121 protein-coding genes, 4 pseudogenes and 1 other annotated feature (2 of these 126 running past the window's edge) are annotated in these 115,343 nt (G+C 37.4%); of the genes and pseudogenes, 92 read left to right on the forward strand and 33 right to left on the reverse strand.

Annotated features, from left to right (window positions below; all coding sequences use genetic code 11):
- The 4 genes from ACM5BR_RS02860 to fabL all read left to right on the forward strand — a co-directional run.
- Positions 1-813, forward strand: partial view of an NAD(P)H-hydrate dehydratase gene (locus tag ACM5BR_RS02860; protein WP_416825691.1) — the 3' portion only. Its footprint begins 630 nt before the window's first position; the window shows 813 of its 1,443 coding nt (coding positions 631-1,443); the start codon falls outside the window, past its left edge; its stop codon occupies positions 811-813.
- A gap of 244 nt (positions 814-1,057) precedes the next feature.
- Complete coding sequence (locus ACM5BR_RS02865; protein ID WP_416825693.1) at positions 1,058-1,483, forward strand: MarR family winged helix-turn-helix transcriptional regulator; 426 nt, start codon at positions 1,058-1,060, stop codon at positions 1,481-1,483.
- 102 nt (positions 1,484-1,585) lie between these two features.
- The gene (locus ACM5BR_RS02870; RefSeq protein WP_416827819.1) at positions 1,586-1,741 is read left to right on the forward strand and encodes an imidazoleglycerol-phosphate dehydratase; all 156 of its coding nucleotides are present in this window, start codon (positions 1,586-1,588) and stop codon (positions 1,739-1,741) included.
- A 342-nt stretch (positions 1,742-2,083) separates the two neighbouring features.
- The gene (gene fabL / locus ACM5BR_RS02875; protein WP_416825694.1) at positions 2,084-2,830 is read left to right on the forward strand and encodes an enoyl-[acyl-carrier-protein] reductase FabL; all 747 of its coding nucleotides are present in this window, start codon (positions 2,084-2,086) and stop codon (positions 2,828-2,830) included.
- Between the two features lie 140 nt (positions 2,831-2,970).
- On the opposite strand, the gene ACM5BR_RS02880 is transcribed toward fabL, so the two are convergent.
- On the reverse strand, positions 2,971-3,315 hold the full coding sequence (locus tag ACM5BR_RS02880; protein WP_416825696.1) for an imidazole glycerol phosphate synthase: 345 nt from the start codon (positions 3,313-3,315) through the stop codon (positions 2,971-2,973).
- Between the two features lie 155 nt (positions 3,316-3,470).
- On the opposite strand from ACM5BR_RS02880, the gene ytfJ reads away from it, so the two are divergent.
- On the forward strand, positions 3,471-3,935 hold the full coding sequence (ytfJ, locus tag ACM5BR_RS02885) for a GerW family sporulation protein (RefSeq protein ID WP_416825698.1): 465 nt from the start codon (positions 3,471-3,473) through the stop codon (positions 3,933-3,935).
- 56 nt (positions 3,936-3,991) lie between these two features.
- On the opposite strand, the gene ACM5BR_RS02890 is transcribed toward ytfJ, so the two are convergent.
- On the reverse strand, positions 3,992-4,702 hold the full coding sequence (locus ACM5BR_RS02890) for a C39 family peptidase (RefSeq protein WP_416825700.1): 711 nt from the start codon (positions 4,700-4,702) through the stop codon (positions 3,992-3,994).
- Positions 4,703-5,873: 1,171 nt separating this feature from the next.
- Here ACM5BR_RS02890 and ilvD point away from each other — a divergent pair.
- The 23 genes and pseudogenes from ilvD (at position 5,874) to ACM5BR_RS03005 (ending at position 26,313) form a co-directional block, all read left to right on the forward strand.
- The gene (ilvD, locus tag ACM5BR_RS02895) at positions 5,874-7,541 is read left to right on the forward strand and encodes a dihydroxy-acid dehydratase (RefSeq protein ID WP_416825702.1); all 1,668 of its coding nucleotides are present in this window, start codon (positions 5,874-5,876) and stop codon (positions 7,539-7,541) included.
- Positions 7,538-7,765, forward strand: a binding site (T-box leader). (Overlaps the previous gene by 4 nt.)
- Before the next feature lie 70 nt (positions 7,766-7,835).
- Positions 7,836-9,527, forward strand: a complete 1,692-nt coding sequence (gene ilvB, locus ACM5BR_RS02900) for an acetolactate synthase large subunit (RefSeq protein WP_416825704.1) — start codon at positions 7,836-7,838, stop codon at positions 9,525-9,527.
- Positions 9,524-10,039: an acetolactate synthase small subunit gene (gene ilvN / locus ACM5BR_RS02905; protein ID WP_416825706.1), complete on the forward strand. Its 516-nt coding sequence runs from the start codon at positions 9,524-9,526 to the stop codon at positions 10,037-10,039. The genes ilvB and ilvN overlap by 4 nt, the downstream gene beginning before the upstream one ends.
- A gap of 19 nt (positions 10,040-10,058) precedes the next feature.
- On the forward strand, positions 10,059-11,066 hold the full coding sequence (ilvC, locus tag ACM5BR_RS02910) for a ketol-acid reductoisomerase (RefSeq protein WP_416825707.1): 1,008 nt from the start codon (positions 10,059-10,061) through the stop codon (positions 11,064-11,066).
- Positions 11,067-11,068: 2 nt separating this feature from the next.
- Positions 11,069-12,589 carry a 2-isopropylmalate synthase gene (locus tag ACM5BR_RS02915; protein WP_416825708.1) on the forward strand — a complete coding sequence of 507 codons (1,521 nt, stop codon included), beginning with the start codon at positions 11,069-11,071 and terminating at the stop codon, positions 12,587-12,589.
- Positions 12,590-12,600: 11 nt separating this feature from the next.
- Positions 12,601-13,689, forward strand: coding sequence for a 3-isopropylmalate dehydrogenase (leuB, locus tag ACM5BR_RS02920; RefSeq protein WP_416825710.1), 1,089 nt, complete (start codon positions 12,601-12,603; stop codon positions 13,687-13,689).
- Between the two features lie 402 nt (positions 13,690-14,091).
- A complete protein-coding gene (gene leuC, locus ACM5BR_RS02925; protein ID WP_416825712.1) occupies positions 14,092-15,486 on the forward strand; it encodes a 3-isopropylmalate dehydratase large subunit in 1,395 nt (464 codons plus the stop codon).
- On the forward strand, positions 15,464-16,030 hold the full coding sequence (leuD, locus tag ACM5BR_RS02930) for a 3-isopropylmalate dehydratase small subunit (RefSeq protein WP_416825714.1): 567 nt from the start codon (positions 15,464-15,466) through the stop codon (positions 16,028-16,030). Before leuC ends, leuD begins: the two co-directional genes overlap by 23 nt.
- A 225-nt stretch (positions 16,031-16,255) precedes the next feature.
- Positions 16,256-17,518 (forward strand): ATP phosphoribosyltransferase regulatory subunit, encoded by a 1,263-nt coding sequence (locus ACM5BR_RS02935; RefSeq protein ID WP_416825716.1) that lies wholly within the window; start codon positions 16,256-16,258, stop codon positions 17,516-17,518.
- Positions 17,494-18,120 carry an ATP phosphoribosyltransferase gene (gene hisG, locus ACM5BR_RS02940; RefSeq protein ID WP_416825718.1) on the forward strand — a complete coding sequence of 209 codons (627 nt, stop codon included), beginning with the start codon at positions 17,494-17,496 and terminating at the stop codon, positions 18,118-18,120. Before ACM5BR_RS02935 ends, hisG begins: the two co-directional genes overlap by 25 nt.
- A 12-nt stretch (positions 18,121-18,132) precedes the next feature.
- Complete coding sequence (gene hisD / locus ACM5BR_RS02945) at positions 18,133-19,434, forward strand: histidinol dehydrogenase (RefSeq protein ID WP_416825720.1); 1,302 nt, start codon at positions 18,133-18,135, stop codon at positions 19,432-19,434.
- Positions 19,431-20,018: an imidazoleglycerol-phosphate dehydratase HisB gene (gene hisB, locus ACM5BR_RS02950; RefSeq protein ID WP_416825722.1), complete on the forward strand. Its 588-nt coding sequence runs from the start codon at positions 19,431-19,433 to the stop codon at positions 20,016-20,018. Before hisD ends, hisB begins: the two co-directional genes overlap by 4 nt.
- 1 nt (position 20,019) lies before the next feature.
- The gene (hisH, locus tag ACM5BR_RS02955; RefSeq protein ID WP_416825725.1) at positions 20,020-20,649 is read left to right on the forward strand and encodes an imidazole glycerol phosphate synthase subunit HisH; all 630 of its coding nucleotides are present in this window, start codon (positions 20,020-20,022) and stop codon (positions 20,647-20,649) included.
- A complete protein-coding gene (hisA, locus tag ACM5BR_RS02960; protein ID WP_416825727.1) occupies positions 20,622-21,341 on the forward strand; it encodes a 1-(5-phosphoribosyl)-5-[(5-phosphoribosylamino)methylideneamino]imidazole-4-carboxamide isomerase in 720 nt (239 codons plus the stop codon). The genes hisH and hisA overlap by 28 nt, the downstream gene beginning before the upstream one ends.
- Positions 21,335-22,093: an imidazole glycerol phosphate synthase subunit HisF gene (hisF, locus tag ACM5BR_RS02965; protein ID WP_416825729.1), complete on the forward strand. Its 759-nt coding sequence runs from the start codon at positions 21,335-21,337 to the stop codon at positions 22,091-22,093. Before hisA ends, hisF begins: the two co-directional genes overlap by 7 nt.
- Positions 22,090-22,395: a phosphoribosyl-AMP cyclohydrolase gene (gene hisI / locus ACM5BR_RS02970; RefSeq protein WP_416825731.1), complete on the forward strand. Its 306-nt coding sequence runs from the start codon at positions 22,090-22,092 to the stop codon at positions 22,393-22,395. The genes hisF and hisI overlap by 4 nt, the downstream gene beginning before the upstream one ends.
- An 11-nt stretch (positions 22,396-22,406) precedes the next feature.
- The gene (hisE, locus tag ACM5BR_RS02975) at positions 22,407-22,730 is read left to right on the forward strand and encodes a phosphoribosyl-ATP diphosphatase (protein WP_416825733.1); all 324 of its coding nucleotides are present in this window, start codon (positions 22,407-22,409) and stop codon (positions 22,728-22,730) included.
- A 21-nt stretch (positions 22,731-22,751) separates the two neighbouring features.
- The gene (locus tag ACM5BR_RS02980) at positions 22,752-23,756 is read left to right on the forward strand and encodes a histidinol phosphate phosphatase domain-containing protein (protein ID WP_416825735.1); all 1,005 of its coding nucleotides are present in this window, start codon (positions 22,752-22,754) and stop codon (positions 23,754-23,756) included.
- Between the two features lie 83 nt (positions 23,757-23,839).
- Positions 23,840-24,001 (forward strand): YozQ family protein, encoded by a 162-nt coding sequence (locus ACM5BR_RS02985; protein WP_416825736.1) that lies wholly within the window; start codon positions 23,840-23,842, stop codon positions 23,999-24,001.
- Positions 24,002-24,089: 88 nt separating this feature from the next.
- The gene (locus ACM5BR_RS02990; RefSeq protein WP_416825738.1) at positions 24,090-24,359 is read left to right on the forward strand and encodes a helix-turn-helix domain-containing protein; all 270 of its coding nucleotides are present in this window, start codon (positions 24,090-24,092) and stop codon (positions 24,357-24,359) included.
- A gap of 10 nt (positions 24,360-24,369) precedes the next feature.
- Positions 24,370-25,096: pseudogene (locus ACM5BR_RS02995) on the forward strand (IS3 family transposase); the annotation flags it as partial.
- Positions 25,097-25,274: 178 nt separating this feature from the next.
- Positions 25,275-25,994, forward strand: coding sequence for an elongation factor P 5-aminopentanone reductase (gene ymfI / locus ACM5BR_RS03000; protein WP_416825740.1), 720 nt, complete (start codon positions 25,275-25,277; stop codon positions 25,992-25,994).
- Between the two features lie 64 nt (positions 25,995-26,058).
- Positions 26,059-26,313 (forward strand): DUF3243 domain-containing protein, encoded by a 255-nt coding sequence (locus ACM5BR_RS03005; protein ID WP_416825741.1) that lies wholly within the window; start codon positions 26,059-26,061, stop codon positions 26,311-26,313.
- On the opposite strand, the gene ACM5BR_RS03010 is transcribed toward ACM5BR_RS03005, so the two are convergent.
- The gene (locus ACM5BR_RS03010) at positions 26,293-26,649 is read right to left on the reverse strand and encodes a hypothetical protein (RefSeq protein WP_416825743.1); all 357 of its coding nucleotides are present in this window, start codon (positions 26,647-26,649) and stop codon (positions 26,293-26,295) included. The genes ACM5BR_RS03005 and ACM5BR_RS03010 overlap by 21 nt on opposite strands.
- A gap of 259 nt (positions 26,650-26,908) precedes the next feature.
- Between ACM5BR_RS03010 and ACM5BR_RS03015 the strand changes: the two genes are divergently transcribed.
- The 17 genes and pseudogenes from ACM5BR_RS03015 (at position 26,909) to mutL (ending at position 46,809) form a co-directional block, all read left to right on the forward strand.
- The gene (locus ACM5BR_RS03015; protein ID WP_416825745.1) at positions 26,909-27,694 is read left to right on the forward strand and encodes a DUF3388 domain-containing protein; all 786 of its coding nucleotides are present in this window, start codon (positions 26,909-26,911) and stop codon (positions 27,692-27,694) included.
- Between the two features lie 20 nt (positions 27,695-27,714).
- Positions 27,715-28,584 (forward strand): helix-turn-helix domain-containing protein, encoded by an 870-nt coding sequence (locus ACM5BR_RS03020; RefSeq protein ID WP_416825747.1) that lies wholly within the window; start codon positions 27,715-27,717, stop codon positions 28,582-28,584.
- 61 nt (positions 28,585-28,645) lie between these two features.
- Positions 28,646-29,224 (forward strand): CDP-diacylglycerol--glycerol-3-phosphate 3-phosphatidyltransferase, encoded by a 579-nt coding sequence (gene pgsA / locus ACM5BR_RS03025; protein WP_416825749.1) that lies wholly within the window; start codon positions 28,646-28,648, stop codon positions 29,222-29,224.
- A gap of 18 nt (positions 29,225-29,242) precedes the next feature.
- The gene (locus ACM5BR_RS03030) at positions 29,243-30,481 is read left to right on the forward strand and encodes a competence/damage-inducible protein A (protein ID WP_416825750.1); all 1,239 of its coding nucleotides are present in this window, start codon (positions 29,243-29,245) and stop codon (positions 30,479-30,481) included.
- A 148-nt stretch (positions 30,482-30,629) separates the two neighbouring features.
- Positions 30,630-30,839, forward strand: coding sequence for a hypothetical protein (locus ACM5BR_RS03035; protein WP_416825752.1), 210 nt, complete (start codon positions 30,630-30,632; stop codon positions 30,837-30,839).
- Between the two features lie 323 nt (positions 30,840-31,162).
- A pseudogene (gene recA, locus ACM5BR_RS03040) lies at positions 31,163-32,014 on the forward strand (recombinase RecA); the annotation flags it as partial.
- 424 nt (positions 32,015-32,438) lie between these two features.
- Positions 32,439-34,001, forward strand: coding sequence for a ribonuclease Y (gene rny / locus ACM5BR_RS03045; RefSeq protein ID WP_416825754.1), 1,563 nt, complete (start codon positions 32,439-32,441; stop codon positions 33,999-34,001).
- Between the two features lie 104 nt (positions 34,002-34,105).
- Positions 34,106-34,900 (forward strand): TIGR00282 family metallophosphoesterase, encoded by a 795-nt coding sequence (locus ACM5BR_RS03050; protein ID WP_416825756.1) that lies wholly within the window; start codon positions 34,106-34,108, stop codon positions 34,898-34,900.
- A gap of 111 nt (positions 34,901-35,011) precedes the next feature.
- Positions 35,012-35,272, forward strand: coding sequence for a stage V sporulation protein S (locus tag ACM5BR_RS03055; RefSeq protein ID WP_416825758.1), 261 nt, complete (start codon positions 35,012-35,014; stop codon positions 35,270-35,272).
- 57 nt (positions 35,273-35,329) lie between these two features.
- Complete coding sequence (locus ACM5BR_RS03060) at positions 35,330-36,250, forward strand: dipeptidase (protein ID WP_416825760.1); 921 nt, start codon at positions 35,330-35,332, stop codon at positions 36,248-36,250.
- A 255-nt stretch (positions 36,251-36,505) separates the two neighbouring features.
- Positions 36,506-38,260: a 2-oxoacid:acceptor oxidoreductase subunit alpha gene (locus ACM5BR_RS03065; RefSeq protein WP_416825762.1), complete on the forward strand. Its 1,755-nt coding sequence runs from the start codon at positions 36,506-36,508 to the stop codon at positions 38,258-38,260.
- Positions 38,247-39,113, forward strand: coding sequence for a 2-oxoacid:ferredoxin oxidoreductase subunit beta (locus ACM5BR_RS03070; RefSeq protein WP_416825764.1), 867 nt, complete (start codon positions 38,247-38,249; stop codon positions 39,111-39,113). The genes ACM5BR_RS03065 and ACM5BR_RS03070 overlap by 14 nt, the downstream gene beginning before the upstream one ends.
- A 286-nt stretch (positions 39,114-39,399) precedes the next feature.
- On the forward strand, positions 39,400-40,929 hold the full coding sequence (gene miaB / locus ACM5BR_RS03075) for a tRNA (N6-isopentenyl adenosine(37)-C2)-methylthiotransferase MiaB (RefSeq protein WP_416825766.1): 1,530 nt from the start codon (positions 39,400-39,402) through the stop codon (positions 40,927-40,929).
- Complete coding sequence (locus tag ACM5BR_RS03080; RefSeq protein ID WP_416825768.1) at positions 40,929-41,345, forward strand: YlbF/YmcA family competence regulator; 417 nt, start codon at positions 40,929-40,931, stop codon at positions 41,343-41,345. Before miaB ends, ACM5BR_RS03080 begins: the two co-directional genes overlap by 1 nt.
- Positions 41,346-41,586: 241 nt before the next feature.
- A complete protein-coding gene (locus ACM5BR_RS03085; protein WP_416825770.1) occupies positions 41,587-42,132 on the forward strand; it encodes an outer spore coat protein CotE in 546 nt (181 codons plus the stop codon).
- 182 nt (positions 42,133-42,314) lie between these two features.
- On the forward strand, positions 42,315-44,942 hold the full coding sequence (gene mutS, locus ACM5BR_RS03090) for a DNA mismatch repair protein MutS (protein ID WP_416825772.1): 2,628 nt from the start codon (positions 42,315-42,317) through the stop codon (positions 44,940-44,942).
- A 4-nt stretch (positions 44,943-44,946) separates the two neighbouring features.
- Positions 44,947-46,809 (forward strand): DNA mismatch repair endonuclease MutL, encoded by a 1,863-nt coding sequence (gene mutL, locus ACM5BR_RS03095; protein ID WP_416825774.1) that lies wholly within the window; start codon positions 44,947-44,949, stop codon positions 46,807-46,809.
- 769 nt (positions 46,810-47,578) lie between these two features.
- On the opposite strand, the gene ACM5BR_RS03100 is transcribed toward mutL, so the two are convergent.
- Entirely contained in the window at positions 47,579-47,800 is a 222-nt protein-coding gene (locus tag ACM5BR_RS03100) for a hypothetical protein (protein ID WP_416825776.1), read from the reverse strand.
- Positions 47,801-48,005: 205 nt separating this feature from the next.
- Between ACM5BR_RS03100 and miaA the strand changes: the two genes are divergently transcribed.
- Together miaA and hfq are read left to right on the forward strand one after the other, a co-directional pair.
- Positions 48,006-48,941 carry a tRNA (adenosine(37)-N6)-dimethylallyltransferase MiaA gene (gene miaA / locus ACM5BR_RS03105; RefSeq protein WP_416825778.1) on the forward strand — a complete coding sequence of 312 codons (936 nt, stop codon included), beginning with the start codon at positions 48,006-48,008 and terminating at the stop codon, positions 48,939-48,941.
- 39 nt (positions 48,942-48,980) lie between these two features.
- Positions 48,981-49,205: an RNA chaperone Hfq gene (hfq, locus tag ACM5BR_RS03110; protein ID WP_416825780.1), complete on the forward strand. Its 225-nt coding sequence runs from the start codon at positions 48,981-48,983 to the stop codon at positions 49,203-49,205.
- An 84-nt stretch (positions 49,206-49,289) separates the two neighbouring features.
- On the opposite strand, the gene ACM5BR_RS03115 is transcribed toward hfq, so the two are convergent.
- On the reverse strand, positions 49,290-50,288 hold the full coding sequence (locus tag ACM5BR_RS03115; protein WP_416825782.1) for a tyrosine-type recombinase/integrase: 999 nt from the start codon (positions 50,286-50,288) through the stop codon (positions 49,290-49,292).
- Positions 50,289-50,400: 112 nt separating this feature from the next.
- Here ACM5BR_RS03115 and spoVK point away from each other — a divergent pair, with 112 nt between their 5' ends.
- Positions 50,401-51,348, forward strand: a complete 948-nt coding sequence (spoVK, locus tag ACM5BR_RS03120) for a stage V sporulation protein K (protein ID WP_416825784.1) — start codon at positions 50,401-50,403, stop codon at positions 51,346-51,348.
- A gap of 42 nt (positions 51,349-51,390) precedes the next feature.
- Here the strand turns inward: spoVK and ACM5BR_RS03125 are convergent, their stop codons facing one another.
- Positions 51,391-51,519: a hypothetical protein gene (locus tag ACM5BR_RS03125; RefSeq protein WP_416825786.1), complete on the reverse strand. Its 129-nt coding sequence runs from the start codon at positions 51,517-51,519 to the stop codon at positions 51,391-51,393.
- Complete coding sequence (locus ACM5BR_RS03130; RefSeq protein WP_416825788.1) at positions 51,520-51,657, reverse strand: hypothetical protein; 138 nt, start codon at positions 51,655-51,657, stop codon at positions 51,520-51,522. It abuts the gene before it with no gap.
- Between the two features lie 150 nt (positions 51,658-51,807).
- Between ACM5BR_RS03130 and hflX the strand changes: the two genes are divergently transcribed.
- The 5 genes from hflX (at position 51,808) to ACM5BR_RS03155 (ending at position 56,741) form a co-directional block, all read left to right on the forward strand.
- Positions 51,808-53,079 carry a GTPase HflX gene (hflX, locus tag ACM5BR_RS03135; RefSeq protein ID WP_416825790.1) on the forward strand — a complete coding sequence of 424 codons (1,272 nt, stop codon included), beginning with the start codon at positions 51,808-51,810 and terminating at the stop codon, positions 53,077-53,079.
- Entirely contained in the window at positions 53,072-54,355 is a 1,284-nt protein-coding gene (locus tag ACM5BR_RS03140; protein WP_416825792.1) for a methionine gamma-lyase family protein, read from the forward strand. Before hflX ends, ACM5BR_RS03140 begins: the two co-directional genes overlap by 8 nt.
- A 217-nt stretch (positions 54,356-54,572) precedes the next feature.
- Positions 54,573-54,914, forward strand: a complete 342-nt coding sequence (locus ACM5BR_RS03145; RefSeq protein ID WP_416827820.1) for a MerR family transcriptional regulator — start codon at positions 54,573-54,575, stop codon at positions 54,912-54,914.
- A gap of 55 nt (positions 54,915-54,969) precedes the next feature.
- On the forward strand, positions 54,970-56,304 hold the full coding sequence (gene glnA / locus ACM5BR_RS03150) for a type I glutamate--ammonia ligase (protein ID WP_416825794.1): 1,335 nt from the start codon (positions 54,970-54,972) through the stop codon (positions 56,302-56,304).
- Between the two features lie 305 nt (positions 56,305-56,609).
- Positions 56,610-56,741, forward strand: coding sequence for a hypothetical protein (locus tag ACM5BR_RS03155; RefSeq protein WP_416825795.1), 132 nt, complete (start codon positions 56,610-56,612; stop codon positions 56,739-56,741).
- 374 nt (positions 56,742-57,115) lie between these two features.
- Here ACM5BR_RS03155 and ACM5BR_RS03160 read toward each other — a convergent pair whose 3' ends face one another.
- The 3 genes from ACM5BR_RS03160 to ACM5BR_RS03170 form a co-directional block, all read right to left on the reverse strand.
- The gene (locus tag ACM5BR_RS03160) at positions 57,116-57,382 is read right to left on the reverse strand and encodes a hypothetical protein (protein ID WP_416825797.1); all 267 of its coding nucleotides are present in this window, start codon (positions 57,380-57,382) and stop codon (positions 57,116-57,118) included.
- Positions 57,383-57,702: 320 nt separating this feature from the next.
- Positions 57,703-58,908, reverse strand: a complete 1,206-nt coding sequence (locus ACM5BR_RS03165) for a YhgE/Pip domain-containing protein (RefSeq protein ID WP_416825798.1) — start codon at positions 58,906-58,908, stop codon at positions 57,703-57,705.
- 62 nt (positions 58,909-58,970) lie between these two features.
- The gene (locus ACM5BR_RS03170) at positions 58,971-59,555 is read right to left on the reverse strand and encodes a TetR/AcrR family transcriptional regulator (protein ID WP_416825800.1); all 585 of its coding nucleotides are present in this window, start codon (positions 59,553-59,555) and stop codon (positions 58,971-58,973) included.
- Between the two features lie 1,026 nt (positions 59,556-60,581).
- On the opposite strand from ACM5BR_RS03170, the gene ACM5BR_RS03175 reads away from it, so the two are divergent.
- Both ACM5BR_RS03175 and ACM5BR_RS03180 read left to right on the forward strand, forming a co-directional pair.
- The gene (locus ACM5BR_RS03175) at positions 60,582-61,607 is read left to right on the forward strand and encodes a GH25 family lysozyme (RefSeq protein WP_416825801.1); all 1,026 of its coding nucleotides are present in this window, start codon (positions 60,582-60,584) and stop codon (positions 61,605-61,607) included.
- A 324-nt stretch (positions 61,608-61,931) separates the two neighbouring features.
- Positions 61,932-62,261 carry a GlpM family protein gene (locus ACM5BR_RS03180; RefSeq protein ID WP_416825803.1) on the forward strand — a complete coding sequence of 110 codons (330 nt, stop codon included), beginning with the start codon at positions 61,932-61,934 and terminating at the stop codon, positions 62,259-62,261.
- An 80-nt stretch (positions 62,262-62,341) separates the two neighbouring features.
- Here the strand turns inward: ACM5BR_RS03180 and lexA are convergent, their stop codons facing one another.
- Entirely contained in the window at positions 62,342-62,962 is a 621-nt protein-coding gene (lexA, locus tag ACM5BR_RS03185; RefSeq protein WP_416825804.1) for a transcriptional repressor LexA, read from the reverse strand.
- Positions 62,963-63,096: 134 nt separating this feature from the next.
- Here lexA and ACM5BR_RS03190 point away from each other — a divergent pair, with 134 nt between their 5' ends.
- From ACM5BR_RS03190 to ACM5BR_RS03215, 6 genes are all read left to right on the forward strand, one after another.
- Entirely contained in the window at positions 63,097-63,744 is a 648-nt protein-coding gene (locus ACM5BR_RS03190; protein ID WP_416825806.1) for a YneB family resolvase-like protein, read from the forward strand.
- A gap of 57 nt (positions 63,745-63,801) precedes the next feature.
- On the forward strand, positions 63,802-64,035 hold the full coding sequence (locus ACM5BR_RS03195; RefSeq protein ID WP_416825808.1) for a DUF896 domain-containing protein: 234 nt from the start codon (positions 63,802-63,804) through the stop codon (positions 64,033-64,035).
- A 203-nt stretch (positions 64,036-64,238) separates the two neighbouring features.
- Positions 64,239-66,242: a transketolase gene (gene tkt / locus ACM5BR_RS03200; protein WP_416825810.1), complete on the forward strand. Its 2,004-nt coding sequence runs from the start codon at positions 64,239-64,241 to the stop codon at positions 66,240-66,242.
- Positions 66,243-66,359: 117 nt separating this feature from the next.
- The gene (gene sirA, locus ACM5BR_RS03205; protein ID WP_416825812.1) at positions 66,360-66,803 is read left to right on the forward strand and encodes a sporulation inhibitor of replication protein SirA; all 444 of its coding nucleotides are present in this window, start codon (positions 66,360-66,362) and stop codon (positions 66,801-66,803) included.
- 84 nt (positions 66,804-66,887) lie between these two features.
- Positions 66,888-67,106 (forward strand): YneF family protein, encoded by a 219-nt coding sequence (locus ACM5BR_RS03210; protein ID WP_416825814.1) that lies wholly within the window; start codon positions 66,888-66,890, stop codon positions 67,104-67,106.
- A gap of 672 nt (positions 67,107-67,778) precedes the next feature.
- Positions 67,779-68,213, forward strand: coding sequence for a YndM family protein (locus ACM5BR_RS03215; protein WP_416825816.1), 435 nt, complete (start codon positions 67,779-67,781; stop codon positions 68,211-68,213).
- 80 nt (positions 68,214-68,293) lie between these two features.
- Here the strand turns inward: ACM5BR_RS03215 and proC are convergent, their stop codons facing one another.
- The 3 genes from proC to ACM5BR_RS03230 form a co-directional block, all read right to left on the reverse strand.
- Positions 68,294-69,097, reverse strand: a complete 804-nt coding sequence (gene proC, locus ACM5BR_RS03220; RefSeq protein WP_416825818.1) for a pyrroline-5-carboxylate reductase — start codon at positions 69,095-69,097, stop codon at positions 68,294-68,296.
- A gap of 238 nt (positions 69,098-69,335) precedes the next feature.
- On the reverse strand, positions 69,336-69,512 hold the full coding sequence (locus ACM5BR_RS03225; protein ID WP_416825820.1) for a YjcZ family sporulation protein: 177 nt from the start codon (positions 69,510-69,512) through the stop codon (positions 69,336-69,338).
- A gap of 276 nt (positions 69,513-69,788) precedes the next feature.
- The gene (locus tag ACM5BR_RS03230) at positions 69,789-69,962 is read right to left on the reverse strand and encodes a DUF3903 domain-containing protein (protein ID WP_416825822.1); all 174 of its coding nucleotides are present in this window, start codon (positions 69,960-69,962) and stop codon (positions 69,789-69,791) included.
- 196 nt (positions 69,963-70,158) lie between these two features.
- Between ACM5BR_RS03230 and ACM5BR_RS03235 the strand changes: the two genes are divergently transcribed.
- Complete coding sequence (locus ACM5BR_RS03235) at positions 70,159-70,866, forward strand: cytochrome c biogenesis CcdA family protein (protein ID WP_416825824.1); 708 nt, start codon at positions 70,159-70,161, stop codon at positions 70,864-70,866.
- 83 nt (positions 70,867-70,949) lie between these two features.
- The gene (locus tag ACM5BR_RS03240; protein WP_416825826.1) at positions 70,950-71,456 is read left to right on the forward strand and encodes a CcdC family protein; all 507 of its coding nucleotides are present in this window, start codon (positions 70,950-70,952) and stop codon (positions 71,454-71,456) included.
- A gap of 93 nt (positions 71,457-71,549) precedes the next feature.
- Here ACM5BR_RS03240 and ACM5BR_RS03245 read toward each other — a convergent pair whose 3' ends face one another.
- Positions 71,550-71,981, reverse strand: a complete 432-nt coding sequence (locus tag ACM5BR_RS03245; protein ID WP_416825828.1) for a DUF2621 family protein — start codon at positions 71,979-71,981, stop codon at positions 71,550-71,552.
- A gap of 125 nt (positions 71,982-72,106) precedes the next feature.
- Positions 72,107-72,403, reverse strand: coding sequence for a hypothetical protein (locus ACM5BR_RS03250; RefSeq protein WP_416825830.1), 297 nt, complete (start codon positions 72,401-72,403; stop codon positions 72,107-72,109).
- A gap of 304 nt (positions 72,404-72,707) precedes the next feature.
- Here ACM5BR_RS03250 and ACM5BR_RS03255 point away from each other — a divergent pair, with 304 nt between their 5' ends.
- Entirely contained in the window at positions 72,708-73,244 is a 537-nt protein-coding gene (locus ACM5BR_RS03255) for a hypothetical protein (RefSeq protein WP_416825832.1), read from the forward strand.
- A 147-nt stretch (positions 73,245-73,391) separates the two neighbouring features.
- On the forward strand, positions 73,392-73,631 hold the full coding sequence (locus ACM5BR_RS03260; protein WP_416825833.1) for a hypothetical protein: 240 nt from the start codon (positions 73,392-73,394) through the stop codon (positions 73,629-73,631).
- 78 nt (positions 73,632-73,709) lie between these two features.
- Here ACM5BR_RS03260 and ACM5BR_RS03265 read toward each other — a convergent pair whose 3' ends face one another.
- On the reverse strand, positions 73,710-74,522 hold the full coding sequence (locus ACM5BR_RS03265; protein ID WP_416825835.1) for a YitT family protein: 813 nt from the start codon (positions 74,520-74,522) through the stop codon (positions 73,710-73,712).
- Positions 74,523-74,697: 175 nt separating this feature from the next.
- On the opposite strand from ACM5BR_RS03265, the gene ACM5BR_RS03270 reads away from it, so the two are divergent.
- The 3 genes from ACM5BR_RS03270 to ACM5BR_RS03280 all read left to right on the forward strand — a co-directional run bounded on the left by ACM5BR_RS03270 (position 74,698) and on the right by ACM5BR_RS03280 (position 78,570).
- Positions 74,698-75,477: a protein phosphatase 2C domain-containing protein gene (locus tag ACM5BR_RS03270; RefSeq protein WP_416825837.1), complete on the forward strand. Its 780-nt coding sequence runs from the start codon at positions 74,698-74,700 to the stop codon at positions 75,475-75,477.
- A gap of 376 nt (positions 75,478-75,853) precedes the next feature.
- Entirely contained in the window at positions 75,854-76,966 is a 1,113-nt protein-coding gene (locus tag ACM5BR_RS03275) for a CaiB/BaiF CoA transferase family protein (RefSeq protein WP_416825839.1), read from the forward strand.
- 368 nt (positions 76,967-77,334) lie between these two features.
- Positions 77,335-78,570, forward strand: coding sequence for an MDR family MFS transporter (locus tag ACM5BR_RS03280; protein ID WP_416825841.1), 1,236 nt, complete (start codon positions 77,335-77,337; stop codon positions 78,568-78,570).
- A 176-nt stretch (positions 78,571-78,746) separates the two neighbouring features.
- Here the strand turns inward: ACM5BR_RS03280 and ACM5BR_RS03285 are convergent.
- Positions 78,747-78,878 (reverse strand): annotated as a pseudogene (locus ACM5BR_RS03285) (small acid-soluble spore protein P); the annotation flags it as partial.
- A 109-nt stretch (positions 78,879-78,987) separates the two neighbouring features.
- Here ACM5BR_RS03285 and ACM5BR_RS03290 point away from each other — a divergent pair.
- On the forward strand, positions 78,988-79,245 hold the full coding sequence (locus ACM5BR_RS03290; protein ID WP_416825843.1) for a hypothetical protein: 258 nt from the start codon (positions 78,988-78,990) through the stop codon (positions 79,243-79,245).
- A 68-nt stretch (positions 79,246-79,313) separates the two neighbouring features.
- On the opposite strand, the gene sspO is transcribed toward ACM5BR_RS03290, so the two are convergent.
- Positions 79,314-79,463, reverse strand: a complete 150-nt coding sequence (sspO, locus tag ACM5BR_RS03295; RefSeq protein WP_416825845.1) for a small acid-soluble spore protein O — start codon at positions 79,461-79,463, stop codon at positions 79,314-79,316.
- A gap of 411 nt (positions 79,464-79,874) precedes the next feature.
- Between sspO and acnA the strand changes: the two genes are divergently transcribed.
- Positions 79,875-82,595 (forward strand): aconitate hydratase AcnA, encoded by a 2,721-nt coding sequence (gene acnA / locus ACM5BR_RS03300; RefSeq protein ID WP_416825847.1) that lies wholly within the window; start codon positions 79,875-79,877, stop codon positions 82,593-82,595.
- 78 nt (positions 82,596-82,673) lie between these two features.
- On the opposite strand, the gene ACM5BR_RS03305 is transcribed toward acnA, so the two are convergent.
- Both ACM5BR_RS03305 and ACM5BR_RS03310 read right to left on the reverse strand, forming a co-directional pair.
- A complete protein-coding gene (locus ACM5BR_RS03305) occupies positions 82,674-84,323 on the reverse strand; it encodes a putative ABC transporter permease subunit (protein WP_416825849.1) in 1,650 nt (549 codons plus the stop codon).
- Complete coding sequence (locus ACM5BR_RS03310; protein WP_416825851.1) at positions 84,316-85,041, reverse strand: ABC transporter ATP-binding protein; 726 nt, start codon at positions 85,039-85,041, stop codon at positions 84,316-84,318. Before ACM5BR_RS03310 ends, ACM5BR_RS03305 begins: the two co-directional genes overlap by 8 nt.
- A gap of 283 nt (positions 85,042-85,324) precedes the next feature.
- Between ACM5BR_RS03310 and ACM5BR_RS03315 the strand changes: the two genes are divergently transcribed.
- The 4 genes from ACM5BR_RS03315 to tlp all read left to right on the forward strand — a co-directional run bounded on the left by ACM5BR_RS03315 (position 85,325) and on the right by tlp (position 86,687).
- The gene (locus ACM5BR_RS03315) at positions 85,325-85,894 is read left to right on the forward strand and encodes a TlpA disulfide reductase family protein (RefSeq protein WP_416825853.1); all 570 of its coding nucleotides are present in this window, start codon (positions 85,325-85,327) and stop codon (positions 85,892-85,894) included.
- 109 nt (positions 85,895-86,003) lie between these two features.
- Positions 86,004-86,138 carry an FbpB family small basic protein gene (locus ACM5BR_RS03320; protein ID WP_416825854.1) on the forward strand — a complete coding sequence of 45 codons (135 nt, stop codon included), beginning with the start codon at positions 86,004-86,006 and terminating at the stop codon, positions 86,136-86,138.
- 45 nt (positions 86,139-86,183) lie between these two features.
- Entirely contained in the window at positions 86,184-86,318 is a 135-nt protein-coding gene (locus tag ACM5BR_RS03325) for an acid-soluble spore protein N (protein WP_416825856.1), read from the forward strand.
- A 114-nt stretch (positions 86,319-86,432) separates the two neighbouring features.
- A complete protein-coding gene (gene tlp / locus ACM5BR_RS03330; RefSeq protein ID WP_416825858.1) occupies positions 86,433-86,687 on the forward strand; it encodes a small acid-soluble spore protein Tlp in 255 nt (84 codons plus the stop codon).
- A 64-nt stretch (positions 86,688-86,751) separates the two neighbouring features.
- On the opposite strand, the gene ACM5BR_RS03335 is transcribed toward tlp, so the two are convergent.
- On the reverse strand, positions 86,752-88,044 hold the full coding sequence (locus tag ACM5BR_RS03335) for a LysM peptidoglycan-binding domain-containing protein (RefSeq protein WP_416825860.1): 1,293 nt from the start codon (positions 88,042-88,044) through the stop codon (positions 86,752-86,754).
- Positions 88,045-88,150: 106 nt separating this feature from the next.
- Here ACM5BR_RS03335 and ACM5BR_RS03340 point away from each other — a divergent pair, with 106 nt between their 5' ends.
- The gene (locus ACM5BR_RS03340; RefSeq protein WP_416825861.1) at positions 88,151-88,579 is read left to right on the forward strand and encodes an acyl-CoA thioesterase; all 429 of its coding nucleotides are present in this window, start codon (positions 88,151-88,153) and stop codon (positions 88,577-88,579) included.
- Between the two features lie 32 nt (positions 88,580-88,611).
- Here ACM5BR_RS03340 and ACM5BR_RS03345 read toward each other — a convergent pair whose 3' ends face one another.
- Both ACM5BR_RS03345 and plsY read right to left on the reverse strand, forming a co-directional pair.
- Positions 88,612-88,902, reverse strand: a complete 291-nt coding sequence (locus ACM5BR_RS03345; protein WP_416825863.1) for a HesB/YadR/YfhF family protein — start codon at positions 88,900-88,902, stop codon at positions 88,612-88,614.
- Positions 88,903-88,999: 97 nt separating this feature from the next.
- Positions 89,000-89,578 (reverse strand): glycerol-3-phosphate 1-O-acyltransferase PlsY, encoded by a 579-nt coding sequence (plsY, locus tag ACM5BR_RS03350; protein ID WP_416825865.1) that lies wholly within the window; start codon positions 89,576-89,578, stop codon positions 89,000-89,002.
- A 374-nt stretch (positions 89,579-89,952) separates the two neighbouring features.
- Between plsY and ACM5BR_RS03355 the strand changes: the two genes are divergently transcribed.
- The 7 genes from ACM5BR_RS03355 (at position 89,953) to ACM5BR_RS03385 (ending at position 99,610) form a co-directional block, all read left to right on the forward strand.
- Positions 89,953-90,627, forward strand: a complete 675-nt coding sequence (locus tag ACM5BR_RS03355; protein ID WP_416825867.1) for a response regulator transcription factor — start codon at positions 89,953-89,955, stop codon at positions 90,625-90,627.
- Between the two features lie 178 nt (positions 90,628-90,805).
- Entirely contained in the window at positions 90,806-91,999 is a 1,194-nt protein-coding gene (locus tag ACM5BR_RS03360) for a S1C family serine protease (protein ID WP_416825869.1), read from the forward strand.
- Positions 92,000-92,162: 163 nt separating this feature from the next.
- Positions 92,163-92,576 (forward strand): CoA-binding protein, encoded by a 414-nt coding sequence (locus tag ACM5BR_RS03365; RefSeq protein ID WP_416827821.1) that lies wholly within the window; start codon positions 92,163-92,165, stop codon positions 92,574-92,576.
- Positions 92,577-92,895: 319 nt separating this feature from the next.
- The gene (gene parE / locus ACM5BR_RS03370) at positions 92,896-94,854 is read left to right on the forward strand and encodes a DNA topoisomerase IV subunit B (RefSeq protein WP_416825871.1); all 1,959 of its coding nucleotides are present in this window, start codon (positions 92,896-92,898) and stop codon (positions 94,852-94,854) included.
- 2 nt (positions 94,855-94,856) lie between these two features.
- Entirely contained in the window at positions 94,857-97,274 is a 2,418-nt protein-coding gene (gene parC / locus ACM5BR_RS03375) for a DNA topoisomerase IV subunit A (RefSeq protein WP_416825873.1), read from the forward strand.
- Between the two features lie 152 nt (positions 97,275-97,426).
- Complete coding sequence (locus ACM5BR_RS03380; protein WP_416825875.1) at positions 97,427-98,482, forward strand: M42 family metallopeptidase; 1,056 nt, start codon at positions 97,427-97,429, stop codon at positions 98,480-98,482.
- 183 nt (positions 98,483-98,665) lie between these two features.
- Positions 98,666-99,610, forward strand: coding sequence for a DMT family transporter (locus tag ACM5BR_RS03385; protein ID WP_416825877.1), 945 nt, complete (start codon positions 98,666-98,668; stop codon positions 99,608-99,610).
- Positions 99,611-99,785: 175 nt separating this feature from the next.
- Here the strand turns inward: ACM5BR_RS03385 and ACM5BR_RS03390 are convergent, their stop codons facing one another.
- On the reverse strand, positions 99,786-101,147 hold the full coding sequence (locus ACM5BR_RS03390; RefSeq protein ID WP_416825879.1) for an Nramp family divalent metal transporter: 1,362 nt from the start codon (positions 101,145-101,147) through the stop codon (positions 99,786-99,788).
- A 342-nt stretch (positions 101,148-101,489) separates the two neighbouring features.
- On the opposite strand from ACM5BR_RS03390, the gene ACM5BR_RS03395 reads away from it, so the two are divergent.
- The 5 genes from ACM5BR_RS03395 to ACM5BR_RS03415 all read left to right on the forward strand — a co-directional run bounded on the left by ACM5BR_RS03395 (position 101,490) and on the right by ACM5BR_RS03415 (position 104,793).
- Positions 101,490-102,164, forward strand: a complete 675-nt coding sequence (locus ACM5BR_RS03395; RefSeq protein ID WP_416825881.1) for a lysoplasmalogenase — start codon at positions 101,490-101,492, stop codon at positions 102,162-102,164.
- Between the two features lie 24 nt (positions 102,165-102,188).
- Positions 102,189-102,326 carry a hypothetical protein gene (locus ACM5BR_RS03400; RefSeq protein WP_416825882.1) on the forward strand — a complete coding sequence of 46 codons (138 nt, stop codon included), beginning with the start codon at positions 102,189-102,191 and terminating at the stop codon, positions 102,324-102,326.
- A gap of 245 nt (positions 102,327-102,571) precedes the next feature.
- Complete coding sequence (locus ACM5BR_RS03405; RefSeq protein ID WP_416825884.1) at positions 102,572-102,715, forward strand: hypothetical protein; 144 nt, start codon at positions 102,572-102,574, stop codon at positions 102,713-102,715.
- Between the two features lie 142 nt (positions 102,716-102,857).
- Positions 102,858-103,541 (forward strand): response regulator transcription factor, encoded by a 684-nt coding sequence (locus tag ACM5BR_RS03410; protein ID WP_416825886.1) that lies wholly within the window; start codon positions 102,858-102,860, stop codon positions 103,539-103,541.
- A complete protein-coding gene (locus ACM5BR_RS03415) occupies positions 103,534-104,793 on the forward strand; it encodes a sensor histidine kinase (RefSeq protein ID WP_416825887.1) in 1,260 nt (419 codons plus the stop codon). Before ACM5BR_RS03410 ends, ACM5BR_RS03415 begins: the two co-directional genes overlap by 8 nt.
- A gap of 110 nt (positions 104,794-104,903) precedes the next feature.
- Here the strand turns inward: ACM5BR_RS03415 and ACM5BR_RS03420 are convergent, their stop codons facing one another.
- From ACM5BR_RS03420 to ACM5BR_RS03450, 7 genes are all read right to left on the reverse strand, one after another.
- Positions 104,904-105,821, reverse strand: a complete 918-nt coding sequence (locus tag ACM5BR_RS03420) for an RnfABCDGE type electron transport complex subunit D (RefSeq protein ID WP_416825889.1) — start codon at positions 105,819-105,821, stop codon at positions 104,904-104,906.
- Entirely contained in the window at positions 105,818-106,729 is a 912-nt protein-coding gene (locus tag ACM5BR_RS03425) for an FAD:protein FMN transferase (RefSeq protein ID WP_416825891.1), read from the reverse strand. Before ACM5BR_RS03425 ends, ACM5BR_RS03420 begins: the two co-directional genes overlap by 4 nt.
- 27 nt (positions 106,730-106,756) lie before the next feature.
- On the reverse strand, positions 106,757-107,257 hold the full coding sequence (locus tag ACM5BR_RS03430; RefSeq protein ID WP_416825893.1) for an FMN-binding protein: 501 nt from the start codon (positions 107,255-107,257) through the stop codon (positions 106,757-106,759).
- Positions 107,258-107,435: 178 nt separating this feature from the next.
- Positions 107,436-108,140 carry an amino acid ABC transporter permease gene (locus ACM5BR_RS03435; RefSeq protein WP_416825895.1) on the reverse strand — a complete coding sequence of 235 codons (705 nt, stop codon included), beginning with the start codon at positions 108,138-108,140 and terminating at the stop codon, positions 107,436-107,438.
- Between the two features lie 13 nt (positions 108,141-108,153).
- On the reverse strand, positions 108,154-108,804 hold the full coding sequence (locus ACM5BR_RS03440; protein ID WP_416825897.1) for an amino acid ABC transporter permease: 651 nt from the start codon (positions 108,802-108,804) through the stop codon (positions 108,154-108,156).
- 58 nt (positions 108,805-108,862) lie between these two features.
- Entirely contained in the window at positions 108,863-109,693 is an 831-nt protein-coding gene (locus ACM5BR_RS03445) for a glutamate ABC transporter substrate-binding protein (RefSeq protein WP_416825899.1), read from the reverse strand.
- A gap of 18 nt (positions 109,694-109,711) precedes the next feature.
- Entirely contained in the window at positions 109,712-110,440 is a 729-nt protein-coding gene (locus ACM5BR_RS03450) for an amino acid ABC transporter ATP-binding protein (RefSeq protein ID WP_416827822.1), read from the reverse strand.
- Positions 110,441-110,822: 382 nt separating this feature from the next.
- On the opposite strand from ACM5BR_RS03450, the pseudogene ACM5BR_RS03455 reads away from it, so the two are divergent.
- Together ACM5BR_RS03455 and ACM5BR_RS03460 are read left to right on the forward strand one after the other, a co-directional pair.
- Positions 110,823-111,056: pseudogene (locus tag ACM5BR_RS03455) on the forward strand (cadmium transporter); the annotation flags it as partial.
- Between the two features lie 44 nt (positions 111,057-111,100).
- Positions 111,101-111,475, forward strand: a complete 375-nt coding sequence (locus ACM5BR_RS03460) for a DUF3979 family protein (RefSeq protein ID WP_416825901.1) — start codon at positions 111,101-111,103, stop codon at positions 111,473-111,475.
- Between the two features lie 64 nt (positions 111,476-111,539).
- On the opposite strand, the gene ACM5BR_RS03465 is transcribed toward ACM5BR_RS03460, so the two are convergent.
- Positions 111,540-112,577 (reverse strand): YkvI family membrane protein, encoded by a 1,038-nt coding sequence (locus tag ACM5BR_RS03465; protein WP_416825903.1) that lies wholly within the window; start codon positions 112,575-112,577, stop codon positions 111,540-111,542.
- A gap of 189 nt (positions 112,578-112,766) precedes the next feature.
- Here ACM5BR_RS03465 and ACM5BR_RS03470 point away from each other — a divergent pair, with 189 nt between their 5' ends.
- The 3 genes in view from ACM5BR_RS03470 to ACM5BR_RS03480 are tightly spaced (at most 15 nt apart) and all read left to right on the forward strand, a layout consistent with a single transcriptional unit that may run on beyond the window.
- On the forward strand, positions 112,767-113,519 hold the full coding sequence (locus ACM5BR_RS03470) for a DeoR/GlpR family DNA-binding transcription regulator (protein ID WP_416825905.1): 753 nt from the start codon (positions 112,767-112,769) through the stop codon (positions 113,517-113,519).
- A complete protein-coding gene (pfkB, locus tag ACM5BR_RS03475) occupies positions 113,516-114,427 on the forward strand; it encodes a 1-phosphofructokinase (RefSeq protein WP_416825907.1) in 912 nt (303 codons plus the stop codon). The genes ACM5BR_RS03470 and pfkB overlap by 4 nt, the downstream gene beginning before the upstream one ends.
- Before the next feature lie 15 nt (positions 114,428-114,442).
- Positions 114,443-115,343: the beginning of a PTS fructose transporter subunit IIABC gene (locus tag ACM5BR_RS03480; protein WP_416825909.1), read on the forward strand. Its footprint extends 947 nt past the window's final position; the window shows 901 of its 1,848 coding nt (coding positions 1-901); the start codon lies at positions 114,443-114,445; its stop codon lies off the right edge, out of view.

A 115,343-nucleotide genomic window follows, 5' to 3' on the forward strand; every position in this document is an offset into this window, starting at 1 on the left:
GAGGAGGATGTAAAACAGACTACGCCGATTCGCTCTCCATTTTCTCATAAGGGTACGTATGGAACAGGCCTGTTATTAGCAGGAAGCGACGAAATGCCAGGTAGTGCCCTGCTTGCTGCATTCGGTGCGATGCGATCAGGCATTGGAAAGCTAACCATAGGAACAACAAAATTTACTGCAAGTGTACTAACGCCAAGGTTACCTGAAGCAACATATATGACAGACGGGTTACAAAGAGTTGCAAAAGGGGATATAGCTAATACTTACCGTGGTGCGGCAATCGGACCAGGTATCGAGGATCAAAATATAACTGAACAGGCGATTAAAACGCTCTTTACTATGCCAATGCCTGTTGTGTTGGATGCAGGGGCACTTTGGAAGCGGGAATATCCTAAGCGAAGCCATGTGACAGTACTAACGCCGCATCCTGGTGAATTTAGCAGAATAACCGATACTAGCGTAGCTGATATCCAAGCAAATCGTCTTTCTCTCGCCTCTGACTATGCGAAAAAGCACGGTGTGATAGTTGTTTTAAAAGGAACTTATACTGTCATTGCTTTTCCTGATGGCAAAGGGGTAATCAATACAACCGGTAATTCTGGATTGGCAAAGGGAGGAACTGGTGATACATTAACTGGTATACTTCTAGCGTTTTTATGTACGTACGAACACCAACAGGAAGCCGTTGCCAATGCTGTGTATATCCACGGCTTATGTGCAGATGAATGGGCAAATGACTACGCCAAAGTATCCATGCTTGCAAGTGATATTAGTAATATGCTGCCGAAAGTATTAAAACGCTTTCAACAATAAATATTGGTAGTAAATTGTATGAATGAAGCTGCTGGAAGAGACCCTTATATATTAGAATACAAAAGAAAAAAGAAGAGCACCACTTGTGTACCCTTCTTTTGGCAGAATCGCCAATGAAAGCAACCTACATACGGTATAGCCAAATTCGAATAACTACATACACGATTTCAAGAGAAAAAGATGACAATTTAGTGAACGTAGTATATAGTTAATCTAGTTAAATAAAAGGAGACATAATCTAATCATGAGTGAATATCGCGAAGAGCTTTCTAATGAGCTTGTAGCATCAATGTTTATTGTCTTTCGTTCCTTACGAGGTGAAGTTTCAAAGGTGTTTGAAGAATTTATTCCAATGAATGAGTTTTTCGTTTTACGTATTTTAAATCGAGAAAAACAAGAGAAAGTATCGAAAATAGCACAGGAGCTACACGTATCAAGCAGTCATATTACGGCTGTTTCTGAAAAATTAATTGCTAGGGATTTACTAGAGAGAACTCGCTGCAGTACGGATCGCCGAGTTGTTTTTTTAAAGATAACCGAGCAAGGAAGCAAGCTTGTTCGTGAGATGGAAGAAAGAAAAACAAAATACATAAAAGAAAAATTTGCTACACTATCTGAGGAAGAAATGAAGATAGCCATTGATGTGTTTCAAAAATTAGCAAAATCGTAATTTATAGGGAGAGAGCCATGCTAGAATCGGATCGTTTAATGTGACTAAAACCATGAAAACAGCGGAAAACTAATCGCACATTCCTAAGAAAGGGTGAGTGTGATAAGTAGTCATAACGGTAGCAAGGGAAGTAAAAATCAGTCTTCTCCAAGTACGAACTGGAGTATTGAAGAAGCTTCATCGATTGGAAACAGCAATAAAGGTAATGAATACCGGTCTCGGAAAGGAAGTAAGTCACAGAAACTGCACAAAAAATAAAAATTACTCGAAAGCCAAGGTAAAAACTTACTGATTTTTTTGGACAACTTGACAGAATATTTTGAGAGCTGGTTCAACAGGGAATGTTTTTTTCCTTTTTGAGCCAGTTTTAATTTTTAAGGGTAAAAAAATTACTCCCTGCTAGCTTGGCAAGGAGTGGGAAGGGGGTCGATCTATGTCAAAAGGATTAAGCTGCTTGGGGCAACTCCTTATTGGATACTTTACATACCCCTTGTGAAATCATTGTGAACTCTTGGTGAAAGGGAAATGAAATTTTCATTCATTGACCGAATCGCATAAGAAAGGTAAAATTTTGTACATATATATGAGGAGGAAATACATATGGCAGAAAAAGTTGCACTTATTACAGGTGGTACCCGAGGAATCGGTAAAGCAATTGCAAAACGTTTTGCAAAGGAAGGCTATAATGTTGTACTCAATTACATGCGTAAAAAGAGCGATGCAGAACAAACAAAAGAAGAGATTGAATCACAATTTGGCGTAAAAGTATTACTTGTCAAGGCAAATGTTAAAGAAGTAGATCAAATTCAGCGATTATTTCAAGAAGTAAGAGATTATTTTGGACGTCTTGACGTATTTGTAAACAACGCTGCATCAGGTGTCCTTCGTCCGCTTATGGAAGTGGAAGAAAGTCATTGGGACTGGACACAAGATATTAACGCAAAAGCCTATTTATTTGCAGCACAAGAGGCAGCTAAACTTATGGAAAACGGTGGAGCTATCATTGCGATGTCAAGTCTCGGTTCTATTCGTGCCCTGCCGAATTATGTTACAGTGGGAGTTTCCAAGGCGGCAGTAGAGGCGTTAACTCGATATTTAGCTGTAGAGCTTGCACCGAAAGGGATTGTGGTAAACGCAGTATCTGGAGGCGCTGTTGATACAGACGCACTTACTCATTTTCCAAATCGTGAGGAACTATTAGAATCAGCTGCGTCACGAAATCCAGCGGGTCGCCTAGTGGAACCGAATGACTTGGCAGAAACTGTGTATTTCCTAAGCACATCTGCTGCAAGTATGATTCGAGGACAAACGATTATTGTAGATGGCGGATTGTCTTTGCTTGCATAATTACCAAGGTAAAAACAATACAGATGAAAAAACCATAGAAGTGAACTGCACCCCCAATTGTTAGATACAACTAACAATTGGAGGTGTAGTTTTTTTATGGCGAAGTTTTCATTTGAAGATAAACTGAATGCATTTCAAGCTTATCTGTAAAATAACGACAGGATTGCACTGATGACTGCGACTCGAAATACGATCGCAAGCACAGCAGCAATTCCGCCTAAAATTATTGCAAGTCTTCCTGTCGTTCTCGCATCTCGGCTCATTGCAAAAAATCCGAGAATGACAGCGATGATTCCAAACATAGCTGGATACGTAAAGAAGGATAATACCGCAAGAGCTAGTGCAGTATATCCAATCACAGCTCCGGAAGTAGTAGGCTCTACCTCTTTTCGCTCTGGGTTCACACGAACAGGAGCTACTTCAGCGGCAAATTCTTCATCCTTGTGATCTTGAGAAAAGCTTTGATTGTGATCTTTATCTGCCATAATCAAACCCCTTTCTTTCATATGGCTCCTAAATAGGAGCTATGTATAGTATGACCTCTACTTTGCAAAAGACCCCAAGAAAAAAGCTGGTATGATTGTTATTTTATTGGAAACGATAAAAGGGAAACTGAATGTAACAAAGGAGGCTTAGAATCATGCAGCATCCAATTGAAGATCTTATGAAAACAGCGATGCATAATTTAAAAGAAATGGTGGATGTAAATACGATTGTGGGGAAACCTGTCGCTACGAATGATGGGAGTGTCATTCTTACCGTTTCAAAAGTATCCTTTGGTTTTGGGGCAGGGGGAAGTGATTTTCAGGGGAATGGAAATGGATCCACATTCATCAAGCGTCCTAAAAATAAATTTCATCCGAATCAAGAACAGGAAAAAAAGATAGCAGCAACTGAAAAAGAGCAGGAATACCCGTTTGGTGGTGGAAGTGGTGCAGGGGTGTCAATTAATCCGGTTGCCTTCTTAGTTGTTGGCGAAAAGGGTGTACAGGTAATGCATCTACAGAGCAATACGCATTTAATTGAAAAAGCCCTAGATGTCGTACCGAAAGCCATTCAATCGATTCAAAATATGAGAAATGAGAAGAAAAATTCGTTTCAATAATATACCAAAAGGAGATCATACTTCATGAGTCAGTCTCCTTTTGGTATATGTATCACTTACTTGGAATTGGTCGGTTCGGGAAGAGGCTTGTAGCTAATGGCTTGTCGCCCCATTTGAATCCATGCCTTTTCAAATTCTTTTCGATTAATCTTTCGCTTAGGAACGTCATGCAATGGGTCGTTTACGTAGACATGAAATGGGCTGTAGCCAACTAGCAGAACACTGTGCTGTGCGAATGTGACGCGCATCGGCCCTTCACTCGTATACCATGTTTCAAACCTTTCCTCAGGCAGAATAGAGAAGGTATCATTCACTATGGTCCATACGGGTGCACCTTTATCAATCATCCCATACAAATCCTCAGGTGAACCTCCTGTTATATTCACCAGTTGATTCGATAAATAGGTTAGACCTAATTTAAAAATGGGACCGGAAAAAACCCCTAGCCCTGGTCTGCTAAAGGAAAACATATCCCCTACAAACCCTTCCTCCATATTTCCATTAAGACCGTTTTGCTCAAATGGTACGTTGTCTAGCTTTGCAGCTAGTTCCATTTTGTCTACTGATACTCCAGCGTGCAAAAGCAGCATGGCTAAGCTTGTTACCTCACATCCCCTTGGAAGCTCGGGATTTTGCAACAAGTGTGTGGCATTGAGAATCGTCGTATTTTTAGAATATACTTTTTTCACGCCAAAATACGAGAGACCTGCAACAATCGGCAAAGACAAAATAGCTTTGATTTTATGTTGTTTTACCAAGCCTAACAAATTCTTACACGCCCCTTTTTATTTTTTTATCAGTATGTGGGTATGCTATAGGTATAAAGCGCTTTCCCATTATATTATATTATGTTTAGATGCAAATGCTGTTGTTTTATGTCAATAAAGTAAAATCATTATAGAATTTCTTGGTTTTGCTACATGGATTGAACTAGCTAAAAGGAGCACGGAAATGATTAATATCAAACAATTTATCGTAGGAGTATTTCTGTTGATCGGTGCCTTTTCCATATTTGTATGGAAGGAAGTAAAAGCAGCTGTAATCAACAAAAAACTGTATGTCTAAATTTGAGTGATAGGATTTAGACATATATTTTATAAATTTAGATATTGACTTTTCCTTTTAAGTGTTATAAAATTTACATCTCGTGTCTCAGTTATACTTGGAAGAACGCTGGCATAAAAAATTACTTGTAATGATACAGGTTGTACAATTATACAGGCTGAAAAGATCGGGCAGGATAGCCAACAACTTTTACAGTCTACATACAGGTTGTTTACCTGTGTAAAGTAATGGCTGGCTTAGCAGGAGCGGTCACTGGAGCCGCAAGGGTAAAAGAGAGGTAGGGCTTTTATCTGAAAAGTAGATCAGCATGTTACAAACCCTTTCGTTTAAATGCAAAAAGGACTTTTTATAAAAGTCCTTTTTTTATTTTGGCGGATAGGACTTTCCCCGATATAATCCAACTCGAGTAACTGTGATGTTCCAATAGGTGTAATGATTATTCCCATATAAAAATAGTAGGTCTAGAAATTTGTCGAAAAATTTTTAAAATAAAATGGAAGCGTTAACAATATTGATATTACAGTAAATTCTGTCATTTTATTAAATGTAATATTTAAAATATTTAAAAAATTGTTTTGATTAATTTATAAAGGAAGCGTAAACTAAGTAACAATAAAAATAATTGTTTAGCTATAGGGGGATATAAGATGAACGAGCAACAGATTTATTTTTCTGATGTACTTAACCCCCAAGTAAAATCGCTAAACTATTTAAATAATATTTTTTAGTAATAATTGAAGCTCAGCTAGTCGGTGTGGAAAGTAAAACAGGTTCTGCCACAAATAGTTTATTAACTGAATTTCGTAGACTCGTAGTTCAAGACGGAGAAAAAATTTATAAAACAGACCATGTTAATTAATGGAGGAGATAGCGTTGCGAAGTAATATGATAAAAAATGGAATTGATCGCGCTCCTCACCGCAGTTTGCTTCATGCAGCAGGTGTTAAAGAAGAAGACTTCGGTAAGCCGTTCATTGCGATTTGTAATTCCTATATAGACATTGTCCCTGGACACATTCATCTGCGAGGATTAGCAGATGTTGCAAAGGCTGCAATTCGAGCAGCGGGAGGAGTACCGTTTGAATTTAACACCATTGGTGTAGATGATGGTATTGCAATGGGACATATCGGAATGCGATATTCGCTTCCAAGTCGTGAAATTATCGCAGATGCAGCTGAAACAGTGATTCAAGCACATTGGTTTGATGGTGTATTCTACATTCCAAACTGCGATAAAATTACACCGGGCATGCTGATGGCAGCCGTTCGCACAAATGTGCCAGCTGTGTTTGTATCAGGAGGACCGATGGAAGCTGGGGTAACAAAGAATGGTAAGCAGCTTTCCCTAGCATCTGTGTTTGAAGGGGTAGGAGCTCTTAAATCGGGTCGAATCAGTTTAGAAGAACTGGTAGAAATGGAACAGGCAGCTTGCCCAACATGCGGATCCTGCTCCGGAATGTTTACAGCAAACTCTATGAATACGATTATGGAAATGCTGGGTGTTGCGCTTCCTGGAAATGGAACAATTGTTGCAACAAGCGAAGAGAGACATGAGCTGATTTATAAGGCTGCCTCTCATCTTATTGAATTGATTCAAAACGATATAAAACCGCGTGACATCATTACAAAAGATGCAATAGACGATGCTTTTGCGTTAGATATGGCAATGGGAGGATCAACTAATACTGTGCTTCACATGTTGGCGATTGCAAATGAAGCTGGTATTGAATATGATTTGAACTCGATTAATGAAGTAGCAAACCGCGTTCCATATCTAGCAAAAATAAGTCCGGCATCCCTATACTCGATGAATGATGTTCATCATGCAGGTGGAGTTTCCGCAATTATTAAGGAACTCGCTTCCATACCAGGAGCGATTCATCCTGATCGTATTACGATAACAGGAAAGACATTGCTGGAAAATGTCCAAGATGCAGAGATAACAAACGAAGCGGTTATTCATAAAAAAGAAAATCCATACAAAAAAACAGGCGGATTGTCCATTCTGTTTGGAAATATTGCTCCAGACGGTGCTGTTATTAAAGTCGGAGGTGTCGATCCTTCTATTGAAACATTTGTTGGGAAAGCAATTTGCTTTAACTCCCATGATGAAGCGGTAGAAGCGATTGATGAAGGTCTTGTCAAGGAAGGTCATGTGGTTGTTATTCGTCATGAAGGACCAAAGGGTGGACCTGGTATGCCGGAAATGCTTGCACCAACTTCATCTATTGTAGGAAGAGGACTTGGTACTAAAGTAGCTCTTATTACAGATGGACGTTTCTCAGGTGCCTCGCGCGGTATTGCAATCGGTCATGTGTCACCTGAAGCAGCGCAAGGCGGACCAATTGCTTATGTGAAGAACGGCGATTCCATCATTATTAATTTAAAGGATCGTACATTACATTGGGAAATTTCTGAAGAAGAATTTCAAACTCGTAAAGAAAATACTGTATTACCTGAATCGAAAGTGAAAAGCGGATATTTAGCACGTTATGCAAAGCTTGTTACTTCGGCGAATACAGGTGGAATTTTAAAAGTGTAAAAGCGATGACGGGGAGGAGTAGTTGTTATTGAAGCCTCACAGAGAGTCGGTGGCTGGTGGAAACCGATGGTTCAAAACAACGAACATCGCCCCTGAGTGTTGGGTTAAATAAGTAGGCTCAAACGTTAGCCACGTTATCGGCTCGGCTCTATGAGAGTCTCTGAGGCAAGAAATGATTATTTCTTGTGAAGAAGGGTGGTACCGCGAAATCATTCGCCCCTTTAGTCACGGTTTATTTGTGGCTTTGGGCGAATGTTTTTTTATATAAAAATACGGCTTGGGGGTTGAAAGGGCATGACTACGCAAACAAAGGAACGTACAGGAGCAGAGCTTCTAATTCAATCGCTTACGAATGAAGGTGTAGAAATTATTTTCGGCTATCCTGGTGGGGCGGTTTTACCTCTTTATGATGCTTTATATGATTGCAGCATTCCCCATATTTTACCGAGACATGAACAGGGAGCGATTCATGCAGCCGAAGGGTATGCACGAGTAACAGGAAAACCCGGAGTTGTAATTGCAACGAGTGGACCAGGAGCGACGAATCTAATTACTGGATTAGCTGATGCGATGATTGATTCCCTTCCGCTTGTTGTGTTTACTGGTCAAGTATCGAGCCGAGTAATCGGATCCGATGCATTCCAAGAAGCAGACATTATTGGATTAACAATGCCAGTAACAAAGCATAATTATCAAATTCGTAAAGTGTCTGATCTGCCGCGAATTGTAAAAGAAGCGTTTCATATCGCTTCAACTGGTCGAAAGGGTCCGGTAGTAATTGATTTGCCAAAGAATATGGTCACAGAGAGAGCGACAGTAAGTAATCAAGTGGAAATCGATTTACCAGGCTATCAACCGAATTATGAACCAAATCGTCAACAAATTGCAAAGCTTTTAGCAGCTGTATCGAAGGCCAAGAAGCCTGTTATTCTTGCAGGTGCTGGCGTTCTTCACGCGGATGCTTCTAAAGAGCTTACGAAATTTGCACATTTATATCGTATTCCGGTTGTGAATACATTACTTGGACTAGGTTCATTCCCACCGCAGGATCCGCTTTTTTTAGGAATGGGCGGTATGCATGGAGCGTATGCAGCAAATATGGCCTTGTACGAATGTGATCTTCTCATAAATGTAGGAGCTAGATTCGACGACCGTCTTACAGGTAACCTAGCCCATTTTGCTCAATTTGCTACTGTAGCACATATCGATATTGATCCAGCAGAAATTAGCAAAAATGTACCGACTGAAATTCCAATTGTTGCTTCTGCCAAACTTGCTCTGCAAGCCCTATTAGAAAAAGAAGGAGCAGCTGCTAATCACGAAGAATGGCTAGAATTAATGATAAGTCGAAAGGAAAAGTATCCGTTGCGATATGAAAAATGCGGAGAAGTATTAAAGCCGCAAACGGCCATTGAATTGTTGTATGAAGTAACAGAAGGGAAAGCAATTGTAACTACGGATGTAGGGCAGCATCAAATGTGGGCAGCCCAGTATTATCCGCTTCAAGATCCAGACAAATGGGTTACATCTGGCGGACTTGGAACGATGGGATTTGGATTACCGGCAGCTATCGGCGCTCAATTTGCAAGACCAAAAGAGTTGGTGGTAGCAGTTGTTGGAGATGCAGGCTTCCAAATGACGCTGCAAGAACTCAGCGTATTAAAGCAGCATCAATTACCAATTAAAGTTTTCATTTTAAACAATGAGGCGCTTGGAATGGTTCGTCAATGGCAGGAATCTTTTTACAAAGAGCGTTATTCTCATTCCTTGCTTTCTTGTCAACCGGATTTTGTTGCTTTGGCAGATGCTTATGGGATTAAGGGTGTTCGCATTACAGATCCAAAAACTGCGAAACAGCAATTGGAAGAGGCAATCACATTTGATGGACCAGTATTAATCGATTGTCGCGTGCTACAATCGGAAATTGTTTTGCCGATGGTGGCACCTGGAAAAGGCATTCATCAGATGGAAGGTGTGGAAGAATGAAGCGAATTGTAACGGCAACGGTTCGAAATCAAAGTGGTGTCCTAAATCGTATTACTGGGGTTATGTCGAGAAGGCAATTCAATATTGAAAGCATTTCAGTAGGTCACACAGAAGCTGCTGATCTTTCTCGGATGACATTCGTTGTACATGTTGACAATCTACAGCAAGTGGAGCAGCTTATTAAAAACCTTCATAAGCAAATAGATGTAATTAAGGTGTCTGATATTACAGATGAAGCGATGATTGCTCGCGAGCTCGCACTAATTAAAGTGTCGACTACGCTGGCAACTCGCACTGAGATTTATAGCTTAATTGAACCATTCCGTGCTTCCGTTATCGATGTTGGCAAAGATTCTGTCGTTGTCCAAGTAACAGGAACATCGGATAAGGTAGAAGCATTAATTGAATTGCTTCGTCCGTACGGGTTGAAAGAAATTGCCCGTACAGGCGTTACCGCATTTACACGCAGTATGAAGAAGCAAGATAAACAACAAATGATGATTATTCATTAAAAATTAGGAGGAAAAGAAAATGACAAAAGTATATTATAAGGATTCCGTTACAAACAACGTATTAGAGGGAAAGACAATTGCAATCATCGGTTATGGTTCTCAAGGCCATGCACATGCACAAAATTTACGAGATAATGGTTTTACTGTAATCATTGGAGTTCGTCCAGGAAAATCATTTGATAAAGCTAAGGAAGATGGATTTTCTGTTAAAACAGTTGCAGAAGCTGCGAAGGAAGCAGATGTTGTGATGATCCTGCTTCCAGATGAAAGACAACCAGAAGTTTATGAAGCAGAAATCGCTCCAAACTTAGAAGCGGGTAATAGCCTTGCATTTGCTCACGGCTTTAACATTCACTTTAAACAAATCACTCCACCAGCTGATGTTGATGTATTCCTAGTAGCACCTAAAGGTCCGGGACATCTAGTTAGACGTACGTTTGTAGAAGGCGGAGCTGTTCCAGCATTGTTTGCTGTCTATCAAGATGCAACAGGTACTGCAACTGAAAAAGCATTGTCATATGCAGATGGCATCGGCGCAACTCGTGCAGGGGTGCTTCAAACAACATTCCAAGAAGAAACAGAAACCGATCTATTCGGAGAACAAGCTGTTCTTTGCGGCGGGGTAACAGCACTTGTAAAAGCTGGATTTGAAACGCTTGTTGAAGCAGGATACCAACCAGAATTGGCTTATTTTGAAACATTCCATGAGTTAAAATTAATCGTTGATTTGATGTATGAAGGCGGTATTGCAAACATGCATTATTCCATCTCGGATACAGCACAATGGGGCGATTATGTATCTGGACCACGTGTCGTAACAGCAGATTCAAAGAAAGCAATGAAGGACGTTCTTACTGACATTCAAAATGGAACATTTGCAAAAGGATGGATTGAAGAACATAAATCAGGTCGTCCAAACTTTAATAAATTTGTGGAAGCTGAAAAGAATCATCAACTTGAAACGGTTGGAAGCAAACTACGTGAAATGATGCCATTTGTAAAACCACGCACTAAAGTGGAGGCATAAGCATGAGACGAATTCTATTCATGGATACGACGCTTAGAGATGGGGAACAATCAGCCGGCGTAAACTTGAATTCGCAAGAAAAATTACAAATTGCTCGTCAGTTAGAAAAATTAGGAATTAACATCATGGAAGCAGGCTTTGCAGCTGCTTCCGATGGTGATTTCCAATCTGTAAGTGATATAGCAAATATCGTGAAAACTTCCTCCGTAATGAGCCTTGCACGTGCAAAGGAAAGCGATATTAAAACGGCCTATGAGGCACTAAAACATGCAGCAGAACCACGCTTGCATGTGTTCATTGCGACAAGTGACATTCATATGAAATACAAGCTTCGTATGACACGAGAGCAAGTATTGGATTCGGTTAAAGAGTCAGTAACACTAGCAAAATCATTATTTCCAGTTGTTCAATTCTCGGCTGAAGATGCAACGAGAACAGATTATGCTTTTCTTGCACAAACAGTTGAACAAGCCATTCGTTACGGTGCAGATGTAATCAATATTCCAGATACGGTTGGCTATACCCATCCGCAAGAATACTACGCTCTTTTTCAGTACTTAAAACAGCACGTTCCATCTTATGAAAAAGCAATTTTCTCTTGTCATTGCCATGATGATCTTGGGATGGCTACAGCAAATTCGCTAGCTGCTATTGAAAGTGGTATAGGTCAAGTAGAAGGAACGATAAATGGAATTGGAGAACGTGCCGGAAACGCTGCTTTAGAGGAAATTGCCGTTGCCCTTCATATTCGTAAGGATCATTATCACGCTTTCTCCTCCTTGCAATTAAAGGAAATTAAGGCAACAAGCTCATTAGTGAGTCGCTTAACGGGAATGGCAGTTCCAAAAAATAAAGCAGTCGTCGGCGCAAATGCATTTGCACATGAATCTGGTATTCACCAGGACGGCGTATTGAAGGAAGCATCTACCTACGAAATTATTTCTCCAGAGCTTGTTGGAGAAGAACAAAATAAGCTAGTACTAGGAAAGCATTCGGGTCGTCATGCGTTTACAGAACGAATGATTGAGCTTGGCTATGTATTAACGGACGAAGAGCGAGATCGTGCATTCCGGGCATTTAAACAGCTAGCTGACCGAAAGAAAGAAATAACAGAAGCAGACTTGCATGCACTTGTCTTAGGAGAAACATCGCTTCTCAATCAACCTTATGAAGTGAAAGATTTACATGTGAGCTTTAATTCCAATGGTACACAATCAGCAACCGTTGTTTTAGAAGATGAGCACGGAGCTATTTTAGAGGATGCAGCAACAGGTGCAGGTAGTATTGAAGCAATTTACAATGCAATTCATCGAATTTTGAAGAAAGAATATCGCCTTGTTGATTACCGAATTCAGTCTATTACGCAAGGACAGGACGCATTGGCACATGTAAATGTTGAGCTTAGTGAGGATGGTAAGAAAGTATCAGGATTTGGCGTAGCACAGGATGTTCTTGAAGCATCTGCTAGAGCTTATGTCCATGCAGCAGGAAAACTTATACGGCTATCAGCAATAAAACGGTGAGGTGAAAAAGAGTGGAAAAGAGAATAGTTTGTTTAGCAGGTGACGGCATTGGCCCAGAGGTTATGGAGAGTGCTAAGAAAATATTAGAAGTAATAGAACGGTTGTATGGTCACCGTTTTCATTTGCAGGATGAATTATTTGGGGGTGCGGCTATTGACGAATACGGTCAACCGCTTCCAGCTCGTACACTTACGGCATGCTTAACGAGTGACGCAATTTTATTAGCTGCTGTTGGGGGTCCAAAATGGGATCATACACCGGAGCGTCCAGAAAAAGGTCTATTGGCTTTACGCAAAGGGCTTGGTGTATTTGCAAATGTAAGACCAGTTGAAGTGGAGAATTCCTTAGCTTATTTGTCGCCGTTAAAAGAAGAACGGGCGAAGGATGTACAATTCGTTGTAGTACGTGAACTAACGGGAGGTCTGTATTTCGCGCTTCCTAAGGAGAGAGATACAGACAAGGCGACAGATACACTTTCGTATACGAGAAAAGAGATTGAAAGAATAATAGAATATGCATTTAAACTTGCAAGAACAAGAAGAAAAAAAGTAACGAGTATTGACAAAGCGAATGTACTGGAAACGAGTAAACTTTGGAGAGAAATCGCCTTGGAAATTTCCAAGCGCTATGAGGATGTAGAGCTAGAACATTTATATGTTGATGCTGCCTCCATGGAAATGATTCGGAACCCAGGAAAATTTGATGTACTTGTAACAGAAAACATGTTTGGTGATATTTTAAGCGATGAGGCATCTGTATTAACAGGCTCCTTAGGTATGCTGCCTTCAGCAAGTCACTCTGAAAGTGGTCCTTCCTTATATGAACCTGTTCACGGATCCGCTCCAGATATTGCAGGAAAAAATATTGCTAATCCAGTTGCTATGCTTCGTTCACTAGCATTATTACTAGAGCAATCATTTGGATTAACAAATGAAGCGAAAGCCATCACAAATGCAATTTCTGCTGTATTAGGTGAAGGTTATTTCACAGCAGACCTTGGAGGAAAAGAAACAACGACATCGTTTACGAATCGTATTGTTCAGACGATAGAAGAACAAGTATTAGTGGGGAGAGGAAGGGCGTCAATTACTCATGACTGAAGTCGCGAGCTTGTAGCTACCCAGAAGTGCAAACGTCTTGCGACTCCTTCCTTAGGGTGGTGTTACATCGTGGGCAGATTGACCGCTACCCTACTACAAGGGATATACCCAAATAGCAACCGTTACGCAGGCGGTTTTTGCCTAGTGGCAGTACTAGGCTTCCACATCCAACTAGGCAGACGAATACGTCTAAGATTTTACGCTACAAACGACTTTTTGTAACAACCTCATATCTTGTCAAAGAGCAAAACGAGCAAAGGAGTGCCTTCCATATTCAACGGTTTTCTCCTTTGTCCCAATTAAACTATAACACGAAAGGAGGAATACAGGACGTGTTTTTGCTTACGCAAAAATCGCACATTTCTCCCGTGACTGAAGTCACGGGTGTCCTGTACGAAAATTATGAAGAAAACACTGTTTGATAAATTGTGGGATCGGCATGTTGTTGCAAGCTCAGAAAATGGAACAGATTTAATTTACATCGATCTTCATCTTGTACATGAAGTAACATCTCCGCAAGCATTTGAAGGATTGCGGTTGACAAATCGTAAGGTACGTAGACCGGATCGTACCTTTGCGACAATGGACCATAATGTGCCTACAAAGGACGTATGGAATATTACTGATGTTATTGCGAAAAAGCAAATGGATACTCTTCGTGCAAACTGCGAAGAATTTGGAATCACTTTAGCAGATATGAATGATGATCGCCAAGGTATTGTGCATGTAATCGGTCCAGAACTTGGATTAACACAGCCTGGGAAAACAATCGTCTGCGGTGATAGTCATACGTCCACACACGGTGCGTTTGGAGCACTTGCATTCGGGATTGGAACAAGTGAAGTGGAGCATGTATTAGCGACGCAAACCCTTTGGCAAAAGAAGCCAAAATCAATGGGAGTTGAACTCAAAGGAAAACTTGCGCAAGGTGTATATGCAAAGGATATTATCTTACATCTTCTTGCAACATATGGTGTTTCTATGGGGACAGGTCATGTTATTGAATTCTACGGTGATGCCATTAAAGCGCTATCGATGGAAGAGAGAATGACCATTTGCAATATGGCAATTGAGGGCGGAGCAAAGGCTGGTTTAATCGCACCAGATGAGACGACATTTGCATACATAAAGGGTCGTCCATATGCTCCGGAACATTTTGAAGAGGCAGTAAATGATTGGAAAACCTTGTATACAGAAGAAGGGGCAGTCTTTGATCGCCACGTTACTGTAGATGTTTCATCTCTTTCTCCATACGTTACGTGGGGAACCAATCCAGGTATGGGTGTTCGTATTGATGAAATGTTCCCGGAAATAACAAACAAAAATCTTGAACGTGCCTATACCTATATGGACCTTAAGCCTGGGCAAACTCCATCCGATATTCCGGTCGGGCATGTGTTCATCGGCTCATGTACGAATTCACGTTTGTCAGATTTAGAGGAAGCTGCTTCCATTGTAAAGGGAAGAAAGGTAAAGGAAGGCGTCCGGGCACTCGTTGTGCCAGGCTCGAAACAAGTACGCTTGCAAGCAATGGAAAAAGGCTTGGACAAAATCTTTATCGATGCTGGGTTTGAATGGCGTGAGGTTGGCTGCTCGATGTGTTTAGGAATGAATCCTGATCAAGTGCCTGCAGGAGAACATTGTGCCTCAACTTCCAATCGTAATTTTGAAGGCCGACAAGGCAAAGGAGCACGTACACATCTTGTTAGTCCTGCTATGGCAGCTGCAGCAGCAATCTACGGAACATTCGTGGACATTAGAAAGGAGGAGTACCGTGAAACCGTTTCATACGCATAAAGGCACTGTTGTCGCTCTTATGAGTGACAATATTGACACGGATCAAATTATTCCAAAACAATATTTAAAGCGCATTGAACGTACGGGATTTGGACAGTTTCTCTTTGATGAATGGCGCTACAATGATGATCGAAGTGATAATCCGGCATTCCCTTTAAATAGTAGAAAACTTGCTACCATATTAGTAGCAGGTGACAATTTTGGCTGTGGATCATCTCGTGAGCATGCCCCTTGGGCCCTGGATGATTACGGAATTCGCGTTATTATAGCGGGAAGCTTTGCAGATATTTTTTATATGAATTGCACAAAAAATGGTATTCTTCCTGTCGTTCTAAGTGAAAAAGAACGAAAGATTCTAAGCAATCAAGGTGCTGATGAAGAAGTAGTCGTAGATTTAGAGAAACAAACGATTTCTACAAAAGATGATATCTTTTCTTTTGAAATTGAGCCTGTTTGGAAGGAAAAACTATTACTTGGGCTTGACGATATTGCATTGACGCTCAAGTATGAAAAAGAAATTACAAGCTATGAGCAGCAATTATAGTCAGGATAGACCTTCAATTCTAAAACAGAGTTGAAGGTTTTTCTGTGCATAAATTATGCATAATTTTATACATATATGAAAATCATTACTTTTTCATAAAGTCTTGAATAAACAGGGCAGAAACGAGATAATGGATACATATTTCGAAAACATTTGACATAATTTTTATTCCTTTGTATCTTTTAATATAACTACTTTTGTTTCCTAAGACAAGGAGTGTTACAAATGACAAAATGGAAAAGAGCAAATCCTACAGGTACGAGGGACTTACTATTCGAAGAATGTACCCGGCAAGAAGAGGTAGAGCAACGATTACGACGTGTCTTTCTATCGCGTGGATATCAAGAAATTCGCACGCCATCCATTGAGTTTTATGATGTCTTCTCTTTTCGAAATCGTCCTATTGATGAAGAAAAGATGTATAAATTTTTTGATCAGAATGGCCGTATTCTCGTTATGCGACCCGATATGACCATTCCAATTGCCCGTGTTATTGGCTCCACTATGATGAAACCACCGTTAAAAATTACTTATAGCGGTAATATTTTCCGTGCTAATAAAAGTATGACCGGAAAATATAATGAGTTAACACAAACTGGGATTGAAATTATAGGGATTGAAAACTTGCGAGCAGAGGTAGAATGTATTGTTAGTGCTATCCATGCATTGCAAGCTGTTGGGGTAACGCAATGCAAAATTGAAATTGGTCAGGTTGAATTATATAAATCTATCGTGAAAAAACTTTCTCTATCTGAGGAAGATGAAGCGAGCCTACGAATCTATATTGAAAATAAAAGCTACACAGGGTTATCTGAATTTTTAAAGGAAAAGAACTTTGATAGCAATGATGAGACTATACAATTGCTTAAGAGATTGCCGCGGTTGTTTGGTGGAATGGAAGTCATTGAAGAGGCAGAACGGTTAGCAACCAATAAAGAAATGAAAGAGGCAATTGTTCGTGTTAGACAAATTTATGAAACGATTGAACGTCTTGGATATAGCAATTATATTACCGTTGATTTAGGTATGATTCAAAATCTTCAATATTATACAGGCGTTATATTCCGTGGTTATGCAAATGATATAGGAACAGAAATATTAAGCGGTGGACGCTATGATGACCTAATGGGACACTTTGGAGAGCCATATCCTGCGGTAGGATTAGCATTGCAAGTTGATCAAATTGTCCGCGTCTTAAAGGAGATTGCACCACCCTCATCAACTGAACATGTTACCGTGTTCATTCATTATTCATTAGAATCCATTGAAAAAGCAGAACGATTACGCGCAATGTTTGCGAAGGATGGTGTGAATGCAGAATTATCGATGTATGATACGCTGCAGGACTCATTTCATTTTGCACGAAAGCATAACATTATGCATGTGATTGATTCGTCGTTAGAAAAGCTAACATCATATGTTTATACTGACAAATGGGTGCTGGAAAAAGAGGGGGAATCTTCATGCGTAACGTTCAAATTGCGCTAACAAAAGGTCGTCTAGAGAAAAGTGTAATTCCGCTTATGGAACGTGTCGGGATCGATTGTTCTGAGCTGAAGGACAAAGGAAGAAAACTGATTTTTAAAAGTGGAGATGGGTCGATTTCTTTCATTCTTGTAAAAGCGGTGGACGTGTTAACTTATGTAGAGCATGGCGTAGCTGACATTGGCATCGTCGGGAAAGATGTCCTACTAGAAAATGAAAAGGAAGTTTATGAAATGGTTGATCTTGGCATCGGACGCTGTAAATTTTGTGTTGCTTCCATTTCATCCTATGATCCGAACAGTTATAAGAAAAAAACAATTGCAACCAAATATCCAAATGTAGCATCCGCTTATTTCCGTCAAAAAGGTGAGGATGTTGAAATTATAAAAATAGAAGGCTCTGTTGAAATTGCACCTCTCCTTGGTCTTGCAGATGCTATTGTAGATATTGTGGAAACAGGACAAACACTAAAGGAAAATGGCCTTATCGTTTTTGAAGAAATATCCGATATTTCAGCAAGACTGATAGCAAATAAAGCATCATTAAAAATGAAAACAAAAGAAATGTTTTCTATTATAGATCGTATTGAAGAGGCATTACAATAGGGAGGCAGGGCTATGAAAGTATTATATGGAAAGCAGGATGAAATTTTAATAAATATAGAAGCATTGCGCGAATCATCTAAAGTAGTACAAAAAGAAGCTGAGGAAGCTGTTCAGCAGGTTATCAAAGAAGTGAAAAAGAATGGGGATGCAGCACTTCGTAATTATACAGAAATGTTTGATAAAGTAAAGTTAGAAACATTCCGTATCAAGCAAAGCGAAATTGACGAAGCATATGCTGCAGTGGACCCTTATTTCTTGCAAGCACTAGAGGAAGCAAAAGTTAATATTGTTTCCTATCATGAAAAGCAGAAGCGGCAAGGCTTCGTAGAGGCAGAGCAAGATGGAATTATTCGCGGACAGCTTATTCGTCCTTTGCAAACGGTTGGCGTATATGTTCCTGGTGGCACGGCTGCTTATCCTTCATCGGTTCTGATGAATGTATTACCAGCAAAAATTGCTGGTGTTCCCCGTATTGTAATGGTAACTCCACCGCACGCTGGCGGCGTAAATCCGTATATTTTAGCAGCAGCAAAGGTTGCAGGTGTTGACGAAGTATATAGCATTGGCGGTGCTCAAGCGATTGCTGCACTTGCATATGGAACCGAAAGCATTCCTCGTGTAGATAAAATTGTTGGGCCTGGTAATATGTACGTTGCACTAGCCAAGCGTGCTGTATTTGGTGATGTAAATATTGATATGATAGCTGGTCCATCCGATATTCTTGTCGTTGCAGACGAAACAGGTAATGCCAGTTACATTGCTGCTGATTTGCTTTCTCAGGCAGAGCATGATGTGAATGCAACTGCGATTCTTGTTACGCCATGTGAAGAGCTTGCTCTTGCAGTAAAACAGGAAGTGGAAAAGCAAGTGGAAGAGCTCCCGCGTAAGGAGATTGCAAAGACGTCGATCGAACGAAACGGTGCGATAATCGTTGTCAATTCTCTAGAAGAAGCGTTTGAAGCGGCGAATGCTATTGCACCTGAACATATTGAGCTACATGTAAAGGATCCGATGCTAGCGCTCGCAAATGTGAAGAACGGCGGCAGTATTTTCCTTGGACCGTATGCTCCAGAGCCACTCGGCGATTATTTTGCGGGTCCGAATCATGTATTACCAACTAGCGGAACCGCACGTTTCTTCTCTCCGTTATCTGTGGATGATTTTATTAAAAAATCTAGCTTTGTATCCTATACAAGACAAGCACTTGAGAAAGTAAAAGACCAAATTGTAATTTTAGCTGAAAAAGAAGGCTTACAGGCACATGCTAAGGCGATACAAATCCGATTTGATGACAAAGTGGAGGGGAAAGAATGACACGAACGGCGGAACGAATTCGTACGACGACAGAAACGGATATCAAGGTTTGGGTTGATCTAGACAATCAAGAACAAGTGAGTATTGATACAGGGGTTGGGTTTTTTGACCATATGCTCACATTATTCGCGAGACATGGCCGTTTTGGATTAAAAATACATGCTAAAGGTGATCTCTATATCGACTCGCATCATACCGTAGAAGATGTAGGTATTGCACTTGGGGAATGCATCAAGCAAGCGCTTGGGGATAAAAAGCAAATTAATCGCTACGGCACGTCTTACGTTCCGATGGATGAGGCATTAGGCTTCGTAACGCTTGATATTAGCAATCGTCCGTTCCTTGTATTTGATGCAGAACTTACAAACGAGAAACTTGGTAACTTTGATACAGAATTGACAGAGGAGTTTTTTCGCGCTGTAAGTTTTAATGCAGGTATTACGTTGCACGCTCGTGCCCTTTATGGCAAAAACACGCATCATAAAATCGAGGCACTCTTTAAAGCGTTTGGTCGTGCTTTACGGGAAGCGGTTGAAATGAATGCAAATATTACAGGAGTTAATTCTACAAAGGGGATGCTGTGAAATGATTGCAATTATCGATTATGGAATGGGAAATTTGCACAGCGTTTCAAAGGCGCTGGAACACATAGGGGTTTCTTATGTCATTACAGACGATGTAGAACGAATTCGCAAGAGCGATGCAATAATTTTACCTGGAGTTGGGGCATTTCCTAGAGCAATGAGAGAAATCGAAGAACGAGGACTGACATCAATTTTAAAAGAGGAAGCGGCAACTGGAAAACCGTTTCTTGGTGTTTGCCTTGGAATGCAGCTCTTATTTGAAGCAGGAGAAGAAATTGAGCATACAAAAGGTCTTGGACTTTTGCCAGGAGTTGTTCGAAAACTTCCAGCTGGTCGTAAAATTCCTCATATGGGCTGGAACTTATTAGAGCAAAGAAAGCAATCTCCTCTATTAAAGGATGTACCAGCTGATTCATACGTGTATTATGTTCACTCATTTTATGCAGATTGCCCGGATGAAATGATAGACGCAGGAAGCGACTATGGAGTTTTTGTTCCAGGCGTAGTGTCGCGAGGCAACATTTACGGGGCACAATTTCATCCCGAAAAAAGCAGCGTTACGGGTCTAAAAATGCTAGAAAACTTTAAGGAGTTGGTAGAAACATGCTCATCTTCCCAGCAATCGATTTAAAAAACGGCCGCTGTGTTCGTTTATATCAAGGCCAATTTCAGCAAGAAACAGTTGTAAATGAAAATCCGCTTGAGCAAGCGATTGTATTTGAAAAGCTTGGTGCGAAATATTTACATCTCGTTGATCTTGACGGGGCACTTGAAGGGAAGCCTACAAACTTCCCTGTTATCGAACAAATCGCAAAAACACTTACGATTCCAGTTCAAGTTGGAGGCGGTATCCGTTCAATGGAAACGATTGACATGCTCCTTTCTGTTGGAGTAGCACGTGTTATCATTGGTTCAGCCGCTTTATTAAACCCTGTATTTTTAGAAGAGGCCTTACAGGCATACGGTGAAAAGATTGTTGTCGGTATTGATGCGAAAAATGAATTTGTCGCAACCCGCGGCTGGCTTGATGTATCTGATGTACATTATATTACGCTTGCAAAGGAAATGGAGAAAAAAGGCGTTCAAACGATTGTATTTACTGATATTTCCCGGGATGGTACACTTACTGGTCCGAATTTTGAACAGTTACAAGCGTTACAAGAAGCAGTATCGATTCAAATCGTTGCTTCTGGCGGAGTTAGCTCTCTTTCCGATATTGAACGCCTAAAGCAGATGAATCTATATGGTGTAATTACAGGAAAGGCGCTGTACGAAGGAAAATTCCCTCTTGAAGAAGCCTTGCAGGTGGTGAAATCATGCTAACAAAACGAATTATTCCATGTTTAGATGTAAAAAACGGTCGTGTTGTTAAAGGAATTAATTTTGTGGAGCTAGCAGATGTGGGAGACCCTGTTGCTATTGCTGAAGTTTACAATAGAGAAGGGGCAGATGAACTTGTTTTCCTAGATATTACCGCCTCTCATGAAGAACGTAAGACAATGATTGATGTGGTTGAACGTACAGCTGCAAAAGTATTTATTCCTCTTACAGTTGGAGGAGGGATTAGCTCTGTAGAGGGAATGTATAATCTGCTTCGTGCAGGTGCTGATAAGGTTTCAATCAATTCTTCTGCAGTGAAAAATCCACAGCTCATTGCTGATGGTGCAGAACGATTTGGTACACAGTGCATTGTAGTTGCCATTGATGCAAAAAAGGTCAGCGAAGGCAAGTGGAATGTTTTTGTGAACGGTGGTCGGATTGATACGGGACTCGACGTTATAGAATGGGCTAAACGTGCAGAAGAACTAGGTGCAGGTGAAATTCTTTTAACAAGTATGGATACGGACGGAACGAAGCAAGGTTATGATTTAGTATTAACAGAAGCGGTGTCACAGGCTGTAACCATTCCTGTTATTGCTTCTGGCGGCTGTGGCAATAATGATCATATTGTAGAAGTATTTGAAAAAACATCAGCTGATGCTGCTTTAGCGGCTTCCATTTATCATTACGGAGAAACAACTATTGCAAAAACAAAGGAAAAATTGCACGAAGCTGGAATTGAGGTGAGACGATGACACCCGATTTTTCAAAAGGATTAGTACCTGCTGTAATCGTCGATGATAAAACGAACGATGTACTTATGCTTGGGTATATGAATGAAGAATCTTATGCAAAAACATTAGAAACGAAAACGACGTGGTTCTTTTCTAGATCTCGTAATAAGCTTTGGAACAAAGGGGAAACTTCCGGACATTTTCAGCATGTGAAAGAGATATATTTAGACTGTGATCAAGACACAATATTAGTTCGGGTTGATCAAATAGGTCCAGCATGTCATACCGGAAGCAGAAGTTGTTTTTATACGAAAGTAATGTAGGAGGAGACACAATGACAAACGTACTTCAAGAATTATATGATGAAATTGTAGATCGTAAGAAAAATCCAGTAGAAGAATCGTATACGAATTATCTATTTACAAAAGGTCTCGATAAAATTTTGAAAAAAGTAGGGGAAGAAAGTACAGAGGTTGTCATTGCTGCAAAAAATAATAACCGCGAGGAACTAATAAGCGAAATGAATGATTTAATTTATCACAGTCTCGTTTTACTTGTGGAAAAGAATATTTCTTTAGAAGAAATTGAAGAGGAAGCAAATCGCCGTCGCGGAAAGCTATCTCGCATTGGTGACAGAAAAGAAATAAAGAAGCTCTAAGGGATAAAGGGGGAGAAGACGATGCGAGTTGATTTTCATCTCCATCTAGAAGAAGGGCCATATTCACTTCGCTGGCTTGATCGAACGAATCAAGCTATTCAACATTTTACACCGGTAGATGCACCGTTCCATTCATGGGACTGGCTTATGCAATCTAATAAATTACTAGAAAAACGGTTACAGCTAGGAGCATTTTCTTCTTATTGGATTGATTTATACCTAGAGGAAGCACTAAGCAAAGGCTTAAAAGAAGTTGGAATTGTTGATCACTTATACCGTTTTGTAGAAGCAAGAGAATACTACTATCGTCACGTAGACATTTCTGGTAGTGAACTAGGTACTCTTCAAAAGGAATGGCTAGATCAGGTAATGATCATGGAAGTACATCAATTTACCTCTGCTATAGAAGAAGCGAAGGAACGATGGGCGAAAAAAGGCATCTCCCTTCGTCTTGGCCTTGAAGCAGACTATTTTGTTGGCGGAGAAGAAGAGTTAGCAGAGCTTTTAAAGCTGGGCAACTGGGATTACGTAATCGGCTCCGTCCACTTTACAGACGATGGTTGGGGATTTGATAATCCGGATACAAAGGATCTTTTCATTGGAAAGGATCTCGATGCACTGTACAAAAATCATTTTGCAACTGTAGAACGTGCCATTCGATCCAAACTATTTGATTTTGTAGCCCATCTAGATAATATGAAGGTGTTTAATTATCGTCCCGATGAGAACAGCTTGCTGCCGTATTACGAAAATATCGCAAAGGCATTAGTAGAAAGTGATGTTGCGACAGAAATTAATGCAGGATTATACTATCGATATCCGGTTCATGAAATGTGTCCAAGTCCACTCTTTTTAAGTGTGCTCGCGAAGCATCATGTACCGCTTACTGTTTCATCTGATTCTCATTATCCTGATGATATAGGCAGTTATGTAGCTCAAAATGTGGAAACATTACGTGCTCATGGTTTTACTGAAATTGCAACCTTTGAAAAACGGAAACGTGTCATGAAATCACTTGATAACTAATTTTCCACTAGATAATTCCATATATGAATATTCTTCTTTTGTTAACACTATAGAAAAGCGGTGCTGGAAAAGGAGGGATTTTCATGAATGAGAAAAAGCGTTTAAAGTTTAATCCAAAGGAAATAACCGCTTCGTCTAGGCTTCAAGTTAGAGTTACTGAGGAACAAATTAACGACTTAGTTGCTGAAGGAACGATTGATAGCATGGTAAAGAATAGAGGAAAAAGTGAAGGATGGATTTCGTGAAATTGGTATAGAAAAGGCATCCTTCTTTATACGTGAACTGCACCCCAATTGTTAGACAGAGTCTAATAATTGGGGGAGCAGTTTTTTTATGACTAAATTTACAGTAGAAGATAAATTAGCGGCAGTTCAACGTTATTTAGATGGAAGAGAGAATTATGCTTCGATTGGGGCGTCCATAGGTACATCTAAAGCTTTGATAATGAACTGGGTAAGGCAGTACCAGCATCATGGGGAAGAAGGGTTATTCAAAAAATCATATACAAGTTACTCGACAAAGTTTAAACTAGACGTACTAAATTATATGAATAATCATGGGACATCTCCAAATGAAACAGCTACATTACTTCTCCTGGGTTAATTCGAAAATGGAGATAAAAAGATTGATAAAAGCTATTTACCATGAACATAAAGGGCGTTACGGATACCGTCGTAGTAAGGATGAACGCAAGAATCAAGGGCATATAGTTAATCATAAGAAAGTCCAGCGATTAATGAAAGAGCTTGGCTTAAAGAGCATCGTTCGTATGAAAAAATATCGTTCATATAAAGGGGAAGTTGGTAAGACAGCTCCGAATATTTTGAATCGAAACTTCCAAGCAGAAAAGCCAAATGAGAAGTGGGTAACCGATATTACAGAGTTTAATTTATTTGGGGAAAAGCTCTATTTATTTCCAATATTAGATTTATTTAATAGTGAAATCATCACCTATACACTCGATTCAAGACCAAAATATTCCCTTGTTAAAACAATGCTAGAACAGGCATTTGAACGACTAACGGACAAAGACAAACCCCTTATCCACTCAGATTAAGGCTGGCATTACCGAATGCCTCATTACCAGCATGCATTAAAAAAAACGAAATATTACACAGAGTATGTCCCGTAGAGGTAACTGTTATGATAACGCTGTAATGGAAAACTTCTTTGGTACCTTAAAATCAGAATTATTATATACACAGGCATTTGAAAGTGTTGAGGATTTTAAACAAGAATTAGCAAAATATATAGATTACTATAATAACAAACGAATTAAGGCAAAACTAAAAGGTTTGAGTCCAGTGCAATACCGAACTCAAACCTTAGAAGCTGCCTAATGAAAATAAATGTCTAACTTTTTGGGGTCACTTCAGAGCTGGCTACCTTTTGAGTCAGCTCACGAAATAGGCTGTCAAGAAGAATCCAGTAAAATCAGTGATTTCTAAGACAGCCTATTTCGCATGCTTCGTATTATTTTTGTTTTTAGACAGCCCTTTCGAGAGAGGAGAAGTGAATATGAAAGAATATGTTCTTATAACAGGTGCGAGCGGGGGAATTGGTTCTGCAATTGCAAAAAAGCTTGCCCATGAAGGATATTCCCTTTATCTACAGTATCATTTAGGAAAAGATCAAATTGATAAGCTTTGCGATTCGTTAGCTGCCTATGAAGTGATTCCGGTGCAAGCTGATTTATCAAATGAAGATGGTGTAAAACAACTTTGGGGCCAAATTCAAGAGGATATATCTGGAATTGTATATGCAGCCGGAAAGAGTGTATATGGACTTGTCACTGATGTTGAGGATAAAGAGTTAGAAGATATGACTCACTTATCTGTGTTATCTATGTATAAGTTAATCAACTATGCTTTACCTGCTATGATTCGAAAACGCAGTGGGAGTATTGTTATTATTTCATCCATATGGGGACAAACTGGAGCTTCATGTGAAGTGTTATATTCCATGTTAAAGGGTGCGCAAAATACGTATGTGAAGGCACTTGCCAAGGAAGTAGCACCAAGCTCTGTACGTGTAAATGCGGTTGCTCCTGGTGCAGTAGAAACTACGATGATGAATATGTTTTCAAATGAAGAAAAACGTGAGATTGCTGAGGAAATACCGCTTGGAAGACTTGCAAAACCTGAAGAAATTGCAAATGCAGTTGCCTTCCTTCTATCGAGCTCTTCTTCATATATTACCGGTCAAGTAATCGGAGTGAATGGTGGTTGGCATTGCTAATACATAAATTCTATTCAATCTGTAAATAGTAGTAATGACTTTAATGAAAAGTGAGGTGGTAAGCATGTCGGTTCTTGACAATTTTGATCAATGGAAGTCGTTTTTAGGTGAACGGCTAGGACAAGCAAATGAAAAAGGACTTAATGATGGTCAATCTGTTTCGGAAATGGCTTATCGAATTGGCGATTATTTAGCGAATGAAGTCGAAGCACGAAATGAAGAAGAACAGCTTTTAGCAGAGCTTTGGAAGGTAGCGGATGAAGGGGAGCAACATACGATTGCTAACCTAATGGTCAAGCTAGTACAAAGCAAACAGTAAGGGAGGAGTAATCCTCTCTTTTTTCTTTATCCCGCTATTTAAGGGCAGTAAGACCCCCACTTCTGGTTTTTGAGGGATAAGTGAAGGAGCTATAACCGTACAATCCACTCCTAAACTTAAAAGTAAGCGATAAATTTCATACCCCGTTGGACCAACCTCATAATATACTTTTAACTGTTCAACAGCACCTAATTTTTTTATAAGCTTTCTTAATGCTTCTGGTGTATGGTAGATCATGCCTAAATATTTAGGCTCATTTCTTCCCTCATCTGCGATAGCGACGGAAATTTTTTCCTTTGAGACGTCTAAACCTACGTATTTTGTGGTATCCTTCATAATAAACTAGCTCATTTCGTAATGTAGCTCTGATTTGGTTTGGTTTTTTGTAGTAATTCAGTCTAACCAAATTGACCTACGAAATTACGAGTAAGAGGCTAGTTTCGTTCATGATAACTTTATTTCGGAATTTATATAGCATAATATTTCCTATTTCATAAAATCTCCTTATAATCAATCAGGCAAATTGCCTTTTCTAATGTCGGAAAATCATATAATATAGTACGTAGGTATTAAGGTAGTGAGGAGGGTACTTGTGATGATAGAGTGGTACTTTGAATATGAAATACATAAAAACCGGCCTGGATTGCTCGGAGATATTTCTTCTCTAATCGGTATGCTAGGTATAAATATTATGACGATTAACGGTGTTGACAACGAGCGACGAGGATTACTGCTAATCTGTGATAATCAAGAGCAGATCACAAGACTTGAATCAATTCTAAATACGATGGATAATATAACGGTAACAAAGTATCGCGAGCCAAAGCTAAGAGACCGCTTAGCAGTTCGACATGGAAGATACATACAACGTGATGCAGATGATAAGAAAACCTTTCGCTTTGTAAGAAGTGAACTTGGTTTGCTTGTTGATTTCATGGCAGAGCTAATGAAGAAAGATGGTCATAAATTAATTGGAATTCGCGGAATGCCACGTGTAGGAAAAACAGAATCAATTGTTGCTTCTAGTGTATGTGCGAATAGGAGATGGATTTTTGTATCTTCCACCCTTATTAAGCAAACCGTTCGAAGTCAGCTTATTCAGGATGAATATAGTGAAAACAATGTCTTTATTTTAGACGGAATTGTATCAACGAATCGTGCGAATGAACGGCATTGGCAGCTTGTCCGAGAAATTATGCGTATACCTGCTACGAAAGTAGTCGAGCATCCGGACATTTTTGTTAGTCAATCTGAATACACACTTGATGATTTTGATTATATTATTGAGTTGCGTAATCACTTCGACGAAGAAATAAAATACAATTTAGTTGATGACTTTGAGGAAGATAAAAAGGATAATTTTTCCATGTTTGATTTTTAGAAAAATATGAGGTGTTATCATTGACGCAATTAGGAGAAAAGCTGAAAGAAGCTAGACTAGCAAAAAATTTGTCTCTTGATGAATTACAACATACAACGAAAATACAAAAACGTTATTTAGTATGCATTGAAGAGGGAAAATTCGAAGCACTTCCAGGAGATTTTTATGTACGTGCGTTTATTAAGCAATATGCAGAAGCGGTAGGGTTAGATGCGGAGTCTACTCTAGAAGAATATAAGGAAGAATTACCTTCTACACATGAAGTTGAACAAGTATCTAGGGTCCAAACAAGGGAAACAAGTACGCAAGCTTCTTCTTCACGCATTATGGAATACATGCCGAAAATACTAATTACTCTGCTCGTAATTGCAGTCGGAGTTGGAATTTGGTTGATAGCACAGGCTTTAACGCATAAAAGTCCAAACCAAGTGAAAACGGGAAATACAATATCTTCAGCCCAAGTGGATAAGCCGAAAGACTCAGCACTAGATAAGAAGCAGGAGCAACCAGCTCCGCAACAGCCTGCACAGCCCGCACAACCTGCTCCGCCTGCTCAAGAAATCAAAGTAGCGGATACGAACGGAAAGACATCTACCTTAGAAATCCGTAATAACACTGCGTTGCAAATCGAAGTATCTGCAAAGGGAGATGCCTATGTAGACATTAAAAACGGAGCTGGAAAAATGTTTTTTAATAAGACGATGGCACAAGGTGAGGTGCAGCAGCAGGATTTATCAGCTGAAGATACGGTACGATTAAACATCGGGAGCGCACCTAATACAGATATTAAAATAAATGGTCAGCTGTTAACGTATCCGCAAGATCCAAACAGTATGGATCATCAAATCATCATTATTAAAAACTTGCGTAATCAGCAGCCAACTCAGTAATAGTCATCGCCGCGCGATGACTATTTTTCCATGAGATAACCGTTATAATGGAGGAATCATTGTGAACTTACCGAATAAAATAACTATTTCTAGAATTTGTTTAATTCCTATCTTTTTAATGGTAGTACTAATTCCGTTTGATTGGGGAGATCAATTGGTAGGTGTTTCTGATTTAAGAATGCGAAACCTAGTTGGAGCAATCGTATTTATTATTGCTTCTGCAACTGATTGGATTGATGGATATTACGCAAGAAAACATAATTTAGTAACAAATTTAGGGAAATTTCTAGATCCATTAGCAGACAAGCTCCTTGTTTCGGCAGCTTTAATTGTTTTAGTTGAGTTACATAATATTCCATCTTGGATTGTAATTATTATTATTAGTCGTGAATTTGCTGTTACAGGCTTACGGTTAATTTTAGCAGGTACAGGAGAAGTAGTTGCAGCCAATATGCTCGGTAAAATTAAAACATGGACACAAATTATTGCTATTTCAGCATGCTTTCTTCATGATGTTCCATTTCAATGGCTACCTTTTTCTATTTCAGCAGTAGCAATATGGATTGCCCTTTTCTTTACCATTCTTTCTGGATGGGATTATTTTTGGAAAAACAGATCGGTATTTACAAATTCAAAGTAACGGTAGGGGGAGTAGGGGATGAATGCAGAAATCATTGCAGTTGGAACAGAATTGCTATTAGGTCAAATCTTAAATACAAATGCGAGATTTTTAGCCCAAAAACTTGCTTCAATCGGTATTGATGTATACTATCAAACGGTCGTTGGCGATAATGTGGGGCGCTTAGAAGAAGCGATTCACATTGCACAAAATCGAGCAGATATTCTAATTTTTACAGGCGGACTTGGACCTACGAAGGATGACTTAACAAAGCAAACAATCGCAAAAGCAGTTGGTAGTGAACTCGTATATAACGAAGAGGCGCTGCTCTCTATTAAAGATTATTATGATCGTACAGGTCGTGAATTTGTAGAAAGTAGTAGAAAACAAGCCCTCGTTCTTGCTGAGGCAACGGTATTTCCAAATGATCACGGTATGGCACCGGGAATGGCCCTTCAAAAAGATGCTCATACATATATCTTACTTCCAGGACCGCCAAAAGAAATGAACCCTATGTATACTAGCTATGTTGGCAATTTTTTAATGGAACTTGCACCGGAGGAGAAGTTATACTCTCGTATTCTTCGTTTTTTTGGTATTGGTGAATCCCAGCTTGAAATGGAAATTCAGGATTTAATTGATCAACAAAGTAATCCAACAATCGCTCCCTATGCTGCCGAAGGAGAAGTTACACTTCGAATAACAGCAAAACACAGTGATGAGCAAATTGCTCAAACATTATTAGATAAAGTAGAAAAACAAATACTAGCAAGAGTTGGAGAGTTTTTCTATGGGTATAATGATGATTACTTACATATGAAAGCTATTTCTATCATGAAACAAAAAGGATTAACCTTAGCATGTGCAGAAAGCTTAACAGGCGGTCTATTTGGAGAAAAAGTAACGGAAATAAGTGGCGTTTCTTCTTTCTTTAAAGGGGGAGTTATTTGCTACAGTAACGAAGTCAAACAGCATGTGCTGCATGTATCAGAACAAACGCTGGCAAACGAGGGAGCAGTAAGCTCGGCGTGTGCAGAGCAGCTGGCAGAACATGTTCGGACTCTCATGCAAGCTGACGTTGGCATAAGCTTTACAGGTGTAGCGGGGCCTAATTCATTAGAAGGAAAAAAACCAGGAACCGTATTTATTGGCATTAGTGTTGCTGGAAAGCCGAGCATTTCTATTCCATTACATTTAGGTGGTAGTCGACAAGTTGTTCGTGAACGGACAGTAAAATATGGATTTTATCATTTGTACAAAAAACTAGAAGAACTATAATGCTCTTCTAGTTTTGCTTTTTTTTAAGAGGGAAAGTATAAGATTAGTAGAAGAAAAAGAAAAAATCGAATAAGTGTTCGATTTTTGTTGGCATTTTACAATGGAAAAGGTATAATAAGTCTATGTTTAAAACAAAGGAGGAACTCGAGTGGGTGATCGTCAATCAGCGTTAGATATGGCGTTAAAGCAAATAGAGAAGCAATTTGGTAAAGGCTCTATTATGAAGCTAGGAGAGCAAACTGATAGAAGAGTTTCTACAATTTCAAGCGGATCCTTATCGTTGGACGTTGCACTAGGTGTTGGTGGATATCCAAGAGGTAGAGTAATAGAAATTTATGGTGAACGAATATCTTGTTAGATTAACAAGATTTATCGCCCGCTTACCGGGAAACAGGTAAGATGAAAGGGGCAAAATCGGAGAACATCTTAAAGAAGACGACTCCGAGGTAACTGCAAGAGGTAATACACTTGCAGCACCGTAACGCGTACCAGGTGAACCTGCACGGCAGAATATAATCCTGGCAAGAGTGTCCCTTCCCTAACAGATCGTGCTGAGGGATAATATGTACGCTGAGCTGAGCTGGAATCGACCAGCTGTAGTTATGTAATCCTCCAGAGTTACATAATAATGAGGGTGACCTCCAGAAGCAAGGATAAAAAGCCTTGTGTATAACAATCCTGCCTGAATCATCTGGTAAAACAACTGTTGCTCTTCATGCAATTGCAGAGGTACAAGCAACTGGTGGCCAAGCTGCTTTCATTGATGCAGAGCACGCATTAGACCCTGAATATGCACAGAAGCTAGGAGTTAACATAGACGAGTTGTTACTTTCCCAACCTGATACGGGAGAACAAGCGTTAGAAATTGCTGAAGCCCTTGTTCGAAGCGGTGCCATTGACATTATTGTCATTGACTCTGTAGCAGCTCTTGTACCAAAGGCGGAAATTGAAGGAGAAATGGGAGATTCTCATGTTGGTCTTCAAGCTCGTTTAATGTCGCAAGCACTTCGCAAACTCTCAGGTGCCATTAATAAATCCAATACGATTACGATTTTCATTAACCAAATTCGTGAAAAAGTTGGAGTTATGTTTGGAAACCCAGAAACGACACCAGGTGGACGCGCATTGAAGTTTTACTCATCTGTCCGCTTAGAAGTACGCCGTGCTGAACAATTAAAGCAAGGTAACGATATTGTCGGAAATAAGACAAGAATTAAAGTTGTGAAAAATAAAGTAGCACCTCCATTCCGTACTGCTGATGTAGATATTATGTACGGAGAAGGAATTTCTAAAGAAGGCGAAATTCTTGACATGGCGGCTGAACTAGATATTGTTCAGAAGAGTGGGGCATGGTATTCCTATAATGAAGAACGTTTAGGGCAAGGTCGTGAAAATTCAAAAACATTTTTAAAAGAAAATACTCAAATTCGTGATGAAATTGCCATGAAAGTTCGTGATCATTATCAAATTAATAATTCAAAAGAAATTTCTGAAGAAATCGATAATGAAAACTTAAATTTACTAGACGATTAAAAAGACACATTTACTGTGTCTTTTTTAACATTATAAAGCTATGGATTCTTAATTTATTTTGTCTTAAGTGGAAAATCGGAGAACAATTATATAAATAGTAATCGAGTCTGATTGAAATTTTCTTTCAGCGTAAACTTTGTGATACCGCTTCCTTTGTTGCCATACAAAGAATACAAACACATACAACCCTTGACAATAAAAATACCGAACTATACAATATGTTTGTATATTCTTTTTTTACCATTTTCATCATAACTTCTTCTATGAGGATATGACATAGGTCTTTGTACTAAAAAGAATAATTATAATGATAAAGTGAAAATGAAAATTGTTCCAACATGGATGAAAAGTGTTATTGCTGTACGTTGAAATGAAATGTACATGCTGGCAGTCTTTTCTATTCATAGCAAGAGGAGGTGAAAGTATGGATACACTAACGATTGTCATCTCCCTATTGCTTACAGCGATTGTCAGTGCAGTTGTTGGCTTTTTTGTTCGGAAATCCATTGCGGAGGCAAAAATTAATGGTGCTACTTTTGCTGCGAGTCAAATCGTAGAGGATGCTAGACGTGAATCGGAAGCATTAAAAAAAGAAGCGCTGTTAGAAGCAAAGGATGAAATTCATAAACTTCGTACAGAAGCTGAAGTAGAAATTCGTGATCGGCGAAGTGAGTTGCAAAAACAAGAAAATCGTTTAATGCAAAAAGAAGAGAACCTAGACCGCAAGGATGAATCACTTGACAAGCGTGAACAAATGCTTGAAAAGAAAGAGGATTCTCTAACATTGAGACAACAGCAAATTGAAGAGTTGGAAAGCAAAGTGGGAGAGCTCGTTCAAGCACAACAGCGAGAATTAGAACGGATTTCTGGCTTAAACCGTGAGGAAGCGAAATCGATTGTACTTGATAAAGTCGATAAAGAACTTTCTCATGAAATTGCAATAAAGATTAAAGAGAGCGAATTGCGCGCAAAAGAAGAGGGAGACAAAAAAGCGAAGGAAATTTTGTCTTTGGCCATTCAAAGATGCGCTGCTGACCACGTTGCTGAAACTACAGTTTCTGTCGTGAATCTTCCAAACGATGAAATGAAAGGTCGTATTATAGGACGTGAGGGTCGTAATATCCGTACGTTAGAGACGTTAACTGGAATTGATCTTATTATTGATGATACGCCAGAGGCGGTTATATTATCAGGATTTGACCCGATTCGCCGTGAAACAGCTCGAATTGCTTTAGACAAGCTTGTGCAAGACGGCCGTATTCATCCAGCTCGTATTGAAGAAATGGTAGAAAAATCAAGACGAGAAGTAGATGAATATATTCGTGAAGTAGGAGAACAAACCACATTTGAAGTTGGAGTTCACGGTCTACATCCAGACTTAATTAAAATATTAGGTCGTCTGAAATTCAGAACAAGCTATGGTCAAAACGTATTGAAGCATTCTATGGAAGTAGCATACTTAGCAGGACTAATGGCGTCTGAGCTAGGAGAAGACATGAAACTTGCACGGCGTGCAGGTCTGCTTCATGATATTGGTAAAGCAATTGACCACGAAGTTGAAGGAAGCCACGTTGAAATTGGTGTAGAATTGGCAACGAAATACAAGGAACATCCAGTTGTTATAAATGCAATTGCTTCTCACCATGGTGATACAGAACCAACTTCAGTTATTGCCGTTCTGGTAGCTGCAGCTGATGCACTATCTGCTGCAAGACCAGGAGCAAGAAGCGAAACATTAGAAAATTATATTCGTAGACTTGAAAAGCTTGAAGAAATTTCTGAATCATATGAAGGTGTAGAGAAATCATACGCAATTCAGGCTGGAAGAGAAGTTCGCATTCTCGTAAAACCAGATGCTATTGATGACCTAGAGGCTCATCGTTTAGCACGAGATATTCGAAAACGAATTGAAAACGAACTTGATTACCCAGGACATATTAAAGTAACTGTAATAAGAGAAACAAGAGCAGTAGAATATGCAAAATAAAGTGGTGTAAAGCCACTTTATTTTTTTGATTATACGTATTGTAACTAAGCATCTTTTAAGAACTTCAATAGATGAATACAAGTGAAATAGGAAGTGTGTAGGGCATGAGAATTTTATTTATTGGTGATGTTGTAGGATCCCCAGGAAGAAAAATGATTGAAGACTATGTACCAAGACTTAAGAAGAAATACAAGCCTACTTTAACAATTATTAATGGAGAGAATGCAGCATCCGGACGGGGAATTACAGAAAAAATTTACCGCGGGTTTTTAGAAAGCGGTGCGCAAGCTGTAACGATGGGTAATCATACGTGGGATAATCGAGATATTTTTGAATTTATAGATGAAGCTAAATACTTAGTTCGTCCTGGAAATTTTCCAGAGGATAATCCCGGAAAAGGAATGATTTTTGTAAATTGTAACGGCGTTGAAGTAGCTGTGATAAATTTACAAGGCAGAACCTTCCTCCCAGCCATTGATTGTCCATTTAAGAAGGCGGACGAATATATTGCTCAAGCAAAAAAACGGACGAATTTTATTTTTATCGACTTCCATGGGGAAGCAACGAGTGAAAAGCAAGCATTAGGATGGTATGTAGATGGAAAAGTAACAGCTGTTGTTGGGACACACACTCATATACAAACAGCAGACAATCGTATTCTTCCGGAAGGAACAGCTTATATTTCTGATGTTGGAATGACAGGACCTTATGATGGTATTTTAGGTATGAGTCGTGAAGCTGTATTGAAAAAGTTTTTAACAAGTCTTCCAGTACGCTTTGAAGTTGCGTCAGGTAGAACTCAGCTTAGTGCAGTACTTATTGACGCAAATCCTCATACAGGAAAGGCTGAAAAAATAGAAAGAATTTTAATCAATGACGATCAACGGTTTTTTGAGTGATTCAGTATTAAATAAAAAATAAAGTTGGATAAGCAGGAATATCTTTCCTTTCTCGTGAATATATGTAAAGTAAATTCTATCGCTTAAACGATATCGAGGAGGAAACTAGGAATGGATATATTAAAAGTTAAAGCTAGTTCTGTACCCAATTCTGTAGCAGGTGCACTGGCAGGAGTAATCCGCGAACGTGGTTCTGCAGAAATGCAGGCAATTGGAGCGGGTGCGCTGAATCAAGCAGTTAAGGCTGTTGCAATTGCAAGAGGATTCGTAGCGCCAAGTGGTCTTGACTTAATTTGTGTCCCAGCTTTCACAGATATTGTAATTGATGGCGAAGAACGTACGGCTATTAAAATTATCGTAGAGCCTCGTTAATTTGGAAAACCTGTTTGCTAAGCAAACAGGTTTTATTTTTTAGGAGGAGAGATACATATGTACATATTCGATGCTCATTGTGATGTGATTTGGCAGCTTTGGGAACATCAAGGAAATTTTGAAAACGATAAACGTCTGCATGTTACGCTGCATAACTTAAAACGAGCCAATGGAAAAATACAATGTTTTGCTATATATATCCCAGATAAAGTGCCGATGGAACAACGATTTGATATTGCTTTAGAAATGATTGAGATTTTCTACCGTGAAATTTTAGAAAAGTATCCGGAAATGAAACTTATTTTGACGAAGAGTGATATCAAAACATTAAAGGAAAATGAAATAGGTGCGATCCTAACTTTAGAGGGCTGCGATGCAATCGGAGCAAATATCGTTCGTCTTCACACGTTATATCGTCTTGGGATACGTTCGATTGGTCTAACTTGGAATTATAGCAATTTTGTTGCAGACGGTGTATTAGAGACACGCGGTGCAGGTCTAACAAGCTTTGGGAAAGAAGTAGTGAACACACTAGATGAATATCATTTGTGGACAGATGTTTCTCACCTTTCAGAAAAAGGGTTTTGGGATGTAATAGCGTTAGCTAAACATCCAATTGCCTCACATTCTAATGCATTTACGATACGAAAGCATCCACGAAATCTAAAGGACGAACAAATTAAAGCACTAATTGATAGGGATGGGATGATTGGCATTACATTCTATCCAGGTTTTATCAAAGATACATCATCTGTGCAAATAATCGATATTCTTCGGCATATTGATCACATTTGTTCATTGGGCGGCGAAGCTAATATAGGATTTGGATCAGACTTTGATGGAATTCATGAAACTGTAGAACAATTACGTTCGTATGCAGACTATGAAAATCTTATTAATGAATTGTTAAAATATTACAAACAAGAGCAGGTAGAACGGTTTCTCTTCACTAATTTTTTGAATCATATTTCTTTTTGAGTTTATTATTAGACAAAAATAAATGTGTACACGCTAAATATGGTGAAAAAGGTAAAAAAATATGTATAAAATGAGTCCAAATTCTTGCTTTTTCTTCGTACTAGGTCTAGAATTGAAAACGAATTAATGTTATGTAAAAATTCATAAAATATTTTTGACAGGTATAATATGCGATTGTTGTAGTTCAAGAATTTAGAAAGTTCTACTATATTTCTGCGTTTTTACTACAAAGTTGCAGCTAAAGGGGTGTAGGAGATGATTAATCAGCTTTCCTGGAAAGTTGGAGGACAGCAAGGTGAAGGAATCGAAAGTACAGGAGAAATTTTCGCTATTGCATTAAATAGAATGGGATATTACCTGTACGGCTATCGCCATTTCTCTTCACGTATTAAAGGCGGTCACACTAACAATAAGATTCGTGTAAGCACAACTGAAGTTCGTGCAATCTCTGATGACTTAGATATTCTTGTAGCTTTTGACCAAGATACAATCAATGTGAACTTCCATGAATTACGAGATGGCGGGATCGTCATTGCGGATTCTAAGTTTAATCCAACTATTCCGGATGATTCTAAAGTTTCTTTGTATGCGGTTCCATTCGTTGAAATTGCTACTGAACTTGGAACATCATTAATGAAAAACATGGTTGCTGTAGGTGCATCATCTGCTATCTTAGGTCTTGATGAAACAGCTTACCTTGAAGTTGTAAATGAAATTTTCGGTAAAAAGGGTCAACAAGTCGTTGAAAAGAACATTGAAGCAATTAAACGCGGCGCCCAATATATGAAAGAATTACTTGGTGAAAATACAAACTTAATGCAACTTGAAAAAGCAGACGGTAAAAAACGTTTATTTATGATTGGTAACGATGCAATTGCATTTGGTGCATTAGCTGGCGGAGCTCGCTTCATGCCTGCATACCCAATCACACCAGCTTCTGAAATTATGGAATTTTTAATTAAGAAGTTTCCAAAAGTAGGCGGAGCTGTTATTCAAACAGAAGATGAAATTGCTGCTTGTACAATGGCAATCGGTGCAAATTACGGCGGTGTTCGTACATTAACTGCATCTGCAGGCCCTGGTTTATCCCTTATGATGGAAGCAATCGGATTATCTGGTATGACAGAAATACCGCTTGTTATCGTTGATACACAACGTGGTGGTCCAAGTACAGGTCTTCCTACAAAACAAGAACAATCTGATTTAATGGCTATGATTTACGGAACTCATGGTGAAATTCCGAAGGTTGTTATTGCCCCAAGTACAGTTGAAGAAGCATTCTATGATGCAGCTGAAGCTTTCAACATTGCTGAAGAGTATCAAGTACCAGTTATTCTAATCACTGACCTTCAACTTTCATTAGGTAAACAAACGGTAAATCCATTAGATCTTAATAAAGTTGAAATTCGTCGTGGTAAGTTAACATTCGAAGATCAACCTGAACGCGTAAACGGCGCATACTTCAATCGTTATGCAGTGACTGAAGATGGCGTGTCTCCTCGTGTTGTACCAGGCGTGAAGAACGGTATTCACCACGTTACTGGTGTAGAACATGCTGAAACAGGTAAACCATCAGAATCACCTTCAAATCGTGAAGCACAAATGAATAAACGTATGCGTAAGCTTGAAAATATCAAATTTAATACCCCTGTTCATGTTAACGCACCACATAAAGATGCAGACATTTTGTTAGTAGGTTTTAACTCTACACGCGGTGCAATTGAAGAAGCAATGGCTCGTCTTGAAGAAGAAGGTCTTAAGGTAAACCATGCTCACATTCGTTTAATTCATCCATTCCCTACAGAGGAAGTATTACCTCTTGTTAAGGATGCAAAACGTGTAATCGTAGTTGAAAACAATGCAACAGGTCAACTTGCTAACATTATGAAGATGAATTTAGGCTATGGTGAAAAAATTTCTAGCCTATTAAAATATGACGGCACTCCGTTCTTACCGAAGGACGTTTACAACGAATGCAAAAAAGGGGTTGTAGTAAATGGCAACATTTAAAGACTTTCGTAATGATGTAAAACCAAACTGGTGCCCAGGATGCGGAGACTTTTCTGTACAAGCTGCGATTCAACGTGCAGCTGCAAATGCTGGACTTGAGCCTGATAACATGGCAGTAATTTCTGGTATCGGTTGTTCTGGACGTATTTCGGGTTACCTTAACACATATGGTTTCCACGGTATTCACGGTCGTGCATTACCAATCGCTCAAGGTGTGAAAATGGCAAACCGTGACTTAAAAGTAATCGCAGCTGGCGGTGATGGCGACGGATTTGCAATCGGTTTAGGACATACAATCCATGCAATTCGCCGTAATATTGATATTACTTATATCGTTATGGATAACCAAATTTACGGTTTAACAAAAGGACAAACTTCACCTCTTAGTGATATAGGCTTTAAAACAAAGAGTACACCACAAGGTTCTATTGAACCTCCTTTGTCTGCAATGGAAATGGCATTAACTGCTGGTGTAACATTCCTTGCACAAAGCTTCTCTAGTGATTTAAAAGAACTTACTCAACTTATTGAAGCTGGTATTAATCATAAAGGTTTCTCATTAATCAACGTATTTAGCCCATGCGTAACGTATAACAAAGTAAATACGTATGATTGGTTTAAAGAAAACTTAGTAAGATTAAGCGATGTTGAAGGCTATGATCCTACTAATCGAGCTTTAGCTATGCAAACATTAATGCAAAATCATGGTCGTGTAACAGGATTAATTTATCAAAATTCTGAACAACCTTCTTACCAAGAGCTTGTAAAAGGATATAGCGAAACACCATTAGTAAACGCTGACCTTAACTTGGATCCAGAAGTATTTAACAAAGTGGTTGCAGAATATATGTAATAGGTATTGAAAAGAACTCCTTCAAGTAGAAGGGGTTCTTTTTTTGTCTATTTTTCTTTCAAATGCCTTAATAAATATATACTTCCTTATCTAATACCTCGAATTTTCCTTATTTTTCCATGTGAAATATGATACCATAGAGAAAAGTCTAGGAATTCAGTGATCCTATATCATCTAACTGTATGGCATGTTGTTTAATTTGTCTAAACGATTTATACTATGAGAATGTGTATGATTTTGTATATTTTATAGGTTTAGATGAATGGAAACAGAAAGGAGATTTTTCATGAACGAGCAACAACGATTAGAAACTACTAAGGTAAATCCTTCGGACAAAAAATCCGGAAAGGATTATAGCAAATACTTTGAAGCCGTTTATCAACCACCATCCTTACGAGATGCAAAAAAACGTGGGAAAGAAGAAATTACAATTCAACGTGATTTTGAAATTCCAGAGGATATGCTTGGAATTGGAAACGGTCGCAAATTTTATATTCGTACGTACGGTTGTCAAATGAATGAGCATGATACAGAAGTAATGGCTGGTATCTTAACCGGATTAGGTTTCGAATCAACTGACACCACAGAGGATGCGGATGTTATTCTGTTAAATACATGTGCCATTCGTGAAAATGCAGAAAATAAAGTGTTTGGAGAAATTGGACATTTAAAACCTCTAAAACAAAAGAATCCAAATGTATTACTTGGAGTATGTGGATGCATGTCGCAAGAAGAATCAGTTGTCAATAAAATTATGCAAAAGCATCCTCACATAGATATGGTGTTTGGAACTCACAACATTCACCGTTTACCTTTTATTTTAAAAGAAGCTATGTTCTCCAAAGAAATGGTTGTTGAAGTTTGGTCAAAAGAAGGAGACGTTATCGAAAATCTGCCTCGTGTACGCCGTGGAGATATAAAAGCATGGGTCAATATTATGTATGGTTGCGATAAGTTTTGTACGTATTGCATTGTACCTTATACACGCGGTAAGGAAAGAAGTCGCCAGCCGGAAGATATCATTCAAGAGGTACGACAATTGGCAGCAGCGGGATATAAAGAAGTTACTCTTCTTGGTCAAAATGTAAATGCCTATGGTAAGGATTTTCCAGATATGAAATACGGTCTTGGAGACTTGATGGAGGAGCTTCGCAAAATTGATATTCCTCGTATTCGCTTTACAACAAGTTATCCAAGTGACTTTGATGATCGCTTAATTGAAGTATTAGCAAAGGGCGGCAACTTACTTGAGCATATTCATTTGCCTGTTCAATCAGGAAGTAACGAAGTGTTAAAAATAATGGCTCGTAAATATACACGTGAACAGTATCTAGAGCTTGTTCGGAAAATAAAGGCGGCAATTCCGAATGCTTCTTTTACTACTGATATTATTGTCGGATACCCGAACGAAACCGAGGAACAGTTCCAGGAAACGTTATCTTTATATCGTGAAGTAGAATACGATAGTGCGTACACATTTATCTATTCTCCGCGCGAAGGAACACCGGCAGCAAAAATGATTGATAATGTTCCATTAGAAGTGAAAAAAGATCGCTTACAACGTCTAAACGCAGTTGTAAATGAAATTTCTGCAAAGAAAAACTTAGCATACCAAGATCAAATTGTAGAAGTGCTCGTTGAAGGGGAAAGCAAAAACAATCCAGATGTATTAGCTGGATATACTCGTAAAACCAAGTTAGTAAACTTCATTGGACCGAAAACTGCGATTGGAAAGATTGTTAACGTTCGTATTACGGAAGCAAAAACGTGGTCGCTTAACGGAGTGATTATCGAAACGCCAATTGAGGTGAAATAATGTATACGAAAGATGAAATCATCGAACAAGCAAAGCAATTAGCACAGATGATAGCTGAAACAGAAGAGGTTGATTTTTTCAAGCGTGCAGAAGAGAAAATTCATAAAAATGAAACGATAAAAAGTACAATTGATAAAATTAAGTCTTTACAAAAGCAAGCTGTCAGTTTGCAGCATTATGGGAAAACACAAGCATTGAAAAAAGTAGAAGATGAATTAGACGAGTTGCAGAATCAATTACACACCCTTCCAATTGTGCAACAATTTCAATCTTCTCAAACGTATGTAAATGATTTGCTGCAGCTTGTATCGAATACGATTTCTAATACAGTTACAGATCATATCATCATTTCTACTGATGGTGATGTTTTAAAAGGTGAAACAGGAGCGGAAGTCGAAAGTAAACAAAATCGTTAAATGCTGCATCCTGCTATTCACTTAAAATTTTATTGTCAACAAATGCAAAGAGATGTCGAACTTTTGACATCTCTTTTTTTTGAAATCAAGAACGTATTCAAAGTTTCCAGCATAAACTGTATTAAGAGGATGCTATGTTCGAAAAGCCACCTCTTTCTAGGCTTTTTTTTGGAGTGCAATGACACATTCCACTAATGTCTCGCATAAGATGAATTGAATAGTGATTTGAGGAGGGTTTGGAATGTCCGAATATAGAGAAATTATTACGAAGGCGGTCGTCGGCAAGGGACGTCAATATATGAAGTCGACTCATACGATTGATCCGAACCATACGCCGACAAGTATTTTAGGATGCTGGGTTATTAATCATGCCTATGAAGCAAAAAAACATGGAAAGTCTGTGGAAATTGAAGGATATTATGATATTAACACATGGTATTCGTATGATGATAACACAAAAACAGAGGTAGTAACAAAGCGTGTGCATTATAAAGATGCGGTAAAAATACGGTATAGAGACAAGAACTACATCGGAGAAGACCATGAAATTATTGCACGTGTCATTCAACATCCCAATTGTTTAGAAGCCATCATTTCTCCAAATGGAAATAAAATTGTAGTGACCGTAGAGCGCGAATTCATTGTAGAAATAATTGGAGAAACAAAGGTATGCGTTCAAGTAGATCCAGATGGTTGTCAAGACAATGATGAAGGATTTTTTGAGATTGATGATGATGAATTTGAAGACTTAGATCCAAACTTTATTTTAGATGCTGAAGAAGAATAAAAAAAGCTAGGGAGCCTGACTTCCTAGCTCTTCTTTATAATAGGGTTCCCATTATCTTTCATTTTAAAAGACATACGAATAGCTAAGTCCGTAAATCGTTACTAGCAATTCCTAAAGGGACTCATGAAAAGAATATGATATAATACAAGGTAGGAAATAGATAAAGAGGTGTGGTAAATAGCATGGCTCAATATACGCCAATGATACAACAATATTTACAAGTGAAGGCAGACTATGAAGATGCCTTTTTATTTTTTCGTCTCGGAGACTTTTACGAGATGTTCTTTGATGATGCGATAAAAGCTGCACATGAGCTTGAAATTACATTAACGAGTCGTGATGGTGGGAGTACGGAAAAAATTCCAATGTGCGGTGTTCCTTATCACGCTGCTTCAGGTTACATAGAACAGCTTGTAAATAAAGGATTTAAGGTTGCAATTTGTGAACAGGTGGAGGATCCAAAGAAAGCAAAAGGGATTGTACGACGTGAAGTGATTCAGCTTATTACTCCTGGAACGATGATGGAAGGACGATCTATTAGTGAGAAGGAAAATAATTTTCTTGTTTCTGTGACGTACTTTGAGGATGGTTCTTACGGACTAGCATGCAATGACCTTTCAACTGGACAAAACACAGTGACACTTTTATCGGGTTCTGTGGAGGATGTCATGCTTGAAGTATATTCATTAGGAGCGAAGGAAATTGTTCTTTCCCGTAATTTTCCGCAGGATGAACTAGCTACTATTACAGCTGCACTCAAAATTACCGTTTCCTATGAAGAGGAAGCAACTATTCCAGAGCATTTACAGCATCTCGCACAGCATATTGAACAGAAAAAACTATTGACAACGGTAGGCCGCTTGCTACAATACGTGCTCCGTACACAAAAACGCTCATTAGATCATTTGCAGCCTGTTGAAATTTATCATTACAATCAGTTCATGAAGATGGATGTTCACTCAAAGCGAAATTTAGAGCTAACGGAAACCATTCGGACGAAGGAAAAAACAGGATCACTCCTTTGGCTGCTTGATAAGACGAAAACAGCCATGGGAGGACGGATGCTAAAGCAATGGATGGAACGTCCGCTTGTAGATACGGAACAAATACAAGCACGTCAAAATATGGTCGAAACGTTTGTTTTAAATTATTTCGTTAGAGAAGATATAAAAGAAAAACTAAAGGAAGTATATGATTTAGAGAGATTAGCAGGTAGAGTGGCATATGGAAACGTAAATGCACGAGATTTATTACAATTAAAGAGATCTTTGCAGCAGGTTCCAAATATTTTACAATTAGTTGCGCAATTAAATAACTCGCACGCGAATGACCTAATTACAAACGTTGATACGTGTGGAAGCCTAATGGAACTTCTTGAACGCAGTATTATCGATAATCCTCCTTTATCCATTAAAGAAGGAAATATTATAAAAGATGATTATGATAAAAAATTAGACGAATATCGCTATATAAGCAAAAATGGAAAAACATGGATTTCTGAATTGGAACATCGTGAGCGGGAGCTGACAGGTATTAAGTCCTTGAAAATTGGATATAACCGTATTTTTGGCTATTATATTGAAGTGACGAGAGCTAATTTATCTATGCTACCTGAAGGACGCTATGAACGAAAACAAACACTTGCTAATGCGGAGCGTTTTATCACAGATGAGCTAAAGGAAAAGGAAGCACTTATATTAGGAGCTGAAGAAAAAATTGTCCAGCTCGAATACGATTTATTTGTCCAGCTCCGTGAACAAGTGAAAGCTTATATTCCGAAATTACAGCATTTAGCTAAAGTTATTAGTGAGTTGGATGTCCTCCAAAGCTTTGCGACAGTAAGTGAAGAGGAGCAATTTGTAAAACCAGCGCTTTCCAAAAAACGTGAAATCAAGATTACCGATGGGCGTCATCCTGTTGTAGAAAAGGTACTTCAAGCTAAAATCTATGTTCCAAATGACGTAATGATGGGCGAAAGATTAGACGTCCTGCTAATAACAGGACCAAATATGTCTGGGAAGAGCACGTATATGCGTCAGCTTGCACTGATTGCTGTAATGACGCAGATTGGATGCTTCGTTCCAGCTAGTGAAGCAGAGATGCCAGTTTTTGATCAAATCTTTACTCGAATAGGGGCAGCAGACGATCTTATTTCAGGACAAAGTACCTTTATGGTTGAAATGTTAGAGGCGCGAAATGCAATAGCAAATGCAACACAAAATAGCTTAATTCTGTTTGATGAAATTGGACGAGGAACGTCTACTTATGATGGTATGGCGTTAGCACAGGCAATTATTGAGTATATACATGATCATATTGGTGCAAAGACACTCTTTTCCACACACTATCATGAGTTAACCGTACTTGATAAGGAATTGCAAAAGCTAAAAAATGTCCATGTAGCTGCTATTGAAGAAAACGGGCATGTTGTGTTTCTTCATAAAATTAAAAATGGTGCGGCTGATAAAAGCTACGGTATTCACGTGGCAGAACTTGCAAAATTGCCTGCCAGACTCATTTCCCGTGCAACTGACATACTTGCTAAACTGGAAGGAGTACAGGCAGAGGAGATGGCGAAGGTAATTGATTCGAAGCAGACTATCCATCAAGAAGATATGCAAAATGAAAGTTCCGATGAATCGCAGCTTTCATTCTTTTCAATCGATACGAAACCAACATCAAAGCAAATATTATCATCACAGGACAAGGTAGCGATCGAACAACTGAAAAAATTAAACATTTTAGAAATGACACCGCTAGAAGCCATGAATGAATTGTATCAGCTACAAAAACAAGTTAAGAAAGGATAACAAAATGGGGAAAATTCGCAAGCTCGATGAACAACTGTCCAATTTAATAGCGGCTGGTGAAGTTGTAGAGCGCCCTTCTTCTGTTGTAAAGGAACTCGTGGAAAATGCGATTGATGCAAACAGTACCGTTATTGAAATACATCTAGAAGAAGCGGGATTATCAAAAATACGAATCATTGATAACGGCGATGGTATTGAAGAGAGCGATTGTACCCTTGCATTTGATCGTCATGCAACGAGTAAAATTCAAGATGAAAATGATTTATTTCGTATTCGTACGCTCGGATTTCGCGGTGAAGCATTGCCAAGTATTGCTTCTGTAAGCGAACTTACGCTAACGACGAGTACGGGTGATACACCAGGTACACATCTTGTCATGAAGGGCGGCGAAATTTTATCAAAGGAAAAAACATCGAGCCGCAAAGGGACAGATATAACCGTTCAAAATCTATTTTATAATACACCAGCGCGTTTAAAATATATGAAAAGCATTCATACAGAACTCGGAAATATAACCGATATCGTGAATCGAATTGCTCTTTCACATCCGACCGTTTCACTACGGATGTTTCATAACGGAAAAAAATTGCTCCATACGTCTGGTAATGGAGATGTTCGCCAAGTTATGGCAGCGATTTATGGGATTCAAATTGCTAAAAAGCTGATTCCAATTGAAGCAGAGTCGCTTGATTTTAAGATAAAAGGATATGCAGCTCTTCCTGAAGTATCGCGTGCCTCTCGTAACTACATTACAACAATTGTGAATGGACGTTATGTACGCAACTATTCGTTAGTAAGGGCTATCGTCCAAGGCTACCATACACTGCTTATGATTGGTCGGTTTCCTATTATCTATTTTTCTATTGAAATGGATCCTGTTCTTGTGGATGTGAACGTGCATCCTTCGAAACTAGAAGTTCGGTTTAGTAAAGAAGCAGAATTGCAGGAATTAATTGAATCCACAATTAAACAAGCATTTTCACGCCTGCAGCTGATTCCAGATGCAATGGTGCAAACGAAAAAACCTGTACGCCAAGAAAGCGTTCAGGAATCATTTCTTCTTGAACATCGTTACTCACCTGAGATTTCTATGCCGACTGGTATGCTTACACAGGAATCATCAAGTACGGAAACGTATGTGGAAGAAAATAAGCAGGACGAACCTGCACGGCTTTCTGATGAACAGGAAGAAACGATAGTTGAAGATGATCATTTTCGTGATTTACAAAATGAAATTCTACAAGAAGATTGGGATGACGTTCCGGAAATACAAAGTAAGGGAAATGAACTCCCGCCTTTGTATCCAATTGGACAAATGCACGGAACCTATATTTTGGCACAAAATGATAAGGGATTGTATATTATTGATCAGCATGCTGCTCAAGAACGAATCAACTATGAATATTTTCGTGAAAAGGTAGGCCGTGTTCATTCTGAATTGCAGGAGCTGCTTGTGCCTTATCGTATTGATTTATCATTAAACGAATATTTGAAGGTAGAAGAACAGCTAGATGAATTAAAAAAGGTTGGACTCTTTTTAGAACCATTCGGGGGGCAAAGCTTTATCATACGTTCCCATCCAACTTGGTTTCCAAAAGGAGAAGAAACGGAAATTATTGAGGAAATGATGCAACAGGTGCTTCAGCATAAAAAAGCAGATGTGAAAAAGCTGCGTGAAGACGCGGCTATCATGATGAGTTGCAAAGCATCCATTAAAGCAAATCACCACTTGAAACAAGAAGAAATTTTTGCCTTGTTGGAGGATTTACGGAAAACAACCAATCCATACACTTGTCCGCATGGACGTCCGATTGTAGTTCACCATTCAACGTATGAGCTTGAGAAGATGTTTAAACGGGTTTTGTAATGGGTATTAGTGCTGTACCCCATTTATAAATTGTGACTTATAAGAAATGAGCTATCTCATAAATCGATACGATTTGAGATAGCTCATTTCTTTTTACTATGTAACCCGATCGTCATAACACGAGCACGCAACAGTCTACCTTGCACTACTAAAGATCGTCAGTCTACCCATCACTACTCTTTCGAATAGAAATGAGCAGCCTACCACCATTAGTAATGGTTCGTTCGACTGTACCAAATACCTGTACAACCTTATATAACCTTTCGGCTACATAAGACCGTTAGCTTGGCAAGAGAATGGCTCTTTCTATGCATGCAGCACTTAGTACAATCTTAGCTCGACCTCATACGATAGGTTGGAACCCTCTTGTAATCATATTCATGAAATACGACTACAAAAAAGCTTTTCCCAACCGTAGGAGATCTTAACGCCGACTACATACAAACCAATAGTTTGACCTGTATGTAATCTTTGTTCGACTCCTATACACCTCTTCAAGCATATAGAAATCTTCACTCAACTGTTGCGTACCCGATGTATGTATCATGTGCAAGTTTAAGATCAATATACACGATTCATAAAAAAAGATCGCTTGACGATTTCGTCAAGCGATTCCATAGAGGGTACTACTAGTGTAAAGCTTATGTATCATTATAAACCATTTCGAATTTTTATGAAATGAAAATTCGAAAAATTTTGTAATTGATAGTGCATAATGGTAACAATGGTATGTTGCTTGAGGGTTGTTCATTGCTATGTGTGTCTGTTTTTATGATGGCAGCAGGGTTTTCCCAGTTAATAAATTGTAGGCTGCATAAAGCTTAATTTGTATGTACTCATAGTCATGGTTATTGGATAGAGATGCTTGTAAAGAACGCAGTACATACTCAAGTGCAATTTGCATATCCTCTGCTGAACAAGACAATTGTTTTGTTGAAGTTTGTACGATTAGATCATTGATGTGGGATTGTAAAATAGTTTTATCTTCCATATATACATCTCCCTTTCCTTTTCTCAAGAATCTTATACTTAGTGTAGGTATTACATTCTATGATGGAAGTGGACAAACTATGATGAATACGATAAAATTTATGAGGCTTCAACATTTTGAAAAAAATAGCGCTTATTTCTTATATATTTGCTGAAATTGGGTAGAATGGTCTGATGTAAACTTTACATAAAAGAGAGTGAAACGAGTGGGAGAGATATTACGGGAGAAGGTCATTGTCATTATTGGTCCAACGGCAGTTGGAAAAACGAAATTAAGTATTGAGCTTGCAAAAAGGTGGAATGGCGAAATCATTAGTGGGGATTCCATGCAAATTTATCGGACAATGGATATTGGGACAGCGAAAGTAACAAAGGAAGAGATGGATACGATTCCTCACCATATGATCGATATTAAGGAACCAGAAGAATCCTTTTCGGTTGCTGAATTTCAAGCATGTGTGCGTAGACACATTCGAGACATAACCAACCGAGGAAAGCTTCCAATTATTGTTGGAGGGACTGGCTTATACATACAATCTGTTTTATATAACTATCAGTTTACAGAGGTTGCAGGGGATGCCTCGTATCGACATGAGTTAGAAAGGTTTGCCGAGAGAGAAGGAGCTATAGCTTTATATGAAAAATTAGTGGAAATCGATCGGGAACGTGCAGCTCATATTCATCCCAATAATGTTAGACGTGTCATACGTGCCTTGGAAATTCATCATACTTCTGGAGAAAAAATGAGTGAAGTGTTAGAAGGACAAGAGAATGATATCGTATATGATGCGGCTATCATCGGCCTTACGATGGAACGTAGCAAATTATATGATCGTATAAATGAGCGAGTAGACATAATGATGAAGCAAGGCTTATTAGATGAAGTTCGTTCTTTATACAATGCAGGTATACGGAATTGTCAATCCATCCAAGCAATTGGATATAAAGAACTGTATCAGTATTTTGAAGGGGCCATCTCGTTAGATGAAGCAGTCCAAATGTTAAAAACAAACTCACGCCGTTATGCAAAGCGGCAGCTTACTTGGTTTCGTAATAAAATGGACGTAGCATGGTTTGATGTGACAGATCAAACAAAAACGAAAGAAATTTTAAAATATGTAGAAGGAAAGCTACAACTTTAGTCGAAATTAATAAAGTAGAGAAAAAGAGGAGGATTCGACATGAAGCAATCTATCAATATTCAAGACCAATTTTTAAATCAACTACGTAAGGATAACACGTATGTTACGCTGTACTTGTTAAATGGCTTCCAACTTCGCGGTCTCGTTAAAGGATTCGATAATTTTACAGTATTGTTGGAAACAGATGGCAAGCAGCAGCTTATTTATAAACATGCTATTTCTACTTTCGTTCCACAAAAGAATGTTAGCATTGAATTAGAATAGTACATATTTGTGTTTGGAGATATATAGGTACATAGTAGATGACCCTACCGGGGTGATTCGCATGAGGGAACGAATAAAAGGAGCTTACCTTTTATTCGTTCCTTCTTTACTTTTTTCATAGTCTACATAGCGTTTCAAAGATAGCTTTGTTTTAAAGCCTACACATTTCATAATAGCATCTTCATTTTCACCACATTGGATAAGACGAAGAATATAGGTGTTACGTAAATGCTGAGCAGAAATTCCTTTACGTAGACCAGCACGTGCTACTTCTTGGCGGATCATTTTTTGAATAGAGATTTCTGTTAGTTCCTTAGGAGCATCATTCTCGTATACCCATTTAAAGGTGCCTCGATTAAAGTCAAATGCTACAAAAAATGGATCACGGGAATGATATTTCGGACGAACGGGTTCGGGTATTGTTTTATAGTATTGATAAAGAACTTTCTTATCTTCATTTTGCAAGGTAATCGATCGTTCTAAACCTGACACCGGAGGAATATAAATTGTATTATGTTCAAAATGCACGTCTTGCATGCATAGTAAGCTTAGTTCTTGTAGTGATAATCCATAATTTAACATAAGTAAAACAATAGAGCGATTACGATCAATTAAAAAAGGACGAACAGATAGTTGTTTTTCGGATAGTCCTTCTAGTGATATAATCGTTTTTTTTAGCTTTATTTCCTCTTTTTTTGAAATAAAATCTTCATTACGAAGTGCTCTGTCAGGTTGATTGATGATTTCAATACCTTGCAAAGGATTTATTATTGCTGGAGTCGATTGTTGTAAAAAATAATAGAGACGGTTTAAAGCAATATATACACGATGTATTGTTTTATCAGAATAATTTCGAGTGTGTTTTAATTCAAAAAAGTAATTTTCGTAGTCTTGAGTAGAAAGTGAAGACCATATATTGTTAAGAGAACGATTATTATTTGTTTTAACCCAATTTAGAAAGTTTTCAATGTCGTAAACATATCGTTTGATGGTAGACTGCTTTCGCCCAATACTCGTTAAAAAAGCAGTAAAAGACATAATCGTACGTTCTATTTCTTCACTTTGAACTCGTTTTAATTGCATAAGTCCACCACCCCCTATTTTGTAGTACATTATAACAGAAAACTGTAATAGATGGTTGATTTCCTAAGAATACGTAAAACATGACATTCATTTTTCAATGGGAGGTGTGTCCTTGGAACAATCTACTCGAAAGAAAAATCGAAATCAAATTAATATCGTATTAAATAGAGAGAAGTCATCCGTTATACAGCCTTCTCGAGCAAGTATAGAGGAGGAGGTAGAAACAAAACATGAAATGTTAAAGCAAGTCGAAGAGGAAATGGGAAAACTTGTTGGAATGGACAATTTAAAACGAATTATAAAAGAAATATATGCATGGATATATGTAAATAAAAAGCGGCAAGAAGCAGGTATTAAAGCAGAGAAACAAGTGCTGCATATGTTATTTAAAGGAAATCCAGGAACGGGAAAGACTACTGTAGCTCGTATTATTGGAACGTTATTATATAAAATGGACGTACTGTCAAAAGGACATTTAGTAGAAGCGGAGCGGGCAGATCTAGTAGGAGAATACATTGGCCATACTGCACAAAAAACACGGGATTTAATTAAGAAATCAATGGGTGGTATATTATTTATTGATGAAGCATATTCGCTTGCCAGGGGTGGCGAAAAAGACTTTGGAAAGGAAGCAATTGATACTCTTGTAAAGCATATGGAAGATAAGCAGCATGATTTTGTTCTTATATTAGCAGGATATTCTCGTGAAATGAATCATTTTCTTTCATTAAACCCAGGCTTGCAATCACGTTTTCCGTTTATTATTGATTTTCCTGACTATACAGTCAATCAATTGTTGGAAATCGGAAGACGTATGTATGTTGAACGTGAGTATCAGATTACAAAGGAAGCAGAGTGGAAGCTGCGTGATCATTTAAATGCAGTGAAATATTCATCAAACGTTACTTCCTTTAGTAATGGGCGTTATGTACGCAATATTATTGAAAAATCTGTTCGTTTGCAAGCGATGCGCTTGCTAGCACAAGATACGTATGATAAATATGATTTATTAACTATTTCATGTGCAGATTTAGATTTCGAAGATGAACCACATAACTAATCCTCAGTAGGGAGTAGCCCTACTGAGGGAAGTTTCACTTTATCAAGACTTTGTTTTTGCTGCATTTTCTAGTTTTGTTTTTGGATCACGTGTAGCTCCTGGTGCTTGTCCTTGGTTATTAATACTGCTTGATACTTGGCCGCGATTGCGGCCGTTATTTCCTTTTGCCATCTAATCCTCTCCTTCCTCACGTTTGTGTTTTTGATAATGTTCTTCCATTTTTTTGCTTTTTGTAGCAGGTGATGTGGGTGTCATCTTAATTTGCCTAACGGAGCTTTTTTGTTTTCCCATGTTTACATGGTTTGTCATGCTTCCACCTCCTGTTAAGTAGTATGTCTCTTTTTTTCATGAATAGTAAACGCGTCTAAAAAAGCATTCGTTCCGTACTTACTAGAAGAAATGCAATTCCTCTGTTATTATTAAGAATAGACTAAGTTTTATAAGAAAGAGTGAACGTATTTGCACAAAGAAAAAGCGATTTTAGTTGGCTGTCAATTGCCAAATGATCTTGAGGAACGATATACATATTCAATGAATGAACTTTCATCCTTGGCGAAAACTGCCAAAGCTGATGTATTACTTGTAACGTCACAGAAGAGGCTTAAATTCCATCCAGCTACCTATATTGGAAAAGGAAAATTAGAAGAGCTTGTAGCTTTATCGGAAGAACTAGAGCCGGATCTTTTTATTTTTAATAATGAACTGACTCCTAGTCAAATTCGTAATTTGTCTGAGGCACTTGGAGTTCGTGTTATAGATCGAACACAGCTAATTTTAGATATTTTCGCACAGCGAGCGAAATCAAGGGAAGGGAAGTTACAGGTTGAGCTAGCTCAGCTTAAATATGCCTTGCCGCGGTTAAGTGGACAAGGTGTGTCACTTTCACGATTAGGCGGCGGCATCGGAACGAGAGGACCAGGTGAAACAAAGCTAGAGACGGATCGCCGCCATATTCGAGAACGTATTAATGAAATTAACCATCAGCTCACGGGTGTTGCGGAGCATCGAAGACGCTATCGCGATCGTCGCAAACAAAACAGTACCTTTCAAGTAGCCATTGTTGGGTACACAAATGCGGGAAAGTCTACATTGTTTAATCGATTGACAGAATCGGATGTATTTGAAGAAAATCTTCTCTTTGCTACACTTGATCCAACTACGAGAAAAATGACGTTGCCTAGTAGCTTTACTATTTTGTTAAGTGATACAGTAGGGTTTATTCAAGATTTACCAACTTCTCTTATAGCAGCATTTCGTTCAACCCTAGAGGAAGTAAATGAAGCAGATTTTGTTATACATGTTGTGGATTCCTCTAATCCTAACTTTGCAGGACATGAGCAAACGGTACGTAAGCTGCTAGCTGATCTTGGGTGTGAGCATATCCCTACCGTTACCGTATATAATAAACGGGATCAACAGAATCCATCATTTCTACCGTCACCAAATGGGGATTTTATCGTAATTAGTGCATTATGGGAAGAAGATATTCAGAAGGTAAAAGTAAAAATTGAAGAAGAAATGAAACATCTTATGGCAGCCTATAATGTGATGATTCCCATAGGGGAAGGTAAAGTACTATCACGTTTCATTTCTGAAAGCATACTTGAGGAAATAACGTTTCATGAAGACAAACAATCCTATGAATGCAAAGGATATTTATTTGAACATTCTCCGCTAATGGGCATCATGAAACAATTTTCAGAAGACAAAGGAGAAGAGTACAATGTTTAACCGATTAAAAAACGGAGTGCAACTAGCTCCGGTTGTAAAAGAAGTAGAAGTAATGATTGCAGATGTACATCATCGTATTGAGGATGTGGAAGAGAGTAATCAATTTCGTGTATTAGAGAGCTTTCGTAAATATAAAATTAGTGATTCTCATTTCATTCCTTCGACCGGCTACGGCTATGATGATATAGGCCGAGATACGTTAGGAGAAGTATATGCAGACGTATTTGGAGGAGAGGCTGGCCTTGTAAGACCACAAATCATTTCTGGAACACACGCCATTTCAACGGCACTCTTTGCCATCCTTCGTCCAGGCGATGAACTGCTATATATAACAGGAAAACCTTATGATACCCTTGAAGAAATTGTGGGTATTCGTGGCAAGGGAATTGGATCATTAAAGGAATATCAGATTGGCTATCGTTCGATTGACTTAACTAAAGAAGGCCGTGTTGATTTTCAAGCAGTCAAAGAGGCAATCGGACCACGAACGAAAATGATTGGCATTCAGCGTTCAAAGGGATATGCAACTCGTCCTTCTTACACCATTTCTGAAATAGCAGAAATGATACAGTTTGTGAAGCAAATCAAGCCTGATGTTGTCGTTTTTGTAGACAATTGTTATGGTGAGTTTGTTGAAGAGCAAGAACCATGCCATGTAGGAGCGGATTTGATGGCTGGATCCCTTATTAAAAATCCAGGTGGCGGTATTGCAAAAACAGGTGGCTATATTGTAGGAAAAAAAGAATATGTAGAGGCATGTGGCTATCGTTTAACTTCACCAGGTATTGGCGCGGAAGCAGGTGCGTCCCTCTATAGCTTGCAGGAAATGTATCAAGGATTTTTTCTTGCTCCTCACGTAGTAGCGCAAGCACTTAAAGGGGCGATTTTTACGGCTGCCTTATTAGAAAAGCTAGGAATGAATACATATCCTCTTTGGAATACGCCGCGTACCGATTTAATTCAATCGGTAGAATTTCAAGATCCAGACCGGATGATTGCATTTTGTCAGGCGATTCAATATGCCTCACCGATTAATTCACAATTTACACCAATGCCTAGTTATATGCCTGGTTATGAGGATGATGTAATTATGGCTGCTGGAACATTTATTCAAGGAGCCAGCATTGAATTGTCCGCTGACGGTCCAATTCGCCCTCCTTATGTTGCCTACGTGCAAGGTGGATTGACATATAGTCATGTGAAAATTGCAATCTGCTCGGCAGTAGATGCATTGATTGAAAAACACTTACTAACATTAGAGAAAGTCGCTCAGTAAAACGTATGACTAGTGTCATAAATTACTTTGTTTTGTAAATGTTAAAAGAGGAAATAGGATCGTGTTCGACAGTAGGAAATATAAGTGTTATATAATCTAACATTTATTGACATGACTTATGCCAAGTAATACAATAGTATTATGTTAAGGTGAAGGAGGAACTGACGTGAGCAACGATGATCGCCGCTCAACTCCGCTGTTTCCTATTGGAATCGTAATGAATTTAACGCAGCTTTCGGCACGACAAATTCGTTACTACGAAGAGCACGATTTAATTTCACCTACTCGTTCTGAAGGAAATCGCCGTTTTTATTCATTTAATGATGTCGATAAGCTTTTAGAGATAAAAGACTTATTAGATCAAGGTTTGAATCTAGCTGGAATCAAACAAGTATTAACAATGAAAGCAACAGGTGTCGCACACCAAGATGTGCCGCAACCTAAAAAGAAGCTAACTGATGCGCAATTGCGTAAGATGTTACGTGAAGAACTGTACCAAGTGGGCCGAAATAATCGAACATCCTTACGACAAGGAGACATGTCCCGATTTTTTCATTGAATAGGTGTTTCAAGATTTTTAATATAAGATGTAATGAATTAGGAGGAAGAGAATGATGGCAAAGTATTCAAAAGATGATATCTTTCACATGGCAAAGGAAGAAAATGTTAAATACATTCGTCTTCAATTTACAGATCTTCTAGGCATAATTAAAAATGTTGAAATTCCAGTAAGTCAATTGGAAAAAGCACTTTCTAACAAAATGATGTTCGATGGATCTTCCATCGAAGGATTCGTTCGTATTGAAGAATCTGATATGTATTTATATCCTGATTTAAGCAGTTGGGTCATTTTCCCTTGGACATCAGAGAAAGGGAAAGTAGCACGTTTAATTTGTGATATCTACAATCCAGATGGAACTCCATTTGAAGGGGACCCACGTAATAATCTACAACGTATTTTAAGAGAAATGGAAGAAATGGGATTTACAAGCTTCAATCTAGGACCTGAGCCTGAATTTTTCTTATTCAAGGTAGATGAAAAAGGAGAACCTACATTAGAGCTTAATGATAATGGCGGTTATTTTGATTTAGCACCTACGGATCTAGGCGAAAATTGTCGCCGTGATATCGTACTTGAATTAGAAGAAATGGGATTTGAAATTGAAGCTTCTCACCACGAAGTTGCTCCAGGTCAACATGAAATTGACTTTAAATATGCAAATGCACTAAAAGCTTGTGACGACATTCAAACGTTTAAGCTTGTTGTAAAAACAATTGCACGTAAGCACGGCTTGCACGCTACTTTCATGCCAAAACCGTTATTCGGTGTTAATGGATCTGGTATGCACTGTAACCTATCTCTATTCAAAGGTAGCGAAAACGCATTTTATGATGAAAAAGGCGATTTAAAGCTTAGTGAAGATGCTCACCATTTCATCGCAGGTATACTAAAGCATGCACCGAACTTTACAGCTGTAACAAATCCTACAGTCAATTCATATAAGCGTCTTGTACCAGGCTATGAGGCACCTTGCTATGTAGCATGGTCTGCACGTAATCGTAGCCCGCTCATTCGTATTCCAGAATCTCGTGGATTGAGTACACGTGTGGAAGTACGAAGCGTCGATCCTGCAGCAAACCCATACTTAGCACTAGCTGTTCTTCTAGAGGCTGGGCTTGATGGTATTAAAAACAAACTTGCTGCTCCTGCACCAGTAGATCGCAACATTTATGTTATGACAAAGGAAGAACGTGAACAAGCAGGCATTATCGATTTACCAGCAACACTTGCACAAGCACTTGACAGACTTCAATCTGATGAAGTCATCTGCAATGCACTTGGTGACCACCTACTCGAACACTTCATTGAAGCGAAGGAAATCGAATGGGATATGTTCCGTACACAAGTTCACCAATGGGAACGCGATCAATATATGAGTATGTATTAAGATAAGGGAAGCCCTGGCGCTGTAAGCGTCAGGGCTTTTTTTGTTATCGGGTATTTTTGGTTTTATAACGTGGTGTCTTCTAACTGCCCGATTTTTACCCGATAAATTTCCACAAAATTTTTATTCCAGTACAATTTTTATATACTCATCGTATTTATTAATCCGGTCTTTTTTACTGATATATTAAATCCTCCAGAAAGTAAAATTTGTTAATATTATAAATTACTTGATTAATCTATGGAAAGTATAAATAACAAAGTTATTTGCAAAAAAATCAATTTTGTATAGAAAGAGAGGTGAAAAGAATGGAGGTTTTTTCGGATAAGCATCAAGAAGAGATTTATCAAATAATTGAAAACATGCTTAGTAAAGGTTGCACAGAAAAAGAAGTGTTAAGTAAGTTAGCTGAAATCATTAGTTATCTGGGTTTAGAGTAATGAAACCAATATCCGATTTAAGAATAGAAAAAGCCGAGATTGCTCCCGACTTATAACGACAATATATATTGTTAACAATATATGCTGACTTGTCTATTCACAAAAATTTATGTAACTTTATTTAAGAACCGTAATTTGGGCTTAACAATACTTGTTATTTTAGTACAAAACCTTGAAAAGACAGTATTTTCATATACACTTGATTCATTTTCTTTTGGCAGGGTATGTTCGTACACAAGTTCACCAATGGGAACGCGATCAATATATGAGTATGTATTAAAATAAGAGAAGCCCTGGCGCATGCATGCGTCAGGGTTTTTATTGTAATCAGAAGATTGTAGGCTAGCGAAGTGAAACCCAATTGTTAGTGATAACTAACAATTTTTGGATCCTGTAGTTCCTACAGAAACTGCATTGATTCTGTTAACTGCAATGTGTACTAGACCAGGGAAACCATTAAAGTTTGTAAGAATTACGTTACCATTTTGGAATCCTTGAAATACACCACTAGCAGGACGTTGATCATCGTATTGTAAAACAACACGAGTTCCTGGGGTTAGTCTTCTAAGAAATCTAATAATGTTATTACTTCTACGGCTTCTATGAGAAAAACATTCACTACCACTTGAAAATTCATTCATTATACCTCACCTCCCTTTATTCGTTAGTACATGCTATGCTTGTCCGAGAGAAAAGGTGTAGATATAAATCACATACATAAAAAATTTAATAATATATAAATAGATGTTTCCTTTAAAATGTACCCTATAGAGTAGACCTATACAAAAAGGTCCATCTATAGGGTAGAATTTTGTATAATCAACGGGAAAGGTGATGAGTAAAAATTTACAGAGTAAGAGATTAAGATTTCTTTTTATATTAATGATGTTGAATTCTCATATTTTATAGTATTTGAAAATCTATAAACTCAACAATAAAAAAGCATGCTTCAATGAAGAATTTATTTAATTTTTAGCGTTTTAATTAGTACCCTGTTTGATTCGGTTTTAGTATTTTTTTGCAGAACAATTCTTCCTATTGCTGTAAAAATAGTGATAATTGAAATAAGAAGTAGAATATTCATATCATGTGATAGGTCTGTTCCTCCAAAAATTATTGTATAATATCCGTCAGATACATAAGTTGCTGGGAAATAGGAACCTATAACTTGATAAAAATCTGATAGCAAAGCTTTTGGAACAATGATTCCAGAAGTAACTAATTGTAATGAAAGTGAAATAATATTAAATACCATACCGGCAGGGCCAAATAAGATGAGAAACATATGTGTTACGCTTAAGAAAGAGAAGAACACAAGGGTTTGGAACATCCATGTTTCAAATACATTTGTATTCAATTTAATATGAAACAAGTAAATAAATAATATGGTGACAAAAGCTAAAATAATAGATACCGCAATATGAATAAATTGTCTTGTTAAAAATATAGACCATTTGCTGTGAATGGCTTTTAATTGCGTTGCGACACTGTTAAGATTTAAACTCATAATCATTGCACCAACCCATGATGAAAGAACGATCAATAATGGAAGCATGGTTGCTGCAAAACCATCTGTATTGTTGGTTTTTTCGACAGATGAGTGAATAGAATCAATATTTAATGAGCTTAATACTTGTGTAATATTGGAAGATATCTTTTGAGCCAACTCTTCTGATGGTATCGCCGAGCTCAGTTCTTTAGGTAGATTGGAAAGAATAAATTGTTGTTGATAAGAATATACATTTTTATTAATTGTTTGCGTAATATCCTTTGTTGCTCCAGCCATAATCTGTTTTGTCAAAGATGAATTTGCTTGATTGATGAAATACTTAATCTCTGTCTTGTTGTTTTCTTTCAATAAACTTGAGAAGTTCGCAGGAATTTGTATAACCATGTCTATCTTGCGTTTATCCATATCTTCTTTGGCTTGTACTACAGAACCGTAGCTGTTAACTGAAAACGGAAGATTTTCTTTTAAGTTTTTTTCAATAGTTGCCCCCATTTGCCCATCCTCATTCACTAAGCCAACTTTTAATTGGTCTATCCGATCAGTAACACCATCGTATGCGGTCATCCACACACAGAAAAAAATGAATAAAAAAGCAAATGCTGTTGCAATTCCAATAAAGGTTTCACGATGTTTAAAGAAATTTTTTAAGGTTTTCATATATATGGTCCTTTCTCTCATTCACTAAAGTAAGTACTTACTTGCATATGTTGTGAAAAAAATTAGGGGGTAAGCCCCCTAGAAAAAAGTTGGACACTGTTTTTTAAAAAAACCTCTTTTGAGTTTGAAAATACATGGTCACCAAAGCGAGAGTTAGAAAGAAAGTAACCGAAATTCACCCAGATAAAGTTCATGGCTTGAGCTTCTATATCAGTTTCAATGAGCTTACCTCTTTTACTCATTTCAGTAAAATACGAAACTAAACTCTCTTTTAATTGTTTAGGAATTAACGCAATCGTCTCGTTGAGCTCTGGAAACATACCGGCTTCACGGAAACTAATCAAGATTAAGTCTTTTATTTTTTCAATATATGTATGATATCCCTTTGCAATCAACAACAAGTCATGTTCAAGTTCCCAAGTCATTTCTTCATCTGTTAATTTGTCTAGTTTAATATTGCGTGATAAAGATTCAACAGCCTTTTCCATAACTTTCTTTTTACTTCCGAAATTTCTAAAGATTGTTACTTCATTAACACCCGCTAGTTCCGAAATGGAGCGAGTTGTCGTACCTTTATATCCATAAGTACGGAATAATTCTAAAAAAGCTTCGATAATACGTTCTGATGTGTTATTCATTTCATTCATAGTTTATCCAACCTTCAGCCAGTCTGTATACACTTTTAGTTTTGAATGCAAGTCCTTGCTTGCATTTTTATGGTAATTTATAGATATCGAAAAGTCAATTGTTTTCTAAGGAAAAGATTGGAATAGAAGGAATTAGCATTTCATATACATTTGATTCATCTTCATGTCGTAGGGTTTATACCATTACACCAGTTCACCAATGGGAGCGTGATCAATATATGAGTATGTAATTAAGAAGATAAAGGAAGCCCTGACGCGGTATGCGTCAGGGCTTTTTTGTATTACGAATACTACCAGATAGACGGTGGCTTTGATTAACTAGTTGTCGCAGTGGCTTCCTTTACCTGAAGTTCCTACAGAAACAGCATTAATTCTGTTGATGGAAATGTGAACCAAACCCGGAAAACCATTGAAATTTGTAAGAATGACGTTACCATTTTGGAATCCTTGAAATACGCCACTTGCAGGTGGCTGATCGTCGTATTGTAGAACTACACGAGTTCCTGGGCTTAGTGTTCTAAGAAATCTAATAATGTTATTACTTCTACGGCTTCTGCGACTTCTTTTCATACTTCTACGGGTTCTACGACTTCTTTTATTACTTCTACGGCCAGAAAAGCATCCACCACAATTTGAAAATCCCCAACTCATACTCTTTCACCCCCTTAACTTTGCTACATTCTATGCTTGTTTGATGGATAAGGTATAGATGAAAATCACAAGTATGAACAAAGAAGTAATAAAATATTTTAAACTCGTATTCCTGTCTAGAGTAATTCATAAATATCTCCGAGTATTAACACTCATCCATATTCTAATCTACATAACTATCTAAAAACCTATAAGATAATTCTCGCATATTTGGCAAAATGCGAGGTATTTCTAGCGCAAATGTACAAGCAGGGTTGGAAAAACTTCATAAAGATAGAGTAGAAGAAATATCTACAAACAGTAAAAAGTAACTAGCTTTACTACCGTATGTAGAGTTCCTTCATGAAAAATGAAATCCATAAGGAGGCGAAAACAATGCAGACCTTAACTGGTAATGAAATTAAGATGATTGATGTAAGTCATTATGACGGATCAGTTGATTGGCAAAAGGTTGCAGCTACAGGTATTAAAGCTGCATATATAAAAGTAACAGAAGGAACCGACATAGTAGACAATACTTTCGATGGACATGTACACTGGGCAACTACATTTGGTATAGCTTGCGGTGCCTATCACTTTGCACATCCAGAGCTTAACCAAAATCCAATTGTTGAAGCAGACCATTTCTTAAATACTATTAATGGGCATTCTTTCACTTTAATGCCAGTATTAGATTATGAATCTCCTGCAAAACAATATCCATTATCACCTAAATATATGAGTGAATGGGCCCGAAGCTTTGTTAATTATGTTCAGCAAAAAACAGGACAAACTGTGATGATCTATACGGGAAAATGGTTTATTGATATGTATGGTATATACGGACTTGACAACCAACCGCTATGGGCTTCGCGTTATGCTACTATACCGCCTGCTGATTTTGGAGGTTGGAAGCAATGGACAGCATGGCAATATACTGATTCAGAGTATGTAAACGGAGTTGGTAATTGTGATGTAAGTTATGCAATTTCACTCGAAGCATTACGTGGTGGGAACCAGCAACAGCAAGAGCAGCCGGTTAGCTTTGGCGCATTAGGCGTGGTAACTGTAACAGCCAATTTGCTTAACTTACGGAAAGGACCGTCAACAAGCTATGATATTATCCGTACTCTTGGAAAAGGTGAAACATATCTTTGGTATGGTGAAAAAGATGGATTCGGAAATCTAGGCGGAGGCTGGGCAAGTATGAGTTATTTATCGTACAAGCCTGGAACAGCTGTCGTAACAGCCGACGCATTAAATGTCAGAATCGGTCCTGGAACAGGATACAATATTAGTGATGTTGTTCATAAAGGTGATACTCTTCCGGTTTGGGGAACATCAGGAAACTGGGTAAATGTTGGGGATGTAAATGGGCATCAACGCTGGGTACATGGGCAATATGTAACCATTACACCATAAGAGAATAGTAGGGAAGGGTTGCCCCCTTTAGGTAGTGTGTAAACAGAATCCACTCTACTTAGAGGGGATTTTTCTATGGTTTAAAAAGGGAAAATCTATATTGTTTCCGTATCAATCTGAACAATATGATAAGAAGCATGATCCGGATATCGTAGGGAAGTGATTCATCTAGTATTCTATTGAGATGTACAATAGTTGTAGTAGGTTATGAATTTTTGTGATTAATTTTTGAATAGAATGATTTTTTGAATTTTTTATTTCAATTCAAATAAACAAGTAGCATAATGGATATGACGTAACTTGTATGTAAAAGGAGCTATAGATATGGTTTTTGATTATGTAATTAAATTTGTTCTTGGGGGTACCATTCTTGTATTAGCTACATACCTCAGTAAATCAAAGCATTTGTTTTTATCTGGAATTATTACCTTATTACCAATCATGACATTGATGAATATGAGGTTACAGATGAAATTCATGGATATAAAAGAATTTCGTATCACGCAGAAATTTGCAATTTTTGGAGCGTTAGGTGCGGTCATTCTTGTATTTTCTGTTTACATTTTATCAAATTGGATAAAGCCTACACAGGCAGCTATTATTTCTTTGATGGTTTACATCATGTATATGTTTCTTTGCAAACATTTTTTATAATTATTTTGATAAAAGTACCTTTTTGGTGCTTTTTTCTATATATTGAAATGACCGCATAAAAAAAGAGCTTTAGTAAGCTCTTAATGAATCATACGATATACACCAATTACTTTTCCAACGATTGAAACTGATTGTAAAATAATTGGTTCTAATGAGGAGTTTTCTGGCTGCAGGCGGAAATAATTTTTTTCTTTAAAAAATCTCTTCACGGTTGCCTCATTCTCATCGGTTAATGCCACAACAATTTCTCCGTTATCTGCAGATTGCTGCTGACGAACCACGACAAGATCTCCATCTAATATGCCAGCTTCAATCATGCTATCTCCTTGTACTTTCAGCATAAATACACGATCAGGTTCTGAAACGAGGCTAGCAGGTAAAGGAAATTGTTCTTCAATATTTTCAATGGCAGTAATAGGTGGACCAGCAGTTACTTTTCCTACAACAGGAACATGGATAACAGGTGTTTTCTCATCATTCATACCGTCAAATCCAATTATTTCAATAGCACGTGGTTTTGTCGGATCACGGCGTATAAATCCTTTTTCTTCAATTCTTGCCAAATGACCGTGCACAGTAGAACTTGAAGCAAGACCAACTGCTTGACCAATTTCACGTACGGAAGGCGGATATCCTTTTTCTTGTACTCTTAATTTAATAAAATTGAGTATATCCTGTTGTCTTTTTGTTAACTTTTCCATTTCTTCACCTCGTTTGTATAGAAAATGTTAGTATAATTATAACATATGTTCGCCTGTTCTACAAACATAAGTTCGAATAATGTGGAATTGTGTGGTATTATTTTTGAAGGAAATGGTTACAAGGAGAAGATAATATGAAGGCAATCATATATGTTCGTGTGAGTACGAAGAAGGAGGAGCAGGAAACGTCTTTATTGCGGCAGGAGGAAGAACTTGTACTTTTGGCTCGCCGTTATAATATGGAAATAGTCAAAGTGATTCGTGAACAAGAGAGCGGCTATACGGTTGAGCGGGATGGTGTTTTAGAAATGTTAGATAGTATAAAAAAGGATGGAGCCAATGTAGTACTTATTCAGGATGAAACCCGTTTAGGTAGAGGCAATGCAAAAATAGCACTTATGCACTGTTTACGTAAAGAAGGAGTCAAAGTGTATACACATAATTATAATGGTGAACTCCAATTATCTGATGCCGATTCCATGGTGCTCGATATTATTAGTATGGTTGAAGAATACCAGCGGAAAATTCATAACTTAAAAATAAAACGAGGAATGAAACGTGCTGTTATGCATGGATTTCATCCAGAAGAAAATTTAAAAAACCAGAATATAAATAGTGGCCGAGATAAGAAGGAAGTACCAATCGAAGAAATAGTTCGTCTTCGCCAAAATAAGCTGACTTTTGCTGAAATTGCCGCAACATTGCGAGGCTTTGGTTATGATGTGTCGAAGGCGACTGTCCATCGTCGTTATGTAGAATATGCAAACGAGCAGAAGCCTTGATATCTCTATATAACTATTGTATGATATACAACAGGTTATGAAGAAAGGAGAATGCTCATGATATCCTCTGAAAAACTAAATCGTATAAATGAGCTTTCTAGAAAGGCGAAAACAGTCGGGCTAACGGATATGGAAAAAGAAGAACGGCACGAGCTACGCCAAGAGTACATTCGTGCATTTCGCGGTCAAGTGTTGGAACAATTGAAGTCCATTACCGTTGTTGATAAGAGTGGAAACGATGTAACTCCTGACAAATTAAAGCAATTAAAGAAGAATAGTTTGTTGCAATAAATGGTGAACAGTGCGAGATATTTTTCTATCTCGCTTTTTTGTGTAGTCAAATTTTTATTCATTCTAGAATACGACCTAAACTATTTTGAAATAATAGCATATTATCAACAAAATTCACTATACATGTTGTATAATGATGCGTGGCAAGCTAATATAAAATGTGTATGAATGTTTTGACTAAATGGAATGAAGGGAAGAGAACTATGTCACATTCAATCGAACAATTATCAATTACTACAATAAGAACCCTTGCAATCGATGCGATTGAAAAGGCGAATTCAGGACATCCAGGCATGCCAATGGGAGCTGCACCGATGGCCTATACATTGTGGACAAAATTTATGAAGCTAAATCCATCTAATCCTACTTGGTTTAATCGTGATCGTTTCGTATTATCTGCAGGACACGGCTCTATGCTATTATATGGTCTTCTTCATCTTTGCGGTTATGAAGTTACGATGGAGGATTTGAAAAACTTCCGCCAATGGGGTAGTAAGACGCCAGGACATCCTGAGTTTGGACATACTGCTGGTGTAGATACGACAACTGGTCCTCTTGGTCAAGGTATTGCAACGGCTGTCGGAATGGCAATGGCAGAACGTCATTTAGCGGCTAAATATAACCGTGATTCATACAATGTTGTTGATCATTTTACATATGCTATTTGCGGCGATGGAGATTTAATGGAAGGTGTATCATCTGAAGCATCTTCATTAGCAGCTCATTTACAATTAGGACGATTAATCGTTTTATATGATTCCAATGACATTTCCTTAGACGGAGATTTACATCATTCTTTTTCTGAAAATGTAGAAAATCGTTACAAAGCGTACGGATGGCAAGTGATTCGCGTAGAAGATGGAAATGATATTGAAGCAATCACAAAAGCAATTCAAGAAGCAAAAGCAGACGAAACACATCCTACATTGATTGAAATAAAAACAACAATTGGATATGGTTCTCCAAATAAATCAGGAAAATCAGCTTCTCACGGATCTCCACTTGGAAGTGAAGAAGTAAAGCTTACGAAGGAAGCATATAAATGGGTATTTGAAGAAGATTTTCATGTCCCAGAAGAAGTGTATGCTCATTTTCAGCATGTTGTAAAAGAGGCTGGAGCACAAGCAAATACAGAATGGAATTCATTATATGAGCAATATCGAGTAGCATACCCAGAGCTTGCAGCTGAATTACAATCAGCGATGGAAGGACGTCTTCCAGAGGGATGGGACAAGAATCTTCCTTTATATGAACTCGGATCATCAAAGGCTACTCGTTCTACTTCTGGTGAAGCTATTAATGCGATTGCAAATGCTGTTCCATCTTTCTTTGGCGGCTCAGCAGACTTAGCAGGTAGTAATAAAACGTATATGAATGGTAAAGAAGATTTTGCGCGTGACAACTATAGTGGTAAAAATATTTGGTTCGGTGTTCGTGAATTTGCAATGGGAGCAGCAATGAATGGAATTACGCTGCACGGTGGATTAAAAACATTTGGTGGTACATTCTTCGTATTCTCGGATTATTTACGTCCAGCTATTCGTCTTGCAGCATTAATGAAGTTACCTGTAACCTATGTCTTTACTCATGATAGCATTGCGGTAGGGGAGGATGGTCCTACTCATGAGCCGATTGAACAGCTTGCTGCACTGCGTGCTATGCCGGGACTATCAGTTATTCGTCCTGCTGATGGAAATGAATCGATTGCAGCCTGGAAAATAGCATTAGAATCAACAGACCGACCAACTGCCCTTGTGCTAAGTCGTCAAAATCTCCCAGTATTACAAGGAACGAAGGAACATGCAAAAGAAAATGTTGCGAAAGGCGGATATGTCCTTTCAGCTAGTGATAAAGAAACGGCAGATATTTTATTACTTGCATCAGGCTCTGAAGTAAGCTTAGCTGTTGAAGCGAAAGAAGCATTAATGAAACAAGGAATCGGAGCTACTGTTGTAAGCATTCCTTCTTTTGATCTGTTTGAGGCACAATCAAATGAATACAAAGAATCTGTATTGCCAAAAGCAGTAACGAAGCGTCTTGCTATTGAAATGGGGGCATCTTTTGGCTGGCACCGATACGTAGGACTTGACGGAGATGTACTTGCTATTGATCAGTTCGGGGCTTCTGCACCTGGTGAACAGGTAATGCAAGAATATGGATTCACAGTTGATAACGTAGTTGCGAAAGTAAAGGCATTACTTCAATAGTAAAAAATCATTCATTCGACACGTAAGAAGTTTTTTTTCTCCGCCTTCAGACAATCTTTTATTGTAACATCCTATATAATGTTCGATAAGAGATTGTCTGGGTGAGGAGGAAGTGAAATGACAACGTTTTACCTGTATTTAATTCAAGATGAGATTGCAAAAGCATACGTTGGGCGTGAACATATACTGTATGACTTATTTTCTCGTTTCGTACAAGCTACGTCACTTGCTAATAGAAAAATACTGTACAAACAAATTCAATATATAACAGTTCCCATGCAAACGAATCAGCTTCATAATCGTGTAGAGCAGCGGCTGTCATTTCATCCTCATTATAAACGGGAGAATAAACAACATCTTCTTGTACATGATGGTACTTTATATGGATCCTTACTTATAAAACGTTCATATGCCCGAATTGAAGCATCTAATAGTGATGAAGTAGAAACGATGTTTTTTGAAATATTACGTAAAAATGAACGGTCGTTTTTCGCAATGAATTTCACAGAAAAACGTTATGGTTGGTTAAATCCAATTAAGCAAGAACGTAAATATGTATAATTATAAAAAAAGTCTTTACATAACTTGTCTAATCTACTATGTTCTAGTACACTTTAAGGTAGACAACATGAAGGAGGAAATACAATGTCAGTTTGGCTTTCAATTCTAGTCGGTATCCTTATCTTTGCTGCTGGTATCGCACTAGGATTCTATATTGCACGTCGATATATGATGAACTACTTAAAGAAAAATCCACCGATTAATGAACAAATGCTTAAGATGATGATGACGCAAATGGGTCAAAAACCATCTCAAAAGAAAATTAATCAGATGTTGCAATCTATGAATAAACAGACGAAATAAATCATAAGAGGGCCGTCTAAAAAGTCCCTAAAATAAAAGTGTCAACGAAAAATAAATTGTTTTTCGTTGACACTTTTTCATTTTTCGACTGTTTATTGAAAGTAGCTGAAGAATTCCAGCTACTTTCAATAGATTGTGAGGCATTGCCATGATGCCGAATTCTGTTCTTACTTTATCTAAGCAGCGAAGTAGGACCGCGGAGGTTTTATCGACGAAATCGATATATTTATCAACGAAAAAGCATCGTTTATCGACGGAAATTAAAATATATCGACGAAAAGAAGACTTTTATCAACGAATTCCCTTGATTTATCGATTATTAGCAAAATCCGACACGTATCGCCCCTTGCGCCACTCAGTTCATACGCCCCCAACTTATTCCGAAATACTCGCTACAAACGCTGCTTGCAGCTGTTTGTGATTGGTCCTGGAATGTCTGCTCCAATTTACTTGCCATCTAGCTGAATCATTGGCATGACTTCAATACCAGTTTAGGTAAGGAAGCATTCATCGGCCTGAAGGACATCCTCTTTTTATATACAGCTCTATGAATAACCTAGCTTTTCTGCTACAGCTGCTGATTATTATGCAAATCACGAAAGTATAATAACAAGGGAATGTATAAAAACCTCCATTTCATTTCAAACTGAATAGAAAAGGAGGTTTTACGTAATGAAGCAATCTACTCTTTTTCTTATGAAATTTTTGTCATCAGTCATCGCTTTTTCTATTGGCTTAGCTATCTTCTTTCCAGCCACTATTACTGAAGTTCTATCGTTTAGTCTGTTTGTAACAATTGTTTCTTATGTATTAGTTGAAAACATTATTTTACCTCGCATGGGCAATGGTACTGCTATCATTGTTGATTTTTTAATTACTTATATTTCCGTTTGGATTTTTGGTAATGTGTTGTTGGATAATTATTTGCAAATTGCCTGGGGGAGTATTATATCAGCTGGTTTGCTAGCAGCTGCAGCATTGCTTATTCACCGCTTTTCATGGAGGGAAATACTGCGGTCTACACGTACGAAAAAACATGTTCCATTTCAAACTTCCTATGGAACTGAGTTCAGCGATGAGAAAACGATAGCAAAGAAAAAGGACTAGTTTAAAAAAATAATAACTAGTCCTTCTTATGCTAAGCTCAAAAAGGATAGAGGTAGTATGCCTCTAATTAGAGAAAAACCTCATCGTAACTTTCTTGCTTTTTCATTCGTTGCAGAAATCGCTTTTTGCAGCACGGAGGAGAATTGTTTTTCATACAATACACGTAGTCCTTCTGCAGTTGAACCGCCGGGTGTCGTTACTTGTTCACGTAATAAAGCAGGATCTTGTTCTTCACGTAACATAGCAGCAGAGCCATATATCATTTGAATGATAAGTTGTTTTGCTTTTTCTTGTGAAATTCCGAGTTCTTTTGTCGTTTTAATTAAACTTTCAGCAAAATAATAGACAAAAGCAGGAGCGCTTCCTGTTACGGCTGTTAATTGATGAATTTCTTCCTCTGTACATTCTTCTGCAGAACCAATACCTTTTAAAATCATTTGAAGTACTTCCATGTGATTCTCCTTTGCTTTTGATCCTAATGTATAAAGGGACATTGATTCTCCTACTATTGCTGCTGTGTTAGGCATAATCCATGCAACTGGTATTTGATTTGGTAGATGCTTTTCTAAGTAGGAAGGCCCTATACCTGCAGCAATCGTAATGACAAATTGATTTGTGAGCAGCTGTGAAAGTTCAAGTAGCAATGAATTATGAGCTTCTGGAGGCACTGCTAATATAATTACATCCGCATCATTTATATTACTTCGCCAGTTTGTTGTTATGTTAACCCCGTATTTTTCCTGCATAGCTTGCAATCTGCTGATATTAGACTGATTAGTAATCGTGATAGAGGCAATATAATCAGAGCTACGTTTCATAAGTCCTGAAAAGATTGCTTCTGCCATTCGACCTGCACCGATAAATAAAATATGCTGCTTTTTCATGTTGTTGTCCTCCGATCCTGAACATACGTCTATTCATTAGTAAGGAAGATTACATTTACTTAATTTCCTAATCATGATAAAACGTTGATCAAGGTGTTATGTAATAGTCATTATGTAGAATATACTTATAAGAATAGCCTATCGAATATTTTAATTTTATGCAATGTGGGATGTTCGAAAACCTTATATGCAATAATAGGACACCTTGCAAAGCAAGGCGTCCTTCATAGTTTTTTTATTAAAATCCACCGTAGCCGTAGCCGTAGCCACCAAAACCACCATAGCCACCCCAGCCACCACAACCCCAGCTGCAACCGATAATAATTAACAGAATGAACAAGACTACAACAAGAGCAAAGCCGCCTCCATGAAAGTGTCTATCGTGTCTATGATCTTCTATATGCTCGGAACCCATTTTTTTACTCCTCCTTGTTAAAATGAATTCGGGAAACTCCCGTTTAAACTTAGAACATTATTCACTTCAACATATGCGAATTATCACGATTGGTAGGTAGTCCATACAAAAAAGGCTAGTATCGTACAAATAAATGGGCAGGGTTCTACAAGTAAGAATTTACAAAACCAGGAGGAGCCAGAAGGAATCATTCAATATATATCGAACATAACAAAATAGTATATATTTCTAATAAATGAAATGACTAGTGTAATTTTAAATGTATATTTGTATGTTTCACAGTTGTTGGATCTGTATGAGGGGAGAATTGGTTAGACCGAAGCGCCGGGTTACTTCCTTTATCACCTTTTGTTTTGCAAGTAACTCAGATGAAGCAATAACAGTAACAGTTTCAGAAACATAGTGATCACCTTGATGAAAAGAATATTCGACGGAGTACTGAAATAACATGTAAATTCCTCCAATCATTTTTTTGATTGTATTCGACAATTGTAGTAGATTTCCTTCTTTGTTTTTGAATAATTGTAATTTTATGGATGTAAAACTTCTTGTTTAATAAAATTATCGCCATATATCTACATTTGTTTTCATTTCGATTGTATTAGAAAGTTTGTTACAATGGATGTAGGTAGAAAGGGGTAGAATTATGCAAGATATAAATATTTTTTTGGCATTTGGTGCAGGTTTTTTGTCTTTCATTTCGCCGTGCTGCTTGCCATTGTATCCAGCTTTTCTTTCTTATATAACTGGAATGTCGATTTCAGAATTAAAGGAAGAACAGGCTATGCTTCAAAAAAGAAGCATGCTGCACACTGCATTTTTTCTTATTGGTTTCTCTATCGTGTTTATAGCCATAGGGTTTGGTACTTCATTTATCGGCCAATTTTTTATTTCCTATCAAAATCTAATAAGACAATTAGGAGCAATCTTCATCGTACTTTTTGGACTCATTGTAGTTGGTTTATTAAAGCCAGAGTTTTTAATGAAGGATCATAAATTTACATTTAAAAGTAGACCTTCTGGATATATTGGTTCTGTTGTAATTGGTGTTGCATTCGCTGCTGGTTGGACTCCTTGTACCGGTCCTATTTTAGCGGGGGTAATTACACTCGCTGCTACGAATCCACAATCTGCAATGGTTTACATGATCTCTTATGTACTTGGGTTTGCTATTCCCTTCTTTGTTTTGTCATTATTCTTATCAAAGCTTAGCTGGATTAAACGTAATAGTATAAGCTTAATAAAAATAGGCGGATATATTATGATTGCAATGGGAGTTTTGTTATACTTTAATGGAATGACAAAGATTACAATCATGATGTCAGATTTGTTTGGTGGTTTTACTGGTTTGTAGATGCTTAGGATTGGCAAAGAAAGACGATAACCAATATAATAGGAGTACATTATAATTTCGACATAGAAGGAATGTGATATAAGATGAATATGGTTCTTATTACAACTGCATTTGCCATTTTTATGGCCATTGCTGTAACATTTTTACGTATTAAAGCAGCGGCAAAGCCGACATCTTTAAAGAAAATCCTTATACCACCAATTGCTATGAGCTCTGGTGCAATTATGTATCTATCACCACAATTTCGCTTATCAAATGCTGAAATAATAGGAGCAATTGTTACAGGATTGTTTTTCTCTATCTTTTTAATTAAAACATCAAAGTTTGAAATACGCGGACAAGAAATATACTTAAAACGGTCAAAGGCATTCATTTTCATTTTAATTGGTCTAGTCGTTGTTCGGACTGGTTTAAAAGCAATATTAAGTCAATCGATTTCAATCACTCAATCAAGTGGAATGTTTTTCTTATTGGCATTTGCCATGATTATTTCATGGCGTGTAGCAATGTTTCGGGAATATAAAAAACTGGAAAATGAGTTGAAAAAGCAGGAAGATTTCTTTGAAGATGCTGAAGTAAAATTAACCTAACAAAAAAAGCCTCATGAACTTGAGGCTTTTTTGATTTTTATGAATAAAGTTGTGAAGGTTCAAAAACCTATTCTTGTACTAGAAAGCTTGACTTTATTTCGTAAATATATGTTTATAAGATGAAACATCGATGTTCTTTTTTAGCAGTGTTTTACGTAAAAAACTATGATCGCGTTTTGGTGTTGCAAGAATATATCCCCGAATGATAACATCATGGGTAATCATGCCTTTTTGTTCCTTTAAAGCAATCTCACCAATTTTTGCAGCAATTTTAGACCGTGCTACGTCGCGAAATAGAGACGGAACCGGTTTTACGAGATCTTCAAGTAATGCCTTTTTTTCCTCATTCCATAAATGCCATGTCTGTTCCCTATAATAGGTTTCCCAATCTAGTATAGATAAGCCGTCCTCCTTGGGAAGTCTCTTTAAAAATTTCCGAAACATAAAATAGCCTCCAATGGACATTAGAAAAAGTAAGATGACGGTCCAAAACACAATAAACCAACTGAACCATCCACTTAGCAAAGCATTCACCCCCGTTTTGCTCACTGTAAGGAAAAAATCCATTTTATGGATTTTTTCTTCATTATAAAGGTGGGGGGAGCGAAGTGCAATAGTTCCATTAACGGGAAGCTAATTAGTGTTTTCCTCTAAACGAAGTACACCTCATCTACTTTACATTCCTTTTCGTTTTCACATTTGTATTCTACAATAAGTGTACCAACCTTTCGATTTTTATCATGGTTGGTATAGATAGAATAAGATCCGAAACGTTCCTTGGAAAGACCGCTTAGAATAGTAGGTAAGATAATATAATCATGATTGCGTAAAAATTGTAAAAGTTCATTCTCAAAACTCTGTCTGTCTGAAATCGCTCTTCCTAAGCAATTATATTGGATTTGCTTCATTGTTTCGTTCCATGACAATGTCATTTGATAATCTAGCATCGTCTCACTCCTTATTGTTCAATTGCTATGTAGAAATAAGATAATAAGAACAAACGTTCTATAATAGTATACTCCTTTATATAAGAAAAAGGAATGCAAAAAAAAGTGAACTTCTCAAGAGTTTAGAAGTATGCCTATTAAGCACAATAATATCTGCTTTTTCATTATAATACTCGATAAAATAGAGAAACAACCATTTCGTTTATGAAAGTATAATTAATAATCTATACTGAATTATTACATTATTAGCACTGTTATGATAATGTAAAATGATAGAGAGCAGTAATGAAAGGAGATCATCCACATGAACGAGCTTGCGTTTAGTCAATTTCTACAACAACTTGATACCTTAAGTGAAAAGGGTAGCACTGACATGATCTATTCTTTACTGGATCAAGGGTTTATAGATTTTCCGCAGCATATTTCTGAACTTTATTATTGGAAGGCGCAGCTCTATTTGAAGCTAGGGGAGTATAACTTGGCGGTAGCAGAGCTTCATAAGGGTATAGAAAAAGGAGGATGGTGGAATCCAGTTTCACTTACTACGAAGCCTGAATGGAAGGTCTTATATGGATATGATGAATTTGACAGGATCGTAAGACATTGTTCGCATCAGCTTGAAAAAGAAAGTAAAGATAGCAAATGGAAATTATTAATAAAAGGCGAGCAATCTGAACGAGCTCTTTTTTCGATACATTGGAAAGGAAGTAATGTTAAAGATTTTTCTCAATATTGGAGTTGCAGTAATCTAAAGATGGGTTTTTTGCAGTCATCACAAGTTCATGCCTATCATTCCTTTAATTGGGATCAGCATGATATTGCTCTGCAAGATATGAGATAAGGTTATTCAGAATTCCTTCATACATTTGCTAAAGAACCCAAACAAATAACGCTTGGAGGTGCATCACAGGGAGGTGGGCTTGCTATAGAACTCATTCTTTCAGGTACTATCGACAATGCAGATGGTTTTTTTGTAGTGGTTCCTTCCGTGAAAGATCTCACATTGTTTGAAACTTTACTACAAAAAAAGAAATATATAGGTAAGAAAGGGTACATGATTATTGGCGAGAAGGATCCATTTGCTGATGGGGCTCGGAGACTATATGAGTTATTTCAAGCGTATCAATTTACTTGTCAACTTTGTGAAATAAAAGGAATGGGTCACTTCTTTCCTTCAAACTTTCCAGACTTATTAGAAGAAGGGATTCACTATTTAGGAATGAAATGAAAAATAGGCCGCCACAAGATTTTTTATATTCATCCGTGACGGCCATTAGATTGTTTTACTTGATATGTGCTTAATTAATTAGACGGTACGTCGAAAAAGTCCTAGAACTTCTACTGTTTCTGTAATATTTACGAACGCTTGCGGATCTGTTTGGGAAATTATATTTTTTATTGGTATCAATTCGTCTTTTGAAATGACAATCATGAGTATCCGCTTCTTTTCACTTGAATAGGCACCTTCTCCATCTAGCAAGGTTATACCGCGAACAAAGCTAGATAATAGAGCTTCTTTCATTTCCTCTGTCTTATTTGTAACAATCATGAGTGTTAGCTTACAATGCTTTGTATAAATGGCATCAATTACCTTACCCATTACATAAATAGAGAGAAGACTATTCATCGCAGCATCCCAATTAAAAAAGAACCCCGATATGCAAATTACAATCGCATTTAGCATAATGAAAAATCCACCGAGTTTAATATCCTTTTTTTGCGACAGAAGCATGCCGATTACATCAAAGCCTCCGGTTGAGCCATTGTTATTGAAGACGAAACCGACTCCTGCTCCAGCTAATACTCCCCCAAATAAGGATGATAGCAAAGGGTCATTGGCAATTGGTTGAGCCGGAATCAAATACATGCCGATTGAAATAACAAAAACGGATAAAACAGTGTTGAAGAAAAAACGTCTCCCAAGTCGAACATAACCTATAATAAGTATAGGTATATTCAATACTAGGTTTACTAAGCCGGCATTTAGGGGTGTTAGAATTCCTATAATAATTGCAATACCACTTACACCACTGCTTAGGATTTTATGGGGAATAAGAAATATGTTGAAAGCAATGGCGACTAATAAAGAACCGATAATAACACCGAAAAAATTGCGCATTCCACTCCATCCTTTACTGAAAAACTTAACATTTTATGAAAATTATAAAGGGATTTTCGTGATTTGTGTGAAAACAGTTTATTACTACTAGTCTTAATAATTTGAAAATTTAGGTCCGGGTGCATTTTCATGATATAGGTTGCATTATCAAGGGTAGGAAGGAGTCTGTAAAGGAATGAATGTACAATATTTTCAAAGGAAAAGTCCTAATAAGAAAGAATGCGAAGATGCTTTTGTACGAAATGATAGGATCGGACTTTATGGCGTGTGTGATGGGGCTACTCCTCTTGTTCCATTTGAGGATGAAGAGGGTCATAATGGTGCATATCTTGCAGCCCATACATTTAAATCATATATGGAGTCTCTTATGAAAGATGAAGGAATTGTAGAAAGTATGGTAAAAGCAAATCAACTTCTTGCAGGCAAGATGATGACCTACAATATTAATCAAACGAAAAAGCATCATCTATGGTCTACTTGTTTTGCAGGGGTTCATTTTACAAACACCGAAATTCAGTACGGGCAGCTTGGTGATTGTATGGTTGTAGCAAAATTTCTGGATAATCGAATTAACGTGCTTACGAAGGACACGGTGAAAGGGATTAACTTACGAGCGAAGAAAAAAAGAGAAAAGGATTCATTAGAGGTGGATGACAGCATTAGAAAGCGTCTCATTTACAATCGTAGTATGGCGAATACACAAGATGGCTACTCCGTTGCGAATGGCATGGATAATGTTCGGATGTTTATCCAAAGAGGAACGATTGACCGAAGCGATGTGCAAGCTTTGTTTTTATGCACAGACGGGCTATTTCATCCAACAAAGTCTCTGGAACAGGTAGCTTCATTTGTTTGGGAGCAGGGAATTGAAAAATACGTTGCAGAGCTAGAAGCTATAGAAATACAAAGAGGTATACACGCTGATGATAAAACAGCTCTTATTTGGATGCGCTAATAATAGATGAAACAGACATTCGATTGAATGTCTGTTTTTGCGAGGAAGTAAAGAATCTGTCGAACAGTTTCTCTTTCTATTCATATGGATTATTTTTATAATTAAACCATATTGTGTAATTAGATTGGGAATATTTAATTGCTAGTAGGAATGGGCATGAAATAAGTAAACCTTTATAAATGTAAGCGCTTACCATTGGTTGGTATGATGAATTGTTAAGGGGAAGGTGTATGTAGTTTGGTAGCATGATTGAATCAGCGACTAAGTCTTACAATGAGGTAATCGTTGAACCAATGGGAGTTGTGTTTTTCATGTCTAATAATATGAACATCTGTAAATTACACTTGAACAGCTAATCGAGAAAGGGGTAGTTTTCATGTTAAAAGGAATAACTGTTCTAGATTTTTCGCATTATTTACCTGGACCTTATGCTTCGCTAAGACTAGCAGATTTAGGAGCAACTGTCATAAAGATAGAGCCGCTTTTTGGTGATTTAGCAAGAAGCTTTGATAAGGAAAGTACCGCCCTTTATACGGCAAATAATCGAAACAAACAAAGTATTGCAATTAATGTGAAGGAAAAAGAGGGAATGGAGATAGCACTTTCACTAATGGAAAAAGCAGATGTTATTATAGAAAGCTTTCGGCCGAATATAATGAACCGTCTTGGACTTGGGTATGAGGATGTTATCAAGCGAAATAAAAGAATTATTTATTCTTCCATAACGGGCTATGGACAACATCATGATCATTCTCATTTAGCAGGTCATGATCTAAATTTTATGGCAGTTAGCGGCGTACTTGCTCAAATGAAGCATAATGGAAAACCCTTTATTCCATCCATAACGCTTGGTGATGAAATCGGAGGAATGCTTGTCAGCGAAAGTATTCTGGCAGCGTTATTTGAGCGTGAGAGAACGGGGAATGGGTGCTATTTGGATTTATCGATAACAGATAGTTTAACTATGCTTATGAATAATCATGTTATGTTATATGATTTATATAATAAGAATAATGGATTGAATGCCTTATCAGGGAATGAAGTATCCTATTGTTTATATGAAACTGGTGATGAACGATATGTTGCAATTGGGGCAATTGAAGAAAAGTTTTGGGAAGGATTTTGTCGTTTTGCAGGGCGAGAAGATTGGATTTTACAACATCATGAAAAAGCTGTCGAGGGAGAAATCGTATATGAAGAAATAAAGGCGTTTTTTCTCAGTAAGCCTTTTGCTTTTTGGGAGCAGGCTTCTCTTGAAATCGATTGCTGTTTAACTCCGGTATATGAAGCTAGTGAACTAGCGGATTCCCCATTTACAAAACATATGATTACAATGCCCTATGTTCGGACACATAAGATGAGGAAAGTGACAACTCCACCAGTCCTTGGTGAACAGACAAGTGAATTATTAACAAAACTAGGATATGACGAGAATGAAATTATGGCACTTCGTAAGAAAGGGGTAATAGCTGGACTTATACCATGTTAACATCGTTTCGTATCCAAATAAGAAAGATGTTTTCATGATTGTTCCGTATCTTGAAATCGATTGGGTATTTACCTAGTTGTAGAATGCTTGTCTATTTACTTGATGTCATTTCTGCCTCCCTTTCGTTAATGAGAGGGAGGCGTTTATTTTTCCACCTTGGTAAACGATTAGGTTCCTCATCCTATTAAACCATTCTCCAATTTCTGCTATAATAGCATGATAGGTATTAGAATGCGCATTATAAAAAGAAGAATTTCATAAATGAAGATAGGAACAATATGTAATACAGTGTAATGTAAGTAGTTTCACACCGTTACATTATAGTATGGTAAATGAAAAGGTTACATATTGGAGGAAAGGAGCAGAGCGTGCAGGTTACATCATACATTCACCCCATTGCTTGGAATATTATTATTGGTACATTATTTGCAAGGCTTGCTACGGGTATGAGCCTTCCTTTTCTTGCTATTTATTTGACAATGACAAAAGGTTTATCACCATCCATAACAGGGGCAATTATTAGTGTGAGTATGCTTATGGGTGTGTTTGCAAGTTTTATAGGTGGAAGTCTATCGGACACATATGGTCGTAAAAATGTAATGATTGGATCGATTCTTGTATGGATCCTTGTTTTCATTGGATTTGCTTTTGCGGATAACGTAATACTTTTCTTTGTGTTAAATGCGTGTAATGGTATTTGTCGTGCATTTTTCGAACCAACTTCTCGTGCTCTTTTATCCGATTTAACGAAGCCTGAGAATAGGCTGATGGTTTTCAATTTACGCTATGGAGCCATAAATATCGGATTTGCAGTTGGACCTATTTTAGGATTAAAGCTCGGAACCGCGTCCCAGGCGTTGCCGTTTTTACTAGCAGCAGTTGTGTATACGATATATATGATATCTTTATTGATTCAATTCCAAAACCATCCAATTCTAGAAATTCAGCAAGAAGATCATGTTACGATGAAAGAATCTCTTTATATAATAGGAAAAGATAGTGTACTATACTTTACGATCATTGGACTTATCTTAAGTAATGCTGTTTACTCACAATTTTCTACTAATTTATCGCAATATTTCGCTAATTCAGGTGTGTTTAAAGATGGAGTTCGAATATTTTCTTATGTTCTTACAATTAATGCGGTTACGGTTGTTTTTCTTCAATTTCCAATCACTCGAATTGGTAAGAAATATTCCGCTCTTGTTAGCATTATGATAGGAAGTCTTATTGTAAGTATAGGGTTATTTTGTATTGGCTTTGCCAAAGAAGAATGGATTGTCTATACTTGTACGGTTTTGTTTACAATTGGGGAAGTGCTTATGTTCTCTATGACCGACCTTTTTATTGATCAAATCTCACCTCCTCATGCAAAAGGTGCTTACTTTGGTGCAATGGGATTTAACGGTTTTGGGAGTGTGCTTGGTCCATGGGTAGGTGGAATTCTATTAGAACACTATGGGATTGAATATGGCGGAATTGTCTTTGTAATGATAGCTGTTTTTGGAATGATTAGTTTCCCTATTTTATTTTTTGTTAAAGTTCTTCATGCAAGAAGAAAATTATCTGTGTCAAGTACTTTCAACGACCTACAATTAAAGTAAAGTGAAGCTTCCCCTTTATGGGTCAGCTCCACCACTCCTATAACGGACAATTCTTCCTAACTTTAGCTACTTGGATTTTTCTTAGGAAACGTATTGCAAGGAAGTGCGAGATATAGTTCATTTCTAAAAAGACGAATCTGCAGAGATTTGTCTTTTTTAGATTTCCCATATCGTTGCTACATATCGTGATGTGCGTGGTTTTTTTGCCGTGAATGATTTCTGTTTTTTACCTTATGTGATCCACTCATCGGTTTTTGTGTACCATTCGTTGATTTTCTTTGGTTTTCATTTCGTACCAATTTGATCCCCCCTTTTCTCTTTTAATATGGGTCATTTTTCTCTTTTATACCTCTGCATATTTCTTCCTAAATCGACGCAAGCTACAGTAGATAATAATGATAAGAAAGGGGTATTTGAATGGCGTATCACAAGGATAAACAACAAGCCTTCCAAGCTGCTGAGCAAGATACCATACAGGCGATTGAGAGCTATCAGAGCGTGAAATGGGATGGTTCTCAATTAGGGAAGGAATTAAAACATCTGCGTCAAGAGGTTCAAGAAGCCTATGAACAAATACAAAATGCTCTTGAGACAGCTTCAGAAACGCAGCGAAAACAACTGACAAAATACGAAGAAGACGTGTATACCATAATGAATAGCATTGATGAAGGATAAAAAAATGGGTGAAAGTGGACCGCCAAACGGAGGATCCATTTTCACCTACTCTTTATTTTGGATAAATCTTATTGGTTTTTTTTCCGTTTCTTATTGTTTTGTCGTTGCGCTGCAGTCAAGGGTTCATTACTAAGTTCTTCATTATAGCCAGTACCTTTTCCTTGTGCAGAAGCCGCATTCATACCTGGAATAATGTGATTAGCTTTGCGTTTTACCATCTGGTTTCACCTCCTAAAGCTAGTATGATAAATATGCATGTACACTATGCCAGGAATGTTTATACCGAAATTTTAACTAGAAATCATGACTTGGCAGTAAGCTTTTTTTGGAATGAGTGGTATAATAAGTGTGTACATGGATTAAAAATTATTGTACGCAAATGAATTTTGTTTGGGGACGTAGTAATTGTTTTGTACCATCTCGTTTTTGTTTTAGAAAGAATACATATGCAGAAAGAATCTAATACATTGTATAGAAAAGTTCAATAAGCATTACTTATCAGAAACTATAAGTTTATTATAGTTTACTTATATTTTTAATTGTAATAAGATAATAAAGTAAAGCATTGAAAAAATGTATATACAAATGTATTTTAGATTTTTTCTCACGTTAACAGGGGGGAATTTATAATGGTAAAATATGATCCATTTCATGCACGTGCTACGTTTACTGTAGACGGACAATCTTATCAATACTATCGTTTGAAAGCGCTTGAAGAAGCAGGAATCGGTAATATTTCTCGTTTACCTTATTCTATTAAAGTATTGCTTGAATCTGTATTGAGACAAGTTGATGGACGAGTAATTAAAGAAGAACATGTAGAAAACCTTGCTAAGTGGGGAACAAAAGATGTAAAAGCTATCGATGTTCCTTACAAACCATCTCGTGTAATTCTACAAGACTTTACAGGAGTTCCTGCTGTAGTTGACCTTGCATCTTTACGTAAAGCAATGGCTGACATGGGCGGAGATCCTGACAAAATCAATCCAGAAATTCCTGTTGACTTAGTAATTGACCACTCTGTACAAGTTGATAAAGCGGGTACTGACGATTCACTTAATTTCAACATGGATTTAGAATTCAAACGTAACGCTGAACGTTATAAATTCTTAAATTGGGCACAAAAATCATTTAACAACTATCGTGCGGTTCCACCAGCAACTGGTATTGTACACCAAGTTAACCTTGAATACTTAGCACCAGTTGTACACGTTCTTGAAGTAGAAGGAGAAAAAATAGCTTTCCCTGATACATTGGTGGGAACTGACTCTCATACAACAATGATTAACGGTATCGGCGTTCTTGGTTGGGGCGTTGGTGGTATTGAAGCAGAAGCAGGAATGCTTGGACAACCATCATACTTCCCAGTTCCAGAAGTTGTCGGTGTTAAATTAACAGGTAAGTTACCAAGTGGTACAACTGCTACTGATATTGCACTTAAAGTAACACAAGTTCTTCGTAAACAAGGTGTAGTTGGCAAATTCGTAGAATTCTTCGGTGAAGGTTTGCAAAGCATGCCTTTAGCTGACCGTGCTACTGTTGCAAACATGGCACCTGAATACGGAGCTACTTGCGGATTCTTCCCAATCGATCACATTTCTCTTGACTACATGCGTTTAACAGGTAGAGATGAAGAACAAATTCGCATCGTTGAAGAATATTGCAAAGCAAACAACTTATTCTATACTCCTGGTAGCGAAGATCCTGTTTACACAACTCTTGTTGAAATTGATCTTTCTACAATCGAACCAAGTCTTTCTGGTCCAAAACGTCCACAAGACTTAATCGAACTTTCTAACATGCAGGATGCATTCCGTAAAGCTGTAGTTGCACCAGTTGGCAACCAAGGATTTGGCTTTACTGAAAAAGAATTTGATAAAGAAGTAGACGTTGCACTTAATGGCAAAGAAGTAAAAGTAAAAACAGGTGCAATTGCAATCGCCGCTATTACAAGTTGTACAAACACTTCTAACCCATCCGTTCTTATCGGAGCTGGTTTAGTAGCGAAGAAAGCAATTGAAAAAGGATTACAAGTTCCTGAATACGTAAAAACTTCTTTAGCTCCAGGATCTAAAGTTGTAACTGAATATTTAAATAAAGCTGGCTTAACTCCATATCTTGACCAATTAGGATTTAACACAGTTGGTTACGGATGTACAACATGTATCGGTAACTCTGGTCCGTTAGCACCTGAACTTGAAAAGTCTTTTGCTGAAAGTGATCTTCTAGTTACATCAGTGTTGTCTGGTAACCGTAACTTCGAAGGACGTATCCATCCACTAGTAAAAGCTAACTACCTAGCTTCTCCACCACTAGTAGTAGCATACGCACTTGCTGGTACTGTTGATATTGACCTTCGTAAAGATGCACTAGGTACAGGAAAAGACGGAAAACCTGTCTATTTCAATGACATTTGGCCATCTCAAGAAGAAGTACAACAAGTTGTTTCTTCTGTTGTTACAGCTGAATTGTTCAAGAAAGAATATGCTACTGTGTTCCAAAATAACCAACGTTGGAACGAAATTGAATCATCTAACGAAGCACTTTATACTTGGGACACTGAGTCCACATATATTCAAAACCCTCCATTCTTTGAGGGGCTATCTAAGGATCCTAAAGAAGTTCAACCACTTACTAGCCTTCGTGTAATCGGTAAGTTTGGTGATTCCGTAACTACGGACCATATTTCACCAGCAGGTTCATTCCGTAAGGATACACCAGCAGGTAAATATTTGACTTCTAAAGGCGTGCAACCTGTTGATTTCAACTCTTACGGTTCTCGTCGTGGTAACCATGAAGTAATGATGAGAGGTACATTTGCTAACATCCGTATCAAGAACCAAATCGCTCCTGGAACAGAAGGCGGCTTCACTACTTACTGGCCAACGGGCGAAGTAGAATCAATTTATGATGCAGCAATGCAATACAAACAAGATGGTACAGGTCTTCTTGTAATCGCTGGTAAGGATTACGGTATGGGAAGTTCTCGTGACTGGGCTGCAAAAGGAACAAACTTGCTAGGAATTAAAGCAGTTATCGCTGAAAGCTTCGAACGTATTCACCGTAGTAACCTTGTTCTTATGGGTGTTCTTCCGCTTCAATTTAAGCAAGGAGAAAGCTCTGAAACATTAGGTCTTAAAGGTGACGAAACATTCGAAATTCAAGTAGACGAAAACGTAAAACCACGTGATATCGTGAAAGTAACGGCTACAGAGGCGCAAGGTAATAAGAAGGAATTTGAAGTAGTAGCTCGCTTTGATTCTGAAGTTGAAATCGACTACTACCGTCACGGCGGTATTCTTCAAATGGTTCTTCGTGAAAAATTGAAAGAAGCAAAAGTAACTCGCTAATTCCATTAACAAAAAAAGGAAGATGACGAAAGTCATCTTCCTTTTTTCATTGCAAATCATTTTTCAATTGTTGCACTTTTATTTAATATTTGCTAAGAGGCGTTCAGCACCATGTTGTAAACTACGAGACACAATAACGTTTACAATAGTAAAAACAACTAAGATACTTAAAAACATACCCCACATTCCCATTTTTAATAAGAAAAATAACGCACATACTCCGCCAACCGTAATACCGACTAATAATATATTAACAAGAAAATTCCAAAGCGTAGTATAACGACCTTTAAATACTTTTTGTTCGGAGTCCCAATGAATATCAGCAGTTTGTGCATCCCAGCGTGTACCAATTAAATTATTTAGCCATAATCCATTTGCACAAAGCATGAACCAAAGTAAGATAAATATGGGTGACACACCGCCTACAATGATAAGTACCAGACCAAAGATAGCTAAAATAGCGGTATTAATTAGCCAAGCTGTAAATACTTTCGCAAAGAAAATACCTTCTGCCTTGACTGGTAAATAGCGATTGATAAACCAAGTGCGACCTTCTCTTGAAAAAGATGTTGTCGCAATCACATTGGATCCCATTAAAAACATGCCGGCACAAAAAGCAAGACCAAGCGCAAGGCCTGTTGTTTCACTATCTTTTATATATTGATTTAACCAAGCTAAGTTACCGTCTTGCACAAAAATAATAAAGAAAAGCATAATTGGCATAACGAAAGTTTGTACAATACAATTAATAAAAAATTGTGGTGTGCGAATCAAAATACGAAACTCTTTTTTTACATATGCTTTCCAATGTGAATTTTGTACGGTAGCTTTATTAAAATTCTCGGCAGAAATCACTTCTTTTTTCGCAGTACTATTCGAAATTCCAATAACCCCTTTCAAATATGTACGATCTGCAACATAGAAAAACAATACATAAAATGCAAATGAAATTGCAGCGAAAAGAAGTAAATATAAAATTCCTTTCCACGAAGTACTTTCTATTAACGCCATTGCACCAAAATACGTTGTTGGAAAATAGTTTGTCATTTCTACTAAAAATGAAGATTGATTATTTAAAAAATAGTCTGCTGCTCCAGAAGCAGCACTTCTATTTTTCCATTGCATAAATACATTAATGCCCACAACCAGCAATAAAGTAAATAAACCCATTAACATATTACTACGGTCTTTATTTTTTGCGATATTTGTATAACGCATAACAACTGTCATAAGAAGTGAAGCAAGAACTAACGGAATAATCGGGAAAAATAAGTAAACAAGTAAAACATAAATATAATATGTAATAAAAGCACCACTTTGTAATCCATACACAATGAAAATTGGAAATAAGACAAACGAAGACATCACATATTGTGTAATTAATACTGTAATAAACTTCGCAGTAATTATGTGGGCTGGCTGAAGTGGCAATGGTAATAACATTTCAACGTCATCGCTATAATAAAACACTGTTAAAATTGTCGTAATACTAAACATAAACACCCATATACTTCCAACCGCTAGTCCCATTCCAATTAGTAGGTTTTCCTGACCAACTTGTTTTAGTACGCCATACATGCCATTTGTCAGTGAACCTATAAATAAAAATCCAATACACATAAAACCTAAAAATGAAAACAAATATAAAACACGCTTCTTGTTGTCAGTTAACACATCAGCATAGTTCATTTTTAATAATATTTTTGTTAACATCCAAATTTTATTCATTTTCTGTCATCTCCAAGAACATTTTTTCGAGAGATTCATTTGATTCAAAATGCTCCCGCATTTCTGCTAAATTTCCTCGAAATTGAAGTGTTCCTTTATTAATAATCGCAACTTGATCACATAATTTTTCAGCAACTTCTAACACATGCGTTGAAAAGAATACCGTTTTCCCTTTATCAGCGTGTTCCCGCATCATTTGTTTTAATATAAATGCCGATTTTGGATCTAATCCAGTCATTGGCTCATCTAAAATCCAGACATCTGGATCATGCAAAAGAACTCCAATAATAATAATTTTTTGGCGCATTCCATGTGAATAACTTTGAATTTGATCAGACAATGCTTCGTACAAACTAAAATGTTCTGCTAGTGTTCGGATTTTTTCCTGACGCACGTCTTTCGGAACATCATACATATCCGCCATGAAATTTAAATATTCAATCCCTTTTAAGCGTAAAAACATATCAGGACTGTCAGGAACATATCCAAATAGCTTTTTCACTTCAAGCGGCTCTTTCGTAATGTCTTTTCCATTTACAGAAATCGTCCCGCTATCTAGAGAGTGAATACCCGTTATCATCTTAATTGTCGTTGATTTTCCTGCACCATTTGGACCTAAAAAACCAAATATCTTTCCGCTCGGCACGGTTAAATTTAAATCTTTTACCGCAAATTTGCTACCATTATAACTCTTTGATACATTAACAATTTCAATCATTAATATCCATTCCTTTCTTGATATTCCAATATTTATGATTTGATTATAACATAAGACTTTTTAGATATTTATATCTTTTCAGATTCATTAATTATTAACATCCTAGGTCTTTTCATTTTCAATTTACGATTGCGATGAAGGATGCCGTTTCAAATGGAAAATGAGAGGAAATATTTCCACTCGTGGACTAAACATAAAAATGGAAGGATATGTAATTGGAAGGTGGAATATAGATATGAATAGTACAAGTTTATACGGATAGAAAAATGTGAGGGATGATAATATGTTACGTAAAATCATTATCATACTTATTTTCATAGTAGCAGCAGGTTTTGCAATGTACCAACAACTAGCAAATGATCAAAAAGCAAGCGAAACAACAAAAGTGGATGGAGAATCAAAGGAAACGCTTTTGAAGCAGGGTCTTGAAATAGGGAAACAAGCGCCAGACATTACATTAGTTTCAACTACAGGGGAACGAGTGAGCTTGTCTAGTTTTAAAGGGAAGAAAGTCATTGTGAATTTTTGGGCGACTTGGTGTCCGCCATGTAGAGAAGAGATGCCTGAATTACAAGCATTTTACGAGAAAAAGAACAACAGTGCGGTATTGCTTGCAGTAAATTACACCGTCTCTGAACGTACAAATGGAGAGGAAAAAGTACGTAATTATATAAAGGAAAAAGGGTATACTTTTCCTGTCTTACTTGATTCATCATCGATTGCTGTCAATACATATCAAGTCATTTCACTTCCTACCTCGTATTTTATTGATACTACAGGAATCATTCGTCAAAAGTACATTGGTATGATGACAAATTCATTTATAGAACATACGCTTAGTTCAATTCCATAATTATATTACAAACTATACATTCATTTTCTGCACATCGTTTAATTTTCCATTGAACCGTATAGATAGCATTGTTCCCTGTCTATACTACGATATAGAAAGGAGCAGTGCTATGAAACCGAATAGACGCAAAACATTTGAAGAGCTCGTAACAGAAAACAAGATGCAGCTTCTTGCTGATGATGAGGAAATGAAACAGATTGAAGAGAGAATCGAAAAACGCCTGGAAATGAGAAATCAAGCATAATGAAATAAAGGATTTCGCATACTACCAGTAAAGGAGGGGAAGAGAATGGGTAATCCGAAGAAGAATAGTAAAGATTTTGTGCCAAACCATATCGGAACGAAATCTATAGCAGCTGGCGGTAACAAAGGGAAGCAGATGCAAGATAAAACTGGGAAAAAGCCAATTGTAGACAATGGATAGTGAAAACAGGGCGGAATGAACGTCCTGTTTTTTTCTTTTATTTTAATATGATTGGCACCGGTATATTGTGTTTTCTTTTAGAGAAACTATGTGTGAAGGTCAGTTTTTAGGAGGATGAGAATGAAACATAATAAAGATGATCGTAGCGATAATGTGGAAAAACTTCAAAATATGGTACAAAATACGATTGAAAATATCCATGAAGCAAATGACACCGTTGAATTTTCAAACGAAAGTGACCAAGCAGCAATTCAGGTGAAAAATGCAAGACGAATGGCTAGTATTGCGCAAATGCGTAATGAAATTCGCCAAGAAAACCGTTATATGAGTTCGCATGATATTGGAAACCAAGAAGTCGTAGAAGAATAAGAAAGGAGCAGACTCAAAAGAAAATTATTTCCTTTTGAGTCTGCTCGCGAAATAGGCTGCTAAGTTATCCTTTCTTTGTAACAATAAAGTTTTCCGTTAGTAATCTCCAATTTTGCGGAAAAGGCAATCCAATCTTCCAATAGCTAATCCCTCGGATTCCTTGTTCTTTAATAAGATTTAGTTTTGCTTGTATAGATCTAGCATCTTCAAACCATACTTCATGACGTTTTCCATTGTTATCTACGTACGTAAAATGAGGTGCCTGCGCCCCAGTATCAAATAATATAGGTACATTGTATTTACTTGCAAGTGCAACAGCTGCTACTGAACTAAGTGCTTTTGCTGGGGGATTTCCAACCTTAAAGGGTAGGGTCCAGTCAAATCCATATAGATTTTGCCCCATAATAATTTTTTTAGCTGGCATTTCTGTTTTTGCATATTGAATGACATCTCTAACAGGTCCGATAGGTGAAACGGCAAGGGGTGGACCTCCTTGCCAGCCCCAGTCATAGGTCATGATAACTACGAAGTCTACAATTTTTCCATGACTTTTATAATCAATGCCTACTACAAATGGACCTTTTTGCGTGGAACTCGTTTTAGGCGACAATGTTGTACTTAACGTGTATCCTTGTGGAAGTCTTCGTTTTACATTGCGTAGAAATTGATTATAATCGTCTCGATTTTCCGCTAGAACATTCTCAAAGTCAAAGTGTATATCACGCATATTATATTTTTGGGCCGTATCCAATATATTTGTAATCAATTTATTTTGGGTTGCCGCATTTGTCAGTATTTCCTTTGTTAAGGAGGGGCTGAAATTACCGTTTTCTAAATTCGATACAACTAGCATCGGTATTACCTTATTTTGTTTTGCAATTTCGAGAACATCGTTTAGATTAGTTGGAATCTTAAGTGTACCGTCTCGATTTATTTCAAAACTAAAATAAGCAAGGTATGTCACGTACGGTGCGATATTTTTTGTTGCTGCTAATAAAGAGCTTTTTATTGGCTCCGAGGTCGGCTGTAAATATGCAATGGCTTCGATTTCCTTCTTTGTACCATTCGGAATGTAAAGTGATTGGCCAACTTGTAGGCTTGCTTTACTAGATAAATTGTTTGCTTTTGATAACGTACTTACTGAAATATTATAGGTAAGTGCAATTTTGTATAATGTATCTCCAGGCTGTACATAATAGACGTTATCTTTCATATTAATAAGCAGTGTTTGCCCAACCACTAGAGGTACGCTTGCGTCAATACCATTATCTTTAACGATCTCTTCAATGGTTGTTCCATACTTTGCAGCTAGCTTAAATAATGTGTCGCCTCTTGTAACGACGACAATTTGGATCATAGTGTTCCCTCCTTCATGGAAAAAGATATGCCGCTTCTATTTTATTTTTCAAATGGTTGTATTATGATAATGAATATGTAGAGAAGGGCAAGAAGGAGATAATAGGATGCACGTATCAGAAAAGCAAATTGAAATTCGCTATGCAGAAACAGACCAAATGGGAGTTGTGTACCATGCCAACTATATTATTTGGCTAGAACTTGGACGAACACAGCTTATTAAAGATTTAGGAGTTTCATACATAAAAATGGAAAACGATGGAATTGTTTCACCTGTGTTAGATTTACAAATTTCTTATCGTAAGGCGATGCGATATGGTGAAAAGGCGCTTGTGAAAACGTGGATTGAAACGGTAAATCCTTTGCGCGTTATATATGGTTATGAAATAAGAAATGAACAAGATCAAGTATGTATCACGGCAAAAACAACGAATATTTTAGTACGTAAAGATTCATTTCGACCTGTATCCTTTAAAAAGTTGTATCCAGATTGGTATAAAACCTATGAATTAGAAAGAAAAGAGCCAAATTCTTAATTGATTTTGGCTCTTTTTCCATAACATACACTTTATTTTAAAAAGCGAAACGTTGGATCTTCGTCCCCAGCTTTGAATGAAATCGATAGGGAGTGGCCGTCAAAATACCATTCATCATCCTGTTCGATATAAAACGTAATCCCATTTTCCTTTGCTTCTGCGGAGGCTTGTATAGGTGTATCCTTGCGTATTCCGAGTGAGAATCCTTTATGAATGGTACTTTCTCCACCATATCTTACAAAAAAACATAATGCATCCCCATCCTGAAGCATAAGTTCTTCCTTATACCAGTTGGCTGCTTCCCTTGATATGGATAAATTCATTTGTATCCTCCTCCTGCTTCAGCTTTTTCTCCATTATAAAAAATAACGCAAAGAGGTGCTATCATTATGCTTAGCAAATCCTCTTTGCGTTATCCTATTAAAATTTCACTTTTGGTTCCGTTTTATTTAAAATACGAGAAATATTAGCACGATGACGATAGATTACAAAAATAGCTAACACTGATATAGTAAGAAGAAAGGGTTTATCATTAATGATAATACCAGATATTACTCCAACAATAGCTGCAATCATAGATGATAAGGAAACATATTTTGTAGTAAATAGTAAAATTAAGAAAACTGTGACTAAAATAAGAAAAACAATTGGTTGACAGTACAGCAAAACTCCTGCAGAGGTTGCAACAGCCTTACCACCGCGAAAATTAGCGAAAATAGGGTACATATGACCGATAACGGCAACAATACCGAACCAAAGTGGATTTATCGAAAGTCCAAATAGCACTGGTAGGGACGCCGCTAACGTACCTTTTAAAATATCTGCAGCTGTTACGGTAAATCCAGCTTTTTTTCCTAGTGTACGGAACGTATTTGTCGCCCCTAAATTTCCACTCCCATGTTGGCGAATGTCAACCCCATAACCAACTTTGCCAACGATTAATGCAAACGGGATGCTACCTAACAAATAAGCGACAAGAAATAAAACATAAGTAAGCATAAGTTCGATTCTCCTTTAAAAAGGTACTAACATGTCCAAAATAAATTCCGTATTCATTGTACCATACAATAAAATAACTGTGTAAACAACTATCCATACGCTATTGTTCCATGATGAAATAAGAATGCTTGTATATTTGCATTATTAGCCCTTACCTTACACTGAATGCAGGGGGGGTTAAGTGCTCTTAGGATAAAGCAGATTGATTCATACTGCAATTGGGATCATGCAAGACGTAGAAGATTGAGATATGGTAAAATTACTATGTTAAGCTAATATTATGGTACACAGAAGAACTGTTCTTCGTTTCTTCCGTTTCATGGAAGTTCGTTCAGCGAATGAATCGTTGGAAATAAGAGCTAGGAGGTAAAAATATGAGTAAAACGGTGCTGCTCGTGGAAGATGAACAGCGCCTTCGCGAGATCGTCTCCGACTATTTTATAAGCGAGGGATTTATTGTGGTGGAGGCCGAAGACGGGAAGCAAGCTCTTGCACAGTTTGAAGCGAACGCGATTGATTTAATTATTCTTGATATAATGCTTCCGGAAATTGATGGATGGTCTGTATGTAGACGCATTCGAAAGGAATCAGTAGTTCCTATTATTATGTTAACAGCTCGTTCTGATGAAGAAGATACATTGCTTGGATTCGAATTAGGTGCAGATGAATATGTTACGAAACCATTCAGTCCGAAGGTGCTCGTAGCAAGAGCAAAGACGTTGCTAAAACGAGCGGAAGGAATAATTGGTCAAGATGAAAATGTATTATCTATGTGCGGAATTGAAGTAAACAAGCTATCACGCACTGTAATCGTAGATGGAAGTGAAATTATATTAACACATAAAGAGTTTGAGCTGTTGTTGTATTTGATGGAAAACAAAGGGATTGTATTATCTCGTCAACACTTGCTTGATCATCTGTGGGGGTACGATTATTTTGGAGATGATCGAACAGTAGATACACATATCAAAAAGCTACGCAGTAAGCTTGGAGACAGAGCTAAGCACATCGCAACCGTCATCCGAGTTGGATATAAGTTTGAAGAGTAGTATCACTTCTTTGTCTTTTTTTCGTATACTGCGTTTTATGGAATACATATCGATAATTGGGCTGTAACTAGAGGTAGAATAAGTAACTCTACATTTTCGTGATTTCACTAGAAGTTCACAACAAGTTCACAGCATTCGATTACACTGAAGCTACGATGAAACAGAGAGGGGAAAATATATGGGATACTATGATGATAATGAAGCAGGTAAATCTCGAGAAGATAAAAATACACGTCCACGTTCAGGAAAAGGATATTTTGTATCGGGATTAGTTGGTGCAATTATTGGAGCAATCACCATTACAGTAGCAAGTCCCTATATTACAGGTTTGCAAGCTTCCAAGCAAGTGCAGACGGGAGGGCAAGTACAAGGCACAGCTGTTCCAGTTGTACAAACTTCGAAACCTACTGATATTGCTGGTATGGTAGATGGTGTAAAGGATGCAGTAGTAAGTGTCTTGAATTATCAAGCTACAGATTCGATGACGAATAGTGTACAAGAAGCTGGATCAGGTTCCGGCGTTATCTATAAAAAAGTAGGAAATACAGCCTATATTGTTACAAACAATCATGTTGTAGAAGGTGCAAAGCAGCTAGAAGTAACGCTTAGCAACGGGAAAAAACTTCCAGCAAAACTAGTAGGGACAGACCAATGGCTTGACCTAGCTGTGATACAAATTGATGGAACGGATATAACAAAGGTTGCAACGCTAGGTGATTCCGACAAAGTACGTGCTGGTGATACAGCGATTGCTATCGGAAGTCCATTAGGATTTGCAGGTTCTGTAACAGAAGGAATTATTAGCAGTAAAGATCGTGAAATTCCCGTTGACATTAATGGAGATGGAAAACCAGACTGGCAAGCTCAGGTTATTCAAACGGATGCAAGTATTAACCCTGGTAACAGCGGAGGAGCGCTTCTTGATGTAAATGGTGAAGTAATTGGAATTAACTCAAGTAAAATCGCACAGCAAGCAGTAGAAGGAATTGGATTTGCGATTCCAATTAACGTTGTCAAGCCGACATTGGATGCGCTAGAGAAAGATGGACAGGTGAAAAGACCGTTTATGGGCATTCAACTCAGTTCTTTAGATGAATTACCTAGTGTTATTAATGATCGTTTAAATATACCGAAGGATGTAACAAGTGGTGTTCTAGTTACAGATGTGACACCTAATTCACCGGCAAGTAAGGCAGGACTTCAACGTTATGATTTAATTATAGGCTTGGATGATCAAAAAATTGAAAATAGTATAGAGTTTAGAAAATATTTATATGATAAAAAGAAAGTTGGGGACAAAGTAGTAGTTACTTACTATCATAATGGTCAAAAACAGCAAAAAACGCTCATATTAGATGCTGTAGCAAATTGATGATAGGAAACCTCCCTTAAACACAGGGAGGTTTTTTCATTCGCCTGCTTAAGGATTTGTTTTTCTCCTGCCTTGGCATGGTTTTACCTATAAATAATGAGATAAAACGGTCTTTATTATTGAAAGGGCTTTACTTATATGGCTATACTATAAAAAAGGGGGAATAGTTATGCAAAATCCAACTCGTGAAGAAATAGGTCAATTATTAAGAAAGACAAAAACAATTGCTGTTGTAGGTTTGTCTGATAATCCTGAAAGAACGTCTTTTATGGTTGCTAAGGCTATGCAAGATGCTGGTTATCGAATCATCCCAGTAAACCCAAAGGCAGAATACATTCTTGGGGAAAAATCAGTCAAAACACTTACGGAAATTAAGGAGCATGTTGATATCGTTAATGTGTTTCGCCGATCAGAATACTTAATGGATGTTGCAAAAGAATTTATTCAAATTGATGCAGATGTATTTTGGGCACAGCTTGGTTTACAAGATGAAGCTACCTATGAGTTTTTAAAAGAAAAGGGTTATACAGTTATTATGGATCGTTGTATTAAAGTGGAGCATGCACTTACAAAATAAATATATATATTTCTTAGGATTAATATTGCTAGTGGGGACTTTCCCCACTATTTATTTGTATACATAAATTTACTGGATTTTTTTGTATAGATTGTTTGGGAAAACAAGGTGTAGAACATCTTAAACATTGTCTATAGCATTGACAAAAGGCTTTTTTTCTGAAATAGTAGCGTAGAAGGAATCCTTGTCAGTAACAAGGATTTTTGTTTTGCATCACATCTACTACTAATGAATACGTACACTTGTCAAGAAATGGACAGTAAGGTATTCTATAATAGAAACGTATGTTCTGATTGTTCGTAGGAAGGGAGTAAAGGCTTTGGCACAGCAAATAAAATATAATGAAGATGCGATACAAGTCCTAGAAGGACTCGAAGCGGTTCGGAAGCGTCCAGGCATGTACATCGGAAGCACGGACAGCCGCGGATTGCATCATTTAGTATATGAAATTGTAGATAATTCAGTTGATGAAGCTTTAGCTGGATTTGGTAATGAAATTCTTGTTACGATACATAAAGATAATAGTATTAGTGTAAGGGATCACGGAAGAGGTATGCCAACAGGTATGCATAAAACAGGCAAGCCTACTCCTGAAGTTATATTAACGGTGCTTCATGCCGGTGGTAAATTTGGACAAGGTGGCTATAAGACAAGCGGGGGTTTACACGGAGTTGGTGCGTCGGTTGTAAATGCATTATCTGAGTGGCTTGTTGTTACGATTCGCCGCGAAGGACATGTATATCAACAACGTTTTGAAAATGGTGGACATCCTGTCACAACACTGGAAATCATCGGTAATACAAAGGAAACCGGTACAACCATCCATTTTAAGCCGGATACGTCTATCTTTAGTACAACGAATTATAATTATGATACGTTAAGTGAACGCCTTAGAGAAGCAGCTTTTTTAATGAAGAATATGAAAATTGTATTAAAGGATGAACGTAATGATATTGTAGATGAATTTCAATATGAAACTGGTATCGAAGCGTTTGTCTCTTATTTGAACGAAGAAAAAGTTGCGCTTCATCCAGTTGTGTATTTTGAAGGGGAAGTAAATGGTATTGAGGCAGAGCTAGCTTTTCAATTTCATGATGCGTATTCAGAAACTCTCCTTTCATTCGTCAATAATGTGAGAACGAAGGATGGAGGAACACACGAAGTCGGCTTTCGAACGGCTATGACTCGTGTATTTAACGAATATGCACGTAAAATCGGAGTGTTAAAGGAAAAGGATAAAAACCTAGAAGGAAGCGATATTCGCGAAGGATTGTCGTCAATCGTATCGGTTCGGATTCCGGAAGAAATTCTGCAATTTGAAGGACAAACGAAAGGAAAGCTAGGCACGAGTGAAGCACGCTCTGCTATTGATGCAATCGTCTCTGAAAATCTTACTTACTTTTTAGAAGAAAATCCTGAAGTAGCAGCACTCCTCATCAAAAAAGCCTTTAAGGCATTTCAAGCAAGAGAAGCGGCACGTAAAGCTAGAGAAGAAGCGAGAAATGGGAAAAAGAAAAAGAAAACAGAAACCTCTCTTAGTGGTAAGCTTACTCCTGCACAATCACGTAACCCGCAGCGAAATGAACTTTATTTAGTTGAAGGAGACTCAGCGGGTGGATCTGCAAAGCAAGGACGTGATCGGCGTTTTCAAGCTGTACTGCCCTTACGCGGAAAGGTTATTAATACAGAAAAAGCCAAATTAGCTGATATTTTTAAAAACGAAGAAATTAATACGATTATTTATGCTATCGGAGGCGGCGTAGGTGCTGATTTTTCGATTGAGGATATTAATTACGATAAAGTTGTCATTATGACCGATGCTGATACAGATGGAGCACATATTCAGGTGTTGCTTCTTACATTCTTTTTTCGCTATATGAAGCCGCTGATTGAGCAAGGAAAAGTATTTATTGCACTTCCGCCATTGTATAAAGTGAGCAAGGGAACTGGCGCTAAAGAGGTCATTGAATATGCTTGGTCTGACGATGAATTAGATAATGTGACAAAGAAAGTTGGAAAAGGGTATATACTTCAGCGTTATAAAGGATTAGGTGAAATGAACGCTGATCAATTATGGGAAACGACTATGAATCCTGAAACACGTACACTTATCCGTGTGAGATTAGAAGATGTAACAAGAGCAGAAAGAAGAATTACGACATTGATGGGTGATAAAGTTGAACCGCGTCGTAAATGGATTGAACGTAATGTGCAATTTGGACTTCAAGATGATGGCAATATTTTAGAAAATGAATTGCTTTCTACGGAGGGTGAATAAGTATGTCACTAGAAAAATTTCGCGACCTCCCGCTAGAGGACGTTCTTGGTGATCGTTTTGGTCGCTATAGTAAATATATCATTCAGGATCGAGCATTACCTGATGCCAGGGACGGATTAAAGCCGGTACAGCGTCGTATTTTGTACTCAATGTATGTGGAAGGAAACGTACATGACAAACCGTTTCGAAAGGCAGCAAAAACCGTGGGAAATGTAATCGGTAACTATCATCCACACGGTGATTCATCTGTGTACGAAGCGATGGTACGCTTAAGCCAAGACTGGAAGCTACGTAATGTGCTTGTTGAAATGCATGGTAATAATGGCAGCATTGACGGTGATCCAGCTGCAGCTATGCGTTATACTGAAGCAAGACTTTCGCCTATTGCTTCCGAATTGCTTCGGGACATTGATAAACAAACGGTAGAATTTGTTGGAAACTTTGATGACACAAGCGAGGAACCTGTTGTATTACCAGCAAGCTTTCCTAATTTACTTGCAAACGGTTCTACCGGTATTTCAGCTGGATATGCAACCGAAATTCCACCTCATCAGCTTGGAGAAGTTATTGACGCTACAATTATGCGTATTGATGATGCAACATGCTCAGTCGATGAGTTAATGACTGTTATGAGCGGCCCTGATTTTCCAACAGGTGGTATTATTCAAGGGATTGATGGCATTAAGCAAGCGTACGAAACTGGGCGTGGGAAAATAATCATTCGCTCGAAGACAAGTATCGAAAATTTACGAACGGGTAAGCAGCAAATTGTCGTAACTGAAATTCCTTATGAAGTAAATAAAGCAAATCTCGTAAAAAAAATTGATGATTTACGCATTGATAAAAAACTGGATGGGATAGCGGAGGTACGTGATGAAACAGATCGTACCGGACTTCGCATCGTGATTGAACTAAAAAAGGATGCAAATGGAGAGGCTATATTAAACTATCTTTATAAAACGACAGATTTACAAATCCCATATAGCTTTAATATGGTTGCCATTCATAACCGCCGTCCTATGCTTATGAGCTTGCCTCAAATATTAGACGCTTACATCAGTCATCAGAAGGAAGTTGTAACGAATCGATCCAAGTTTTTGCTAAAGCGTGCTGAGGATCGTCAGCATATTGTTGATGGTCTTATGAAGGCTCTATCTATTCTTGATGAAGTTATCAGTACGATTCGCAGTTCCAAGGATAAACGGAATGCAAAGGATAATTTAATTGAAAGATTTCATTTTTCCGAATTACAGGCTGAAGCCATCGTTTCTCTGCAATTGTATCGTCTAACAAATACCGATATTACATCTTTAGAAAATGAAGCAAAAGATTTACATAAGCAAATTACTGAACTTCAATCTATCTTGGCAAGTGACAAAAAGCTTCTTCACGTCATTAAGACAGATTTGAAGAGAGTGAAAAAGACTTATAACGATCAACGTCGAACAATTGTGGAAGCCAAAATTCAAGATATCAAAATCGATATGGAAGTTATGATTCCACACGAAGATGTGATTGTGACGATAACAAAAGAAGGATACGTAAAAAGAACGAGCTGGCGATCCTATAACGCCTCTAGTGGTAAAGGCTTCGGCATGAAGGAAGGCGATCGCCTCTTGGCACGCTTTGACATTCATACGACTGATACGATATTATTATTCACAAATAAAGGAAACTATATTTATTTGCCTGTGCACGAATTACCAGACATTCGCTGGAAAGACCTTGGTAATTATGTTGCGAATATCGTGACGTTAAGCCGCGATGAAATGATTATGAAAGCAGTACATGTACAAAATTTTGAAGAAGATAATCGCTATTTATGCTTTGTTACGAAAAACGGGATGGTAAAAAGGACGGAGCTGAAGCAATATAAAGTGCAGCGCTATTCGCGTGCATTAGTTGCCATGAATGTCAAGGATGATGACGAAATTGTAGATGTCATCGAAACCAATGGACTAGATGATCTTCTTCTTATTACGCACAAGGCGATGGCACTTCGTTTTAGTTTGGAAGAAGTTACTCCTATAGGTGTTCGCGCAGGTGGAGTGAAAGGTATTGCGTTGAAAGATGATGATTTTGTAGTAAAAGGTAAAATAATTAAAGAAGAAGACACACTTCTTCTTATTACACAGCGTGGTGCCTTTAAAAAGATGCATGCGAATCAAGTCGAAAAGTCAGCACGTGCTAAACGAGGATTATTGATTTTTAAAGAATTAAAAACAAATCCTTATCATATTGTAGGTACGGAAAAGATACATGACACGGATATCCTTTATGTAAAATCAGAAAAAAATATCGTCGAACAAGTTGATATTTCTAGTTTAAAATATAGGGATCGATACAGCAACGGAACGATGCTGTTTGATACAAGTAGCTCTGGACATATCATCCAGGCATGGATTGAACCTACTGAATAGCTAATGCGAGTATAGAAAAAACGAGAGGAATCTATCTCTCGTTTTTTCGTATCATACATGATTGTATTATTTTAAAATGATAGTTGAACAACTGAAGAAGAATAAGGGATAGCATAACCAGTGGCACAATTTTCGTGATAGGAGGATATTGGATGAGTAGTTTTATTAAAGAAAAGGAAATTGTAACGTATATTCAAGAGCTCGTTTCCATTCCAAGCCCATCTGGATATACAGAAGCAGCAATTTCGCATGTCGAACAATTCGTAAAATCATTAGGAATTTCTAGTACACGGACGAATAAAGGAGCACTGCTAGTTACTATGCAAGGTAAGGATGATACAAAGCATAGATTTCTAACATCTCATGTAGATACACTTGGGGCAATGGTAAAGGAAATTAAAAAAGATGGACGACTTAAGCTTACGATGATAGGCGGATATCGCTGGAATTCTGCAGAGGGTGAATATTGTAATATACATACTTCAAATGGCACAGTTTATTCAGGAACGGTACTCATTCATCAAACATCTGTGCATGTATATAGTAACGCTGGGGATATAAAAAGAGATGAAGAGAATATAGAAGTACGTGTAGATGCCGTTGTAAAATCTAAGGAAGATACTAAGAAACTTGGCATTTCAGTTGGCGATTTTGTCTCGTTTCATCCCCGTGTAGAAGTAACGGATACTGGATTTATTAAATCCAGACATCTAGATGATAAAGCTAGTGTTGGAATTTTGATGTATATCATGAAAGAACTCGTACAAAAACAAATTACATTACCGTATACCACTCACTTTCTTATTTCAAATAATGAAGAAATTGGCTATGGCGGTAATTCCAATATTCCGAAAGAGACGGTTGAATATCTTGCAGTCGATATGGGAGCCATTGGAGACGGGCAAACAACGGATGAATATTGTGTTTCAATTTGCGCAAAAGACTCGAGCGGTCCGTATCACTATGGATTACGTCAGCACTTAGTACAATTAGCTAAACAACATAATATTACTTATGTAGTAGATATTTATCCACACTATGGATCAGATGCATCTGCAGCGATTCGATCTGGAAATGATGTCGTACATGGTCTCATTGGACCTGGAATTGATGCATCTCATGCCTTTGAACGTACACATGAACAATCGCTAATCCAAACTGCTTCATTAGTATGGTTCTATCTACAATCTCCAATGGTATTATCATAATCGCAAAGGCCAACTTCTTTTGAAAGTATCCTATAGAGTAATATCTATAGGGTACTTTTTTGCTCGGTATATCTCTAACGGATACGCGGAATGACTTTGTTAAAAAGAATACGAGAGTACACTTTATCATCAAGGCTTTGTATGGTATATATAAATAATGCTTTACAGATAAGGAGACATATAGTGAACACAAAACGATTTTTTACGCACCCATTAGGAGTGCTAGTCTCTGCGATATTCGCTACGTTTCTATGGGGAAGCGCATTTCCATTTATTAAATTAAGCTATGCACAGCTTCATATTGAACATAATGCAGTGGGAGAACAAATTTTATTTGCGGGATATCGCTTTTTTCTAGCAGGCATTATGCTTGTCCTATTTCTTACTATCCTTGGAAAAAAGATGTCATTTCAGCCGAAAACTGCTGGCGCACTTGTGAAAATAGGAATGTTTCAAACATTTCTCCAATATATTTGCTTTTATATTGGTTTAAGCTACAGCACTGGTATTCAAGGTGCCATTATTTCAGGAACATCGTCATTTTTTCAAATTTTTATGGCGCATTTCTTTTACAAGGATGATTCTTTAAGTCTACGAAAAATGCTCGGTGTGTTCGTTGGGTTTTGGGGAGTTGTTCTTGTGAATATGACAAAAGGAAAGTTAGAGCTAAATTTTGGCGTCGGAGAATGGCTATTATTATGTGCAGCAATTTTTTATTCGTACGGTAATATTCTTGCGAAAGAAGGTAGCCGTAAGATGGATGTTGGTTACTTAACTGCTTATCAAATGATAATAGGTTCGCTCGGATTACTTGCAATTGGAATCGCGAAGGTTGGCTTTATGCCATTCACATTTACTGTACAAACTATAGGAATGCTCTTGTATTTATCATTTCTATCAGCAGCAGGCTTTTTAATTTGGAATACAATTATGAAATACAATAAAGTAGGAAAAATATCGATGTATATGTTTTTAATTCCGGTATTTGGTGTTATGCTTTCAAGTTTCATTCTTGGTGAAACCATTCACTCATTTGTTCTTCTTGGATTAGCTTGTGTGGTGGCTGGAATTGTAATTGTAAACCGTGCACCTCAAGAAAAAACAGCAAAAATAAAGCAAGTGTCTTAAATAATCTAAAATAAACTTGAATAAATACTGTTCGTGATATAGTCAATAAAACAGCTGAAAAATGAAAAAGTGCCAACGAAAAACAATTATTTTTCGTTGGCACTTTTATTTTAGGGACTTCACATATCCTAGATTATTGGTGATGTTACAAATATTTTATCTTTAAGTCGACTCATTATATAAATGTCGTAGCAAGTAGATATACGTTTAAAATAGCTATAACAATAGCAATAAACCAAGCTAAACTTTTCGTCCATATAGAGTTTACAAACTCACCCATTTTCTTTTTGTCACTAGTAAACATAACAAGCGGAATTACCGCAAACGAAAGTTGAAGGGATAAGATAACCTGGCTTAATACCAAAAGGTCAGTGGTTCCTTTCTCTCCATAAAGTAGTGTCACAATTACTGCAGGTATAATAGCGATGAGACGTGTAATTAAACGGCGAACCCATGGTCGTAAACGGATGTTTAAAAAGCCTTCCATGACAATTTGCCCAGCTAGTGTTCCTGTTAAAGTAGAATTCTGTCCTGAGGCTAACAAAGCAACTGCAAATAATACACTTGCAATCCCACTCCCAAGAATCGGATTTAACAACATATAGGCGTCTTGAATCTCCGCAACTTCTGTATGTCCGGTTGTATAAAAAGCAGACGCTGCCAAGATTAAGATTGCTCCATTTACAAATAAAGCTAGCATTAATGCAATCGTAGAATCAATGACTGAGAGCTTAATCGCTTCTCGTTTCCCTTTAGGTGTTTCTTCATAATTTCTCGTTTGTACGATAGAAGAGTGTAAATATAAGTTATGCGGCATTACGGTAGCTCCTAAAATTCCAAGTGCAATAAACAGCATTTGTGGATTTTGAATAATTTCCATACTTGGAACAAATCCTTTTGCTACTTCGCTGAATTGAGGATGTGACATAAAAAGCTCAATACCAAAACAAACTGAAATGGTTGCGATTAAACTAATAACAATGACTTCAATATAACGAAATCCTTTACTTTGCAACAAAAGCACTAGTAAGATATCAAACGAAGTGATACATACACCCCAAACGAGAGGAATATGAAATAAAAGATTTAACGCGATAGCGGCACCTATCACTTCTGCTAAATCACAAGCTGCAATAGCCAGTTCGCATAATACCCATAAAACAAATGATACTTGCTTACTGTAATGGTCTCGACATGCTTGCGCTAAGTCTCGCCCTGTTGCAATTCCTAACTTTGCAGATAAGGCTTGTAGAATAATAGCCATAAAGTTAGAAATTAAAATTACAGATAGTAAAGTATAGTTATAGGCAGATCCTCCAGCTATCGATGTAGCCCAGTTTCCAGGGTCCATGTATCCTACTGCAACAAGATAACCCGGCCCCATAAATGCAAGGAGCTTACGAAAGAAGTTCCCTTTCGCTGGTACTCTCATACTTTTGTACACTTCTCGTAAACTAGGTTCCCTGTTAGGTTTCCTCCATCCTTGATGTGATACACCAGCTGTATCTTGCATGTTTACTGTCTCTAATTCATTCATCACATTTCCCCCTTTTTTAACTTGTTTCAACTTTGTTTCCTAAAGGCAAAATTAAATGTAAAAAAAGACTATGCAAACTATGATTAATCAGTTGCGAACACAAATATATATTGTATGATGATAACAATGTTTTATCAAAACCAACTTTTTTAGCTTAGGATAAAAAAATAAATTATAGATTAATTTTATGTATAAAGGAAAAATAGGTGAACGTAATATGCTTCTTTCATTATAAGTACGACATGAAATATATTTGCTTATTTTTATAAAGATAAAGAGAGGGTTTCTATAAGAAGCTGAAGAAAGTTTACGAATAGGATAAAAAATGACTAGGAGAATACGATGCAAATTACGATCTTATTTATTCCGTTTCAAGTGTTGTTGTTTTTGATTGGCTTTGGATTGGCAATTTGGAAAACAAAAGAGGGGGGGAATTGGATCCTGCCGCTTCCCATACGACTCGTGCTTAGTTTTTCTTTAACTGGAGCAGCATTGTGGCTGTGGTTTCAAAACCTTAGCTCCTCGTATAAACAATGGATTGCGATTGGAATGACTTTATCAACAATTGGCGATTTGTTTATGGCTGGCATGCTTCCTTTTGGAAATCGATTAATAGGTGGAATGATTGCATTTGCTATAGCTCATTGTTTTTATGTAACGGCTTTTTTACATGCAGGTTTTTCTTGGACAGGGGCCATTATAGGCTTTGTTGTTTATGGAAGCTGTTTGCTATTTGGATGGTTATTTTTTATTCGGAATGAGACACAGCCGCCTCTTTTTACAATTGGTGCCTTAGTATATGGCTTATGGGTAGGGGGGATGGCTTGTTTTGCATGCGCACTTTCCTTTGCACGCCAAGGAGTATGGTGGCTTCCAGCAATAGGTGGAGCTTTGTTTGTTGTATCCGATTTCATAATAGGTGTAACCGATATTGGACAACGAAAGATAAAGCATGCAGAGCTATGGATTTGGCTTACATATGTGACTGCACAGATGGCTATCGTATATAGCGGATGAAAGATTAGAAGAAAGGAGGTAGAGATGATTAAAGAAAAGTTAATTGCGAGGGTGATGAGTAGCGGTGTATGTACGATAAAAAAGAATGGCTCAGGTTGGTCTTTTTATTGTGATGGTTTAAAAATAGGGAATTCTTTATTGTTTTTCTTAATATTTTATTAATAAGAGTTTAAGTCATTTTCAAAATGCCAGCTCTTGCATGTAATTGTTCACCCTTCTATAATCATTCCTTCTATTTACAACTATCTAGAGATGTATTGTAATCTGTTTGTAAGATTATCTAACATGTTTTTGGATATGTCTAGCTTTAAAGCTAGATAATATGATGAGGTTTTACATACAACTAGAAAGATAAGATATACAGATTACAATTATGGATTCTATATATTGTGAAAGGAAGACAACGGATGAAACAAATAGATGATAAATCGAAACAAATAGCAGAGAAAATTATTGAATTAGATTTGCTTCGAGATGAGCTTCTAGAAGAGTTAATCGTACTTGCTGGAAACGATGCCTACTATCTATTGCGAACCCTTCAAAATAGTTAATTATGATGTAGAAATCCTATAAATATCTTTACATCTTTTTTCTTTCTATTGTGATATTGTAGAAAAACAGTTCGATTATACATTCGCTATCTCAGTAGGTCTGGTTTATAATAATACAATAGTTATCATATGGAGGAAAGTCATGAAACTATTACTTGTAGAAGACGATAAACCGCTACTAGAAGGTATTGTTACCGTTCTGAAAGAAGAAAACTATGATGTGGAAAGTTGCTTAGATGGTGAGGAAGGTCTCTATTTAGCGAAACAAAATATTTATGATGCCATTATTCTTGATATTATGTTACCTTCTGTTAATGGGCTTACCATTGTAAAGACGTTACGCAACGAAGGAATTCAAACACCGATCTTACTTCTTACTGCAAAGGATAGTGTAGAGGACCGAGTTAGGGGATTGGATGTAGGAGCAGATGATTATCTTGTTAAACCATTTGCTGTACCTGAGTTATTAGCGCGGGTTCGAGTACTATTACGTGCAAAAGGATCCGGAAATGAACAAAAGATTTCCTATGGACCGCTATGGATAAATAAGCAAGAACACGATGGATATGCAGCAAATACAAAATTAAATCTAACCGTGAAAGAATACGAGCTACTTGAATATTTCATATTAAATCAAGAACAGATTTTACCTCGCGACCAAATATTAAATCGCATATGGGGGCTTGAATCAGAGGTTGGATTCGGTGTCGTTGATGTTTATGTCCATCATCTACGTAAAAAGTTGGGCGAGTGTCAACTTGATCATTATATTTGTACAATTCGTGGGATTGGCTTTATGCTAAAAGGAAACGATGATGATGTTTAAGAAAACGAAAATACGTCTTGTCTTATTAAATACAATTGTGCTATTTTTTGTATTTTGTATATTTAGTCTAGTATTATATGGGTACATGAATCATATTGTTATGACAGATGTATCGGATAAGTTAAGGACCATGTGCGACGAAATGCAGCATGAGGGTATCGATAAAGTAATTAGTGAACATGATCAAATGCGAGAATCTGAAAGAAGCATCGGCTATTTACTATGGGGAGCAAATGATCACTATATAAAGGCGATTCCAGAAAAGGCAGTCTTTGCAAATGACCTAGATGATTTGAAACCATCTAAGTATAACAATCAAACTGTTGTGAAACGAGTAATAAATGGTCATACCTATGCAATTCTAAATATCCCAGCATCTACCATAAAAGAAGCAAATGCGGGCACGGTAAAGACTCTTCAGTTAGTATTAAATATTGATACCGAAACAAATATGCTCGGACGGCTATTTTTAATAATCGTAGCTGGCGGGATGATGAGTATTGCAGTATTTGTCCTTGTTGGTATATTTTTAGCAAGACGATCCTTAATTCCTATACAAAAAGCATGGGAGAAACAAACACAGTTTGTAGCAGATGCATCTCATGAACTACGTACACCACTTTCAGTTATACAAACTCATTTAGAGCTACTTTTCCGTCATCCAAAGCATACGATTGAACAGGAGAGTGTTTCCATTTATAAAGTTCTTCAGGAAACAAAACGGGTAAATAAATTAATAGCTGATTTGCTGACACTTGCACGTTCTGATTCGAATGAACTTCAAATAGTACGTGAAAATATTGTAATTGATGAATTTATTAACGTAATCGTGGAGCAATTTAAACCAATTGCAGAGGTTAAAGGTATTACATTACAAGTGAAGATGGAAAATGATCTGCATATTTCAGCAGATAAGGAACGACTTCATCAACTCTTTGTTATTCTCCTTGATAATGCTATAAAATATAACAAAGAAAATGGATCTGTAGATGTAAAAGTAAAAAAAGAAGGGAAGTCTGCTGTCATAACGATTTCAGATACAGGAATTGGTATTGCACCGGATGATCTTGCTCATATTTTTGACAGATTCTATCGTGGAGATAAAAGTCGAAATCGTTCTATAGGCGGAACAGGGTTGGGGTTGTCCATTGCGAAATGGATTGTAGAAGCTCATAATGGAGAAATTAATGCTGAAAGTGAGCCACTTGTAGGCACTAGTATTACCATTAAACTACCTTATTCGAATATATAATAGAAAGCCCGTCTCTTTAGAGACGGGCTTTCTATTATATTCGATTTATATCCTGCAGCATTTGAATCTAGTTAGAAACTCTAAAAAGGAGAGACACTGTAAGTTTCACATTATGAATGTGCTGATACGGTGTGCGGTTGCTTTTTGGTTTTTCTTTGTTTCATTACTTTCCAGGCATTCGCTACTAGCAGGCCAGCTAATAAGAAGGTTAGTCCACCTAAAGTAAAATAGGCAATTACACTACATAAAGCAGTTAGGATGCCGAATTTTACTTGGTCGCTATATTTTGCCGGTGAAGTTGGCGGATCGGTAAGCATGAAAAATGCTAAGAATAGTGCTGAGTTAATGTAAGGAACTCGTAATAGGTCTCCAATTGTATCAATATGGACGATTGATAATAGTAAAATAAAAATAAGGTAAAAGCCTAAAAAGCTGAAAACCAGTGGGAATTTATTTACTTTTTGTGTAACAATGTATCCGGTAATGAGTAAGAAAAGAATGCTCCACCAAGGTAGAAGTGACATTCCTCCCCACCAGCTTTGCGGACTTGCCATTATGATGCCAACGACAAAGAGACCAAACGCTGCTGGGTTAAAAATTGGTTTTTTATTGACGCGAAATAGATGTTTAGAAAGAATGGCAATTGCTGTTGTTAGAACAGTAATCATCCAATTATTCATAGGACTAAGAACGACAGCGACAATAATACCTGTTATTATTCCACCTTCGGGTACTATTATCTTTCGCTTTTGAATCGTTGCTACTGTTAGATCCAAAACAGATGCAGTAATGATTGCAACAATTGTGTTTATGAAACCTGCATGTGCTCCGGAAGAAATTTGTGCAAGTAAGAGTAAAAAAATTAATGATACCAATACGTAATGCTTGGGTGTTTTTATAAAGGAAAGAATAGAATCGTTTTTATGGCGACTTATTCTTGTTTCATTGATGATCACGTATCCATTTGGTGTATTCATATATTTTCGTTTTGCTTGGTTCTCATTAGGAATTTGCTGATTTTCTTTCATAGTAGATGCTCCTTCATTCCTTTTGTCATAACAATTTCTCCATTGGATAAGATCCACATTCCGTCAAGATTCAATTCTTCCAGTAGCATGGCTCCCTTTATACTACCTTGAAGAAATGCTACGGTAGAGAAGGCATCTGCCATCATCGTAAAGGGAGCAATAACAGTACAACTTACTATTCCAGACGGTGATGTTTTCGTATGTGGATCAATGAGATGATTTATATTAGGCTGAATACTACTTTTTCTCTCGTAGCTACCGGACGTACAGATGGCAGCATGGCTTAATCGTACGGAAGCAATTGTGTTTTCTTGATGAAATGGATCTTGAATACCGATTGTCCAAGCTTCATTTTGTTCATTGCTACCGCCAACGTAAATGTCACCGCCAGCATCGATATAATATCCTTCAAATTCCTGCAATTCTTTAGCTGCTAAATCGACTGCTAATCCTTTCGCAATTGCACCTAAATCTAGGGTAAGTTGCTTTGTAAGATCAACGGTCCGTTTTTTTTCATCAAGCTTGACGTCCTGATAATTTACAGGTTCAGAAGAATCGTTTCTTGAAACAGTTGCACCAGTTAAGTAATTTTGATTAAATCCGTAAGCTTCTAAAGTATGACCAATTGTTGGATCAAACATGCCGTTTGTTAATTTCGCAACTTCTAATGAAAAGTGAATAGCCTCAAATAATAAATCGCTCGTAGCAATGGGAGTGCCTACAAAAGAAGAAAGCTTGCTTAACTCACTATTTTCATCAAAACGGTTACATATTTTTTCGACAGTTGCAATGGCTTGAAATGCTTGCTCTATTTTTTGTAACGAACTCGTTTGATTTAAGGAAGTAACAACTTTAATTGTTACAATCGTTCCCATGTAAAGGCGCGTTTTTTTGTAGGTTTTCTTCATCTTTACTCTCCTAATACTTGCGTGATATTAAGCATTCTTTGCTTTTTGTAATGCTTCCGTTACAGCATCTTGAAAGTCATTCGTACTTTTTGTTGCGCCGCTTACTACGTCAACTTGAGCGCTTTGACGGCTAACTACTTCACTAGGTAAATCCTGAATGTATGATTCTGGATAAGAAGTTGTACAATTTGTAATATCAACTGAGGTAATTTTGTCGTTTTGAATTGTTACAGCAACCTCTACAGAACCAATACGATTCGTACCAGTACCTGTATACGTTCCATCTTTATACGTTTTTTTCACAATTGCACTACTTGTTTGACTTGATGAAGCAGGAGTGGTTACTTGAGAAGTGCTGGATTGTGATGTATCTACTGAACGATTTGTTTGTGTACTTTGTGCTTGCGATGAAAGCGTGTTTTGTATTTGTGTCGAAGCTGCTGATTGTGTGGAAACATATCCAGATGTATAAATGATTCCAATCGCCGCTGAACATAATACAATCATTTTATTTCCCATCTTTGCCATATATATAATGACCTCCTGAAAGAGTAACATGTAATTTGATAGATAAATCATAACGAATGTTTTTTAAAAAAACATTAAGATTGAAGAAGAATTAGAGAAAAAATATTATTTTGAATGACAAAAAGAGGTCAAGTGTGTTTGACCTCTTTTTGTCATTCTACCATCCAGGTGGGAATTGTTATGCTTGTAAGTTTTGTGAGGATAGCTTTGAAAGTTCGGTTTTCTTTTTTGAACGAATATCTTTCGTCTCTAATTTTCTTGCAATGATAGATAACGAATAATTTACAGCGAAATACATAAGTGCAATCATAATGAAGGTAGGTATTGTGTAATTAATATTTTGCCCACTAATAATTTGTGCATTATGTGTAAGCTCAGGTAGTGCGATGATAACGGCTAGAGAAGTGTCCTTTAACAGAGAAATAAATTGGCTAACGATAGGAGGTACCATGCGCCGAAGAGCTTGTGGCAGTACAATATGCTGCAATGTTTGGAGATAAGTGAGACCTGAAGATCGTGCTGCTTCTATTTGTCCCTTCTCAATGGATAGTAACCCACTTCGTATGATTTCAGATAACATGGCCGCTTCAAAGATTGTTAGAGCACTAATCGCTGCTACTTTTACATCTAATTTTACTCCAATTTCCGGCAATGCAAAATACGTAAAGAAAATAATAAGTAGAAGAGGGAGATTTCGTATCACTTCAACGATTAGTAATAAAATAGGAGAAACCACTGGAATTTTCATATAACGAAAAATGCCAATGAAACTTCCAATTACAAAGCTAAAAATGATAGAAAAGAAAGCGACTTGTAACGTGATGAGAAAACCGTCGAGTAGAAATTTGACATTGTTTAATTGATACGCACCTAAAAAATCCAAACTGATTCCTCCTCTAGTTGCTTCTTGCTAGTCGCTTCTCCAAAAAAACGACCCCTAAGCTTAACGGAATGGTTAATAGTAAATAAAATATGGCAACGAAAATGTATACATCAAAGGTAACAAAAGATTTTGCTGCAATTAGATCGCCAAAATACATTAAGTCTAAGCCAGCGACAACACCTAATATAGCTGAATTTTTTACAAGATTAATAAATTGGTTACCTAAAGGTGGAATCACAATTTTAATAGCTTGAGGTAATATAATGTAAATCATTGCTTGTGAATAGGAAAGACCTGATGAACGAGCAGCCTCCATTTGGCCTTTAGGAACTGCTAATATACCAGCTCGAATCGTTTCAGCGATAAACGCAGCTGTATAAATAGACAAAGCAATCGTTCCAGAAGCATATCCGGATAGTCGTACTTGCAAGGAAGGCAGTCCAAAGAAGAAAATAAAGGTAATTAGAACGAGCGGAATATTTCGGATAAATTCAACATAGGCCGTTCCAATCCAATTAAGAGGACGAATGGGCGAAATCCGTAATACTGCTAACAATGTACCCAAGATAAAACTTGCTGCCAATGCAATTAGACTTGCTGTAATTGTATTTTTGAATCCTTGTACATACATATCAAAATTATTAGATAAAATGGAGAAATCCATAGACAATTACGACTCCTTTCTGAAAGAAAAGCAAACAGGTGACCCTGTTTGCAATCGATTATTTTTTGGGTTTTTCTCCAATCCATTTTTCATATATCTTATCGTATTCACCGTCGGATTCTATTTTCTTTAAGAATAAATTAACAGAAGCAAGTAAATCTGTTTCTCCTTTTTTCACCGCAATGCCATACGGCTCATCTGTAAAGATGTCACCAACAACGACATAATTAGGATCTTGTTTTTGCATCCCATATAAGATAGAGTTATCAGTCGTTAGGACATCTCCTTGTCCGGATTTTAATGCTGTAAATGCATCGCTATAATTTTCAAATTCAAGAATATTTGCTTCAGGTGCTTTTGCTCGAATATTTTGAGAGGAAGTAGATCCCTTTACTGCTAATACTTTAGTACCCTTTTGAATATCAGCGATTCCTTTAATCTTACTTCCTTTTTTCACAAGAAGAGCTTGCCCAGCTTTAAAATATACATTTGAAAAATCAACTTCCTTTTTTCGATCTTCTGTTATTGTCATAGTTGCGATAATCATATCGATATCACCATTTTTTAACATTGGAATACGTGTTTTAGACGTAACTTCTTTGAATTCGATTTTGTTTTCATCTCCTAGTAGGTCTTTTGCGAGTGCTTTTGCGATATCAATATCAAAGCCTTCTACTTGTCCAGTGGATGTATTTTTAAGACCGAATAAGTTTGTATCATATTTAACACCAACAATAAGCTTGTCTCTTTTTTTAATCGTTTCTATTACATTGGTAGCGGTAGTATTTGTAGACGTTTCTTTTGCTGTTTTTTCTGTATTACTACATCCTACAATTGCAAATAATAAACTTAAAATGATTGTAAACAATAGAAATGGTCTCAATTTCAAGTGAATTCCCCCTTATAATTAGTGATTTAAAACCCGGCTTAGAAATTGTTTCGCCCGTTGTTCACGAGGGTTAGTAAAAAACGAAGCCGGAGTAGTATCCTCCACAATACGACCTTCATCCATGAATAAAATTCGATTGGCAACTTCTTTGGCAAATCCCATTTCATGCGTTACAACGACCATTGTCATCCCTTCGTTTGTTAACGCTTTCATGACGTCTAGCACTTCTCCAATCATTTCGGGATCAAGGGCTGAGGTCGGTTCATCAAATAGCATAAGTTGTGGTTTCATAGCAAGACCTCTTGCTATCGCTACCCGCTGCTGTTGTCCACCTGAGAGCATAGAAGGGTATGTATTTGCTTTATCAGCAATTCCTACTTTTTCTAAGTAGAACATGGCGGTTTCTATCGCCTTAGCTTTTGAAACTTTTAGTACTTTCATAGGTGCTAACGTGATATTTTCGAGTACCGTTTTATGAGGATATAAATTAAAATGCTGAAATACCATCCCAATATTTCGTCGAAGGTTGTTCATGTTTACATGCTTGTCACGGACGTGAATACCATTAATGATGAGCTCTCCATCTGTAATACGTTCGAGACAATTCATGCATCGTAAAAGTGTACTCTTTCCTGAGCCTGATGGACCGATAATTACAACCACTTCACCAGGTTCTATTTGCAATTGAATGTCTTGTAACACATGAAAATCTCCATAATATTTATTAACACGATTGAAGGTAATCAGAATAACTCCTCCTTACAATTTCTGTGAAGCAAAAACAAAATTTATGAATTAATTACAATTTTATACAAATTATATACTCATTTGAAAATATGAGTCAATATAATATTTACAATATTTATACAATTATAGATTTATTTAGATGTTAAAGGTAATGATGTTAGTATGAAAGCACATGAAACATACATAATTAATGAGTTATTAGGAAACAAATTTCTATTTTGGTATTGTATGAATTTCTGAAAAAGGATCATCTGTTTAGTAGGAAGGGTAAGCGTTTGTAGTGATCGTATTTGTTACTCAATAATAAAACGTAAAACGTTGACATGATTAGATTTTAATTCATATAATAAATTTAAATGAACATATGAGTAATTATTCATACGTTGTGATTATGACGGATGAACTTTCTAAATTACCAGTAGCTATGAACACGGAATATTGTCTATTAAATATTGTTTTTGCATTAGGTGTCAAAGGAATCTTTTTACTGTTAGGTGCATTTGGTCTAGCCACGATGTGGGAATCTGTATTTTCAGATGTAGGTGCCACATTGCTCGCTGTTTTAAATGCATTACGAGCGCTGCAAGTGAAAGGACTGGAAGAAGAAATAGAATGATACTAGAATATTGGTAAGGACTCAATATAGAAAGGAGACTCATTATGATTGGCGAAACACTACAAAGCTTTTTTAACCAGCGTCCAAGCAAAGATGAGCATGGTTTTTATTCCTATTATTTGATCGAGATAGACAATCATTATGAATTACGAGAAGGAGTGCTAGAAACTGGACGATCTCTTTCTATTCAATATAATGATGAAAATGAAGTAAAGCTTACTCTCTATTGTGATAAACAGCCTATTACTATGATACAAAGAATTCCGATTAGCAATGTCACGATCATAAATGACGATGATGGAGAAAGTATTCAGTTTGTTCTAGAACGTATGCCGAGTCGTATGATTAAAGTGAATCTAAAACCATATTTGTCTATTGAATTAAGTTTGTATTGGGAAGTATGCGAGGATTGTGAGTAATAGAAGTAAAATCGTTTACAAAAAAGATAAGTACAAATCGTACTTGTCTTTTTTTTAGATGCATCTAATTCTCAATCTTTTTGATTGCAATAAGTGGTAATAGGACAATGCTGACCCAACCAATCAATGGATATAGAATATGTAATAACTGCCCATAGTTAATAAAGCTTATAAGATATGCCACAAGTAGAATAATATATATGAAGCTACTGCTACGCAAGCCTGTTATAGATTGTAATTGTTTTGTCATCCCAAAGATGTTTCCAATAAGGGTAGTGAATACTTCTCCAAAAATAATCAGTACAAAGAAGAAATGAAATACAGAGTTGAATTTTCTCACAACCTCAGCCATTGGGATACTATATTCCTTAAATTGATCGACAGTTAAAATTGCGAATTGACTGCACAATAAGATGAGAAATAATCCAAGTCCACCTAAAATTCCACCCCATTTCATTACTATTTCATCATTTACTTCGTAAGCTAACGGAACGAGAACACTCTGTGCTAAGAAAAGATTCATAGCTACATAAGTAATCGGACTCGTCACCCATTTCATATTCCAGCTTTCATCTGGGACAGCCTGGAGAACAATCTGCCATGTGTCTGAAAGAGTTGTACAATAAAGCCCGATAATAAAAACCATCATAATCGGTACGACAAGGGCATTGATTTCAAATACTCCTTGTAAACCGCGTGATAGTATGACAACACAGGCTATGATGGTGATAAGAATTCCGAATTGACGAGGAAGCCGCAATTGCTCTTCAAATACTGCTCCAGCTCCAGCAAGCATAACACTTGTGACACTCAGCAGAACGAAAAGGAGTAAGGTGTTGATGATATTTCCCGCAATATTACCAAATAAAAATATATTAAATTCCTGTGCTGAGTAGGAACGAATTTTGCAAGCTAGCATCATCATTTTGGTACCGATTGTAATAAATAACAATCCACTTAATAAAATTCCAATGGTTCCATATGTTCCATGAACAGTGAAGAATTCAACGATTTCACGGCCAGTAGCAAAGCCAGCTCCAACGATAGTGCCTATATATGTTGCTGCAACCCGCTTTGTTGTTTTCCATTGTTGCTCGTTCATGTCATCATCCTTTCTCGCTTGTTACATATTTATATGAAGGCTTGTGCAAAAATAGAAGTACTAGAATGAAATCATGGAGTAATTTGAAGGAATTGTGAATTGTAATGAATTATATTGAAAGGAAGTGAATGATTTAACTTGAAATATGAAAGGGCTTTCTGTATGATAAAGCCATGAGGAGGTGCAAAGATGTTAACAGAAGAACGACATCAAATTATTTTAGAACTAGTTAAGAAACAAGGGATTGTGAAGCTAAATGAACTTATAGAAGCAACAGATTCCTCCGAATCTACTATTCGAAGAGATTTGATTCAGCTTGAACAGCAAAACTATGTAAAGCGAGTTCACGGAGGCGTCTCATCATTACATGCAAAAGGAAAAGAACTCAGCATGGACGAAAAAACGTTCAAAAACATTCAAGAGAAAAAACAAATCGGTCAATATGCAGCATCTTTAGTACAAGATGGAGACTGCATTTATTTAGACGCTGGAAGTACAACATTTGAGATGATTCCCTATTTACTTGAAAAAGATATTACAGTGGTTACCAACGGTCTTATGCATATTGAAGCACTGTTTCAAGCCAATATCCGTGCGTATTTAATAGGCGGGATGATGAAAAGAAATACAAGGGCTTTAGTTGGAAGTACAGCTTTAGAGACATTACTTAAATTTCGTTTTGACATATGTTTTCTAGGAACAAATGGGGTACATCCCGTACATGGATTTACAACTCCAGATCCAGAGGAGGCACTATTAAAGAAAACAGCGTTGGAATTGTCAGGTGCAAGCTATGTGCTAGCTGATCCAAGCAAATTTTCAGAAGTTTCTTTTGTTAAAATTGCAGATCTTTCAGCTGCCACCATACTTACCACGAATATAGAGGATGAAGAGCTAGCGCCCTATCGGAATAAACCAACCATAAAGGTAGTGATTGTATGATTTACACGGTGACGTTAAATCCGTCAGTGGATTATGTTATTCATGTTAGCCAATTTGAAGAAAATAAGCTAAATCGAATGAAATCAGAAGCAAAATTTCCTGGTGGCAAAGGAATTAATGTTTCTCGTATATTAAAACGGTTGGATGTGCCAACTAAAGCACTAGGGTTCATTGGCGGGTTTACTGGTGGATTTATTCTAGATGAATTGGAAAAAGAAGAGGTTCAAACGGACTTTGTTACAGTACATGGAGATTCACGGATTAATATTAAATTAAAATCAGTCAAAGAAACGGAAATAAATGGAGAAGGTCCACTTATTACAGAAGAGCAAGCAAATGAATTAGTGGAAAAAATTAATAATATACCTAACGAAAGTTTTCTTGTACTAGCTGGAAGTATCCCAGCTTCTTTACCTAACTCTTTTTATAAACTGCTAACACGAATGTGCAGCAATCGAGGAGTAAAGGTAGCAGTAGATGCAAGTGGAAAGGTACTTCTAGATGTGGTTCAGTACCATCCTTTCTTAATTAAACCGAATCACCATGAATTAGGTGATTTGTTTGACATTACGATTTCATCAGTCAAGGAAGCAGAGAAATACGGAAGAAGGCTTGTAGAAATGGGTGCTGTAAACGTAATTGTTTCAATGGCTGGAGAAGGTGCACTGCTTCTTACAGAAGATGAAAGTTATTATGCCAATGTTCCTAAGGGGAAAGTGGTGAATTCTGTGGGTGCAGGGGATTCCCTGGTTGCTAGCTTTCTTGGAACTTATGTAAAGACAAATGATGTGGTAGAATCATTTCGTTTTGGAGTTGCAGCCGGCAGCGCGACCGCATTTTCATCTGATTTAGCAACGAAAGAAAAAATAGAAGAGCTAGTATCTCAAGTTACAATCCAAACTCTATAGAAATGAGGGGTTAGAATGAAAATTACAGAGTTGCTTCAAATAGATACAATTCTTATAAACCTAAATGCAACATCAAAATTGGAAGTAATTGATGAACTTGTTGATAAGCTTGCGAGTGCTGGGCGATTACAAGATAAAATAAGATTTAAAGAGGAAATTCTAAAGCGTGAAGCACAAAGTACGACGGGTATTGGAGAAGGAATTGCAATTCCACATGCAAAAACGATAGCAGTTAAAACACCTGCTATTTGCTTTGGTAAATCGGAAGCTGGCATCAACTATGATGCATTAGATGGCCAACCTTCTCATCTGTTTTTTATGATTGCCGCGAGTGAAAACGCTAACAATCTGCATTTAGAAACCTTATCCCGCCTTTCAACATTTTTAATGGATGAGACATTTCGTGCTAAGTTACTTTCAGCGAAAACGGCAGAAGATGTGGTTTGTATCATCGATGAAAAAGAAAAACAAGTAGAAGAAAAGCTAGATACAGATACTGAGATGAATTCATTGAAAAAAGTGTTAGCCGTTACAGCCTGTCCTACTGGTATTGCACATACGTATATGGCAGCAGATGCATTAAAATCCAAAGCAAAAGAAATGGGTATTGATATCAAGGTTGAAACCAATGGATCTACTGGTGTTAAAAATAAGTTAACAGATTTAGAAATTCGTAATGCCGTTGCTATCATTGTTGCAGCAGATAAAAAGGTTGATATGGAACGCTTTAAAGGAAAAGTTGTAATCGAAGTACCAGTTTCAGCTGGGATTCGCAAGCCAGAGGAATTACTGCATCGTGCCATTTCTCAAGACGCACCTATTTACAATGGAAATGACGAAAGTAAGAAATTAGAAAAACAAGCAAGTATTGGAATTTACAAGCATCTTATGAATGGCGTATCCAATATGTTACCAT

The organism is Ectobacillus polymachus (assembly GCF_048159605.1).
In the GTDB taxonomy this organism is placed as follows: Bacteria; Bacillota; Bacilli; order Bacillales; family Bacillaceae_G; genus Ectobacillus; species Ectobacillus polymachus.

Excerpts from the sequence above, each read along its gene's own strand:
- ACM5BR_RS02865 (WP_416825693.1), top strand. The coding sequence starts at position 1,058 with ATGAGTGAATATCGCGAAGAGCTTTCTAATGAGCTTGTAGCATCAATG.
- fabL (WP_416825694.1), top strand. The coding sequence starts at position 2,084 with ATGGCAGAAAAAGTTGCACTTATTACAGGTGGTACCCGAGGAATCGGT.
- ACM5BR_RS02880 (WP_416825696.1), bottom strand. The coding sequence starts at position 3,315 with ATGGCAGATAAAGATCACAATCAAAGCTTTTCTCAAGATCACAAGGAT.
- ytfJ (WP_416825698.1), top strand. The coding sequence starts at position 3,471 with ATGCAGCATCCAATTGAAGATCTTATGAAAACAGCGATGCATAATTTA.
- ilvB (WP_416825704.1), top strand. The coding sequence starts at position 7,836 with ATGACTACGCAAACAAAGGAACGTACAGGAGCAGAGCTTCTAATTCAA.
- ilvN (WP_416825706.1), top strand. The coding sequence starts at position 9,524 with ATGAAGCGAATTGTAACGGCAACGGTTCGAAATCAAAGTGGTGTCCTA.
- ilvC (WP_416825707.1), top strand. The coding sequence starts at position 10,059 with ATGACAAAAGTATATTATAAGGATTCCGTTACAAACAACGTATTAGAG.
- ACM5BR_RS02915 (WP_416825708.1), top strand. The coding sequence starts at position 11,069 with ATGAGACGAATTCTATTCATGGATACGACGCTTAGAGATGGGGAACAA.
- leuC (WP_416825712.1), top strand. The coding sequence starts at position 14,092 with ATGAAGAAAACACTGTTTGATAAATTGTGGGATCGGCATGTTGTTGCA.
- ACM5BR_RS02935 (WP_416825716.1), top strand. The coding sequence starts at position 16,256 with ATGACAAAATGGAAAAGAGCAAATCCTACAGGTACGAGGGACTTACTA.
- hisG (WP_416825718.1), top strand. The coding sequence starts at position 17,494 with ATGCGTAACGTTCAAATTGCGCTAACAAAAGGTCGTCTAGAGAAAAGT.
- hisD (WP_416825720.1), top strand. The coding sequence starts at position 18,133 with ATGAAAGTATTATATGGAAAGCAGGATGAAATTTTAATAAATATAGAA.
- hisB (WP_416825722.1), top strand. The coding sequence starts at position 19,431 with ATGACACGAACGGCGGAACGAATTCGTACGACGACAGAAACGGATATC.
- hisH (WP_416825725.1), top strand. The coding sequence starts at position 20,020 with ATGATTGCAATTATCGATTATGGAATGGGAAATTTGCACAGCGTTTCA.
- hisA (WP_416825727.1), top strand. The coding sequence starts at position 20,622 with ATGCTCATCTTCCCAGCAATCGATTTAAAAAACGGCCGCTGTGTTCGT.
- hisF (WP_416825729.1), top strand. The coding sequence starts at position 21,335 with ATGCTAACAAAACGAATTATTCCATGTTTAGATGTAAAAAACGGTCGT.
- hisI (WP_416825731.1), top strand. The coding sequence starts at position 22,090 with ATGACACCCGATTTTTCAAAAGGATTAGTACCTGCTGTAATCGTCGAT.
- hisE (WP_416825733.1), top strand. The coding sequence starts at position 22,407 with ATGACAAACGTACTTCAAGAATTATATGATGAAATTGTAGATCGTAAG.
- ACM5BR_RS02980 (WP_416825735.1), top strand. The coding sequence starts at position 22,752 with ATGCGAGTTGATTTTCATCTCCATCTAGAAGAAGGGCCATATTCACTT.
- ACM5BR_RS02985 (WP_416825736.1), top strand. The coding sequence starts at position 23,840 with ATGAATGAGAAAAAGCGTTTAAAGTTTAATCCAAAGGAAATAACCGCT.
- ACM5BR_RS02990 (WP_416825738.1), top strand. The coding sequence starts at position 24,090 with ATGACTAAATTTACAGTAGAAGATAAATTAGCGGCAGTTCAACGTTAT.
- ymfI (WP_416825740.1), top strand. The coding sequence starts at position 25,275 with ATGAAAGAATATGTTCTTATAACAGGTGCGAGCGGGGGAATTGGTTCT.
- ACM5BR_RS03005 (WP_416825741.1), top strand. The coding sequence starts at position 26,059 with ATGTCGGTTCTTGACAATTTTGATCAATGGAAGTCGTTTTTAGGTGAA.
- ACM5BR_RS03010 (WP_416825743.1), bottom strand. The coding sequence starts at position 26,649 with ATGAAGGATACCACAAAATACGTAGGTTTAGACGTCTCAAAGGAAAAA.
- ACM5BR_RS03015 (WP_416825745.1), top strand. The coding sequence starts at position 26,909 with ATGATAGAGTGGTACTTTGAATATGAAATACATAAAAACCGGCCTGGA.
- ACM5BR_RS03030 (WP_416825750.1), top strand. The coding sequence starts at position 29,243 with ATGAATGCAGAAATCATTGCAGTTGGAACAGAATTGCTATTAGGTCAA.
- rny (WP_416825754.1), top strand. The coding sequence starts at position 32,439 with ATGGATACACTAACGATTGTCATCTCCCTATTGCTTACAGCGATTGTC.
- ACM5BR_RS03050 (WP_416825756.1), top strand. The coding sequence starts at position 34,106 with ATGAGAATTTTATTTATTGGTGATGTTGTAGGATCCCCAGGAAGAAAA.
- ACM5BR_RS03055 (WP_416825758.1), top strand. The coding sequence starts at position 35,012 with ATGGATATATTAAAAGTTAAAGCTAGTTCTGTACCCAATTCTGTAGCA.
- ACM5BR_RS03060 (WP_416825760.1), top strand. The coding sequence starts at position 35,330 with ATGTACATATTCGATGCTCATTGTGATGTGATTTGGCAGCTTTGGGAA.
- ACM5BR_RS03065 (WP_416825762.1), top strand. The coding sequence starts at position 36,506 with ATGATTAATCAGCTTTCCTGGAAAGTTGGAGGACAGCAAGGTGAAGGA.
- ACM5BR_RS03070 (WP_416825764.1), top strand. The coding sequence starts at position 38,247 with ATGGCAACATTTAAAGACTTTCGTAATGATGTAAAACCAAACTGGTGC.
- miaB (WP_416825766.1), top strand. The coding sequence starts at position 39,400 with ATGAACGAGCAACAACGATTAGAAACTACTAAGGTAAATCCTTCGGAC.
- ACM5BR_RS03080 (WP_416825768.1), top strand. The coding sequence starts at position 40,929 with ATGTATACGAAAGATGAAATCATCGAACAAGCAAAGCAATTAGCACAG.
- ACM5BR_RS03085 (WP_416825770.1), top strand. The coding sequence starts at position 41,587 with ATGTCCGAATATAGAGAAATTATTACGAAGGCGGTCGTCGGCAAGGGA.
- mutS (WP_416825772.1), top strand. The coding sequence starts at position 42,315 with ATGGCTCAATATACGCCAATGATACAACAATATTTACAAGTGAAGGCA.
- mutL (WP_416825774.1), top strand. The coding sequence starts at position 44,947 with ATGGGGAAAATTCGCAAGCTCGATGAACAACTGTCCAATTTAATAGCG.
- ACM5BR_RS03100 (WP_416825776.1), bottom strand. The coding sequence starts at position 47,800 with ATGGAAGATAAAACTATTTTACAATCCCACATCAATGATCTAATCGTA.
- hfq (WP_416825780.1), top strand. The coding sequence starts at position 48,981 with ATGAAGCAATCTATCAATATTCAAGACCAATTTTTAAATCAACTACGT.
- ACM5BR_RS03115 (WP_416825782.1), bottom strand. The coding sequence starts at position 50,288 with ATGCAATTAAAACGAGTTCAAAGTGAAGAAATAGAACGTACGATTATG.
- ACM5BR_RS03125 (WP_416825786.1), bottom strand. The coding sequence starts at position 51,519 with ATGGCAAAAGGAAATAACGGCCGCAATCGCGGCCAAGTATCAAGCAGT.
- ACM5BR_RS03130 (WP_416825788.1), bottom strand. The coding sequence starts at position 51,657 with ATGACAAACCATGTAAACATGGGAAAACAAAAAAGCTCCGTTAGGCAA.
- ACM5BR_RS03140 (WP_416825792.1), top strand. The coding sequence starts at position 53,072 with ATGTTTAACCGATTAAAAAACGGAGTGCAACTAGCTCCGGTTGTAAAA.
- ACM5BR_RS03145 (WP_416827820.1), top strand. The coding sequence starts at position 54,573 with ATGAATTTAACGCAGCTTTCGGCACGACAAATTCGTTACTACGAAGAG.
- glnA (WP_416825794.1), top strand. The coding sequence starts at position 54,970 with ATGGCAAAGTATTCAAAAGATGATATCTTTCACATGGCAAAGGAAGAA.
- ACM5BR_RS03155 (WP_416825795.1), top strand. The coding sequence starts at position 56,610 with ATGGAGGTTTTTTCGGATAAGCATCAAGAAGAGATTTATCAAATAATT.
- ACM5BR_RS03160 (WP_416825797.1), bottom strand. The coding sequence starts at position 57,382 with ATGAATGAATTTTCAAGTGGTAGTGAATGTTTTTCTCATAGAAGCCGT.
- ACM5BR_RS03165 (WP_416825798.1), bottom strand. The coding sequence starts at position 58,908 with ATGAAAACCTTAAAAAATTTCTTTAAACATCGTGAAACCTTTATTGGA.
- ACM5BR_RS03170 (WP_416825800.1), bottom strand. The coding sequence starts at position 59,555 with ATGAATGAAATGAATAACACATCAGAACGTATTATCGAAGCTTTTTTA.
- ACM5BR_RS03175 (WP_416825801.1), top strand. The coding sequence starts at position 60,582 with ATGCAGACCTTAACTGGTAATGAAATTAAGATGATTGATGTAAGTCAT.
- ACM5BR_RS03180 (WP_416825803.1), top strand. The coding sequence starts at position 61,932 with ATGGTTTTTGATTATGTAATTAAATTTGTTCTTGGGGGTACCATTCTT.
- lexA (WP_416825804.1), bottom strand. The coding sequence starts at position 62,962 with ATGGAAAAGTTAACAAAAAGACAACAGGATATACTCAATTTTATTAAA.
- ACM5BR_RS03190 (WP_416825806.1), top strand. The coding sequence starts at position 63,097 with ATGAAGGCAATCATATATGTTCGTGTGAGTACGAAGAAGGAGGAGCAG.
- ACM5BR_RS03195 (WP_416825808.1), top strand. The coding sequence starts at position 63,802 with ATGATATCCTCTGAAAAACTAAATCGTATAAATGAGCTTTCTAGAAAG.
- tkt (WP_416825810.1), top strand. The coding sequence starts at position 64,239 with ATGTCACATTCAATCGAACAATTATCAATTACTACAATAAGAACCCTT.
- sirA (WP_416825812.1), top strand. The coding sequence starts at position 66,360 with ATGACAACGTTTTACCTGTATTTAATTCAAGATGAGATTGCAAAAGCA.
- ACM5BR_RS03210 (WP_416825814.1), top strand. The coding sequence starts at position 66,888 with ATGTCAGTTTGGCTTTCAATTCTAGTCGGTATCCTTATCTTTGCTGCT.
- ACM5BR_RS03215 (WP_416825816.1), top strand. The coding sequence starts at position 67,779 with ATGAAGCAATCTACTCTTTTTCTTATGAAATTTTTGTCATCAGTCATC.
- proC (WP_416825818.1), bottom strand. The coding sequence starts at position 69,097 with ATGAAAAAGCAGCATATTTTATTTATCGGTGCAGGTCGAATGGCAGAA.
- ACM5BR_RS03225 (WP_416825820.1), bottom strand. The coding sequence starts at position 69,512 with ATGGGTTCCGAGCATATAGAAGATCATAGACACGATAGACACTTTCAT.
- ACM5BR_RS03230 (WP_416825822.1), bottom strand. The coding sequence starts at position 69,962 with ATGTTATTTCAGTACTCCGTCGAATATTCTTTTCATCAAGGTGATCAC.
- ACM5BR_RS03235 (WP_416825824.1), top strand. The coding sequence starts at position 70,159 with ATGCAAGATATAAATATTTTTTTGGCATTTGGTGCAGGTTTTTTGTCT.
- ACM5BR_RS03240 (WP_416825826.1), top strand. The coding sequence starts at position 70,950 with ATGAATATGGTTCTTATTACAACTGCATTTGCCATTTTTATGGCCATT.
- ACM5BR_RS03250 (WP_416825830.1), bottom strand. The coding sequence starts at position 72,403 with ATGCTAGATTATCAAATGACATTGTCATGGAACGAAACAATGAAGCAA.
- ACM5BR_RS03255 (WP_416825832.1), top strand. The coding sequence starts at position 72,708 with ATGAACGAGCTTGCGTTTAGTCAATTTCTACAACAACTTGATACCTTA.
- ACM5BR_RS03265 (WP_416825835.1), bottom strand. The coding sequence starts at position 74,522 with ATGCGCAATTTTTTCGGTGTTATTATCGGTTCTTTATTAGTCGCCATT.
- ACM5BR_RS03270 (WP_416825837.1), top strand. The coding sequence starts at position 74,698 with ATGAATGTACAATATTTTCAAAGGAAAAGTCCTAATAAGAAAGAATGC.
- ACM5BR_RS03275 (WP_416825839.1), top strand. The coding sequence starts at position 75,854 with ATGTTAAAAGGAATAACTGTTCTAGATTTTTCGCATTATTTACCTGGA.
- ACM5BR_RS03290 (WP_416825843.1), top strand. The coding sequence starts at position 78,988 with ATGGCGTATCACAAGGATAAACAACAAGCCTTCCAAGCTGCTGAGCAA.
- sspO (WP_416825845.1), bottom strand. The coding sequence starts at position 79,463 with ATGGTAAAACGCAAAGCTAATCACATTATTCCAGGTATGAATGCGGCT.
- acnA (WP_416825847.1), top strand. The coding sequence starts at position 79,875 with ATGGTAAAATATGATCCATTTCATGCACGTGCTACGTTTACTGTAGAC.
- ACM5BR_RS03305 (WP_416825849.1), bottom strand. The coding sequence starts at position 84,323 with ATGAATAAAATTTGGATGTTAACAAAAATATTATTAAAAATGAACTAT.
- ACM5BR_RS03310 (WP_416825851.1), bottom strand. The coding sequence starts at position 85,041 with ATGATTGAAATTGTTAATGTATCAAAGAGTTATAATGGTAGCAAATTT.
- ACM5BR_RS03315 (WP_416825853.1), top strand. The coding sequence starts at position 85,325 with ATGTTACGTAAAATCATTATCATACTTATTTTCATAGTAGCAGCAGGT.
- ACM5BR_RS03320 (WP_416825854.1), top strand. The coding sequence starts at position 86,004 with ATGAAACCGAATAGACGCAAAACATTTGAAGAGCTCGTAACAGAAAAC.
- ACM5BR_RS03325 (WP_416825856.1), top strand. The coding sequence starts at position 86,184 with ATGGGTAATCCGAAGAAGAATAGTAAAGATTTTGTGCCAAACCATATC.
- tlp (WP_416825858.1), top strand. The coding sequence starts at position 86,433 with ATGAGAATGAAACATAATAAAGATGATCGTAGCGATAATGTGGAAAAA.
- ACM5BR_RS03335 (WP_416825860.1), bottom strand. The coding sequence starts at position 88,044 with ATGATCCAAATTGTCGTCGTTACAAGAGGCGACACATTATTTAAGCTA.
- ACM5BR_RS03340 (WP_416825861.1), top strand. The coding sequence starts at position 88,151 with ATGCACGTATCAGAAAAGCAAATTGAAATTCGCTATGCAGAAACAGAC.
- ACM5BR_RS03345 (WP_416825863.1), bottom strand. The coding sequence starts at position 88,902 with ATGAATTTATCCATATCAAGGGAAGCAGCCAACTGGTATAAGGAAGAA.
- plsY (WP_416825865.1), bottom strand. The coding sequence starts at position 89,578 with ATGCTTACTTATGTTTTATTTCTTGTCGCTTATTTGTTAGGTAGCATC.
- ACM5BR_RS03355 (WP_416825867.1), top strand. The coding sequence starts at position 89,953 with ATGAGTAAAACGGTGCTGCTCGTGGAAGATGAACAGCGCCTTCGCGAG.
- ACM5BR_RS03360 (WP_416825869.1), top strand. The coding sequence starts at position 90,806 with ATGGGATACTATGATGATAATGAAGCAGGTAAATCTCGAGAAGATAAA.
- parC (WP_416825873.1), top strand. The coding sequence starts at position 94,857 with ATGTCACTAGAAAAATTTCGCGACCTCCCGCTAGAGGACGTTCTTGGT.
- ACM5BR_RS03380 (WP_416825875.1), top strand. The coding sequence starts at position 97,427 with ATGAGTAGTTTTATTAAAGAAAAGGAAATTGTAACGTATATTCAAGAG.
- ACM5BR_RS03390 (WP_416825879.1), bottom strand. The coding sequence starts at position 101,147 with ATGAATGAATTAGAGACAGTAAACATGCAAGATACAGCTGGTGTATCA.
- ACM5BR_RS03395 (WP_416825881.1), top strand. The coding sequence starts at position 101,490 with ATGCAAATTACGATCTTATTTATTCCGTTTCAAGTGTTGTTGTTTTTG.
- ACM5BR_RS03400 (WP_416825882.1), top strand. The coding sequence starts at position 102,189 with ATGATTAAAGAAAAGTTAATTGCGAGGGTGATGAGTAGCGGTGTATGT.
- ACM5BR_RS03405 (WP_416825884.1), top strand. The coding sequence starts at position 102,572 with ATGAAACAAATAGATGATAAATCGAAACAAATAGCAGAGAAAATTATT.
- ACM5BR_RS03410 (WP_416825886.1), top strand. The coding sequence starts at position 102,858 with ATGAAACTATTACTTGTAGAAGACGATAAACCGCTACTAGAAGGTATT.
- ACM5BR_RS03415 (WP_416825887.1), top strand. The coding sequence starts at position 103,534 with ATGTTTAAGAAAACGAAAATACGTCTTGTCTTATTAAATACAATTGTG.
- ACM5BR_RS03420 (WP_416825889.1), bottom strand. The coding sequence starts at position 105,821 with ATGAAAGAAAATCAGCAAATTCCTAATGAGAACCAAGCAAAACGAAAA.
- ACM5BR_RS03425 (WP_416825891.1), bottom strand. The coding sequence starts at position 106,729 with ATGAAGAAAACCTACAAAAAAACGCGCCTTTACATGGGAACGATTGTA.
- ACM5BR_RS03430 (WP_416825893.1), bottom strand. The coding sequence starts at position 107,257 with ATGGCAAAGATGGGAAATAAAATGATTGTATTATGTTCAGCGGCGATT.
- ACM5BR_RS03440 (WP_416825897.1), bottom strand. The coding sequence starts at position 108,804 with ATGGATTTCTCCATTTTATCTAATAATTTTGATATGTATGTACAAGGA.
- ACM5BR_RS03460 (WP_416825901.1), top strand. The coding sequence starts at position 111,101 with ATGATTGGCGAAACACTACAAAGCTTTTTTAACCAGCGTCCAAGCAAA.
- ACM5BR_RS03465 (WP_416825903.1), bottom strand. The coding sequence starts at position 112,577 with ATGAACGAGCAACAATGGAAAACAACAAAGCGGGTTGCAGCAACATAT.
- ACM5BR_RS03470 (WP_416825905.1), top strand. The coding sequence starts at position 112,767 with ATGTTAACAGAAGAACGACATCAAATTATTTTAGAACTAGTTAAGAAA.
- pfkB (WP_416825907.1), top strand. The coding sequence starts at position 113,516 with ATGATTTACACGGTGACGTTAAATCCGTCAGTGGATTATGTTATTCAT.